The sequence below is a fragment of the Wansuia hejianensis genome, from assembly GCF_014337215.1.
GTDB classification, from domain to species: Bacteria; Bacillota; Clostridia; order Lachnospirales; family Lachnospiraceae; genus Scatomonas; species Scatomonas hejianensis.
Genome location: NZ_CP060635.1, coordinates 195172 through 310514, shown reverse-complemented (window position 1 = coordinate 310514; position 115343 = coordinate 195172). Strand labels below are relative to the sequence as shown.

93 protein-coding genes, 3 tRNA genes, 3 rRNA genes, 1 pseudogene, 2 CRISPR repeat arrays, 1 riboswitch and 2 other annotated features (2 of these 105 only partly in view) are annotated in these 115343 nt (G+C 49.2%); of the genes and pseudogenes, 26 read left to right on the top strand and 74 right to left on the bottom strand.

Annotated features, from left to right (window positions below):
• The 4 genes in view from H9Q79_RS01435 to H9Q79_RS01420 are tightly spaced (at most 24 nt apart) and all read right to left on the bottom strand, a layout consistent with a single transcriptional unit that may run on beyond the window.
• Positions 1-457 carry the 5' portion of an NAD(P)/FAD-dependent oxidoreductase gene (locus tag H9Q79_RS01435; protein ID WP_118646157.1) on the bottom strand. Its footprint begins 944 nt before the window's first position, so only the first 457 of its 1401 coding nucleotides appear in the window; the start codon lies at positions 455-457; its stop codon lies off the left edge, out of view.
• Between the two features lie 16 nt (positions 458-473).
• Positions 474-737, bottom strand: coding sequence for a glyoxalase (locus tag H9Q79_RS01430; protein WP_118646250.1), 264 nt, complete (start codon positions 735-737; stop codon positions 474-476).
• Positions 738-761: 24 nt separating this feature from the next.
• On the bottom strand, positions 762-1550 hold the full coding sequence (locus H9Q79_RS01425; protein WP_118646155.1) for an HAD family hydrolase: 789 nt from the start codon (positions 1548-1550) through the stop codon (positions 762-764).
• The gene (locus H9Q79_RS01420) at positions 1547-2212 is read right to left on the bottom strand and encodes an HAD family hydrolase (protein ID WP_118646153.1); all 666 of its coding nucleotides are present in this window, start codon (positions 2210-2212) and stop codon (positions 1547-1549) included. The genes H9Q79_RS01425 and H9Q79_RS01420 overlap by 4 nt, the downstream gene beginning before the upstream one ends.
• Positions 2213-2340: 128 nt before the next feature.
• Between H9Q79_RS01420 and H9Q79_RS01415 the strand changes: the two genes are divergently transcribed.
• Positions 2341-3162: a Cof-type HAD-IIB family hydrolase gene (locus H9Q79_RS01415; protein ID WP_118646151.1), complete on the top strand. Its 822-nt coding sequence runs from the start codon at positions 2341-2343 to the stop codon at positions 3160-3162.
• Positions 3163-3269: 107 nt separating this feature from the next.
• Positions 3270-3479, top strand: a complete 210-nt coding sequence (locus H9Q79_RS01410; protein ID WP_118646149.1) for a hypothetical protein — start codon at positions 3270-3272, stop codon at positions 3477-3479.
• Between the two features lie 32 nt (positions 3480-3511).
• Here H9Q79_RS01410 and pdxR read toward each other — a convergent pair whose 3' ends face one another.
• Positions 3512-4930 (bottom strand): MocR-like pyridoxine biosynthesis transcription factor PdxR, encoded by a 1419-nt coding sequence (gene pdxR, locus H9Q79_RS01405; RefSeq protein WP_249329059.1) that lies wholly within the window; start codon positions 4928-4930, stop codon positions 3512-3514.
• A gap of 107 nt (positions 4931-5037) precedes the next feature.
• Positions 5038-6705: a glutamine--tRNA ligase/YqeY domain fusion protein gene (locus H9Q79_RS01400; protein WP_118646147.1), complete on the bottom strand. Its 1668-nt coding sequence runs from the start codon at positions 6703-6705 to the stop codon at positions 5038-5040.
• Positions 6706-7000: 295 nt separating this feature from the next.
• On the opposite strand from H9Q79_RS01400, the gene H9Q79_RS01395 reads away from it, so the two are divergent.
• Together H9Q79_RS01395 and H9Q79_RS01390 are read left to right on the top strand one after the other, a co-directional pair.
• A complete protein-coding gene (locus H9Q79_RS01395) occupies positions 7001-8020 on the top strand; it encodes an SPFH domain-containing protein (protein ID WP_249329058.1) in 1020 nt (339 codons plus the stop codon).
• A 1-nt stretch (position 8021) separates the two neighbouring features.
• Complete coding sequence (locus H9Q79_RS01390; protein WP_118646145.1) at positions 8022-8225, top strand: type II toxin-antitoxin system antitoxin; 204 nt, start codon at positions 8022-8024, stop codon at positions 8223-8225.
• A gap of 26 nt (positions 8226-8251) precedes the next feature.
• Here H9Q79_RS01390 and H9Q79_RS01385 read toward each other — a convergent pair whose 3' ends face one another.
• The 3 genes from H9Q79_RS01385 to H9Q79_RS01375 all read right to left on the bottom strand — a co-directional run bounded on the left by H9Q79_RS01385 (position 8252) and on the right by H9Q79_RS01375 (position 13217).
• Positions 8252-9364, bottom strand: a complete 1113-nt coding sequence (locus H9Q79_RS01385) for a hypothetical protein (RefSeq protein WP_249329057.1) — start codon at positions 9362-9364, stop codon at positions 8252-8254.
• A gap of 98 nt (positions 9365-9462) precedes the next feature.
• Entirely contained in the window at positions 9463-10104 is a 642-nt protein-coding gene (locus tag H9Q79_RS01380; protein ID WP_118646139.1) for a TasA family protein, read from the bottom strand.
• Positions 10105-10220: 116 nt separating this feature from the next.
• Positions 10221-13217, bottom strand: coding sequence for a SpaA isopeptide-forming pilin-related protein (locus tag H9Q79_RS01375; protein ID WP_249329056.1), 2997 nt, complete (start codon positions 13215-13217; stop codon positions 10221-10223).
• Positions 13218-13497: 280 nt separating this feature from the next.
• Here H9Q79_RS01375 and H9Q79_RS01370 point away from each other — a divergent pair.
• A tRNA-Val gene (locus H9Q79_RS01370) sits at positions 13498-13571 on the top strand.
• A 205-nt stretch (positions 13572-13776) separates the two neighbouring features.
• Positions 13777-14103: a sporulation initiation factor Spo0A C-terminal domain-containing protein gene (locus H9Q79_RS01365; protein ID WP_249329055.1), complete on the top strand. Its 327-nt coding sequence runs from the start codon at positions 13777-13779 to the stop codon at positions 14101-14103.
• A 33-nt stretch (positions 14104-14136) separates the two neighbouring features.
• Here the strand turns inward: H9Q79_RS01365 and H9Q79_RS01360 are convergent.
• Positions 14137-14209: transfer RNA gene (locus tag H9Q79_RS01360), tRNA-Thr, on the bottom strand.
• A 159-nt stretch (positions 14210-14368) separates the two neighbouring features.
• Between H9Q79_RS01360 and H9Q79_RS01355 the strand changes: the two genes are divergently transcribed.
• Positions 14369-14668: a phage holin gene (locus H9Q79_RS01355; RefSeq protein WP_249329054.1), complete on the top strand. Its 300-nt coding sequence runs from the start codon at positions 14369-14371 to the stop codon at positions 14666-14668.
• Between the two features lie 55 nt (positions 14669-14723).
• On the opposite strand, the gene H9Q79_RS01350 is transcribed toward H9Q79_RS01355, so the two are convergent.
• From H9Q79_RS01350 to mutY, 9 genes are all read right to left on the bottom strand, one after another.
• On the bottom strand, positions 14724-15311 hold the full coding sequence (locus H9Q79_RS01350; RefSeq protein ID WP_118646129.1) for a sigma-70 family RNA polymerase sigma factor: 588 nt from the start codon (positions 15309-15311) through the stop codon (positions 14724-14726).
• Position 15312: 1 nt separating this feature from the next.
• Positions 15313-16062, bottom strand: a complete 750-nt coding sequence (gene rlmB, locus H9Q79_RS01345) for a 23S rRNA (guanosine(2251)-2'-O)-methyltransferase RlmB (RefSeq protein ID WP_249329053.1) — start codon at positions 16060-16062, stop codon at positions 15313-15315.
• A gap of 9 nt (positions 16063-16071) precedes the next feature.
• Complete coding sequence (locus H9Q79_RS01340) at positions 16072-16497, bottom strand: Mini-ribonuclease 3 (RefSeq protein WP_118646127.1); 426 nt, start codon at positions 16495-16497, stop codon at positions 16072-16074.
• Positions 16482-17888, bottom strand: a complete 1407-nt coding sequence (cysS, locus tag H9Q79_RS01335) for a cysteine--tRNA ligase (protein ID WP_249329052.1) — start codon at positions 17886-17888, stop codon at positions 16482-16484. The genes H9Q79_RS01340 and cysS overlap by 16 nt, the downstream gene beginning before the upstream one ends.
• Positions 17889-17982: 94 nt before the next feature.
• Positions 17983-18201, bottom strand: a binding site (T-box leader).
• 58 nt (positions 18202-18259) lie between these two features.
• Positions 18260-20896: a cation-translocating P-type ATPase gene (locus H9Q79_RS01330; protein ID WP_118646125.1), complete on the bottom strand. Its 2637-nt coding sequence runs from the start codon at positions 20894-20896 to the stop codon at positions 18260-18262.
• 206 nt (positions 20897-21102) lie between these two features.
• Complete coding sequence (gene ispF / locus H9Q79_RS01325; protein WP_118646123.1) at positions 21103-21645, bottom strand: 2-C-methyl-D-erythritol 2,4-cyclodiphosphate synthase; 543 nt, start codon at positions 21643-21645, stop codon at positions 21103-21105.
• A 2-nt stretch (positions 21646-21647) separates the two neighbouring features.
• The gene (locus H9Q79_RS01320; RefSeq protein ID WP_118646121.1) at positions 21648-22922 is read right to left on the bottom strand and encodes a sn-glycerol-1-phosphate dehydrogenase; all 1275 of its coding nucleotides are present in this window, start codon (positions 22920-22922) and stop codon (positions 21648-21650) included.
• A 31-nt stretch (positions 22923-22953) separates the two neighbouring features.
• Positions 22954-23973: a glycosyltransferase family 2 protein gene (locus H9Q79_RS01315; protein WP_118646119.1), complete on the bottom strand. Its 1020-nt coding sequence runs from the start codon at positions 23971-23973 to the stop codon at positions 22954-22956.
• Between the two features lie 14 nt (positions 23974-23987).
• Positions 23988-25058, bottom strand: coding sequence for an A/G-specific adenine glycosylase (mutY, locus tag H9Q79_RS01310; RefSeq protein WP_249329051.1), 1071 nt, complete (start codon positions 25056-25058; stop codon positions 23988-23990).
• Between the two features lie 208 nt (positions 25059-25266).
• On the opposite strand from mutY, the gene H9Q79_RS01305 reads away from it, so the two are divergent.
• Positions 25267-25893, top strand: a complete 627-nt coding sequence (locus H9Q79_RS01305; protein ID WP_249329050.1) for an HAD family hydrolase — start codon at positions 25267-25269, stop codon at positions 25891-25893.
• A 157-nt stretch (positions 25894-26050) separates the two neighbouring features.
• Here H9Q79_RS01305 and H9Q79_RS01300 read toward each other — a convergent pair whose 3' ends face one another.
• The 10 genes from H9Q79_RS01300 to H9Q79_RS01255 form a co-directional block, all read right to left on the bottom strand.
• Positions 26051-26290 (bottom strand): hypothetical protein, encoded by a 240-nt coding sequence (locus H9Q79_RS01300; RefSeq protein ID WP_118646117.1) that lies wholly within the window; start codon positions 26288-26290, stop codon positions 26051-26053.
• 190 nt (positions 26291-26480) lie between these two features.
• A complete protein-coding gene (locus H9Q79_RS01295) occupies positions 26481-27080 on the bottom strand; it encodes a recombinase family protein (protein WP_118646115.1) in 600 nt (199 codons plus the stop codon).
• 132 nt (positions 27081-27212) lie between these two features.
• Positions 27213-28112 (bottom strand): DMT family transporter, encoded by a 900-nt coding sequence (locus tag H9Q79_RS01290; RefSeq protein ID WP_249329049.1) that lies wholly within the window; start codon positions 28110-28112, stop codon positions 27213-27215.
• Entirely contained in the window at positions 28099-28956 is an 858-nt protein-coding gene (locus tag H9Q79_RS01285; protein WP_118646113.1) for an AraC family transcriptional regulator, read from the bottom strand. Before H9Q79_RS01285 ends, H9Q79_RS01290 begins: the two co-directional genes overlap by 14 nt.
• 246 nt (positions 28957-29202) lie before the next feature.
• Positions 29203-30054, bottom strand: coding sequence for a S66 peptidase family protein (locus tag H9Q79_RS01280; protein ID WP_249329048.1), 852 nt, complete (start codon positions 30052-30054; stop codon positions 29203-29205).
• Entirely contained in the window at positions 30041-30559 is a 519-nt protein-coding gene (locus H9Q79_RS01275) for a nitroreductase family protein (RefSeq protein WP_249329047.1), read from the bottom strand. Before H9Q79_RS01275 ends, H9Q79_RS01280 begins: the two co-directional genes overlap by 14 nt.
• A 279-nt stretch (positions 30560-30838) precedes the next feature.
• Positions 30839-31102: a metal-sensing transcriptional repressor gene (locus H9Q79_RS01270; RefSeq protein ID WP_249329046.1), complete on the bottom strand. Its 264-nt coding sequence runs from the start codon at positions 31100-31102 to the stop codon at positions 30839-30841.
• A gap of 14 nt (positions 31103-31116) precedes the next feature.
• The gene (locus H9Q79_RS01265; protein WP_118646107.1) at positions 31117-31698 is read right to left on the bottom strand and encodes a DJ-1/PfpI family protein; all 582 of its coding nucleotides are present in this window, start codon (positions 31696-31698) and stop codon (positions 31117-31119) included.
• A 152-nt stretch (positions 31699-31850) separates the two neighbouring features.
• The gene (locus tag H9Q79_RS01260) at positions 31851-32858 is read right to left on the bottom strand and encodes a uroporphyrinogen decarboxylase family protein (protein ID WP_118646105.1); all 1008 of its coding nucleotides are present in this window, start codon (positions 32856-32858) and stop codon (positions 31851-31853) included.
• A 24-nt stretch (positions 32859-32882) separates the two neighbouring features.
• Positions 32883-34319 (bottom strand): SLC13 family permease, encoded by a 1437-nt coding sequence (locus H9Q79_RS01255; protein ID WP_249329045.1) that lies wholly within the window; start codon positions 34317-34319, stop codon positions 32883-32885.
• A 201-nt stretch (positions 34320-34520) separates the two neighbouring features.
• Here H9Q79_RS01255 and H9Q79_RS01250 point away from each other — a divergent pair, with 201 nt between their 5' ends.
• Positions 34521-35465, top strand: a complete 945-nt coding sequence (locus H9Q79_RS01250; RefSeq protein WP_249329044.1) for a LysR family transcriptional regulator — start codon at positions 34521-34523, stop codon at positions 35463-35465.
• Between the two features lie 107 nt (positions 35466-35572).
• Here the strand turns inward: H9Q79_RS01250 and ltrA are convergent, their stop codons facing one another.
• The 7 genes from ltrA to H9Q79_RS01215 all read right to left on the bottom strand — a co-directional run bounded on the left by ltrA (position 35573) and on the right by H9Q79_RS01215 (position 43436).
• Positions 35573-36853: a group II intron reverse transcriptase/maturase gene (gene ltrA / locus H9Q79_RS01245; RefSeq protein WP_249329043.1), complete on the bottom strand. Its 1281-nt coding sequence runs from the start codon at positions 36851-36853 to the stop codon at positions 35573-35575.
• Positions 36854-37396: 543 nt separating this feature from the next.
• The gene (locus tag H9Q79_RS01240) at positions 37397-38359 is read right to left on the bottom strand and encodes an ABC transporter ATP-binding protein (protein WP_118648487.1); all 963 of its coding nucleotides are present in this window, start codon (positions 38357-38359) and stop codon (positions 37397-37399) included.
• On the bottom strand, positions 38349-39146 hold the full coding sequence (locus H9Q79_RS01235; RefSeq protein ID WP_118648485.1) for an ABC transporter ATP-binding protein: 798 nt from the start codon (positions 39144-39146) through the stop codon (positions 38349-38351). The genes H9Q79_RS01240 and H9Q79_RS01235 overlap by 11 nt, the downstream gene beginning before the upstream one ends.
• Before the next feature lie 16 nt (positions 39147-39162).
• A complete protein-coding gene (locus H9Q79_RS01230; protein ID WP_249329042.1) occupies positions 39163-40755 on the bottom strand; it encodes an ABC transporter substrate-binding protein in 1593 nt (530 codons plus the stop codon).
• 123 nt (positions 40756-40878) lie between these two features.
• Positions 40879-41709, bottom strand: a complete 831-nt coding sequence (locus tag H9Q79_RS01225; RefSeq protein WP_118648483.1) for an ABC transporter permease — start codon at positions 41707-41709, stop codon at positions 40879-40881.
• A complete protein-coding gene (gene nikB, locus H9Q79_RS01220) occupies positions 41706-42647 on the bottom strand; it encodes a nickel ABC transporter permease (RefSeq protein ID WP_118648481.1) in 942 nt (313 codons plus the stop codon). The genes H9Q79_RS01225 and nikB overlap by 4 nt, the downstream gene beginning before the upstream one ends.
• Positions 42648-42686: 39 nt before the next feature.
• Positions 42687-43436: a class I SAM-dependent methyltransferase gene (locus H9Q79_RS01215; protein WP_118648479.1), complete on the bottom strand. Its 750-nt coding sequence runs from the start codon at positions 43434-43436 to the stop codon at positions 42687-42689.
• 177 nt (positions 43437-43613) lie between these two features.
• Positions 43614-43790: riboswitch (cobalamin riboswitch) on the bottom strand.
• A 223-nt stretch (positions 43791-44013) separates the two neighbouring features.
• Here H9Q79_RS01215 and H9Q79_RS01210 point away from each other — a divergent pair.
• Positions 44014-45159: a methyltransferase domain-containing protein gene (locus H9Q79_RS01210; protein WP_118648477.1), complete on the top strand. Its 1146-nt coding sequence runs from the start codon at positions 44014-44016 to the stop codon at positions 45157-45159.
• A gap of 46 nt (positions 45160-45205) precedes the next feature.
• On the opposite strand, the gene H9Q79_RS01205 is transcribed toward H9Q79_RS01210, so the two are convergent.
• Positions 45206-47011: a hypothetical protein gene (locus tag H9Q79_RS01205; RefSeq protein ID WP_249329041.1), complete on the bottom strand. Its 1806-nt coding sequence runs from the start codon at positions 47009-47011 to the stop codon at positions 45206-45208.
• Between the two features lie 287 nt (positions 47012-47298).
• Between H9Q79_RS01205 and H9Q79_RS01200 the strand changes: the two genes are divergently transcribed.
• Positions 47299-47961, top strand: a complete 663-nt coding sequence (locus H9Q79_RS01200) for a response regulator transcription factor (protein WP_118648473.1) — start codon at positions 47299-47301, stop codon at positions 47959-47961.
• Positions 47962-47964: 3 nt separating this feature from the next.
• Entirely contained in the window at positions 47965-49905 is a 1941-nt protein-coding gene (locus H9Q79_RS01195; RefSeq protein WP_249329040.1) for a sensor histidine kinase, read from the top strand.
• Positions 49906-50061: 156 nt separating this feature from the next.
• Here H9Q79_RS01195 and H9Q79_RS01190 read toward each other — a convergent pair whose 3' ends face one another.
• The gene (locus H9Q79_RS01190) at positions 50062-53055 is read right to left on the bottom strand and encodes a YDG domain-containing protein (RefSeq protein ID WP_118648467.1); all 2994 of its coding nucleotides are present in this window, start codon (positions 53053-53055) and stop codon (positions 50062-50064) included.
• Between the two features lie 225 nt (positions 53056-53280).
• Between H9Q79_RS01190 and H9Q79_RS01185 the strand changes: the two genes are divergently transcribed.
• From H9Q79_RS01185 to H9Q79_RS01170, 5 genes and pseudogenes are all read left to right on the top strand, one after another.
• A complete protein-coding gene (locus H9Q79_RS01185; RefSeq protein ID WP_118648465.1) occupies positions 53281-53463 on the top strand; it encodes a hypothetical protein in 183 nt (60 codons plus the stop codon).
• 68 nt (positions 53464-53531) lie between these two features.
• A pseudogene (locus tag H9Q79_RS18615) lies at positions 53532-53738 on the top strand (transposase); the annotation flags it as partial.
• Between the two features lie 295 nt (positions 53739-54033).
• Positions 54034-54807, top strand: a complete 774-nt coding sequence (locus tag H9Q79_RS01180) for a nitroreductase family protein (RefSeq protein ID WP_118648461.1) — start codon at positions 54034-54036, stop codon at positions 54805-54807.
• 17 nt (positions 54808-54824) lie between these two features.
• Positions 54825-55163, top strand: a complete 339-nt coding sequence (locus tag H9Q79_RS01175; protein WP_118648459.1) for an ArsR/SmtB family transcription factor — start codon at positions 54825-54827, stop codon at positions 55161-55163.
• 30 nt (positions 55164-55193) lie between these two features.
• Positions 55194-55952 carry an EFR1 family ferrodoxin gene (locus tag H9Q79_RS01170; protein ID WP_118648457.1) on the top strand — a complete coding sequence of 253 codons (759 nt, stop codon included), beginning with the start codon at positions 55194-55196 and terminating at the stop codon, positions 55950-55952.
• 58 nt (positions 55953-56010) lie between these two features.
• Here the strand turns inward: H9Q79_RS01170 and H9Q79_RS01165 are convergent.
• From H9Q79_RS01165 to H9Q79_RS01105, 13 genes are all read right to left on the bottom strand, one after another.
• Positions 56011-56081: transfer RNA gene (locus H9Q79_RS01165), tRNA-Trp, on the bottom strand.
• A 124-nt stretch (positions 56082-56205) separates the two neighbouring features.
• A 23S ribosomal RNA gene (locus tag H9Q79_RS01160) occupies positions 56206-59102 on the bottom strand.
• Between the two features lie 395 nt (positions 59103-59497).
• A 5S ribosomal RNA gene (gene rrf, locus H9Q79_RS01155) occupies positions 59498-59615 on the bottom strand.
• A 59-nt stretch (positions 59616-59674) separates the two neighbouring features.
• Positions 59675-61206 (bottom strand): 16S ribosomal RNA (locus tag H9Q79_RS01150).
• The 16S, 23S and 5S rRNA genes sit together here with 1 tRNA gene alongside, the layout of an rRNA operon.
• Positions 61207-61538: 332 nt before the next feature.
• On the bottom strand, positions 61539-62921 hold the full coding sequence (gene radA, locus H9Q79_RS01145; protein WP_118648651.1) for a DNA repair protein RadA: 1383 nt from the start codon (positions 62919-62921) through the stop codon (positions 61539-61541).
• 100 nt (positions 62922-63021) lie between these two features.
• Positions 63022-63438 carry an endosialidase gene (locus tag H9Q79_RS01140; RefSeq protein WP_118648649.1) on the bottom strand — a complete coding sequence of 139 codons (417 nt, stop codon included), beginning with the start codon at positions 63436-63438 and terminating at the stop codon, positions 63022-63024.
• Between the two features lie 203 nt (positions 63439-63641).
• Entirely contained in the window at positions 63642-64967 is a 1326-nt protein-coding gene (locus H9Q79_RS01135) for an MATE family efflux transporter (protein WP_249329039.1), read from the bottom strand.
• A gap of 26 nt (positions 64968-64993) precedes the next feature.
• Positions 64994-67441 carry an ATP-dependent Clp protease ATP-binding subunit gene (locus tag H9Q79_RS01130; protein ID WP_249329038.1) on the bottom strand — a complete coding sequence of 816 codons (2448 nt, stop codon included), beginning with the start codon at positions 67439-67441 and terminating at the stop codon, positions 64994-64996.
• A 70-nt stretch (positions 67442-67511) separates the two neighbouring features.
• Positions 67512-67901, bottom strand: a complete 390-nt coding sequence (locus H9Q79_RS01125; RefSeq protein ID WP_118648647.1) for a GntR family transcriptional regulator — start codon at positions 67899-67901, stop codon at positions 67512-67514.
• 133 nt (positions 67902-68034) lie between these two features.
• Complete coding sequence (locus H9Q79_RS01120; RefSeq protein WP_118648645.1) at positions 68035-68799, bottom strand: type III pantothenate kinase; 765 nt, start codon at positions 68797-68799, stop codon at positions 68035-68037.
• 12 nt (positions 68800-68811) lie between these two features.
• The gene (locus H9Q79_RS01115) at positions 68812-69312 is read right to left on the bottom strand and encodes an SEC-C metal-binding domain-containing protein (RefSeq protein WP_118648643.1); all 501 of its coding nucleotides are present in this window, start codon (positions 69310-69312) and stop codon (positions 68812-68814) included.
• Positions 69313-69518: 206 nt separating this feature from the next.
• Positions 69519-70838 (bottom strand): hemolysin family protein, encoded by a 1320-nt coding sequence (locus tag H9Q79_RS01110; RefSeq protein WP_118648641.1) that lies wholly within the window; start codon positions 70836-70838, stop codon positions 69519-69521.
• 145 nt (positions 70839-70983) lie between these two features.
• Positions 70984-74781: a phosphoribosylformylglycinamidine synthase gene (locus tag H9Q79_RS01105; RefSeq protein WP_249329037.1), complete on the bottom strand. Its 3798-nt coding sequence runs from the start codon at positions 74779-74781 to the stop codon at positions 70984-70986.
• 819 nt (positions 74782-75600) lie between these two features.
• Between H9Q79_RS01105 and H9Q79_RS01100 the strand changes: the two genes are divergently transcribed.
• The 4 genes from H9Q79_RS01100 to H9Q79_RS01085 all read left to right on the top strand — a co-directional run bounded on the left by H9Q79_RS01100 (position 75601) and on the right by H9Q79_RS01085 (position 78749).
• Complete coding sequence (locus H9Q79_RS01100; RefSeq protein ID WP_118648633.1) at positions 75601-76521, top strand: N-acetylmuramoyl-L-alanine amidase; 921 nt, start codon at positions 75601-75603, stop codon at positions 76519-76521.
• Between the two features lie 142 nt (positions 76522-76663).
• Positions 76664-77116 carry an acylglycerol kinase family protein gene (locus H9Q79_RS01095; protein ID WP_118648631.1) on the top strand — a complete coding sequence of 151 codons (453 nt, stop codon included), beginning with the start codon at positions 76664-76666 and terminating at the stop codon, positions 77114-77116.
• A gap of 3 nt (positions 77117-77119) precedes the next feature.
• A complete protein-coding gene (locus H9Q79_RS01090) occupies positions 77120-77956 on the top strand; it encodes a glycerophosphodiester phosphodiesterase family protein (RefSeq protein ID WP_118648629.1) in 837 nt (278 codons plus the stop codon).
• A 112-nt stretch (positions 77957-78068) separates the two neighbouring features.
• Positions 78069-78749, top strand: a complete 681-nt coding sequence (locus H9Q79_RS01085) for a phosphatase PAP2 family protein (protein ID WP_118648627.1) — start codon at positions 78069-78071, stop codon at positions 78747-78749.
• Positions 78750-78820: 71 nt separating this feature from the next.
• On the opposite strand, the gene pcrA is transcribed toward H9Q79_RS01085, so the two are convergent.
• The 3 genes from pcrA to H9Q79_RS01070 form a co-directional block, all read right to left on the bottom strand.
• A complete protein-coding gene (gene pcrA / locus H9Q79_RS01080) occupies positions 78821-81031 on the bottom strand; it encodes a DNA helicase PcrA (protein ID WP_249329036.1) in 2211 nt (736 codons plus the stop codon).
• Between the two features lie 82 nt (positions 81032-81113).
• Positions 81114-82505, bottom strand: a complete 1392-nt coding sequence (locus H9Q79_RS01075; protein WP_249329035.1) for a sensor histidine kinase — start codon at positions 82503-82505, stop codon at positions 81114-81116.
• A gap of 3 nt (positions 82506-82508) precedes the next feature.
• A complete protein-coding gene (locus H9Q79_RS01070) occupies positions 82509-83210 on the bottom strand; it encodes a response regulator transcription factor (RefSeq protein WP_249329034.1) in 702 nt (233 codons plus the stop codon).
• Between the two features lie 203 nt (positions 83211-83413).
• On the opposite strand from H9Q79_RS01070, the gene H9Q79_RS01065 reads away from it, so the two are divergent.
• From H9Q79_RS01065 to H9Q79_RS01045, 5 genes are read left to right on the top strand one after another with little or no spacing between them, the layout of a single operon-like run.
• Positions 83414-84169 (top strand): ABC transporter ATP-binding protein, encoded by a 756-nt coding sequence (locus H9Q79_RS01065; protein WP_249329033.1) that lies wholly within the window; start codon positions 83414-83416, stop codon positions 84167-84169.
• Positions 84166-84879 carry an ABC transporter permease gene (locus H9Q79_RS01060; protein ID WP_249329032.1) on the top strand — a complete coding sequence of 238 codons (714 nt, stop codon included), beginning with the start codon at positions 84166-84168 and terminating at the stop codon, positions 84877-84879. The genes H9Q79_RS01065 and H9Q79_RS01060 overlap by 4 nt, the downstream gene beginning before the upstream one ends.
• Positions 84876-85649 carry an ABC transporter permease gene (locus H9Q79_RS01055; protein ID WP_249329031.1) on the top strand — a complete coding sequence of 258 codons (774 nt, stop codon included), beginning with the start codon at positions 84876-84878 and terminating at the stop codon, positions 85647-85649. Before H9Q79_RS01060 ends, H9Q79_RS01055 begins: the two co-directional genes overlap by 4 nt.
• Before the next feature lie 5 nt (positions 85650-85654).
• On the top strand, positions 85655-85942 hold the full coding sequence (locus H9Q79_RS01050) for a hypothetical protein (protein ID WP_249329030.1): 288 nt from the start codon (positions 85655-85657) through the stop codon (positions 85940-85942).
• 14 nt (positions 85943-85956) lie between these two features.
• Positions 85957-86445: a hypothetical protein gene (locus H9Q79_RS01045; protein WP_118648619.1), complete on the top strand. Its 489-nt coding sequence runs from the start codon at positions 85957-85959 to the stop codon at positions 86443-86445.
• A 56-nt stretch (positions 86446-86501) separates the two neighbouring features.
• Here the strand turns inward: H9Q79_RS01045 and H9Q79_RS01040 are convergent, their stop codons facing one another.
• The 20 genes from H9Q79_RS01040 to H9Q79_RS00945 all read right to left on the bottom strand — a co-directional run.
• Positions 86502-87305 (bottom strand): ABC transporter ATP-binding protein, encoded by an 804-nt coding sequence (locus H9Q79_RS01040; protein ID WP_118648617.1) that lies wholly within the window; start codon positions 87303-87305, stop codon positions 86502-86504.
• Position 87306: 1 nt separating this feature from the next.
• Entirely contained in the window at positions 87307-88218 is a 912-nt protein-coding gene (locus H9Q79_RS01035) for an ABC transporter permease (RefSeq protein WP_249329029.1), read from the bottom strand.
• Between the two features lie 27 nt (positions 88219-88245).
• Positions 88246-89352, bottom strand: coding sequence for an ABC transporter substrate-binding protein (locus H9Q79_RS01030; protein ID WP_249329028.1), 1107 nt, complete (start codon positions 89350-89352; stop codon positions 88246-88248).
• Positions 89353-89657: 305 nt separating this feature from the next.
• Positions 89658-89905, bottom strand: a binding site (T-box leader).
• A 97-nt stretch (positions 89906-90002) separates the two neighbouring features.
• Positions 90003-91034 (bottom strand): Gfo/Idh/MocA family protein, encoded by a 1032-nt coding sequence (locus tag H9Q79_RS01025; RefSeq protein ID WP_249329027.1) that lies wholly within the window; start codon positions 91032-91034, stop codon positions 90003-90005.
• A 42-nt stretch (positions 91035-91076) separates the two neighbouring features.
• Positions 91077-92099, bottom strand: a complete 1023-nt coding sequence (locus tag H9Q79_RS01020; protein ID WP_249329026.1) for a reverse transcriptase family protein — start codon at positions 92097-92099, stop codon at positions 91077-91079.
• Positions 92100-92372: 273 nt separating this feature from the next.
• Positions 92373-93173: an SDR family oxidoreductase gene (locus H9Q79_RS01015; protein WP_118648241.1), complete on the bottom strand. Its 801-nt coding sequence runs from the start codon at positions 93171-93173 to the stop codon at positions 92373-92375.
• A 99-nt stretch (positions 93174-93272) separates the two neighbouring features.
• Positions 93273-94088, bottom strand: coding sequence for a helix-turn-helix transcriptional regulator (locus H9Q79_RS01010; RefSeq protein WP_249329025.1), 816 nt, complete (start codon positions 94086-94088; stop codon positions 93273-93275).
• 146 nt (positions 94089-94234) lie between these two features.
• Entirely contained in the window at positions 94235-95338 is a 1104-nt protein-coding gene (gene glf, locus H9Q79_RS01005) for a UDP-galactopyranose mutase (RefSeq protein WP_249329024.1), read from the bottom strand.
• 98 nt (positions 95339-95436) lie between these two features.
• Positions 95437-96876, bottom strand: coding sequence for a M20/M25/M40 family metallo-hydrolase (locus tag H9Q79_RS01000; RefSeq protein ID WP_249329023.1), 1440 nt, complete (start codon positions 96874-96876; stop codon positions 95437-95439).
• A 12-nt stretch (positions 96877-96888) separates the two neighbouring features.
• Positions 96889-97563 carry a hypothetical protein gene (locus H9Q79_RS00995; protein ID WP_249329022.1) on the bottom strand — a complete coding sequence of 225 codons (675 nt, stop codon included), beginning with the start codon at positions 97561-97563 and terminating at the stop codon, positions 96889-96891.
• 12 nt (positions 97564-97575) lie between these two features.
• Complete coding sequence (locus H9Q79_RS00990) at positions 97576-98310, bottom strand: DUF5058 family protein (RefSeq protein WP_249329021.1); 735 nt, start codon at positions 98308-98310, stop codon at positions 97576-97578.
• 534 nt (positions 98311-98844) lie between these two features.
• Positions 98845-100864: direct repeats of the CRISPR family, unit length 32 nt; unit sequence ATTTCAATCCACGCCCCAACAGGGGCGACTTC.
• Positions 100865-101034: 170 nt separating this feature from the next.
• Complete coding sequence (cas2, locus tag H9Q79_RS00985; protein WP_249329020.1) at positions 101035-101325, bottom strand: CRISPR-associated endonuclease Cas2; 291 nt, start codon at positions 101323-101325, stop codon at positions 101035-101037.
• Positions 101326-101336: 11 nt separating this feature from the next.
• A complete protein-coding gene (gene cas1c, locus H9Q79_RS00980) occupies positions 101337-102368 on the bottom strand; it encodes a type I-C CRISPR-associated endonuclease Cas1c (protein ID WP_249329019.1) in 1032 nt (343 codons plus the stop codon).
• Between the two features lie 60 nt (positions 102369-102428).
• Entirely contained in the window at positions 102429-103088 is a 660-nt protein-coding gene (gene cas4 / locus H9Q79_RS00975) for a CRISPR-associated protein Cas4 (protein WP_249329018.1), read from the bottom strand.
• On the bottom strand, positions 103088-103978 hold the full coding sequence (gene cas7c / locus H9Q79_RS00970) for a type I-C CRISPR-associated protein Cas7/Csd2 (protein WP_249329017.1): 891 nt from the start codon (positions 103976-103978) through the stop codon (positions 103088-103090). Before cas7c ends, cas4 begins: the two co-directional genes overlap by 1 nt.
• Positions 103979-105709, bottom strand: a complete 1731-nt coding sequence (gene cas8c / locus H9Q79_RS00965) for a type I-C CRISPR-associated protein Cas8c/Csd1 (RefSeq protein ID WP_249329016.1) — start codon at positions 105707-105709, stop codon at positions 103979-103981.
• Positions 105706-106368 (bottom strand): type I-C CRISPR-associated protein Cas5c, encoded by a 663-nt coding sequence (gene cas5c, locus H9Q79_RS00960; protein WP_249329015.1) that lies wholly within the window; start codon positions 106366-106368, stop codon positions 105706-105708. The genes cas8c and cas5c overlap by 4 nt, the downstream gene beginning before the upstream one ends.
• 94 nt (positions 106369-106462) lie before the next feature.
• Positions 106463-108601, bottom strand: a complete 2139-nt coding sequence (gene cas3 / locus H9Q79_RS00955) for a CRISPR-associated helicase Cas3' (RefSeq protein WP_249329014.1) — start codon at positions 108599-108601, stop codon at positions 106463-106465.
• A gap of 269 nt (positions 108602-108870) precedes the next feature.
• Positions 108871-110791: a CRISPR direct-repeat array (repeat unit 31 nt; unit sequence ATTTCAATCCACGCTCCCAAACGGGAGCGAC).
• Positions 110792-111922: 1131 nt separating this feature from the next.
• The gene (gene ppdK, locus H9Q79_RS00950; RefSeq protein WP_118648437.1) at positions 111923-114556 is read right to left on the bottom strand and encodes a pyruvate, phosphate dikinase; all 2634 of its coding nucleotides are present in this window, start codon (positions 114554-114556) and stop codon (positions 111923-111925) included.
• Positions 114557-114871: 315 nt separating this feature from the next.
• Positions 114872-115343, bottom strand: the 3' end of a protein-coding gene (locus H9Q79_RS00945; RefSeq protein ID WP_249329013.1) for a L,D-transpeptidase family protein. 1130 nt of this gene lie beyond the right edge of the window; only the last 472 of its 1602 coding nucleotides appear in the window; its start codon lies off the right edge, out of view; the stop codon is at positions 114872-114874.

Genomic DNA, 115343 nt, shown 5'->3' with positions numbered 1-115343 from the left:
CCTCCTCGGTTCCCAGATGACGGATGGGGCACTCAATCAGCTTCAAATTGGCAGAAATGGCTTTTCTCCGGATCTCCCGGATTTCCTTTTCCTTGTCAACGCCGTATACATTCGTATCCGCTCCAAATTTCAGATAGATTGAATCGGATTCCCGGATCAGTTCCTGGGCTTTATCGTAACCCAGAATCTCAGGGAGATTCCCCCCCACGTCCGGAGATAGCGACAGCTTCCCGTCAGAGAAGGCACCCGCACCGGCAAATCCAGTTGTGATGGAGCAGGGCTGGCAGCCCACACACTTCTTAGTCTTCCGCTTTGGGCACTGGCGGTTCTCAATGGCCCTTCCCTTCTCTATCATAAGTATCTTCAGATCCGGGCGCTGTTCCTTCAGCTCATAGGCGCAGAAAATACCTGAAGGCCCTGCTCCGATAATTATTACATCATATTTGTTGTTCTCCATACTAACTTCCCTTCTCTTATGCCTCAACGATCAGATACTGCCCGTTGGGCAGCGCAAATACTTCGCTGGCTTCCTCCAGCTCCCCATCCGACAAACCTTCCACATCCATTCCATTCTCATCCAGGTACTGGCGCACTTCGTCGATTGAATCCACTACCGCCGCCATGCAGTCCTCCAAAAACGCTTCCGCCTCGTCATAGTTCTCCGCAACGGGTTCGTCGAAGAGCTGTCCCTGATTCCTCAGAAAGGTTAAAATGCACTCTTCACTGTATTCTTCCATCATAAAAAGCCCTCCTTTACTTTATCACAACCTGGTCAGCAATGCTTCCAGGACATGTTCTACTGTATCAGTTTCATATCTGCAGACCTTCTTTACCTCCGGCACTGCATTCTTCATCGCGACCGGATACCCCGCCAGCTCCAGCATCTCAAGGTCATTGTAGTTATCCCCCAAAGCCATGCATTCATCCGGGGCGATATCCAGAAATTCCATGATTTTTCTCAGGCCCAGGCCCTTGTTGACACCTTTTGGCATCATATCCAGCCATTCATTCCCGGAGGTCACCACCGTCACCTCCCCGCCGAACCGCTCCTGCCAGTAGGCGGCGCTGTTCTCAATGCCAGCCTCTTCATAGACGGATATTTTCATATAGTCTTCCTGAACCTTGAAAATATCCGGCACCAGGGTCACATTGTTCTTCACCACATCTTTCATGTGGTAGTAGTAGCTCATCTTCTTTGGCTGCAAATAACTGGTATTGACGCCGGAAAGCAGAATTTCACAGCCCTCCCGCTCCCAGATGGCCTGCATGATCTCCTGTCCCAGCTCCCAGGACATCTTCTCCTGGTAGATCATTTCTCCCTCAAAAAAACTCAGGCAGCCGTTTTCACACAGATAACCGATCTCGTTCCTGATCGGAGCGAACAGCCGCTGCAGATTCGGATACTGCCTCCCGCTGGCGGCAAGGAAACCGATCCCCTTCTGATTCAGGCTGTGGATCAACCGGCAGGTGCCTGGCTGCAGGGACTGAGCACCGTTCAGCAGCAGCGTCCCGTCCAGATCGCTGGCAATCAGCCTGATTTTTCCGCTCATTTCATGTGTTCCTCCGTTAATCCTATGATTTCCAGCGGCGAATCTATGATCCGGTCCGCGTGATTTTCTTCCAGCTCGCTTCTGGGCCTGAAGCCCCAGGCGACGCCCACCGTATAGATCCCGGCTGCATGGCCGGTCTTCATATCAGTATTCGTGTCCCCGAAATAAAGGCATTCCTCTTTCTCTACTCCCAGGCGGCTCATAATCTGCAGAGCTCCCGCAGGGTCCGGCTTCTTGGGCACGGTATCCGTCTGTCCCTGAATCCAGTCAAAAAAGCCCTTGCCGAATATGGTGCTGACTACATGGATAGCAGCCTCATGGGGTTTATTGGAAAAAACCGTGATTTTAATTCCTCTTTTCTTCAGTTCCTTCAGCGCCTCCTGCATATGTGGATAGGGACGGACATGGTACAGCGGATCCTCGTTGAACCACTCCCGGCACATGGGAATTCCTTCTTCCATGTGGATGCCGTCACTGTCTCCTGCCGCAGCCAGAGCCCGCCGCAGGGCCATGTCAATTCCGTCTCCTGCATAGAAGTTATATTCTTCTACAGGCCTCGGCTCCAGTCCGAAGAACTCCAGGGTTCTGTTTATCGGCCTGGCAATCGATTCTACGGTCTCCGTCAGAGTTCCATCCAAATCAAATATACACGCCTTTATCATTCTATATCACTCCTCTTCCTGTTCCTTATACAGGATAACATTAGTGCCCCCGTTGCGCAAGTATTTCCGCTGGTTATTACAGTCACTTTATGATACACTGAACAAGACAGGAAACAGGGAGGTCTGATATGAATACAAAAAGAAAAATTCTGTTTATGGATCTTGATGATACCCTCTTAACCCATGACAAACGACTGACCCAAGAGAACGCAGACGCAATCACCCGCGCCCTGGAGGCCGGACATCTGATCGTAATCAATACGGGAAGGCCCCTTCCCGGCGCCCTGCCCTTTCTCCGGCGCCTTCATCTGGACCGGGAGGGCTGCTTCGCCATCACCTATAACGGCGGCCTGATCTACGACCCATATCATGAAAAAACCTTATATAAAAAATCCGTCCCGCTGCCCTATGTCCGCCATGTTTTTCAGTCTGCTGAAGCCCAGGGCCTTTATTGCCAGACCTATTCAGACAAAGCGCTTCTGTGCAAATCGCTTGCAGAAGAGACAGACTACTATTGTTCGAGAAATGCTATCGCCTGGAAAGCCGACCCCGGCCTGCCGGATACGCTGGAAGAAGAGCCCGTCAAGGTACTGGTCATCAATCTTCACGACAGATCCCGGCTGGAAGATTACCGCAGGGATATCGAACCGTGGGCAGCCGGAAAGTTATCCATATTCTTTTCCAGCGATTATTATCTGGAGCATGTGGCTCATGGCATATCCAAAGGCGGAGCCATCCGTTTCCTGTGTGATTACCTGAAAATCCCCATGGAGCAAACGATCGCCATAGGAGATGCCGAGAACGATATCCCCATGCTGGAAGCCGCCCATATAGGCATTGCAGTTCAGAATGCTTCCGGGCCCGTCAAAGCCGCGGCTGACTATGTCACCGCCTCTGACTGTGATCACGGCGCCGTCAGCGAAGCAATCACAAAATTTATGTTTTTTTAATACTATCTTTCCAAATTTCTCTTTCCTTTTCCTGTAAATAGTGTATAATCTTACATTGAATGGATAGCCATTACCGGCTAAGCACCAACAAAAGAAGGAGCATAAACATGGGAAAGAAACTGGGAAAAGTCATTCTGGGTCTGGCCTGCACCGGCGTTGCAATCGGCGCTGTGCTCACATATATGAAAGAGCATCCCGCCAAATCCGGATTTAAAGACGATTTTGACGATTTCACAGATGAATTCGAAGATTGCAGTTGCGAACGCACTTACACTACAATCCCATATGACATGGCAAAAGCTGAAATCCCCTCTTGATTCCAGGGGCTTTCGGCTTTTTATGTTATGGATTACGGCCGGTCGGCTGCTCCGCCCCATGCATTCATCAGCCCTTTGCACGCGCTGATTATTTCCTCTTCCTCCATGGTGGCATAGCCCAGCAGTACAATCCGGCTCTCTTCCGCCTCCATCTCCTCTATGAAGTATTCACTCAATCCATAGACATGGATTCCGGCCGCCGCCGCCTTTTCCACTGCCTCTTTTTCATTCATCCCGTTGATGAAACTGACCAGAACATGCACTCCGGCATTCTCACCTTCTACTGTCACAAAATCCTGCATGGCCCTGAGCTGCTTCAGAATCAGGTCGTGTTTGTTCTTATACGCAGCCCGCATCCTGTTCAGATGCCGTTCAAAATACCCCTCCCGCAAAAATATCTCCAAGATCTTCTGATCCACCCGGGAAACCGTCGCTGAGAAGCACCGGCCCCTCTGTTCATAAGCGGCCATCAGCCGTTTCGGCAGTACCATATAGCTGATACGGATGGCGGGAGCCATGGATTTAGAAAAAGTCCCCAGATAGATCACACGGTCATTCTTATCATATCCCTGCAGCGCCGGAATCGGCTTGCCCTTGTACCGGAATTCGCTGTCATAATCATCCTCTATCAGAAAACGGCCGTCAGCTTCCGCGGCCCAAGCCAGAAGCTGCAGCCTGCGGCGTATGGGCATAACAGTCCCCATGGGAAATTGATGGGAAGGCATCACGTAAGCGATCTGAGCGCAGCTTTGTCCCAGCTCATCCGGTCTCATGCCTGACTCATCCAGCGAAATGGCGCAGACGGGATGGCCCAGGCTTTTAAAGCACTGATATGCGCTCTTATATGTGGGATTCTCCATGGCTATGGGCTTATCCTTTCCCAAAAGCACTGACAGCAGCATCAGCAGATAATCATTGCCCGCCCCGGTTATGATCTGATCCGGACCGCAGTCAACTCCTCTGGCATGGTGAAGATAATTGGCGATAGCCTCCCGCAGTTCCCATTCCCCCTGGGGGTCCCCCAGATGGAACAGCGAACTGTCTTCCTCCGCCAGCACCGCTTTTGAGATCTTCCTCCAGGCATTCAGCGGGAATCCCCCCCGGTCAATTCCGCTGATTGCAAAATCATATCGGTAGCTGGGGCATTCCTTCCGCTGAACCGGCTCCGCCCGCCGGGACATCCCGCCCAGCTGATACAGCTCTGTGACGTCGCCTGCAAAATACCCTTTGCAGGGCACGCTCTGGAGATACCCCTCTGAGGTGAGCTGTTCGTAAGCCAGGTCTGCCGTGCTCCTGCTGACAGAGAGCTGTCTGGCCAGCGCCCGCGAAGATGGCAGCCGTTCGCCCGGAGGGATCTTGCCATTCCTTATCTCCTCCTTTATAAATGTATAAATCTGTTCATACAGCGGTTTTCCCGACCGGCTGTCCAGAGAGATCAGCAGCTCTTTCACACAACCACCTCCATTTTAATATGCTCCCCACATAAGAAGAATCAAGTTTATTTCATATAACAAAACCGCCCCAAAAGAACAATCTTCTGGGGCAGTCACCTTTTCATTTACTGAACCGGCAGCTTAAAGGAACTTTTTAAAGAAACAATCCTGTTAAAAACCAGCGCCTCCGGCCTGGAATCTTTAGCGTCCACGCAGAAGAATCCGTTTCTCACAAATTGAAAGCTGTCATATGCCCTGGCGCCGGCCAGGTTCGGCTCAACATAACAATTTTTCAGGACAGTCAGGGAATCCGGATTGATATTCATGGAACCGTCCTCGTTATAGACGCCCTTTTCCTCATCAATGAGATTCTCATACAGCCTGCATTCCACAGGAATCGCATGGGCTGCGGACACCCAGTGAATGGTCCCCTTCACCTTTCTTCCATCCGGGCTGTTACCGCCTCGGCTGGCCGGGTCATAGATGCAGTGTACGACTGTAACATTACCGTCTTCGTCCTTTTCAAAACCGGTACACTTTACGAAATAGGCATTCATCAGGCGCACTTCATTGCCCGGAAAAAGCCGGAAATACTTTCTGGGCGGCTCCTCCATAAAATCTTCTCTCTCAATATATAACTCTCTCGAAAACGGAATCCTGCGGCTGCCCAGGCTCTCATTCTCCAGATTATTAGGCGCCTCAAGCTCCTCGGTCTGGCCTTCCGGATAATTATCAATCACCAGCCTGATCGGGTTCAGAACTGCCATGACCCTGGACTTCTTCAGCTTCAGATCTTCCCGGATACAGTATTCCAGCATGGCATAATCCACAGAACTGTTCGCCTTGGAGACTCCGCAGAGATCTACAAACAGCTTAATGGACTCCGGGGTGAATCCCCTCCTTCTCAGGGCAGCGATGGACACCAGGCGGGGATCATCCCAGCCGTCAACCACGCCGTCTTCCACAAGCTTCTTAATATATCTCTTACCGGTCACCACATTGGTCAGATACAGCTTGGCAAACTCAATCTGCTTCGGCGGATGGGGATATTCCAGTTCCCGTACCACCCAGTCATACAGCGGGCGGTGATCTTCAAATTCCAGCGTACAGATGGAATGTGTCACTCCCTCAACCGCATCCTCAATGGGATGCGCAAAATCATACATTGGATAGATACACCAGGCATTGCCCGTATTCTGGTGATACATATGGGCGACTCTATAGATGACTGGGTCCCGCATATTGATATTGGGAGACGCCATATCAATCTTCGCCCTCAGCACCTTACTGCCGTCAGGAAACTCCCCGGCCTTCATGCGCTGGAACAGATCCAGGTTCTCTTCCACACTCCGGTTCCGGTACGGACTTTCCCTGCCCGGTTCCGTCAGCGTGCCTCTATATTCACGGATCTCCTCCGCGGACAGGTCACAGACAAATGCCTTGCCCTTGCGGATCAGCTTTAACGCCGCCTCATACATCAATTCAAAATAATCAGACGCAAAATAAAGATGATCGCCCCAGTCAGCGCCCAGCCATTGGATATCATTCTTTATCGATTCAACAAATTCTGATTTTTCTTTCGTGGGATTGGTATCGTCAAAACGCATGTTAAACTGCCCACGGTATTCCTGGGCCAGACCGTAATTCAGAAGAATAGACTTTGCATGTCCGATATGCAGATAACCGTTAGGTTCCGGCGGAAACCGGGTACAGATTTTATCATAAGCCCCTTCTGCCAGATCCTTTTCAATGATCTGCTCAATAAAATTCTTGGAAACTGCTTCCTTTTCCATGAATCATGTCCTCCTCAGATATGTCACCCCTATCAAACAGGCGGAAACCTGTCCGGAATAAACATTTTAGTATATTATAGACAATCATAGCATAAATTGTGCAGATTTCAAGGTTTTTTTACATCAGATTGCAAACTCCTGCTATGGCAGAAGATGAAAGCGGGAGTCGGGCTTCAGTTAAACCTGATTTGAAATTCATTTGCTTGCTATTGACATTTTGATATCAAAATGATATCATCCAGGTATATCCAATCATCAGCTGTACAAAACACATTTAGTAAGAGGAGGAGTCATCATGAGTGAGAAAATTTTAAACAACAAGAAAAACGGTATGCTCGTATTAATTATTTCAATACTGCTTTATGCAGCGGCTGTTGCCGGATGTATCATAGGCGGTATTGCTTTGTCTGACGGATCAGCGCCCATTCTGCTGGTGATCAGTATTATCTGGCTGACTTTCGGATGGATTCCGTTCTGCGGCCTGAAGGTTCTTAAGCCTCAGGAAGCTTTGGTGCTCACGCTGTTCGGAAAATATGTCGGCACTTTGAAGAATGAGGGCTTCTATTTCGTGAACCCCTTCTGTACCAGCATCAATCCGGCGGCTAAGACGAGACTGAACCAGAGCGGTGATGTGGACGGAGGCGCTCAGAAAGCAATTGCTTTTTCTATCAAGACTGAAGCTTCAGCGGCCGAAGCGTCGACCAGGAAGATTTCTCTCAAGATCATGACACTGAACAATAACCGCCAAAAAATCAACGACTGCCTGGGAAATCCTGTTGAGATCGGAATTGCCGTTATGTGGCGGGTGGTTGACACCGCCAAGGCTGTATTTAACGTGGATAATTATAAGGAATATCTCTCCCTGCAGTGTGACAGCGCACTCCGGAATATTGTGAGGATCTATCCCTATGACGTGGCTCCCAACGTGGACACCACCGGAGACGGTGTCGCGGATGAAGGCAGCCTCAGAGGGTCCAGCGAGATCGTAGCTTTCCGAATCCGTGATGAAATCCAGCAGAAGGTTTCCGATGCGGGCCTTGAAATCATTGAAGCACGCATCACTTATCTGGCCTACGCGCCGGAGATCGCAGCCGTCATGCTTCAGAGACAGCAGGCATCCGCCATCATCGACGCCAGGAAGATGATTGTGGACGGCGCCGTGGGAATGGTAGAGATGGCCCTCGACCGCCTGAATCAAAAACAGATTGTGGAACTGGATGAAGAAAGAAAAGCGGCAATGGTTTCCAATCTCCTGGTGGTGCTCTGCGGCAATCACGACACGCAGCCCATCGTGAACACGGGAAGTCTTTATTGATATGACGGATTCCAAAAAGAAGCAGGTTCCTTTGAGGCTCTCTGAAAAACTGTATAATGCCATTGCCGCTTGGGCTGAAGACGATTTTCGCTCTGTCAACGGGCAAATAGAATATCTTTTGACAGAATGCGTCCGGCAGAGAAAGAAAAACGGAAAGTACGTCTCAGAGCACCTGGATGAACCGCCTGAACTGGAGATACACTGACAAAACAAAAATACCTTATTCCGCCTTCATGATCCCCTGCAATTCAGGAGATCATGGAGGCGTTTGAAAATCAGCGCCGCCATCAAACAGAACCCCAATCTGGTTAAATAAAGGCCAGCTTCCTGCTCATCTCCCGTCTTCACCGCTTCCCCTCCCATGCCCTCTGCCGGATCTGTGGAAAAAACCCATTTCACGTGGCCGCTCAGGAGGCTGAATTCATTTCCCAATTTCTCAGGTACAGACACTTGAAACTTCAGCTTCCCCTCCGAGTGTTCAGGCAGCGTAAGCAGCAGCCTGTTTTCCGCAAGCTCTTTTCCTCCGGCGCAGCCTGTGTAAATCAGTTGCTCAATCCCGTTTTGTTCTGCCGAAATCTCAAGCTGTATCCCCTCCGGAAGAGGCAGCCCGTCCGTTCCTTCACTTCTAAAATACAGTTTCACCTCTCCGCCGCTGTCGTTGTTTATCACTGCCGAATCACGATATTCATCACCGGGCATTAAGATGGGAAAATTTGCAAAAAAATCCTTCTCACTGGCAAACATCGAACGGCTGCTGCCCTTGTACTCTATCAGAAAAGACCTGTCCTCTGCCGGTGTAAAGCTCTGAAAGCTTCCGTTTTTTTCATTTTGTAGGATTTGCACTTCACCCCAAGGTGAAACTGCGTGAAAATCCGGGCGGAAATTCTTGCTCTGCACGGCTTCCACCTCCACATCCAGCTGAAAAGAACCTCCCTCCGGGGCCTGTGAAAGAGTTTCAGGTATTTTCATTCCATCAATTAAATTCACAAAAGCGCCTTCTTTTAAGACTTCTCTGCAATAATAATACCCGTCGTCTCCCTCCATCCACATATCATCCATTCCCGTAATGCAGTCTACCACTCTTGCTCTTACTCCCCGGAGTGTGAATCTGGCACGCACAAAACAGTCATTTCCGTTATTCTGTATCCGATAAGGTCCCCCCAGCTTCTGTCCAGGTAAAATCCTTTGTTTCTCCCCCGTCCCGCTGTCCCTGATTTCAATATCCACGATGCCGGCAGCAAACTCATTGATCACCGACGTTTCGCTCAAAGCACAGACCACAACCGCCGCACAGCAAAGCACACCGAAAGCTCCCGGTATCAGCCGCCATTGTCCCTTTCCCATAGTTCCTCCTTTCAGTTTTTTCTCTCCCGGCAGACCTGGGAGCAGCTCAGGCTTTTTTACGCTCCGTCAGGAGCATGTGTTACAGGATCATCTGATGCCTATTCCAGTGCAGGCGGCTGGGCAGACAATACCGACCACACATCCGCCGGCGCCGTCTTGCCGCCATTAATATCAGACGTCTGTATACCATAGGCATTTACCACTATTTCTTTCACGCTGTCTTCCAGCCCCTGGCCTTCCACCGCGTTTACGAACACTACCGATTCAAACAACGCCGGAGTGACTGCATCCTTTTCAAGTGCTGTACAGGCAGCGCTACTGCCGTATACATACAGGTATGTGTGGGTTTTCTTCCTATCATCTGTGGAGCCCTCACCCACCTGCGCCCACCCTTCCTTAATCTCATAGCTCCATAGATCTGTATCTGCGGCTGCATTTTTCTTGCCGCCCTCATTAACTGTCACCAGTTTTTCATACGGAACCACCACTTCCATAAAAACATACTCCGGATTGGTTCCGTCATTTCTGATCTGCGGATCTTTCGCGATTTTCTGCATGGGAGTGATGTTCTGGGCCTGCTCAGGATTCCAGGCTGGTTCCAGCAGCTTGAGAGATATCTTTCCTGTGGTAAAGGTATTCGTCACTGTATCAGCGTCAGTAAAATATGCCGCAATTCCGCCAATTGCCAAAACCCCTGCCAGTGCCAGCGCAAGTACCAGTGTTTTTGTTGTATTTTTCATTTTTCTTCCTCCTTTTGTTTTTTAATCCACGTATCTGCCGTTGCCGCGATTCATCCCTCCACCTGCGCAGATGGGGGAATCATCGCTTATTGTGGATGAAAACTACATGACGGCCATTATTGTCTTTTCTGCCTGGATTTTTCTGCCCGTATTCTCAGCAATAGGATCGTTCCGCCGCCTGCCGCCAGCAACAAGCCCGTCAGCAGGTTCCAATTGTTATTGTCGCCGGTGCGGACTGCACCTTTGGCTGCCGCACTGCCTCTCTGTCCTCCCGGCACTGTCTTCTTTGCTGAATCTAACAGGCTGATCCAATCCCGGTCTACATCATCCTCATCAGGAATTACCTCCTCCGCGGAGACAGACACTTGGTTTTCGAGATCGCTGCTGTTATCAACCGTTTCTTTCAAATAGGCGGTATAAATGAGATCTACAGAATCTCCGCTCTCCAGGCAATCCAGTTCAACAGTGCCGTTCTTTTCAAATGTTACATGGATCATGCGCCCCTCTGATGATTTCAGATTCTTCTGTTCCCCGGAAAATTCTGCCCCTGATACCCAGCCTTTTAATGCTTCATCCATTTCATCTCTGACCCTGACCCCGTGGGCGGCTGCATTTCCGGAGTTGGTGACTGTGATTGTATATTGCACCGCCTCTCCGGCGCGGTAAGTCCCCTGGATTCTGGTTCCTGTATATCTTCCTGACTGCATCACAACGCCTGTTGTCCTGTCCGCATGTTTTGCCGCCTTCAGGCGGGGAGTCCTGATCCGTAGCCTGTCGCTGTCTGTATCATCTTCATCCTCCGGCACTGTCAGCAGGGTCTCCGGGACGCCTTCTCCCTGCTCCGTCTCCTGTCCCGCATCATAGACGGCAGTCACATGAACCGTATTCTCCAACAATTCCAGATATCCCGCATCTTCCTTCAGGCAGATCACATATTGCAGGGTCACAGACTTCCCTGGCAGCAGCGTTTCCGCCGCTAAGATTTCCTGTGAGCCTTCCACGCCCCCGTCCTTCTGATTGACCGTCTGAAAGCTTCCTCCGGTCATCCAGTGGCTTTTTCCCGGTACTGCCAGCTCTTCCAGCTCCTTTTGAAGCTGGTCATTCAGTTTCACCTGATATACAGGCACATTGCCGCAGTTGGTTGCCGTGATTTGAAAGCTGACGTTCTCGCCGCTCTTATACCAGCCAGGTATTTTCTCTCCTTCATATCTTCCTGCCTCCAGCCTGGCTCCCTGGGTACGGCCGGCCAGTTTCGCCACGCACAATTTGGGCGTAACCACATAGATTTTGTCCTGATCCCAGTCATCCCCGTCTTCCGGAACCGGTTTCCATTCCGCCGGCTGATTCGGATTCTGATCGTACTGTCCCTGGATTCTTACCACATTATTTAAAGCTTCCAGACAGGAAGCATCCTTTAGTAGCTTCACCCGGTAATCAATGCTGACGCTGTCCCCGGGCCGCAGCTGGTCCAGCAACACTCCTTCTTGGGTAACCGCCTTTACCGTCACCGGATTTCCCTGGCCGGAAGACAGCGTCTGGCCTTCCTGAAGTTTTCCGCTGTGATTATGAACTGAAAATACTCCGCTGTTTTCTTCCAGGTATTGTTTTAATTCCCCGGAAGGCTCTTCTCTCAGCCACACCTCAAAAGCGGTCACGTTGCCCGTATTCGTAGCGGTAATTTCAAAGGCTACATCCGCGCCGGCAGGATAGTACCCCGGAATCTTGCTTCCCTGATACCTCCCGTTTTCCAGCTTATCAGCCCCTGTCGTCCGCCCGGCCTTTTTGGCCACGGCCAGAGCCGGATTCATTTTCTCATTGACAACAGAAAGATGGCAGCCTTTCTCAGTAATCTCAACCTCGTAAACTTCCACCGGCTTCAGATAACCCGGCGCACCTGACTGTTCAGTGATTTCCCAAATTCCGCAGGTCAGGCCATCCACTGAAGCCCCGCCGTCTTCTCCGGTCTTCAATTCGGCACGCTCGCCCGTCTCCTTATGTACGGCCGTAAATACAACGTCCTTTAAATCCCTGCCGTCGCTCCCTTCTTTGGTAAGCTCCAGCCTCCCCTTTATTCCAAAAGGAATCTTCAGGCGGACGGGGCTGCCCTCTTCCCAGATGCAAAAGCTGATATCCTGTACGTCATCCCGGTTTTCACTGCTTTTGAAGCTGATCCCCAACACTCTTTTATCCGACAGCATCCCCCTAATTTCAGGGCTCAGCCATTCTGTCTCTCTGCTCACTGGAGCAGTCAGATAGAAGCTCTCACCACCCTTTACTGTTACTGTACCCGTGTACTTCTGTCCGTCTTTAACCGCCTCCAAGCCGCCATCCAGAACCAGGCTGATCCCGTTCCGGCTGTCTGCCTGAAGATGAAGCTCTTCCGTCCGCTGCCGGCCATTTTCATAATAGACTGACGGCAGCTCCGGTTGCAGGCTGATTCCTTCAGCGCTCCAGTCTTCTTCCCTTTCCACAGCCGCCATCAGCGCGGCAGCAGGCTCCCAGCGGATAAATTCCTGGCCCCTGCCGATATCCCCGCTGTGTATTTTGGACAGCACTATATGCGTGGCCATATAAGCAGTTTTCCCCTCCGGGGACTGGATATAATCCAGCTGCGCTTCATAGGTGCCGCGGCCCCGTCCATTCTCCCAGATAGACCGCTGACCGCAGAATCCGAGCTCCATTGCCTTTGAAGCCATCGCATTTCTCTGATATTGGTAAATCTGTTCGCTGACCGCTGCTCCCGGAACATCAATTTCGCTTCCACTAGGATTCGACAGAGACATATCCATACAAAAACCAATATGTTTTTCGGTGTCCGGACCATTCTGATATGTCACGCAGAACACAGCAGTTCCGTTGACCTCCTCAGCGGCGCTGTAGGAATCCGGCAGCTGATTCGGATACATTTGTCCGGTGACAGGATCTGTCTTCAGCGCTGAATCAGAAAACCTCAGTGTTCCTACGGACTTTACCTCCGCCTTGCCAGATACACTGCCCTCCTGCTGCCCGGAATCAATCACGCCTCCGAATATCTGCACACCGGTTGCCGCAGCTGTTAAAACGGCCATGAGAACCGCAAAAAGACAGCCCGGTCTATTTCTTCTTTTTCTCAAGCATGCTCCTTCCCTCTCTTCCACACATGCTTTATCCAGAAACTTATTCTATTCTGCCAGTGCACATCATCTCCCTTCATGCTTACTCAATTGGAAACTTTGGCGAAACGCCTGTTGGATGAATCATCCAGAAATGATAACTTCTGCAGGAGATCTCCCGCTGAAAGTAAAAAAAGTATAGCACAGAACCGTCCATTCCACAAGCTCAGATGACTATATTTTATAAAACTTTAAAATTCTGTATTGACTAATTCTCCAAAAGTGATAAACTAAAATGCATGGAAGCATAGCTCAGCCGGGATGAGCGTTCGCCTCACACGCGAAAGGTCAGGAGTTCGAGCCTCCTTGCTTCCATTTTTTATGCCCTTTTTCAGGTCTGCGCGGTAAATAGCCATCTCTAAGATATAATTCCCCACGAATAATATTATTACTGTCAGTATATATTTCATTCCAATAGTACCATAAATTGTAATACTATGTCGAAAAACGTAAAATACGAGACATTTCACTGGAAATATTTTACAATCCTATTATAAACTTGCATAGGAGGGATTGTAGAATGAGAAAAACAGACCAGCTTTTGCAACAGGCAAAATTTTCAAAGCGTTATCAGGGTTATCATTACCTGCTTCTATGCGTAGAACTAGCCGCCGAAGACGAATTACGCTTATGTTCACTAATCAAACAGATTTATCAGCCTGTAGCAGACCAGTACCAGCTCACTTATCAGGATATCGAAAGGAATATCCGGACCGCCCGGGATTATGCCTGGCAGAATGGGGGAAAAGAATTTCTGGAGGACATCAGCGGCGGAAAGTTTTATGAGCCTCCGGCCGTTGGGGAGCTGATCGAGATACTGGCTGACTTCCTGAACAGCAGCGCATAAAGAAAAACCCTTGAAAATCAAGGGTTTCTTAACAGCTGCTGACGAGACTCGAACTCGTGACCTCCGCCTTACCAAGGCGACGCTCTACCACCTGAGCCACAGCAGCATTCTTGCTCACTACAAGAAAAGATTCTACCAAAACACACAACCTTTGTCAAGAATAAAACTGCTTTTTTTACATCTTTTTTCCCAAACTGAAATTCACACGCGGTCACCGGCGCCATATAATACAATAAAGCAGACTAATTTTTTCCTGTCAAAGGAGGTGAAAGCCATTAAAATCAACTGGAAGATCCGTCTGAAATCCTGTAAGTTCTGGATACAGATTTTGCTCGCCGTCGCGACTCCCGTCTCTGCCTATTACGGGCTAACAGGGGCCGATATGACGACCTGGCCCAAATTGTTCGGCACTGTGCTGGAAGCTATCTCTAATCCCTACGTCGTAGCCACAATGGCTGTCTCAGTCTTTAACACGATCATCGATCCAACCACTGCCGGACTATGCGACAGCCGCCAGGCGCTCACATACACAGAAGTAAAAAAAGAGCAGAAGGAAAGCTCATAACACCTGTTCCGGAGAGGAGGCCGTATCCGAATACGTCCCCCTCTCAACGGCATTGCTAATATTCCAGTGTCCGGTTCACCTTCGCCCGTATCCTTTGAAGAGCGTTGTCTATGGACTTGGCGGGTCTTTCCAGCTCTTCGGCGATCTGCAGGTAATCCAGGCCACTCAAATACAGGTCCAGCACCCTGCATTCAAAGGGGCTGAGGTTTTTCTCTATCGCGCTTCTCAAGTTTTCTGTAGCCTCCTGATCCAGAAGGATCGTTTCCGGGCTTTCTGCCGTCCCCAGGTTGTATTCCTCCTGGTTTTCTTCCAGTTCATTCAGTGAAATCGATGTGTTCAGCGGATGATGCTTTTTCCTCTGGGCCGATACCACCGCTGAATACATCTGTCTCGAGATGCATAATCCGGCAAAGGTCTGAAAAGATGCTTCTTTGTCGGGCTGATACTCCCGCACAGCCTTGTACAAGCCCAGCATCCCCTCCTGAAGCAAGTCCTCATGGTCTCCGCCTGCCAGATACAGGGCGCGAGCCTTCTTCCTGACCAGAGTCTTGTACTTATCCATCAGGTATTCTGCCACAGGTGTCTCTCCCTCACGCAGCATCTGAATCAGTTCCTCATCTGAATATGCATCGTATTTTTCCATTTTATCCCCTCTGTCTGACGATTTCATAAGCCAGAATCCCTGCAGCTACGGAAGCATTCAGGGAATCGATATCACCTTTCATCGGTATGGAAGCTATGAAATCGCATTTCTCCCTCACCAGCCTGCTGACTCCTTCACCTTCATTTCCTATGACCAGCCCGACCGGGCCCCGCAGATCCAGATCATACATCCGGGTGCCGCCCATATCCGCGCAGACAAACCAGATCCCTTCTTTTTTGAGCTGCTCGATGGTATTGGTCAGATTTGTCACCTTGGCCACCGGCGTATAATTGACCGCACCCGCAGAGGCCTTTGCGACTGTGGCTGTCAGCCCAGCCGCCCGGTGCTTTGTAATGATGACGCCATGAGCGCCGGCCAGGTTCGCCGTCCGGATGATAGCCCCCAGATTGTGAGGATCCTCTATCCCGTCCAGCAGGAACAGAAAAGGAGCCTCTCCTTTCTCCCCGGCGCGGGCCAGAATCTCCTCCACCGAAACGTATTCGTAAGAGGCCGCCATCGCTATGACGCCCTGGTGATTGCCCGTCTCTGACATCTGATTCAGCCGCTCCTTGGCCACAAAGCTCACAATCGTATCATGCTTTTTCGCCTCCCGGAGAATAGTCTGGATCGGGCCGTCGGAGGAACCGAGCTGGACGTATATCTTATCCACGCTCCGCCCCGCCCGCAGAGCTTCCAGCACGGCATTCCGGCCTTCCAGCCGGTTCGGCAATTCATTAGATTCTTTTCTCATATTTTAATCCTATTCCTCCTCTGGGGCAAGGCCCATTTTTATCAGATCAATCATCCGGGTATAATCCCCCTTCAGGTAGAGATAACCCATGACCGCTTCAAACCCAGTAGCCCTCCGGTAATCGGAAATACTGGCATTCTTGGCCGTCGTATAGGACTTCGCATTGCGGCCCCGCTTGTAAACATGGATCTCCTCCTCCGTGAATTCCCGTTCCAGCACCCCTATCATCTCTGATTGCTTCTCTGCCTTTACCAGGCTGCTGGCATGTCTGTGCAGCTTGTTCACCTGGGTGTTCCCCTGGCGGACAATCATAGTCCGGATGATCAGATCATAGATAGCATCCCCGATATAGGCCAGCGTCAAAGGGGAATACTGTCTGAGATTCAGCTCCGGCAAGCCAAACTGTTCCTCCAGGTAGCTCAGGCTCTCTTCCATTTCACTCCCTCCCGGGTATCCTCCAGCATAATCCCCTTTTCCAGAAGTTCGTCCCGGATCGCATCTGCTCTCGCAAAATCTCTGGCCTTCCTGGCCGCCTGCCTCTCGGCGATCATGGCTTCAATTTCGCTGTCCAGAGTCTCCTCCTTCTTCTCGGCTATCAGCCCCAGGACATCGCAGAGTTCTTTGATCTCCTTCTTCACTGCTCCGGCAAAGGCCTTTGAACTTCCTTCACCCGCTTCTGTATTCGCAAACTTCACCAGTTCAAAGACGGCTGCGATGGCATCCGCGGTGTTCAGGTCGTCATCCATTGCCTCCTCGAACTTCTCTCTGTATACCTTCATGGCATCCAGCTTCTCCTGCTCGCCTGCAGCCAGCCCTTCCTCCCTGGCGGCGGCCTCGGTTCGTTTCAGCGTATCCACTGCCGTCACAATCCGTTCCAGCGCATTCCGGGAGGATTCCATGATCTGCTCGCTGAAATTTAAGGGACTGCGGTAATGGGCGGAAAGCATGAAAAATCTGAGTACCTGAAGATCATATTTCTCCCCGATCTCACGAACAGTAAAGAAATTCCCCAGAGATTTACTCATTTTCCGGTTATCGATGTTCAAAAACGCGTTATGCAGCCAATACCGCGCGAATATTTTTCCATTGCAGCACTCACTCTGGGCAATCTCATTCTCATGGTGGGGAAAGATCAGATCCTCTCCGCCGGCATGGATATCTATCTCTTCGCCCAGATATTTCTTTGACATCTCAGAACATTCAATGTGCCATCCCGGACGGCCGTCGCTCCAGGGCGCTTTCCAGGACGGTTCTCCCTCCTTCTTCGGCTTCCAGAGCACGAAATCCAGCGGGTCTTCCTTCTGATCCTCTCCCGTCACCAGAAGAGAACGCTCTCCGGAACGCAGATCATCCAGATTCTTGTGAGAAAGCTTCCCATATTCCGCAAATTTTCTCGTGCGGAAATAAACTGTTCCGTTCACGTTATAGGCGTAGCCTTTATCCACCAGCGTCTGAATCATCTCGATCATCCCCTGGATCTCCTTCGTCGCCTGAGGATGCGTCGTCGCAGGACGCACGTTCATAGCCGCCATATCTTTTTTGCACTCCTCAATATACCGGCTGGAAATCTCTTCTGCCTCCACGCCCTCTTCCAGCGCCTTGGCTATGATCTTATCATCCACATCTGTAAAATTGGATACGTAATTCACCTCATATCCTCTATATTCCATATAGCGCCTGGCGGTATCAAATACAATCATCGGCCTGGCGTTCCCGATATGGATGAAATTGTAGACCGTCGGGCCGCAGACATACATGCGGACTTTCCCTTCCTCAATCGGCACAAACTCTTCCTTTTTCTTGCTCAGTGTGTTATACAATTTCATTTAGCCTTTTCTCCTTTTCCCTTTCTGACCCCTCTACTAATCAGGATAAAGCGGACAGCCTTCCTGTATAATAAAAAGAGAATTCCGTCTTATATATAAAGACGAAATTCTCCGCGGTCCCACTTTATCTTGAAAATACTGATATTTTCCACTCATGTACTTAACGCGTGACATACGTGCCCGGCTACTGTCCTTCGCCGGACCGGCTCCCGGATGCACTTCACAAACTGCCGGATCAGGCCGCTTTCAGCCGGCGGCGGCCGTTCTCTGTAAATCTGCCTGGTCTGCTACTCTATCCGTTCCCTGCCTTTATCTACAATTAGTCTATTCATATTCAGGAGTTTTGTCAAGTAAAATGTATCTGCTCCCTCCTATTTTCCAGAGTGCCTCTGTATCAGCTTCACCACTTCCATAATTGGTATGATCGCAAGCGCCAGCCCTATGGCAATACCATATTCCATAAGTGATATATGCTCAAACTGGAACGCCTTCGCCAGGAACGGCACCTCTATTACCAGAGTCGTACACAGGAAAGATACCAGCATAGCGCCCCAAAGCCACTTGTTCTGATGCTTCATCCGGAAGATGGACTGCCTTCTGGAACGCATGTTGAAGGAATGGAAAATCTCGATCATGGACAGGGTGAGGAATGCCATGGTCATACCGTCCGGACTCGTGGTAATCTCCCAGACGCCTGATTCCACATAATGTCCCACCATATAGGAGATCAGGACCATAACTGTGACAACCGCCCCCTGGAACACCACGTCAAAACCCATTCCTCCCGCGAAAATACCGTCTTTGGCGTCTCTGGGCTTCCGCTTCATGATGTCGCTCTCACTCTTCTCCATCCCCAGCGCCAGGGCCGGGAAGCAATCGGTGATCAGATTGATCCACAGGAGATGAACCGGCTTCAGAATCACAAACCCAAACATGGTGGCGATGAATACGGACATCACCTCCGCAAGGTTGGAGGCCAGCAGGAATTGTATCGCCTTCCTGATATTGTCGTAAATCCGCCTTCCTTCTTCTACAGCGGATACAATGGTCGCAAAGTTATCGTCAGCCAGCACCATATCAGCCACATTCTTCGTCACATCTGTTCCTGTAATACCCATTCCCACACCGATATCGGCGCTCTTGATGGACGGGGCGTCATTCACGCCGTCGCCTGTCATTGCCGTAATTCTGCCTTTTTTCCTCCAGGCATTGACAATGCGTACTTTATGCTCCGGCTGTACCCTTGCATAGACCGAATATTTCTCGATTTCCTGCTCCAGCTCTTCATCACTGATATCATCCAGCTGTGACCCTGTTATGGCCTGATCGGCGCTGTCGATGATGCCCAGCTGCCTGGCGATGGCCACCGCCGTATCCCTGTGATCCCCGGTAATCATGATCGGACGGATGCCTGCCTCCCGGCATTCCTGAATGGCGCCAACTACCTCCGGACGCACCGGATCGATCATTCCCGACAGCCCTATATAGCACAGATCCTGTTCCAGAACCTCTGCCTCATTGCTCTCAGGCTCTCTCTCCCAGAAGCGCTGAGCGCCGCAGAGCACACGCAGCGCCTGGTCAGCCAGCTTCTTGTTGTCCTCCAGGATCTTCTGACGGACCGCCTCCGTCATCATCTCCTCACCGGTACCGTTCCAGAACCTGGTACAGCGTTTCAGCACCTCGTCCGGAGCGCCCTTCGTGAACTGCAGCACCTTCCCTTCCGGAGTCCTGTGCACCGTGGACATCATTTTCCTCATAGAATCAAAGGGAGCTTCACCGATCCTTGGATAATCTGCAGATAGTTTCCTTTTCGGCACCCCCTGTTTCGCGGCGTCATTTACAAGAGCGCATTCTGTCGGCTCTCCGGCCGCCTCTCCGTCTTCACCCTGTTCCGCGTCAGAGCAGAGGGCCATAGCCATGGCCAGGCGCCTGACATCCTCTGAAACGTGCTCCACAACTGTCATCTTATTCTGGGTCAGAGTGCCTGTCTTATCTGAACAGATCACCTGCGTGCAACCCAGCGTCTCAACTGCCGTCAGCTTCCGGATGACAGCATTCCGCTTCGACATATTAGTTACGCCGACGGACAGCACAATGGTCACAACCGCGGCCAGCCCCTCCGGGATTGCCGCAACCGCCAGCGATACCGCTACCATAAAAGTATCCAGCATGCCCTCACCACTGATGTTGGGATATGAACGGATCAGGTCAACGGCAAAGATCACCGCGCAAATCACCAGCACTAGAACGCTGAGCACCTTGCTGAGCTGATTCAGCTTCAGCTGCAGAGGGGTTTCACCATCCTTGGCATTCGCCAGGGCATCGGCAATCTTCCCCATCTCAGTATCCATGCCCGTACCAGTTATAACTGCCCGGCCCCTTCCATAGACTACGGTGCTTCCCATATAACACATGTTCTTCCGGTCGCCCAGAGGCACGTCCTTGCCTCCGTCCAGCTCCAGCCTGCCGCTGATCTTGTTGGCCGGAACCGATTCCCCGGTCAGCGCAGCCTCCTCGATCTTCATGCTGGCACTTTCCAGGATTCTCGCGTCTGCCGGTACCGAATCTCCTGCTTCCAGCGCGATGATATCTCCCGGAACCAGCTCTTCACTCCGGAGCGTTGCCTGCCGTCCGTCTCTGATTACCTTTGAAGTGGCAGCTGCAATTTCCTGCAGGGCCGCAATGGCTTTTTCCGCCTTGCTCTCCTGTACCACTCCCAGAACGGCATTAATGATCACTACAATCATAATAATAATGACATCGGCAAACGACTCCCCTGAGTACGCAGATGTTATACCGGAAATCACAGCCGCAGCAATCAGGATCAGCACCATGGGATCCTTCAGTTCCATCAAAAACTTATGAATCAGGCTTTCCTTCTTGCCTTCCTTCAGCTTGTTCTTCCCGAATTTCTCCAGGCGCCTTCCGGCTTCCTGGGAACTCAGGCCATCGTTTCCTGTCTCCTGCTGTTTCATCACTTCCTGCACTTCAGACAGATATTCCTTCATTCAAGTTCCTCCTTTTCCTGCAGGGGAGCAGCTAAAAAAAGACTTATCTGCCGCATAGCAGATAAGTCTCGTCATTTCATACAAAGCCAGGAGCTTCTTCTCCGTGTGTTGGCTTCATCGCGCTTATGCGCCGACTACTCCCTTATTGCATAGATTCTAACATGGAATCTTCTGGAAGTCAACGCTAATTAACTTTTGTCATGCTCTCATCTGGCCGGCGGGCATCCTCCGCACCCATTACAAGTCTTCCCCATCCGGTCATCTTCTATACTGTCAAGAGCGCGGCTCAGCGCACAGACCGCGGACGCAGCAATGCCTTCCATCGCTCCCGTAAAGCCCAGGCCTTCTTCTGTAGTTGCCTTTATATTGACCTGATCTGATTCCAGATGCAGGACAGATGCCACATTTTCCGCCATCTGATCCAGATAGGGGCGGAGCCTTGGCCTCTGTGCTACAATTGTCGCGTCAATATTCTCTACCAGGTACAGCTTTTCCTCCAGCATCTCACCCACCTTCTCCAGGAGCTTCAGGCTGGATACCCCTTGATACGCCGGATCAGAATCTGGAAAATGGTATCCGATATCCCTTAAAGCCGCTGCTCCTAATAGGGCGTCCATGATGGCGTGTACCACCACATCTGCGTCTGAGTGGCCTGAAAGCCCTTTTTCATATGGGATTTCCACTCCGCCCAGGATCAGTTTCCGGCCTCCTGCAAGCTTATGAACGTCGTATCCGGTTCCAACACGCATGTCTACACTCCTTCTATCTCAAGCATCTTCGCGATCCTCAAAAAGCTCAAACGTCTTCTGACATAGGGCGCCAGCAGAAGCGACTGTCCAGCCACATCTTCTGGAAGGCCGATCTCTCCCAGTGTCATGCAGCAGCCCCCCGCCCGAAGCATTTCCCTCAGCTTATCTCCTGGAGGGATCTCATCCAGGACCCCGGCAATTGCCGGAAGCGCCCTGTTCAGCCTGTCGGGATCAATCTCCAGCATCGGATCCGGCGTATTCTCTTCCGCCACCGATTCATACAGGCCCTTCGCCCCAAAGGTATCCATCAGGAGCTGCTTCTCCGGGCCGGAATACATCTTCACATAGCAGCGCCCTTCCTCAATGGCCTCCAGAAGCCTCCGGTAGCACTGTTCCGCCAGCAGCATCCCGACGCCTACCTTTTCCCCATGAAGCGCTTCCGTATGTGGATTAATCACTTCCATTTCCCAAAGATGAGATAAGTGATGCTCTGCACTGGAAGCGGGCCTGGAATTCCCGGCCATCTGCATAGCCAGTCCGGAAAGCAGCAGCGCATACATCAGCCGTTCGCAGGCTTCCGCATCCTGTTCCCGGATATCATCCAGCCGTTTGACAACTTCCCGGATCGCCTTATACTCGATCTCACAGATTTTATCGCAAATATATTCACCGGTGACCAGGTTCGCGATCCTCCAGTCAGCCAGGCAGATATACTTGCCCAACAGATCCGAAATCCCAGACGCGGTCAGCCGGTACGGAGCCTTTGAAAAAATATCTGTATCCGCGAACACATACAGCGGGGCCTGAGCCGGCAGGGATTTCTTCATCCCGTTCCAGGTCATGGCCGCTATGGTTGATAAAAACCCATCCACGCTTGCCGCAGTGGGCACGGATATGAACGGAATCCGCCTCTGGCTGGATACATAACGGCTCAGATCGTGGATCGTACCACTTCCCACCGCCAGAATCAGGTCTGTCTCCTCAGGAAGTGTCTCTTCCAGAATCTCCACGCTTCTGTTATCCGCCTGAAGCCCTGCTGACGACAGGCAGATTTCCTGACAGATCTCTGCCACATCCTCCAGCGCCTCTTCCGCCGCCTCGCTGGTATTGTCATCCCATACGATAACCGGGGCAGTAAATTCCCTCAGTTCTCCTTCCGTCAGCATCTCATACAGACGTTTAGAGGCACCCTCTTCAATCCATATTCCCCGTACAGATATTTCGTGCGCCCTGCCACAAGTGCAGGGCTTACGCAAATGCTCTAAATCCATTTCCATTTTTCTTAACTCATCCTCCGTCTACTGATTGTCAATTAAACCCGTATACCTTTTGGGCCAGCTTATATCCATACTCGGACAGTTTCCGGCCGCCCTTGCCGGGCAGGTTCATGGCTGCTCCGGTAATTCCCCAGCGGATCTTCAGGAAAGTCCTCAGATCCTGCTGCTTCAGATATTCCCAAAGCTGCCGCTTCTTCTCCAGGCTGTCTTCCGTGCCGGAGCGGATCAGCATGATGGAAGATACCGTCATGATAATCGCCAGGGAATGAATCATAAACTCCCTCTGGCGGCCCTTCAGCCCTTTCTGGCGGCCCATATATTCGATCATCGCGTTATTAACCAGCAGCTGCTGGTCCATCCGGCCGATCATCACCGCTTCATTCACCGACTGGTCAGCCCTGCCGATGTAATAACGGTAGAAGTTCACATTCAGATAGTACATGGAGCGCACCAGCGGAAACGGTATAAACGCATACAGATTGTCCACATAAAAAGTATGCTCCGGCAGCTCCAGCCCGGATTCCCGCAGCAGAGCCGTCCGGTAGATGATCGAATGCATGAGGACATAATGGCTCGGCCCCAGACGCTTCATCTCTTCCCAGCCAAACACCTTGTCCTGTGGAAAATTATAAATATAGCGCATGACTCGTTTCTTTCTCGCGCCCTCTTTTTCATATACGTAATTGCTGAACAATACATCAACAGTCTCCGGGCCCCGGATGATGGCGTCCAACGTCTTTAATATTTTCTTATAGGACTCTGCGTCTACCCAGTCGTCGCTGTCCACAACTTTGAAGTAGAGCCCTGTCGCGTTCGCAATTCCAGTATTAACCGCGCCGCCGTGTCCTTTGTTCTCCTGATGGATCGTCCGTACGATCGTCGGGTATTTCTCTGCGTATTCGTCGGCGATCTGCGGCGTGCGATCCTTTGTGGACCCATCATCCACAATCAGGATTTCCACGTCCTCCCCGCCGACCAGAAGTGATTCAATACACTTTCTCATATAAGCTTCTGAATTGTAACAGGGTACAGCAATTGTCAATAATTTCATTTTCTTTTCCTCTGCTAATTTTTTTCCTTCAAACCCAGATTCAAATTCATATACCTGGCATATGCCCCATAGGCCGCCGGCACAGGGTATTCTTCCTCCGCATGCTTCGTCTCGGCCAGTATCAGGCCGCCGCTCTTCGCACCTTCAAAAGACGCTACTCTGACAGCATATCCGATCATGTGCCACTCCACATGGGAAAAAATATGCTTTGCATCATCCAGCTTCTGGATCTGCAGGGGCGTAAGCCCCGCCTCTTCTACCCATTCCAGCGTTTCCCGCCGGTTCAGATGACCCGGCAGGTTCGGAAATTCATACAGCCCGGCTAAAAGTCCCTGATCAGGCCTTCTCCGGAGAGCGATCCGTTCTCCGTCCTGTATCAGCAGAATCGTGCGCGCCTCCACCCGCCTGCCCTTCTTACCGGCTTTCACCGGATATTCCAGCTCCCGGCCGGCTTCATGGGCTCTGCAAAGCTTCTGAAGGGGACATTCTCCGCATTTAGGGCTTCCGCCCGGGACACAGATCACAGCTCCCAGCTCCATCAGCGCCTGGTTAAAATCTCCCGGATCATCCTTCGGCATAACTGCCAGCAGATCCTTCTCTACCTGACCTTTGACCGCCTGTCTGGAAATGTCTCTGTCGTCCTCGCGGACCCGCGCCAGTACCCGCAGCACGTTGCCGTCCACCGCCGGAACCGGAATCCCGTATGCGATCGACGCGACAGCCCCGGCCGTATAGCTCCCGATCCCGGAAAGCTTCTTCAACGCCTCATAATCTGCCGGAAGCTTCCCTCCGTATTCATTCACAATGGTAACTGCCGCCTTCTGCATGTTCCGGACCCGGTTGTAATAACCCAACCCTTCCCACAGCTTCAGAAGTCTGTCCTCCGGACAGGCAGCCAACTCCCTGACAGTTGGAAGCTCAGATATGAAATTCTTGAAATAGGGTTTCACCGCTTCCACCCTAGTCTGCTGGAGCATGATCTCCGACACCCAGATATAATAGGGGTTCCTGTCGGCCCTCCAGGGCAGTATTCGCTTGTTGTCCTGATACCACTCTGTCAGCGGTCTGATAATTTTCTCCAGCATGCTTCCCACCTGTCGTCTGTCTGCGGCGGCCGTCCACTCTGATTCCGCCTTTACATTCCTTATTATCATGCCACAAATCAATAGAAAAAGCAAAATAAATATTGTAATATTAATAAAATCTTATTAAAATAGAACAGAATGTTATGATCCGCGGGCGCCAGTCCGCGAACAGCATTGGCAGAATACAAAATTGAAAAGAGGATAAGCCATGATAGACAGCATCATATTTGACGTAGACGGGACCCTGTGGGACTGCACGGATACAGTTGCCCAGGCCTGGAATGACATGTTTGAAAAGGAACCGGATATAAACATCCGCCTGACGGGAGACGATCTGAAAAAGCTTTTCGGAAAGCTGTTGGAGGAAATCGGGGCAATACTATTCTCCGATTGCCCGCCGGAAAGACGTAGGGAACTTTTGGAAAAGTGCTATATCGCTGAGGATGCTGCCTTGCGAGACCATCCTCCGCTTCCCTATGAGGGGTTGGAAGACGTGCTGAAAATTTTATCAGAACGCTGCCCTCTGTACATCGTCAGCAACTGTCAGGCAGGCTATATCGAGCGTTTTCTTGACGCCACAGGTTTCGGCCATTATTTCTCCGGCCATCTCTGCCCCGGGGACACGGGGGAAGCCAAAGCAGCCAATATAAGCGCGATCATCCGCCAGAACAGCCTGCATTCCGCTGTATATGTCGGCGACACCCTGGGAGATTTCGAGGCCGCCCACCAGGCAGGCGTCCCCTTTGTCTATGCCTCTTACGGCTTTGGACAGGTGCCCGCACCCGATTACACCATCGATTCTATCTCAGACCTTCCCGCCCTGTTCCGGGAATAAGCTTCACCTGTTACGCGCCGGTGTGCGGCTGAAGAGCAGCTCTCCTTAATAAGAACTAAATACTGCCGCAGTGAACAATCGCTCAACTGTTCACTGCGGCAGCTTTTCATCAGAACTATTACGGTCTGTTACTGCTCGTATTATCATATATAATTTTCTACTCTGCTTCCTTCTGAAGATATTCCCTGACGCCTTCCGCATCGTTAAAACTGCATGGCTGTTCTGCAATATACATAATTGCATCTTCCCATTCACCCAGCGAATACTTGCTGATATCCAGCTTCTCAGCCGCTTTAAATATCTCTTTACGCTTATCCGGCTGATGCAGATCAGATAAATACTGACATCCGGTCCACCGTGCCAGATCCTCTAATAGTGAACCTTTCTCTTCCTTCATCCTCAGTACCTCTTCCCCATTCCTGTTACTATAACTAGACAAAGAGTAACAGAGCAACAGTAACGAAATTGTAAAATCCCAGTTTGTAAAACATGTTAAAAAATGACAATTATTATTGTATCATGTTCGTTACCAAAAGTCTACCCGATGTGACAGAAATTCTACCTAAAGGAACAAAATTCTTATATTTTTATTCAGACATCTTCACCCTTCTCAGGAACGTCTGATAACTTACCCCGAGAATCTTTCCTGCCTTTCTGGACGTTATCCTGCCCTCCTTCCATTGCTGTTTCAGCTCATCAAATTCGTCCGGCATCTCGATTGGCGGATGGCCGAATTTCACTCCTCTCGCCTTCGCCGCGGCTATTCCTTCTGCCTGCCTCTGCCGGATATTTTCCCGCTCAGTCTCTGCGACATAGGACAACAGCTGCAGTACGATATCCGCGATCAAAGTTCCTGTCAGATCTTTGTCGACCCTTGAATCCAAGAGCGGCATGTCCAGTACGATCAGATTTACCTGGCGCTCTTTTGTCAGGTTCCGCCATTGTTCCAGTATTTCTTCGTAATTTCTTCCTAACCGGTCAATGCTTTTCACCACAAGCGAATCTCCGGGCTTCAGCTTTTTCAGAAGCCTGCGGTACTTCGGCCTGTCAAAATCCTTGCCAGACTGCTTCTCAATAACCAGCTGGTCGTCCCTCAGGCCATATGCCCGCATGGCGATCAGCTGCCTTTCTTCATTTTGTTCCTTGGTAGAAACTCTTACATAGCCGTATGATTTTCCTGCCCTCATACGTATCCTCCTTTCTTCCTTGTACTAAACATGATACGGTATAAAAAGAAAGACCGTACATAAAGTACCGTCTTTCACCCATTTTACTATATATCAGGAGGCTTACGCTCTGGTAATTTCTTCCATTTTTAGTTATATCTGTTTTTTTACCCGGTGCCCGCTCTCTGAGAGGAACAGTCCCGCCAGTGTCAGCCCGATTCCCCCTGCCGCTGCAGCCGTTATTTTCTCATGAAGGACAATCACTGATGTTACCGTTGTGATGACCGGAACCAGGTAAATATACACACTAGTCCTCACGGAACCCAGCTTCCTGACCGCAAGATTCCAGGTCACAAAGCACACGGCGGACGCTCCCAGGCCGAGAAAAAGGATATTGCCCAGATTGCTGCCGTCCAGCAGCTGATCCGGTGTTACCCGGAAATCCATCAGCACCACGGCCGGAATCATGAATATCAGCCCATAGAAAAATGTCCTTCTGGTGGTCTGGACCGTATGATATCCAAATTCGCTGATTTTCCTTGTGATAACCGCATACACAGCCCAGACCACCGCCGCCAGCAGGGCCAGCACATCTCCCAGCGGATTGAGCTGCAGAGCCTGCTCACTGCTGAAGCTAATGAGAAAAATCCCGCAGATCGCCAGGACAAATCCAAAATAAAATCTTCGGGACGGCCGCCCACCATGGAGAAATAACCGGCTGAAAATAGCGGTAAAAAAAGGCGCCACTGAAATCACAACCCCCACGTTTGACGCCTGTGTATACATCAGCGCGACATTTTCCAGCAGATAATAAAGTGTAACCCCGCAGAGACCCGCCGCTATGAAATACTTCTCCTGCCCCTTCTGTCCGGGCCTCAGGAAATGTGGCTTTACCAGCCAGAGAACCAGATATCCCAGCATAAAACGGAGAAACAGGATCTCCACCGGCGTAAAAGTTTTCAGAAGTATTTTCGTTGAAATAAACGTTGTCCCCCATACAAAGATCGTGACAAAGGCGGCCAGATGCCCGGTCGCCGGATTATTTTCTTTCATGCCGTTTTCCCCCGTCTGCTTTGCAGTCTTCTGTAAATATTTTCTGATATTGTTTCGGCGTGACTCCGATAAATTCTTTAAAAAAGTTGGTAAAATGGCTCTGATCCGAAAAACCCGCCATCCCCGCGGCATCCACCGGCGGAATTCCCTGTTCCAGGTATTGCTTCGTCCGTTCCAGACGCACATTTTGCAGGTAACGATAGGGTGAGACTCCCGTCTCCTTCGTAAATACCCTCAGCAGATAGGACTTGCTGAAACCCGACCGTTCCGACAGCTCGTCCAGGGAAATATTCTCACTGAAATGTTCCTCTATAAAAGCACACAGCTTCCGGATCTCCATCCCCGGCATTCTGGGGTCCGGCTCCGAAAATACTGCATACCCCTGCAAAACAGCTTCCAGCAAAAAATAAAAGCTTTCTTCCCTCTCCAGCCGCGGAGCGCCAGACAAAATCTCTCCGTAAAGCTCCTTCAGCCTCACTGCCAGCTCACCCTGCCGGACAACCGGCTCCCGGAACTGCGGCAGACAATCTGATCCATTTATTTCACTGACCGCGGCTTCCATCACTTCTGGCTTGATGTTCACTGCCCGGTAATCCAGCCTTTCTCCATTCAGCGGAGCGCAGAAATGAGCCTCCCTGGGATTGAACAAAACTATATCCCCAGCCGCCAGGTCATATTCCCTGTCCCTGCACCAAAGATGCCTGCTTCCCTTTTCCACAAGGCCGATCACATAATAGTCATGAAAATGCTTCGGAAACCGCTGTACAATCCCGCACAGGCTGTAGGCCTCTATATTCAAATCTGCGTCATAAAATATCTTCCGTTCTTCCTGCTGTTCTGGCATAGGCCCTCTCCTCTTCTCCTGTCCTCTCATACACTCCTGTATTCTACCACGGATTCAAACATAATTCTTGTATAATATCGTACAAGTATTATTGGCTGAAAAAAGGCGGCAAGCCTGCCTGAAAGTGCCGTCAAAGGCGCGGCTCTATGGAATTCGTGGCTGCGCTGCAAATTTCAGCCGCATAGTAAAGAAATGCCGGTTTCCCTGCGCGAGGACTTTCATCCTCTGGAAACCGGCATTTCTCATTTAAAACTGGCACCCATATCGTTCACCGATTACGAGGCACCTGGAATCCTCCCCGTGTCCGACCATCTGCGTCTTCGCCATGGGAAGGCTGCTGCTGCCCACCGCTTTACGGATAAGCTCCCGCAGCGCTGTCACGCCCAGGGCGGCCTCTGCCTCTGTAAATGTACCCAACAATAAGCCGGAGATTTCTTCAAAGGCTCCCATCTGCCTCAGTTGGTTCACCATGGAAACCACCGCGGCGGCAGACCCTCCAAGGGTCTCCAGAAACAGGATTTTATCCCGGAAAGATGGGAAATAGGGCGTACCCGCCAGCTTTAAGAAGCACCTCAGGTTGCCGCCAATCAATATCCCCTCCATCTCGTGACCCTGTATGGCCTCCCACTCCACCTGGAACAGCCGTCTGTCTGTTCCGCTGACGGCTGCCTTGAACGCTGCCGTCTGCCTGTCACCGTCTGCTCCGGTCAGATTCCTCACATTGTACAGAAAGGAACGGCCCCCCGTTCTGGCATAGACCGCATTCATCAGGGCCGTCAAGTCACTGTAGCCCCAAAATGGTTTGGGATTAGAAGCGATCACTTCATAATCCAGTTCTCCCAGTATTTCATTGGACAGATTGCCGCCCGACAGATCAAAAATTGCCCTGATACTGTGGTCCTCATAGAAGCGGTTCAGCGCCTCTCCTCTTCTGCGGGGGGATATGCCAAAGGGCGCTTCGCCCGAGAATATACAGTCGCTCCGTACTGGGTCCAGGCCTGCCTCCCTAAGCACTTCCAGCACTCGTTCCGTACCCTGCTCTTCCGAAAAAGGCCGGGCATCCGAACAGGCAGTTATGCCGACTTTACAGCTTTTCATAAGAAACCAGCTCCTGTAGCGGAATTCTCTTCTCCCGATGACGTTCGGGACTCTGAGGTTCTTCATCACTGTAACCTACTGCCAAAATACTGACAGGCTCCAGCCCTTCCGGAAGCGCAAACTCCTGCTTCACCACATCGGGCTTAAAATAGCCGATCCAGACACTTCCCAGCCCAAGAGCCGTGGCTTCCAGCATCATATGATCGGTCAGGATCGCCGCATCAATATCACCGCTCTGTTTTTCATCAAAAGGACGCACCCAGGCTTTTCTATAATCTGCACACACAAGCACGGCCAGCGGTGCCTGGTAGATTTTCGCGGCTTTTGAAAGCTTCGCAAGCCCTTCATCACTCTGAATCACCAGCAGGCGCACAGGCTGAAGATTGGCCGCAGTCGGCGCCACATGGGCCGCTTCTAGGATCTTATGAACCTTTTCTTCTTCCACTTTCTTCCCGTTATAAGAACGGACGGCATATCTCTTTTTCATTAACTCCAGCAAATCCATGTGATCACTCCTCTTTACTTTATTATCTCAGGCCTCCCCCTCTTCCGTTCAGGCATACATTGCGGGCAGCGCCTGAGTACGCTATAATTGTACCACTTTCTATTTATTTGACAAGAATGTACTTTTTAGGAATATGATCCCTGTCCTGGATGCGATGTGCAGTTGGGGCGCTTTTTATCTGTCAGCCGCCAGACAGACAGAATAACGCCGGTTCACGGTTTCCCCACTATGGGGCATATCCGGTGAACCGACGCATCTCTCATCCGACGTATCATTGTCTCATTTAACGAAGGTGTCAATCACTGTCTTTACTTTTTCCAGCGCCTCTCTATCTCCGTTTCGGACCGCACTCGTAATATTTTCTTTGATATAGGATTCCAACATTATTTTTCCGGTGTTATTCACCGCCGCTTTTACGGCAGCCAGCTGAATGAGCACTTCGCTGCAGTCCCTTCCATTCTCCACCATGGTTTTAATTGATTTCAGATGGCCGACAGCTCTGGCCAGCCTGTGAACGAGAGCTTTTTCCCTTTCGTCTAACAACTTCGGCCCGTCCATCAATAGTACCCGTCTTCTTCAATATCCCAGCTATAACCCAGTTTCCGGGCGATTTCATCCGACAGGTCCGGATCGAGCAGCTCCGTCACAACTCCCAGAGACATATTGAAAGCAGCCGCAGAATTGGACGAAGAATAAAACTTCCCATCCGCAACCCATTTCACATCAGGTATCCAGCTGATACCCGCGGTAAACATCCGTTTCCAGTTCTCAGCCATTTCAAAATCCGCCACATGGCGGTGGAACAGCTGGCCCGTCTGCGCAATGATTCCGGCCCCGCTTCCGACCATCAGACAATAATTCACACTTTCAGCCGCCTTTTTCAGAAAACCGGTCAGAATTTCGTCATGAGTGATCAGCCGTTTCGCTCCCCGTCCTCCCGGTATGACCAGGATATCCTTAAGCAGCACTTCACTGGCCGCTTCCGTCCATACCTTGACGCCCTGGCTGCTGTTCACGATGTCCCCATACATGGAAACATAGTTGATATGGAAATAATCCGGCCTTTGCCCGAACACCGAAACTGGTGCAAAGGCATCTAAGGTTTCAAAATCATCATATAGAAAAATATTCACGTTCATAAACATCCCCCTGGGTTTATGTATTTTTTCAAGCAGGCATTGCCGACTGTTCTTCTGCCCCTTCGCTGGCATGTGTTATATGATACTCTGGAATCTAAATACAGTATACAAGCTCCTTTCCTCCTGCACAAGCTACCCCTGGGGATGTTTTTCTATTTCTGCAGCAGCTTCATGCTGCATTTATAGAACGCTTCTCTGACACGGTTATCCGGCTTCAGATCCATAAGGAAAAATGGCTTTTCTTTGATGTTCTCCGCATAAGGTGCCAGAAATCCCTCCACCTGCCGATACAGCTCCTCATCATTTTCAGGCGCAGGCACAGCCTGATTATAAGGGCAATGAATTCCAATCAGAATCTGATCCCCGTATGCCTCTACCAGCATCCGTTTATCATTCATCGGCTGGCCGCCCCAGATATCCATTCCACATTCCAGCATAGCCGGCACCAGAGCCTCATTCTTCCCGCAGGAATGAAAATCGAATATCAGATTTTTCTTATGGCAGTGCTCAACAATCTGTTTCATATATGGTACAATCATTTCACGGCAGATATCCAGCGAGAAGAACGGGGCCCTCTGTGATCCCCAGTCATCATGGAAAAATATGGCGTCCACATGATAATATTCAACAAACTTGTCGATCAGGCGCTTGTAAAAGTCTGCCAGTTCCTGGAACAATGCTTTCACGTCATCCTGCTGCTCCTCATCGATCAGCGCAACAGCCGCCGCTTCAAAATCCACAAATGATATCAGACGTTCAAACAAACCGTTAAAGATCCAGGCAGTGACCAGCTTATCTGTATTCAGGAATTCCCGGTTTTCCTCAGCACTTTTTTCCCAGTCCCATCTGTCCAGCTCCGGAAAACACACTTTCTCCCTCCATTCAGAAACCTCTTTTAAAAATGGCCGGCCCGGTTCTACCATAGAGCCGCCTGCAATATCGATATATTTCCACTGAACTCCAAAGATATCTGCTCCGCCTACCGGTCCGTCATAAGGCATCCCATCCACTACAAACGCACGGGCGACGTTATCCGGATAGATGCGGGGGGCAAAGTTCACAGAATCTGATTTCATGGGCAGCCACAGGGGATTGCGATGCTTTGCCGCACGTATGTAATTCTCACGGGGGGTAATCGGCGGGTTATTAATTAATAACATATCCTAATCTCCTTTTTATTCTGTTTAATGAAAGATCACAGCTCCCAAGGGGATGCCAACGAAGACAGCTGCCAATGCCAGCGCCAGGATACCCAGAAGCGAGTGCTTTTCCACATCTTTGGTGCCGATCCACTCTTTGTTGCCGTGCAGCATTGCGCCTGCCGGGCTTGCACAGGGCAGAAGCAGTCCGCAATTGGCACAGAAACAGATGACTGCAGTCATCATCAGCGGATTAATGCCCAGCTGTACCGCAAAGGGATACATGACCGGAATCATAATGGCGCTGGCAACCGTATTATTAATTAAATTTGTCAGCAGCAACGTCGCCAGAGCAATCACCGCAGCACATGCAAAGGGACTGGCGTTTGACAGCACCGGAGCAAACATGCCTGTAATCGTAGCAGTAAATCCGGAATCCGGAGCAGACAGCGCGCCTCCCATCATCGTAGCAGTTGCAACCATGAACAGCAGGGGCCACATCACTCCGTTATTCGCCAATTCTTTAAAGGTGAAGTATGGTTTTCCATCTTTTCCCCTGAGAAAGGTAACAAAGGCCACAATCAGAAGTACGCAGGCCGTGGTTCCCAAACGGCTCATGAACATTTTCACCGGTCCCTGTGGAAGACAGCTGGGCAAAATCGTCAGCGCCATCAATGCAATCAGAGCGCCTATAGAAATCTTCTGTCGGGTATCCAGTTTCTCTGCTTCGCCGACATCAATTGTGCTCATCAGCCTGCTCATATCCGGCCGCAGGATAAAACGGCAAAACAGAAGGTATAGAACCATGGTCACTGCACAGAACACCACACTGAAGCCCAGGTACTGTACATAATTATAACTCACATAGGTACTGTTCGAGGCCTTTGCCAGGAAGCCGAAATTTGCCACAACTCCTCCCTGAAACGGAAGGGCCAGGGCTCCCAGCGCGTTGAAGAAAATAATCGCGCAGATCATCATCTTAGGCCATTTATCCTCCTTGGTATATCCCACCTGAGCGCAGATCGTGTAGATAAACTGCCAGCAAATCAGGATTGCCGCAAAACCTGCGCCAAATGCGGCACAGATCCAGACTGCCAGGCAGATGATAATCGAAAGCCGCCAGGGATGCCCCTTGCACAGCCTCGAGTTCACAAGCTTCATTACAACCCATTTGGAAATTCCGGTGGTTGTAAGAAGCGCCGAAAATACCAGCAGCCATAAAATCAATTGTATAGTCCCATTGCTGATAGTATTTGTCAGCGCTTCCGCTACATTCTCCGTATAACCGCTGAATCCCAGCATAACCAGCGCTAAAACACTGGGCCAGATCATGTCGCATGTAATCCATCCCCATAAAGCTCCAAGGAAAATGCCCAGAATCGTCATTCCCAGGGCAGTCATGGAACCACAGGGAGGTATGAACCGAAACAGAACCATCAGTAACACCACAATCGCACTGTTAACGTAGTATTTTTTGCTCATCGCAAGTTCCTCCTCATTCTCTGTTATGTACGATATCATTTCCTGAATATTCGGGATTACTTATATTTTATGAACAGATGCTATCTTTGTAAAGCAACGCCTGCGCACGTTAATCGTCATGTGTCAGCCTCAGGTTGACACACGGAGATCTAAAATGTTAAAATACTATCAGTTCAGTACATGAAAGCGAGGTCAGGAAGAATGAGACTGGAACAGCTCTACATTTTTCAGGAAATAGCAGAAACAGGCTCCATCCGCAAGGCCAGTGAACGTCTGTTTCTTTCTGCGCAAAGCATCAGCAAAGCCATGATTCAATTGGAAGCTGAATGGAATACAACCCTCTATCTGCGTTCCCGTACCGGCATTCAGTTGACAGAGGCAGGCGAAAAAGCTTACCTCCTGATTCAAAAAGTCATTGAGGATATCGCCGCCTTAAATGCCCATTTTCATGTGCAGGAGCCACCAGTACAGGATGACAGCCAGCTGCCTGTTTTCATGTCCTGCTGCGCGGTTATGGAACTTATAGCTTTCGGTGCAGTCAATATCCTGATGGTAGATTACACCAATACCCCCGTGCAGATTGATAAAAAAAGCAGCATAGAAATCCGGGACTTCTTGTTTTCCACCACGAACGACAGCAAAATGCCAGATATTATATTAACCAATGAGGTTTCTGCTAAATTACCGGCCTTGAAGAAAAAAACTGAGAAAAATTACCACTGTTATTTTCTGTTCGAGGATGAACTCTGCCTCCAGATTCCTCAAAATGACCCTCTCGCAGAATATGACAGAATTCCGCTGACCGTTCTGGAGCATCTGCCCATGCTGCTGTATACCGGCACTCCTTCACAGAAAACAGAGAGTGAACAGATTCTCATGGACTGGGGGCATGAGTTACAAAATGTCAGCCGGATTTCCAATATAGAGACCTGCAGCCAGATCGCTATAAATCAGCACAGATATTGCTTTGTGGGCTATCCCAGCGTTGAGTTCCGGCCTATGGCCAACGTCATCTATGTCCCATTGGAGCGTTCTATCGCTACCAATCAGATTATGCTCGTTAAGAGGCGCAGAAAAAACCGTACCGTTACCAATGCTTTTGTCAATTCCATGGACGACTATTTCAATTTAAAGAAACTATGGTAAACATAAAACAGAGCTTTAATCAATCGAGTAGGAGGTAGGCGATTATTTCGCCTACCGACCTCTCACACCACCGTGCGTACCGTTCGGTACACGGCGGTTCAATCAACTTAACAAGTAACCCGCCTTTCGGCGTAGTAGTCCTCCATAGATACAAGCCCAAACTTAGCCAGTCTCTCTTTACTGATACCGATGTGGAGATTCCAGCTTCTGCTCACTCTGGCATATCCCTTTGCATACGAAATACCATGCGCCCCACACCGTGGCAGTCTGAGCTTGATAAGATTCTTTTCCCTGTTCTTAGGTGTTTTCCAGTGTTTCCAGATACACATTCGCATTCTAAAGCGGATATGCTTATCGAGCTTTCTACATAACCTTTTCATGCTTCCGATTTTGAAGTAATTAATCCATCCTCGTATCAGTTGGTTGAGTTTCTTCACCTTATAGGTGTTGCTGACTCCCCAACTCCTACATGTAAGTTCCTTCATTTGCTCCTTGAACTTTTCCACCGCTTTCGTGTGTGGTCTGGCTTTATATCCTTTGGCAAATGTGTCATAGTAAAATCCATACCCGAGATACTTTATGCCTTTCGGTTGATCCACCTTGCTCTTTTCGCCATTCACTTTGAGTCCGAGTTTATTCTCTATAAATCTCGTCACACTCTTCATGACCCGTTCCGCCGCCTGCCTGCTCCCGACCATGATGATGAGGTCATCTGCATACCTGACAAAATCCAGTCCCCTTGCTTCCAGTTCCTTGTCCAACTCGTTGAGCATGATGTTCGCTAATAATGGCGAGATATTCCCTCCCTGCGGTGTGCCGACTATTGTATCTTCATACTCATCGTCTATCATCACTCCGCTGGCCAGAAACTTTCTTACCACTGATATCACATCCCCGTCCTTTATGGTTCGTCCGATGATTGTCATCAGCTTGTCATGGTCTACTGTATCAAAGAACTTCGCAAGGTCGATGTCTACTATCCAACTGTGTCCGTCATTCATTATCTCCAGTGCTTTTAAGACTGCCTGCTGTGCGCACCGGTTTGGTCTGAATCCATAGCTGTGGTCATGAAACTGCTCCTCAAATATCGGAGTCAGCTCCTGTGCTACCGCCTGTTGTACAAAACGATCGGCCACCGTCGGCACTCCCAGGTTCCTTATTCCACCGTCCGGCTTCGGTATCTCCACTCTGCGTACCGGCTGCGGCTTATACTTTCTCGTCCGCAGCTGTTCCCTGATGTTTTCGCCGTTTTCCGAAAGGTATGGGCCTAGTTCTTCAACGGTCATTCCGTCTACCCCTGCTGCTCCTTTGTTCCTGACGACTTGCAGATATGCCGCATTAAGGTTTTCTTTGCTCAATATCTGCTCCATTAGACTACCTGTGTCCATGCGTTGTTTCCTTTCTGCCCCTTTTGCCTTTGCCGCCTTTGAAGTTATCGTCAGACGTTGCTCCGGCTACGAAGTGGAACGTACTTCAACTGATTGATTGTTCAGCCCTTCGCTCCATTCCCATTACAGGAACTTCCCCACTACTATGGCTTCTGCTGACTTCTCACTGTTCGCTGTTGCTACGGCTGATGAAACGCCAGTAAGACCTCCCCAGTTAAGGTGCGCATTCTTTCTCTCCATGTCCCTGCCGCATTTACTCGTACTTCCGGCAACCTTTTGGACTTCAGTGCCTTTTGCCACCTTATCCGTATTTCCGAGCCTTATATGCGATTCCTGTCCGTCAGGTCAGAGATTTGCTCACAGCTTCTTTCAGATTCCGCCTCACGGCGGACACCCTTGCTGTTCGGCTATGTGCTTCGTCGTTGCCTACGCGCACTAGGGACTTTCACCCATTAGAATACGCCCATGCTGGGCAAACAAAATCGCCAGTTCCGGCAAATGCCGGTTCTGGCGATATCTTTTCTCTGTCTTAAAATTTATGAATTACATCCTTGCTGACAGCCTGTGGCAGGCCGCAAAATGCCCCGACGCTATTTCCCTCAATTCGGGGCGCATCTCATAACAGTTTTCATGGGCCCTGGGGCAGCGGTCCGCGAACGCACAACCCTTCGGCAGTTCCAGCGGACTCGGCGGCTCTCCCTTCAGCAGGGGCAGCTCAGCCTCCTGGTCGCAGTAAACATCCAGCACCGCACCCAGAAGAGCCTGGGTATAAGGATGGGCCGCTTTCCGTTCCAGCGATTCACTTTTTAAGATCTCTACAATCCTTCCCAGATACATGACCGCTATCCTCTGGCTCACGTTGCTGACCAGAGCCAGGTCATGGCCGATAAAAAGGCACGCCGCTTCCTGTTCCCGTTGAAGCTTAACCAAAAGCTGCACAATCTGATTCTGAATCGACACGTCCAGCGCTCCGGTTGCTTCATCGCAGACCAGAAGAGCCGGCCTGACCGCCAACGCCCTGGCTATGGCCACACGCTGCAATTGTCCGCCCGACAATTCGTGGGGATAACGCTTCATGAACGTGTCCGGCAGACCTACCATTTCCAACAGCGCCTCCGCTTCCCTCTCCGCTTCCTTTCTGGACAGGCGGTCGTAGTTGATCCTGGGCTCCATCAGATAACTTCCGATTTTCATCCGGGGACTGAAGGAGCTGATTGGCTCCTGAAATACCATTTGAATTTTCCTGCGGAACGCTTTCTGCTCACTTCTCTTCAATGACCAATAATCCACGCCGTCTACGCGCACCTGTCCGGACGTGGGCCTGAGAGCCCCGATAATCATCCGGATCAGCGTGCTTTTCCCACACCCGCTTTCCCCCACGATACCCAGGCATTCTCCTTTTGCCAGGGTCAGTGTTACGTCAAAAACCGCCGACAGCTCTTTTTTTCCTATCTGAAACCTTTTACAGAGATGTGAAATCTCAACCATCGGCCTTTCATTCTCCATATCGCTTCCCTCCCAGCTTTGGAACCGCGTCTAAAAGGCTCCGCGTATACGCTTCCTTCGGATGGAAAATCACTTCCCCGCGGGTGCCGTACTCGACCAGCCTTCCCTGGTTCATCACACCGATTTTATCAGACAGGTAAGACGCCACCCCCATATTATGGGTCACCAGCACGATAGACGTCCCATAAGTATCTCTCAGTTCCTTCATCTCCCGGACCACCTGAGCCTGAATCGTCACATCCAGCGCGCTGGTAGGCTCGTCTGCCAGCAGCAGCAGCGGCCGGGCTGTCATGCCCATGGCTATGCCGACACGCTGCTTCATTCCCCCGCTCAGCTCAATGGGATAGGAGCGCAGCACACGGTCTGCATCTGTCAGATGCATAGCCTTCAGCATCTTCTTCGCCATATCCCGGCAGGTATCCCTGGAAAGCCTTTTGTTATGGGTGCGAATCGATTCCCTGTATTGAGATTCTATCCGGTTTACCGGGTCCAGGGAAAGGCCCGGGTCCTGAAAAATCATCGCCATCAGTTTTCCGCGGATTGCCTGCAGCTCAGCCTCCGTCATCGCTGTCAGTTCCCTGTCCTTGAACCATATTTTTCCTCCGGATATTTGGCCTCCGGACGGGAGCAGGCCCATGACACCACGGATCAGGGTTGTTTTCCCGCTTCCGCTCTCGCCTACAATACTCACAATTTCCCCCTCTTCTACGTCCAGGGATACCTGTTCTACCGCATACTTATCCTCATCATAGCTGATGCTGCAATTCTCAATCCGCAAAATGCTCATATCTGATTCCTTCCCCTTATTTTCCGGCGCTCCATTCCGGAGTCACCAGATAATAATCAATCGGGAACATGGTGACATTGTTCACCTTTTCCGTATTGATAAGAGTGATATTGTCATTTGCATACAGCCACAGGCACGGACAGTCATCCGCCAGTATCTGCTGAGCCTCCACAAATGCCTCCACACGTTCTTCCTGATCAAAGGCTTCATCTAGTTTTTTCATTACTGCATCAAATTCTTCGCTGGAATATTTACCATAATTATCTGTTCCGCCTGTCTGCCACCGTGATGCCAGATAATACTGTCCATCACCTGCATTTACTGTCTGCCAGCCGTCAAAGATAACGTCAAAATCACCGCTGTCCCGCTTATCTTTTACGTTTTCCAGCATTTCGATCTCCGTATGCACGCCCGCTGTCTGCCACAGGTCCTGCAGCGCCTCAGACACCGCCGTAGAGGATGAGCTGGACAGCGAAATTGTGATCACAAGCTCCTGTCCGTCCTTCTCCACAAATCCGTTACCGTCCGTATCCTCATAGCCGGCCTCCTTCAGAAGCTCTGCCGCCTTGTCCGGATCGTGGGACTGGCCTGTTACTTTATCAGAATCATAACCAACCGTATCAGGAAAAGCTGTACCCAAAGGCTGCGCGTACCCGTTTCCAGCCACCTCTGCTACTACTTCACGATCTGTTGCGTAGGACAATGCCTGACGCAGCTTTACATCAGATAACTTACTTCCTTCTGCGCAATTGAAGACAATATCGCTTTCCCTTGTTCCGGTAACAGTCGCCAGTTCGATATCATCCACACCTTCCAGCTGGCTTAAAGTCGTATTGCTGGCGCCTTGAGCCAGGTCAATGTCTCCGGCAAGAATCGCCTCTGTTTTAGTATCCGATCCGATATTCAGGGCTGTGATGGTTTCAATGCTCGGAATATCGCCCCAGTAATTCTCATTGACGGCCAGCTCAATCTTTTCCTCAGACACATATTCCGTCACCATGTACGGTCCTGTGCAGACCGGCTTGGAAGCCGCCTCTTCCAGATCCGCTGTGGTGTCGATAATGCAATACATGGGCTCCGTCAGATTAGCGATAAATGCACTGAACGGCTCCTCTGTTGTAAAAATCAGATTTTCACCGTCGACCTCGATAGATGCTAATTTCAGCGCGCCGCCTCTGGAGTTCTGTTCAATGGAGCGCTCCAGGGACGCTTTCACAATCTCAGGCGTCAGCTCCGTCCCATTGCTGAATTTAACACCCTGACGGATATGTACGCGATAGGTTACATCATCTAATTGTTCCCACTCATCCGCCAGCTGCCCCTCAAATTCCATGTCTTCATTCACAGTAATCAGCGTCTCTCCCACACCGCAGCGTGTCAGGTTCCAGCCGCCCCAGCCCTCTGCCGGGTCCAACCCTTCGATATAGGTGAATAACGCCATATTAATATGTGATTCTTCTGTTCCTTCATCCTGGCTGGCTGCTGCCGCATCAGAGGATGTATCCGCCGACGGGGAAGAAGCTGTATTTTCCCCTTTACCAGTTCCGCAGGCTGTCAGGCCGGCGGCCAGCGCCATACAAAGAAATGCTGTAACTACTCGTTTTTTCATGATTTTCTCCTTTTTTATTATGTAATTTTAACCCCTGCGCCTGTCCGGCCGGCAGACTGTGCACATTTCAGATCCGTTTTGCCTCAAAGACCGCCGCAGGATTTGCTACCTTTATTTTTACAGCTACTTATAATGAGGGTCCATGATGTCCCTCAGGCTGTCGCCTAACAGATTGAATATAATCACATTAATCAGGATAATCAGCCCCGGAAATATCAAAAGCCAGGGCGCGGCTGACATATAATTCCTGCCTTCACTGAGCATAAACCCCCACTCCGGCGTCGGTGGCTTAGATCCCAGCCCCAGAAGGGAAAGCCCGGCAATTGCCAAAAGCTTTCCTCCAATATCCTGAGCTATCAGCACCAGCAGGGACGGAATGACATTCGGCATAATATACGTACCCATGATTTTAAAGGTCGAAGCGCCTCCCAGCCGCGCCTGCAGGATATAATCCCCATTCTTAATAGAAAGCACCAGAGAGCGGCTGGCGCGGGTATATTTTGTCCACCCTGTGAAGCACATCGCGATGATCAGATTCTGTATCCCCGTCCCCATGACCGCCACCATGGCCAGCACAAATATATTTCCCGGAAATGCCATCAGTACGTCTACCAACCGCATAATGACGCTGTCCACCGCGCCTCCCGCCAGGCCGCTGACTATTCCGATCAGGATGCCCAGAACTGAAATAATCGCAGTGACCAGATAGGCGATTAACAGAGACGTCTGTCCTCCATATAAGATTCTGGAAAACAGATCTCTTCCCAGCTGATCTGTTCCGAAAAGGTGGCCTGAAGAGGGCGCCGCCAGCATATTCGCATAGTCGGTCTCCAGCGGGTCATACGGCGCGAATTTTCCCGCACAGACAGAAAACAGTGTAAAAAGGACTGCCAGCACAAGGCATATAATAAAACTGGTGTAACGGCTTTTTCTCCGCTTTGTCTTTTTTCTCACTTTTCCATACCTCCCAGCCGTATCCTCGGGTCCAGATAACGGTAAAATATATCCACCGCCAGGTTGACGCATACGTAAATCACGCCCATCCACATGACATACCCCTGAATCAACTGATAATCTCTGTTGGTAATCGCACTGACTGCAGCGCTGCCTATGCCATTCCAGCTGAATATAGTCTCTACGATCATCGTTCCTCCCAGCAGTCCTCCAAAAGACATTCCCAGAAGCGTAACGATGGTCAAAAGCGAGTTCGGCAGGACATGGCGGAGAACAATTCGCTTCCTGGACACGCCCCGGGACAGCTCCCCCATGATATAAGGCTCACTCATTTCTTCCAGCATAGCCGCACGTATCCGCCGGATATAAGAGGCCGCCATGCCCAGCGCCAGCGTGACAGCAGGCATGATCAAATGCTTCATGCTTTCTGATCCTCCCACCGGTAGGACATGCAGCTTCACAGCAAACAAATAGATCAACAGCAGGGCAATCCAAAAGCTGGGCATGGCCTCTCCGATAAAAGCCAGAAACCTGATGATATAATCTGCAATTCTATTATGGTAAACTGCCGAAAGGATGCCCAGCGGCAGCGCAATGACAAGCATAAGCAGAAAAGAGGAACAGGCCAGCTTTATTGTATTCGGAAGTTTCCTCGCCAGGATTTCCGAAACCGGCTGCCCATATTTAACCGAATCCCCAAAATCTCCATGCAGCACGCCTCCCAGCCAGTTCTTATACTGAACCGCCAGAGGCTGATCCAACCCGTATTCTTCCTTAATTTTGCCGATTACCTCCGGATCGCTCCCCGCACCCATGCTTTCCAGCATCTGCTGAGCCGGATCTGACGGCAGAATGTTGGTCAGACAAAAAGTAAGCACAGACAGCCCAAATAATATGATAATTAACGCTGCCATACGCTTCATGATATACCGCAGCAATTCCCTGCCTCCTCTCCTGTATGCCGGTGTATGGACATATTACTTCTGCTTTTTTGCGGAAATTCTGAAAGATACAGGCAGCTGCCGCCCTATTCTGCCGTTGTAGTAATGGATTTCTGTATGGATCTCCTCATAACCAAGCCCTATTAACTGCTCCAGATCCCAATCTGGCCGCTGTCTTTTGCTCAGGGGAAGTGATTCCGCTATTTTTTCCATGACTGAATAGTCTACCTTAGCTTCGTTGTGCCTGTCATGGCATCCTGCCGGCCTGAAACGCTGCTGTTCCTCCCGGGCAGATGCGTACCTCCCGTCATATAGGTGCAGATAAAAGTTCCCGTCCGAAACCATAAGCACCCCTTCCGGTTTTAATACCCGATAAAGCTCTCTGTAGGCCTTCACCGGTTCCTCCAGGTTCCAGAACAGATTCCTGCTCACAACAGCATCAAAGGTATTATCCGGAAAATGAAGCTCCTGAACATTCATCTGAAAAACATCCGCCTCCAGTTCCCTCTTTTTCAACGCTTCCTTTATCTGCTCAACCATGCCCTGGCTGTAATCCACAGCAGTGACCCGGCATCCGTACTCTGCAAGCAAAACCGTATAAAATCCGGCTCCCGCGCCGCAATCCAGCACCCGGACTGCCTTCCCCTCCTCCGGATGGGGCAATATCCCTGAAAAATACTCTATCCACTGTCCCGCTTCCGGAGATTCCAGCTCCTCCCTGCTTATTTCCGAAAAATCCCCTGATCTGGCATTCCAATATTCCTGAATCTCCTTTTGGCAACTCATACATTCCTCCTGTAATAAAATATCCCTCGCAAATTAACCACCCGCAAAATCATTTACAAAAAAAGGACATGTCCACAGACATATCCTTTTTAAACGTTCAGGTTTTTCCATACTCATAAAAACACAAAAGCATTCCGGCTTTTGCAAAAAAGAATTTTCTTAGCTGTGGCTCGCAGCTTGAAAATAACAGATAAAACCGGTATTCTGGCTTGAGCCTCCTCACGTAGTCCCGCCTTCCCAGTCCCCCGGTGGCTTATTGAGACACGCTCCACTCTCACAGCAACGGCATTGCACAGGATTTACACCTGTTTCCCTATCGCCAGAAAGCCAACAGCTTTCTGCGAAACTGCAATCTCTTGCAGGCATTTTATCCGCTTATCACTTTATGTAATTGTCATTTAGTCCCATTCGGTACATTAATAGTAACACAACCCTCAAAACTTGTCAACAAATTATGATTTTGTTCCGAAGTCCGGATATCTATCCAAAGATCCGCCGCAAAACCATGATTGTTTTTCTTTAGTTGCTGTGCTAATCTAATATTGTAAATTACTCAGACACCAAAGGAGTTTTACTCATGGACATAAATCTAAAGGACCGCATCACTGTTTACTGGGATATTCGGGCGACCAGTTATGGCCAAATGCGGCATAAGCATCTTCACGGAAGGGAATTTCAATTCTGGCAGGCTGAAATGAAAGCTGTTCTGCCTTCCTCCGACCGGCCGTTAAAGGTTCTGGATGTCGGTACAGCCACCGGTTTTATGGCAATCGTATGCGCTTCCCTGGGGCATAAGGTAACAGCTGTAGATATCTCCCGTCACATGCTTCAGCGGGCGCGGGCAGCTGCGTCTGAATTTGGTTATTCTCTGACCTTTCTCCAGATGGACGCCCACCAGATGGATTTTCCCAGTGGTTCTTTCGATGTGGTCATCTGCCGCAACACTATATGGACTGTGTTGGACCCCCGGCGAGTCTATATGGAAATCTTCCGGGTGCTGAAACCAGGCGGCTGCTTCTTTAACTGTGACGCCGATTATGGAAGAGATGCTTTCAAGGGGCTTGGGGCAACACCGGATGAGAAAGCCCTTTTTGCTGAATGCCATGCCTACACTTCTCTCCTTCCGATCAGTTACGTCCAACGGCCGGAATGGGATATCGCCACGCTCCGGAATCTGGGATTTGTACATTGTGAATGTATCAGAAATATAAGCGGCAGATTAAACCCCCATGGCAGTTCGAAGTCCTCTGACAGTCATCCGCTGTTTTCTATTTTTACTGTGAAGCCCGCCTGCCCTGAGGAATTGGAGGACACAGATTATGATTTTCAGTTATTTAAGGCGCATAATCAGCTGTTCTACCGGGAACAGAGGCAATTTGGCAACAATAAAGATACCGAGTATCTGATTCTGGACCTGCTCATGTATCAGCCGGAGGGCCTGCGGCCCAGCGATCTGAGCGAATATATTTTCATCCCTAAACAGACGGTCACACGGATACTGGCACAGCTGGCAGCGAAAGGCTATATCCGCCAAATGCCCAATCCCAGAGACCGCCGCAGTATGCTCCTGACGCTGACCCCTGAGGGACAGAAGCAGCACCGCCGCGAGGAACAAGCTCTGGAAGTCCGCTATGCCAAGGTTCTCAGCAGTTTCCCGTCCCAGAAGCTGTCACAGCTCAATCAGCTTTATATGGAATTTTTAGACGCCTTTCCCACAACATGAGAAGCCCCGGATTTCGGGGCTTCTCATGTTTCCCAAGGATGCCTTTTCAGCGTCTTTTAGTTCCTGCGCAATACTTAATGAAAAATATTACAAGAAATAGTATCAGAATTCCCCCTGCCAGAAGACCTGCCGGATTATATGACTTCCTGTCAGCCGGTTCACCTGCCGGATTTTCCTCTGCATAAAGCCCCCCGTGTTCTCCGAAATCCTTGCGGTTTTCGGGCAGCGCTTCCTCCTGCTGCTCTCTGTCTGACTGAATCCCGGCAGCAGGCTGATGATTCTCTTTCTGTTCATTCTCCTGCTTTCTTTTCAGCCATTCCTCCCGGGTTTTATCCTCGACCGCACCGGTTCCCTCCGCTTCCTGGTTCTCCTGCACCGCAGATGTGGTATCCATTCCCTGCTCATCCTCCACTGCTCCGGGCGCAATTATCTGCCCGCCACGGTCTCCATCCATGTCTCCCCCCATACCTTCTGGAATGGTCTGGTCTGAATCCCGGCAGATCTTCCAAACTTTGCTCTCACCGTCAAAGCTTCCCCCTTCCGCCACCATCTTTAAGTATATGGTATCAGCGTCTGTCGGAAGCTCAACTTTAAAGCCATATATCCAGTCTGGTATGAAGCTCTCCTGAGGCGATATCAGATTCGTATTCCCTGCCACATTATATCTGGTAAAATCTTCTCCGTCCTCTCCATATTCCAGGTAAGCTGCCGATGCCTCCCAGGGGTAAGGAACCAGAAGCAAAAGATTCGTTTTTCCAGCTTCACGATTCAGAACCTCATATGATATCAGAAACAGCTTTTTGTCCGGAGCCGTAAATACAGTAACTTTTGGAACCAGATCTTCTTTTGTATCGTATACTTCCTGAAACCCATCTGTGTTAAATTGGCCTTTAACCACCACACAGATGTTGTCTCCTTCTACCTGTTTCTCTCTCTGCCACAGAACAGGAATCTCAATCTTCGTAATTTCCCCGGTTCTCCTGTTCTCAACATACGACATTAATCCGCAGGGAAGTTCAGCGTCTTCCCCCTCTTCTCCCGTCCTGACTATGGGCGCCGGGGGATCATAATCTATTATGACGTATTCTTCACCTGTGCGGTATTCCGGAACAAAGCTGCAATTTTTCCATATTACCGCACTTCCCGACACGCTGAAGGCATGTCCCTTTCCGCTGGAACAGACAGCCGTAACCGAAGTGTTTTCTATCACAAGCTCCCCATTCACATCGATTCCATAAGCTACTTCCGTCCCCGAGACTTCTATACTACAATCTCTGTCCTCTGTTTTATTCCCCCGGGTACCATAGATACCATTTGCCCTGCCATCTCCTTCTGCCAGTATCCGCACTCCCTGAAAGCTGCAGGCATCCATAGTGCCTAAAAATACCGCGGTAGGATTCTCCCCCGACGCATGAATGAAAAAACTATCCGCCCCGTCACAACCGCTTGTAATACTGCCTCCCGTAGCGATAATCCCTTTACCGCCTCCCTCATAATTCACTTCACCTCTCCGAAGCATTAACTGTGATGAATGGGAATTGGCCAGAAATACAAAATCACCATGTCCTTTAATTGTTAAATTGGGGTTGTCTATGGTCATTGTACACCCTACCACAAAACCATACTCACCGCAATCAATGGTAATCTTGCCTGTTCCATCCAATACAACTGGCTCGTCCCTGCACACTTCCATATCCTTCAGTTCAAATATGGCTCCATCATTATTCTTATTTTCTTCATACCAGCTGCTAAAAGAGTCTCCCTTCGGTTCTTCTTCAAATGCTTCACAGACCGTTCCGGGAAACAGCATAAAACTCATGAGTACAACAATAGCAACAAAAAACTTTTTCATTTCCAGCCTTTCCTGTAGATCAAATTTACTGCAGAACAGGATAAGCTGTTCCACTGCCCCGCAGAGGGCATACATCGCGGTACGTTCTTGCATTCACTGTTTACATTATATATCAATTTAGCAAAGAAGGTCAATTCGCACCATCAAATAAAACAAAATTCCACAACAAATAACAACTTTAATAAATAAAACCCAGAAAAAATTGAAAATAAGCCACAAATAATGATACAATACATGTAAATCTCATGGCTATAGTCTTAGGCCGCCGATTCACTAGTGGAGGAATCATGGACCGTTTACTTTTCATTGACGACGATGTGGAAATTTTAAATATAAATCAAAAGTTTTTTCAGCAGCGCGGCTATATAGCCGATGTAGCCGCCGACACTGAGACAGCGCTTGAATTATTGAATAAACAGGATTACCAATGCATCCTTCTTGATATTTGCATGGCTGGCACTAACGGCCTGGATTTCTGCCGGGAACTGCGGCAGAACCGCTCTATACCCGTGATATTTTTATCAAATATGGCAGAAGAAGAATATTTGATCGAGGCCTTTCACTGCGGTGCGGACGATTATGTGACCAAGCCTTATTCCCTGCCGGTTCTCGAACTCAGAATTCGCACGCGTATCCGAAACACCGGAACAGTCCAAGACTCTCCAGATGAAGCCCTCGTACTGAACTCTGTCGAAAAACAGGCTTATCTCAATCACTGTTCTCTGCGACTCACTGCCAATGAATATGAGATTTTAAACTTCCTAAAAGCTCACGAGGGTCAGCCTTTCCGCCAGGAGGAAATTTATTACGCCTTATGGGGAGAACATTTCTATAACACACACAGCATTCAGGTGATGATCATGCGAATCCGGAAAAAAATGATGGCGCTTTCTCCCGGCCATGAATACATAAAAACCCAATGGGGAAAAGGATATGTCTATGTGGGGTAATTTATGAAAACAAAATCCAAAATCAAATTCCTCTTGGGAGGCGCAGCCCTGATTTCCCTGCTGCTGCTATTATTTTATGCGGCTTACACTTATGACAATAAATACACCGCACATTCAGACAAAATAACCTCTCTTTCTGATCACTGGGAATACTGTGCCGGCCATCTCTATACGCCGGAAGATTTCCACGCCGGGGATCTCACCATATCATCCGAGCTTATTTATATCGGAGAATTCGGCGGCTTTTCCGGCACACGTGATAATTCCGAGCCATTTGGCCAGGCAACTTATCACAAAATACTTGAGTTGAAGAATATTTCCGATCCATGGGCCATGATTTTACCTGAGATTTTTTCAGCCTCCAAAATATATGTGAATGATCAATGTGTTGCTGAATACGGAGATTTTTCTCCTTATAGCATGCAGACTGGGAACTCTCTCATATTTTTGCCCAGCGGTACCGCAGAGATCACAATTCTCACTGCCAATCAATCGCATTATTACAGCGGCATGATCTATCCTCCGCTTCTGGGCCCACTCTCTGAAATCCAGCGGCTCATCGCAGTGCAGCTGCTGTTGTACGGACTGTTTTGCTTTTTTTCTCTTGGAATTTCTATTGCCTCTATCTCTCTGTGGAGGCGAAGAGGCCGGAACCTGCTGCACATTCATTACGGACTCCTGTGTCTGTTTTTTTCCATTCACATCAGCTATCCTTTTGTTCACTGGCTGAGGCTTGGGAGCGGTGAGCTTTCCTATATTGCAGAAGACAGCTCATATTACGCGATGGTTTTGTGCATCACACTATTGACGGGCCAACTCACCCGGATGAGGAAACTGCAATTGTTCCATAAACTTGCCGTGGGCATCTCAGGCACGATGATCTTGAGTTCCGTCCTGTTTCCCTACATTTTATTTCCTGTTATTCCGCAGATGATTCTGGTGTATGGATGGCTGATTTCCCTCTTTAAACTCTATATAAGCCTCTATCTGATCGCCGCTTCATTGGCCGGTATGATTCACAATACCCGGAATATTTGGCTTCTGTACGGAAATGCCATGTTCGGCGCCGGCATATTCGCGGACCTCCTGACCGGAGGAACGTATGAACCCATCCGTTTTGCCTGGCTGGATGAATATGCATCTTTTATCATGGTAATCTTCTTCACGTTCCTGATTCTGAAGACAAACAGGGAACTCGCCGAGGATCATGAAAATCTTACCAGCAGCCTGCACAGCGAAGTGGAGAAAAAAACCGAATTTCTCACCCGGCTGTTGGATGAAAGACGCAGCTTCCTTTCATCCGCCGCTCATGATTTAAAAGCACCTGCCACAGTAATACAGACTTACGTTGATTATATCTGTCAGAGCAATACCCAGCTGGACGAAGAAACAAAGAATTACCTGGCCATCATAGGCAGCAAAACAGACCAGATTAAGGAAAATATTCTCACACTGCAGCTCTTTAATACAGAAGACCAGCTGCGAGAACCTCCTGTATCTCTGAATTGCAATACATTTTTAACGTATGTCTACAACGAAACGCTTCCTTATGCTGATGCCAACGGAATTTATTATACGCTGAAGCTTCCGCCCAATTCACCCGACATCCGCATTCAGCAGACAAAATTATTCAGGGTGTTGGAGAACATAATTATTAACGCCACAGAACACACCCCTGTAGACGGCAAACTGAGCCTGACAGCAAGCTACGGGACGGATACTGCAATGATTAAGATCAGTGATAACGGACACGGCATATCAGAAGAAAACCTATCTCATGTATTTAATTACAAATTTACTACCCATGCAACCGCCGGAGGTCACGGGATAGGCTTATACTTCGCCCGGATATCTATAGAAGAATGCGGCGGCTCCATCAGCGTCACTTCTATTCCTGAGAAAGAGACCTCTTTTACAATCATTTTACCTGTAGCCTCTAAATAAAAGACTGGAGGGAGTATTTTTTCAAATTCCCCTCCAGCTATACTCCAGAATATCCCGCAACACATGCCCTGTGGGTATACTTTGTGGAACAGCATGAGCTGTTCCCCCGCCCGTCAGGGCATGTGTTACGGGGTGCCCTGCGGGTATACTTATTTATCAGACATTCTGCTCTTTCTTTTTATAAACAACTGTTCCCAGAAAAAGTGCCCCGCACAACAACATCAGCATCCAGGCCATGCCTGATTCAGGATCTCCCGTATTGACACCGGCTGTCACTGATTTAGAAGCCTTCTGTACAGCCCTGTCCTGAAGTGTTACATCGAAGATCCTCCTTTCTCCGGGATGTAACTGTCCTATCATTTCCTGGAGCTCTTTCACTCTTTTCCTGTCCTGTTCACTCAACGTTTCCTTCTTAAGAATCTCTATCAATTCATTCTCAATTTTCTGCACCTTTTCGATGCCTTCCACACAGCTCTGAAGTTCTTTTTTGGCTTCTGACAGCTCAGCTTTTTCTTCCTCTGTCAGGTTTCCTCCAATTGCGTTTTCCAGCCTCTCGATTCCCGCAATATTTTCTTTTAACTTTTCTAAATCCTCTTTCTTCATATTCTCTAAATTGATTTTTATCAGCTCGGACAGATTTTCCTTTTCCTTTTGGACATCATCCAACTTTTGAATCAGTGCTTCTGCAACCTTTTCTCTTTGCATAAACATAGAGTTTTCATCGCTGGTTAGATAATCCGTTCCTAGTTTCTCAACTGACTTTATACTTTCCAGAAGCTTTTGCAATTTGTTTCGGCTGTCACTGTTTACATTTTCCTCTGTTACGGCTGTAAATACTTCCCCGCATAGTTTGTCTGTCTCTTCAATCAGCTTTAATTTCGTTTCTATCTCTTTTATTGAATCATTAATCGTCTTCTTCCATTCTTCAAACTGCGCCAGGCCCTCAGTGTTCAGGTTTCCCTTATATTCTTTCTCCACCGTGTTCACAACTGCCTGCAAATCCTTCAGCGCCTCCAGGTCATCTTTCTCTAAATGCCCGGTATCTATGCTGTCAATACCACCGATCCCGGACAGACAATTCTCTGCCTCGTCTATCCGTTTTTCCATGGCCAGAATCTCTTTCTGCCATTCCTGCAGGCTCGCTTTCTGTTTTTCTGTCATATGGTTAGAATAATCCAATTCCATTCTGATTGTATCCGATAACAACTGGTCCAATGCCGTCAGATCGTCCTTGGTCACACTGTTCTCTGACATCGAAGACATTTTTTCTTCAATCTCTTCTAATTCCTGTTTTACAGAAACAACCTTCGCGTACTCCGCCTGAAGTGCCTGGTTGATTTTCTCAAGAGACGAGCGCTCTCCAGATGTCAGATTATTTTCTTCCAACAAGTTTTCGACCCGACCGCAGAACACTTTGATGGCCGCCATCTGATCTGTTGTGACCTTATTCGTATCTGTTGCATCATGAAAATCCCGGATCTCTTTTATCTCTTTTTCAACTGCTGAAATCTTATCCAGAAGCTTCTGTATGATCTTCTCATAGAAGTCGATTTCCTCCTTCTGCTCATCTGACGCTCCAGAACCGACTGGCAGCGATTTGTATTTTGCAAGTGTGGTTTCCAGCGCCTGCCTGTCGTCAGAAGTAACCGTCGTCTCCGACAGAATGCCTCCGTCCGTGATTTTGTCATACATTCTGGAAATCGGATATACGTGCACGCCCAGTTGATAATTACCAAGGCCATAATTCCAGAGTCCGGCCTTATCTGTTACCTTGATATCGTAGTAGAGATAATCGCTTGATTTCCCGCTGGGCGCTGTAACGGATTTATCAATGCGCAGATGATATCTGCCGTCCACTTCCGGATAAATTTCCCTTTGTACAAGGATATTCGCCCTGTTATCTCTGATAATCAGCTCTACCTTTTTGATATTGTCTTCAGTAATATTCAGGATCTGATCCAAATAGCAGTCCGCGTCCGCATCAAAGTCAACAAGGGATACTTCCGGCATTACTGAATCCATGCTGTAAGAAAACGAATACGTGTATATTTTATAATTCACTTTGACATAGACATCCTGAGTCACATTGACTCCATCTTCTGTCACTTTATATCTGCTAGTAAAACTGCCACTGTCCGTCTTACCCACAGTAGTCCCCGCAGGGAGTTTCAGAGAAAAACCCTGGGTATAGAATTCACAGTCTGCTGGCAGCTCCGGCAGTAAATTCCCAGTATATTTTTCATAATATACATCATAATTCTTCTCAATTGTTCCCGAGTATTTCCCTTTTCCTGTAATTGTCATAGTATAATGCCCGGCAAGCGTTCCCTTTCCGGAATACTTTACCGTATAATCTTTGTCTTTTTTTAACGTATCATCGCCGTCCGCAAGGATGTATTGTGGATAACTTCCCGTGGAAGACAGTGTTGACACGTGAGCGACCCTTTCCTCAAATCCCTGAAGCATAGATTCAGTAAGTTCTCTGCCTGTAATTATGAAGGTTTTTTCATAACCAACTAACGCCGTATCATCATAGTCTTTCATATACCACGCATAATCCGAAACAATTCCATTGCACACTGCCTTATAAGTTCCGGCATCTTTCACCTTCTCATTCGATATCACCTGTCCCACACTGTTATACAGGGTATAATCCACTTCCATATAGAAATTCCCTGTGGGATCAACAACCGGGCTAAACCAGTGGGTTTGATTATCATATTCCCAGCTATCCGGAACCGACCACCTCACATTATCCGGCGTCAAGATATATTTGCTGATACTCCCATCTAATGTGGCTGTACCGGAATTCAATATGTATTTGGAGGCATCTTTTCCGGTCAGCCCTAATCCGGTCAGCGTCACGTAAGCTGCCTCTGTGCCTGCTTCATTAAACTCAGCTCCCTGGTAGGTAAGCTGCACGTCGTCTCCACCTTCTATCCCATTTAGCACATAATTATCTGCGCTAACCGCTGCCATGGCATCCGGCGTACCGTCATATGTCTTAGTAACTGCCGTACCCTTCTCAACGGTTACTGCTTTAGTCCCATCGGCCCGAACCGGAATCGCCTGCTTTATAACCATGACACACATGAATAGGAAAGCTGCTGCGAAATAAATTTTAAAATTATGCCTGGTCCTTTGTCTCATTATCCTACCTCACTTTTATGTTTAATAAATACATTATACTTTTAAATACACTTCTGAGAAATGGGAATGGGATCTTGTTGTTATCTGTTGTTTTTTATTTTCTCACCCGGATAAATACTTTATCCCGTCAAATCAGGAAAGGACTTACCGCAGCGTATGATGATACATAATTCCTGCTTACATTGGATATCCTTATACCAATCACATTTTGGAGGATTATCGGTCATGATTGAAAATGAAGAACTCCCCATCGGATTTATGATGGAACTCGCGCGCCATCCTGATGTCCTGAACCGGTTTGCGCAATTATCAAAGCAGGAACAAAAACCGATTGTTGATGGTGCCCGCAATATTGACTCCCACAGCGAAATGCGCAGCTATGTAGAATCCATTTTTAACGGGCTGTAAATTTTTAGCGGGATAAATCCGAGAGTCTGGTATGTCCAAACGGTGAGTGATTTCACTTTAAAAGAAGGCAACGTGTTTGCAAAAACAAATACAGAAAAACGGAAGAAATCTATGAATGTGAATCGTGTGTTGGATGTCCATATAAAAGTGAATGCCGTCCTAAAGCATCCAGCAATCGGACGATCCAGATGAATGAGGAACTAACGCTGAATACTTGTGGCTTCAATCTTTGCAAATATCATACCAAAAAGCAAATAAAAGAGCTGGCTGCGTAAAATCATAGAGTAATCCTCATAGCTTTATTAAGCACACTTTTACAGTAAGAAAATCAATAATTACAGCAAATAATGTATAACAAAATGAAGAATCGCCAGAACCGGCCTTCGCCGGAACTGGCGATTCTTCATTAAGGACTTATTTTACACCCCTTTTTTTGGTGTAAAAAAATCACCCTTGCTAATAATAAACAGCTCCTACTGAATTTATGGTAACAGATTTCTTTACCAATGTTGTAACAAATATCTATGTTCTGTATAATAGTTAATGAACTTTAACGAAAGGAATTTAGCTATGAAGAAGCATCAGGTGTTGATAGATCCCTCCAAGTGTACAGGCTGCGGGCTGTGTGTTAAGACTTGTGTTGCCCATAATATTGAGCTGGAAAACAAAAAAGCCAAAACTTTATTGAAAAACTGTTTAATGTGCGGACAATGTACGGCAGTCTGCCCCGGCAAAGCGGTTACAATCTCTGGCTATGATGCAGAGGAAATCAAGGAAAAGATAGAAACCAGCCTAAAACCACAGGAAGTTCTGGATGTCATTCGTTTCAGGAGAAGCATTCGGCAGTTTAAAGAAAAAAACATACCATACGAAGTCATTAACCAGATATTAGAGGCTGGAAGATACACCCATACCGCAAAAAACATGCAGGATGTATCATTTGTCGTCCTCGACAAAGAAAAAGACAAAATAGAACAATTGGCAGTCAGGCTATTTAAAAAGTATAAACCTTTTGCTGACATATTTAGCCCCATGGCGAGACACTATACAATCGACAGCCATTTCTTTTTCTTTAAAGCGCCAATTGTAATTGTCATTCTATCAAAGAATAAGACTAATGGCATTCTTGCAGCACAAAATATGGAATATGTTGCAGAAGCCAATGGATTGGGAGTTTTGTTCAGTGGCTATTTTACAATGGCAGCTAACACTTCATTTAAAATAAAAAAAGCATTAAAAATACCTAAAGGGAAGCACGCCGCAATGACTTTGGTATTAGGGTATCCAGATGTCCGATTTCTCCGTACCGTGCAGCGCGAGCCTCTGGATGTAAAATTTCTGTAAATATACGGGGGTCAATCATGGAGTGCAAAGAAAGACTCAAAAAGATAGTAGACGGTTTTCAAAAATGCAGAGATACTTTTACTGCCATCGGGAATGAAACGAGACAACTGATTCTCCTTGTGCTTTTGGAAAGTGATCTATCAGGCATCCGCGTTGGTGAAATCGCCAAAAAAACACATTTAACAAGACCTTCCGTATCCCATCACCTTCAGATTCTGAAAGAGTCTGGAATTGTCACAATGCGCAAAGTTGGAACAAAAAACTATTATTCCCTGTGCGCGGACGGAACCCAATGGAAGGATATAGCTGATTTAATCAGCCTTATTTATGAAAGTATCCAGCACATCAATTCATAATCCTAGATTTATACTGAGGAGGCTTATACGATGATATTATATTTCTCAGGAACCGGTAACAGCGAATATGTCGCCAAAAGAATCGCTGAAGAAACTGACGATGGGATCGTGAATTTATTTGAAAAAATCAGAAACCATGATTTTTCCAAACTACATTCCGATTGCCCATGGGTAATCGTCTCACCTACCTATGCCTGGCGGATTCCACGTATCCTGCAGCAATGGCTGGAAAAGACCGCTTTTTCGGGCAACAGCGGAATATATTATGTTATGACCTGCGGCGGAAGCATTGGTAATTCAGGAAAGTATCTTAGGAAGCTGAGTGCTTCTAAGCACATGAAGGATTTAGGATGTTTTTCCATTGTAATGCCTGAAAACTACATTGCAATGTTCTCAACTCCTGAAAAAGAAGCTGCACTGCATACCATTCATCAGGCTGAAGCTGCAATAGATAAAGCATCCCATATGATCAAAAACGGTAAGCCATTTCCGCATCAGACTCTCACATTAACAGATAAAATAAACAGCAGCATTGTAAACAGTATTTTCTATCCAATGTTTGTTCACGCAAAGAAATTCTACGCTAAGGACACTTGCATTTCCTGCGGAAAGTGCGCTGACGTATGTCCGATGCACAACATACGACTTGAAAATGGAAAACCCGTATGGGGGAAAGACTGTACACATTGTATGGCCTGCATCAGCCGTTGTCCAAGAGAAGCAATCGAATACGGCAAACACAGCGAGGGAAAGCCCCGGTATACCTGTCCGATAAAAATCAACCGATAATTATATGCTAACTGCATATCATCAAAATAAAAGGCCCGCAATATGCGAGCCTTTTGTACAGGGGATGAGAGAATCGAACTCCCACTAAGAGTTTTGGAGACTCCTGTCATGCCATTTGACCAATCCCCTATCATATTTAAAAAGCACAAAAGTGACTATTCCTAGTCACCGTTGAAACTCTTGACATACCTTCAAAACCGCATACACAATCTTTCATCTTTTCCCCTGCTTTTCTCTGAACGCCTGCCTTCTTCTGGTCAAGCCCTCGACCGATTAGTAACAGTCAGCTCCACACATTGCTGCGCTTCCACCTCTGCCCTATCTACCTCGTCGTCTTCAAGGGGTCTTACTTCTTCTTAGAATGGGATATCTCATCTTGAGGGGGGCTTCACGCTTAGATGCCTTCAGCGTTTATCCCTTCCGGACTTGGCTACCCTGCCATGCAGCTGGCGCTGCAACAGGTCCACCAGCGGTCCGTCCATCCCGGTCCTCTCGTACTAAGGACAGCTCCTCTCAAATATCCTGCGCCCACGCCGGATAGGGACCGAACTGTCTCACGACGTTCTGAACCCAGCTCGCGTACCGCTTTAATGGGCGAACAGCCCAACCCTTGGGACCTACTACAGCCCCAGGATGCGATGAGCCGACATCGAGGTGCCAAACCACTCCGTCGATGTGAACTCTTGGGAGTGATAAGCCTGTTATCCCCAGGGTAGCTTTTATCCGTTGAGCGATGGCATTCCCACTTAATACCACCGGATCACTAAGCCCTACTTTCGTACCTGCTCCACCCGTCGGTGTCGCAGTCAAGCTCCCTTCTGCCTTTACACTCTCTGGATGGTTTCCAACCATCCTGAGGGAACCTTTGGGCGCCTCCGATACCCTTTCGGAGGCGACCGCCCCAGTCAAACTCCCCGTCTGGCATTGTCCCCCGCCCGGTTCACGGGCGCAGGTTAGAAACCCAATACTGCAAGGGTGGTATCCCAACATTGGCTCCACGGCAACTGGCGTCACCGCTTCATAGCCTCCCACCTATCCTGTACATGCAATACCGAATCCCAGTACCAAACTGGAGTAAAGCTCCATGGGGTCTTTCCGTCCTGGCGCGGGTAACCAGCATCTTCACTGGTACTTCAATTTCACCGGATGCATTGTCGAGACAGCGCTCAAATCATTACGCCTTTCGTGCGGGTCGGAACTTACCCGACAAGGAATTTCGCTACCTTAGGACCGTTATAGTTACGGCCGCCGTTTACTGGGGCTTAAATTCAAAGCTTCGCCGTTCGGCTAACCTCTCCTCTTAACCTTCCAGCACCGGGCAGGCGTCAGCCCATATACTTCACCTTTCGGTTTCGCATAGACCTGTGTTTTTGCTAAACAGTTGCTTGAGCCTATTCTCTGCGGCCTGCTCTCGCAGGCACCCCTTCTCCCGAAGTTACGGGGCCATTTTGCCGAGTTCCTTAACAATGCTTCTTCCGTCGGCCTTAGGATTCTCTCCTCATCCACCTGTGTCGGTTTACGGTACGGGTACAGTAAAAGCAATAGCGGCTTTTCTTGGTACATGGCTCACACGCTTCCCTACTATATTTCGGTCCGCATCACGTCTTCGGCTTGGCCGGCGGATTTGCCTTCCGGCCACCTACCTCGCTTGCACGCGGCTTTCCACTCCGCGCCCGTGCTTTCCACATACGTCCCCACAGTTCTGTTTTACTGCAGTGCAGGAATCTCAACCTGCTGTCCATCGGCTACGGCTTTCGCCCTCGCCTTAGGTCCCGACTTACCCAGGGCAGATCAGCTTTACCCTGGAAACCTTAGATATTCGGCCGAGAGGATTCTCACCTCTCTCTCGCTACTCATTCCGGCATTCTCTCTTCAAGGCATTCCACAGCTCCTTACGGTACTGCTTCTTTACGCCTTCAATGCTCCTCTACCATGCCCCTTTCGGAACATCCTGAGCTTCGGTGTCGTGTTTCAGCCCCGGACATTTTCGGCGCAGGACCTCTCGACCAGTGAGCTATTACGCACTCTTTGAATGTGTGGCTGCTTCTGAGCCAACATCCTGGTTGTCTTTGAAATCCCACATCCTTTTCCACTTAACACGCACTTTGGGACCTTAGCTGCAGGTCTGGGCTCTTTCCCTTTTGACTGCCCAACTTATCTCGTGCAGTCTGACTCCCGGTCATCAATTACGCGGCATTCGGAGTTTGATATCTCTTGGTAAGCTTTGACGCCCCCTTAAGAATTCAGTGCTCTACCTCCGCAAATCTTGACCGAGGCTAGCCCTAAAGCTATTTCGAGGAGAACCAGCTATCTCCGGGTTCGATTGGAATTTCTCCCCTACCCACACCTCATCGCCACCCTTTTCAACGGATGTGCGTTCGGCCCTCCACTACCTCTTACGGCAGCTTCAGCCTGGACATGGGTAGATCACCCGGTTTCGGGTCTGCCTGCTCTGACTCCTTCGCCCTCTTAAGACTTGGTTTCCCTTCGGCTCCGCAGCTTCTGCTGCTTAACCTTGCCAGAGACGGCAACTCGCCGGACCGTTCTACAAAAAGTACGCGGTTCCACGCATGATCGTGGTTCCACAGCTTGTAGACACAGGGTTTCAGGTTCTCTTTCACTCCCCTCCCGGGGTCCTTTTCACCTTTCCTTCACAGTACTATGCGCTATCGGTCACTGAGGAGTATTTAGCCTTGGGGGGTGGTCCCCCCTGCTTCCCACAGGGTTTCCCGTGTCCCGTGGTACTCTGGATCCTGCCGGGCTGTTCCTGATTTCGTCTACGGGGCTTTCACCCTCTCTGGCTGGCTTTCCCAAAACCATTCCCCTATCATTCACAATCCCTTGCGGCAGTCCACAACCCCGCGATGCATGCATCACGGTTTGGGCTCCTTCCCTTTCGCTCGCCGCTACTTAGGAAATCGATGTTTCTTTCTCTTCCTCCGGGTACTTAGATGTTTCAGTTCCCCGGGTTCCCCTCCATACGTTATGGATTGGCGTATGGATCTATGAGGTCTTCTCATAGGGGTTTCCCCATTCGGATATCTCCGGATCTATGGATATTTGCTCCTCCCCGAAGCTTTTCGCAGCTTGTCACGTCCTTCATCGGCTCTCAGTGCCTAGGCATCCACCCTGCGCCCTTCATGCTTGACCTTTTCTTTCGGCCTCCCTTCCACCCTAGCGTGGGCTTCCGGGTTTTCTCGTTCATGAATTGCATTTTCCCCACCCCTTTGGCAAAGGGTGCGGCTGCCAGTCGCCTGCCTCAGATCTCTCCTTCGCAGCCTCCTGGACTTCTGGTTTGATAACGTTACTTTCGTAACGCCTCGGATGTCTTTCCTATCTCTTTACGTTATTACGCTTGGATATAGATTATTGTGTATGCAGTTTTCAAGGTACGTCTGTACGGGAGCGGTTGAACCATTGGTTCATGAGGTTCCCGTCTGCTGACTGTGTTTATCAGTCATTTAAGAACAGGATCTTTCCTATTCTTAAATCACTGGTAAAACCAGCTCTCTATCTGAAAAGCTTTCGCTTCTTTTTTAAAAGGGATCCGGCAGCCACCTGCTCTCCCACACCGTCTCCAGTGCAGTACCATCGGCCGCTTAAGTCTTAACCTTCGTGTTCGGGATGGGTACGGGTGTGTCCCCTAAGCGTATCGCCACCGGAAGCTTCTGAGTCCTTCATAACTCAACAGTAAAACACTTCCTCTACTTCTTCTTCCTTAGAAAGGAGGTGATCCAGCCGCACCTTCCGATACGGCTACCTTGTTACGACTTCACCCCAGTTATCAGTCCTGCCTTCGACTGCTCCCTCCTTTCGGTTGGGTCACAGGCTTCGGGCATTACTAACTCCCATGGTGTGACGGGCGGTGTGTACAAGACCCGGGAACGTATTCACCGCGACATTCTGATTCGCGATTACTAGCGATTCCAGCTTCGTGTAGTCGGGTTGCAGACTACAGTCCGAACTGGGACGTTATTTTTGAGATTCGCTAAAGGTCGCCCTCTCGCTTCCCTTTGTTTACGCCATTGTAGCACGTGTGTAGCCCAAATCATAAGGGGCATGATGATTTGACGTCATCCCCACCTTCCTCCAGGTTGTCCCTGGCAGTCTCCCTAGAGTGCCCAGCTCTACCTGCTGGCTACTAAGGATAAGGGTTGCGCTCGTTGCGGGACTTAACCCAACATCTCACGACACGAGCTGACGACAACCATGCACCACCTGTCTCCTCTGCCCCGTAGGGAAGGCCCCGTTACGGGCCGGTCAGAGGGATGTCAAGACTTGGTAAGGTTCTTCGCGTTGCTTCGAATTAAACCACATGCTCCACCGCTTGTGCGGGTCCCCGTCAATTCCTTTGAGTTTCATTCTTGCGAACGTACTCCCCAGGTGGAATACTTAATGCGTTTGCGGCGGCACCGAAAGGCTTTGCCTCCCGACACCTAGTATTCATCGTTTACGGCGTGGACTACCAGGGTATCTAATCCTGTTTGCTCCCCACGCTTTCGAGCCTCAACGTCAGTTACCGTCCAGTAAGCCGCCTTCGCCACTGGTGTTCCTCCTAATATCTACGCATTTCACCGCTACACTAGGAATTCCGCTTACCCCTCCGGTACTCAAGCTCCACAGTTTCCAAAGCAGTCCCAGGGTTGAGCCCCGGGTTTTCACTCCAGACTTGCAGAGCCGTCTACGCTCCCTTTACACCCAGTAAATCCGGATAACGCTTGCCCCCTACGTATTACCGCGGCTGCTGGCACGTAGTTAGCCGGGGCTTCTTAGTCAGGTACCGTCATTTTCTTCCCTGCTGATAGAGCTTTACATACCGAAATACTTCTTCGCTCACGCGGCGTCGCTGCATCAGGGTTTCCCCCATTGTGCAATATTCCCCACTGCTGCCTCCCGTAGGAGTTTGGGCCGTGTCTCAGTCCCAATGTGGCCGGTCGCCCTCTCAGGCCGGCTATAGATCGTCGCTTTGGTAGGCCGTTACCCTGCCAACTGGCTAATCTAACGCGGGTCCATCTCATACCACCGGAGTTTTTCACACAAAGGCATGCGCCTTCGTGCGCTTATGCGGTATTAGCAGTCATTTCTAACTGTTATCCCCCTGTATGAGGCAGGTTACCCACGCGTTACTCACCCGTCCGCCGCTCAGTCGCCCGGCCTTCAATCCGAAGAAATCCGTCCGGGTGCTTCGCTCGACTTGCATGTGTTAAGCACGCCGCCAGCGTTCATCCTGAGCCAGGATCAAACTCTCTAAAAAGTTGTTCCTTTGTCAAGATTAACTACTAGCTAATCCATCCATTTTTACTGCTTTTAAGGATCTTTCGATCATTCAAGAATATATCATATCTTTTTGAATTTTCGAGGATGTGTTTTACTGTTCAGTTATCAAGGTTCTCTGCATTGCTGTGCTGATGTCTCACGCGACAGCTTATTAAGAGTACCACAGCTGCTTTGCTTTGTCAACACTTTTTTTAACTTTTTTTGTCGTTCTTTGCTGTCGTTCTTGCGACAGCTTCTATAAGATACCATCTTCTCACAAGAAAGTCAACTCTTTTTCTGAGTTTTTTATTTTTTTTGGTATATTCTGCTTTATACCTGTCCTTTTTCGATAAAACGGATGGCATCCTTTATATTTTCCACCGGAACCAAATGTATCCCCTTGTTGTTCTTAGACAGAAGAGATTTCATGCAGACCTTCGGCAGAATAACTGTCTCGAAACCCAGTTTTTCCGCCTCCTGCACGCGTTGGTCTGCCATGCTGACGGAACGCACCTCGCCGCTTAATCCTACTTCTCCAAAGACTACCGTCTTTTCACTGATCACAAGATCTTTCTGGCTGGAGGCGATCGCCAGCAAGATTCCCAGATCCACCGCAGGCTCCGTCATCTTAATGCCGCCGGCTATATTGACATAGGCGTCGCTGGAAGACAGGTTCATCCTGGCACGCTTCTCCAGGACTGCCATCAGCAGGTTGACCCTGTTAAAGTCCGTTCCATTGGCGGTTCTCCTGGGGATACCGAAATTACTGTGACAGACCAGCGCCTGTATCTCAATCATAATCGGGCGGCTGCCCTCCAGTGAACAGGCCACCACAGAGCCTGACGCTCCCTCCGGCTTACCATCCAGCATAAACTCTGACGGATTCTTCACCTCCATAAGCCCTTCCTGGCGCATTTCGAAGACTCCTATCTCATTGGTGGACCCAAACCGGTTCTTCACAGCTCTTAAGATCCTGTAAGAAGCATGGCGGTCCCCTTCAAAATACAGAACCGTGTCCACCATATGCTCCAACACTCTCGGCCCTGCCACACTGCCATCCTTGGTCACATGGCCGACTATAAATACGGGAACCTGAAGTCCCTTGGCAATCTGAAGCAAAACGCCTGTAGATTCCCTGACCTGCGAAACACTTCCCGGCGATGACGATACCTGTTCATTATACATCGTCTGAATAGAATCAATCACCACAGCCTGCGGCGGTTCCTTTTCAATACAGGTTCGGATCGTCTCCAAATTCGTCTCACAGAGCAGCTTCAGACCATCCTGAAATGTGCCGATCCGAACCGCCCGCATCTTAATCTGCTGCAATGATTCTTCGCCCGATACATAGAGAACACTTCTCCCGGCATCCGATAGCTGTTTGCACACCTGAAGGAGCAGCGTGGATTTTCCGATTCCAGGGTCTCCGCCCACAAGCGTCAGTGATCCCGGTACAATTCCCCCGCCCAGGACTCTGTCCAGCTCGCCGATCCCCGTTTTCATACGGCTGTTTTCATCCAGGCTGATTTCCCTCAGGCTTACGGGAGCAGCAGCCCCTCTCACACGGCTGCCGCTCTGTGCGCCCTGCTTTATGGAAACCACTTCTTCCACAAACGTATTCCACTGCCGGCATCCCGGACACTGGCCCATCCACTTTCCTGATTCATAACCACAGTTCTGGCAGAAATATACGGTTTTTTTCTCTTTCGCCATCCGCTATCGCCCTCCAACTATCCCCAACGTGTAATACCCAACGTACCATTTCTGAAAAAAGGCTGCCGCAATTCCTGCGGCAGCCGGATCATTCCCTGATTCATTCAACAATACAGATCTTTACTTCCACTTGCTCTGCCTTCTCCAGCTCTACGCTGAATGAAAGCTTTCCGCCTAAGTTCGTCGTGATGTGTCCCACATTCACCCCATCCAGAATCACTTTATATTCCGTATCTTCTTCCATGCCGACGGTAATCTGCGCATCTTCAGCGCCTTCTACGATAAATTCCATACCGCCTTCAAACTCCTTCAGCCCGGTCACTGCTGTGCCCGGCACGGATTCGTATACAAAAGTATCATTTCTCTCCAGCTTGGTGATTTCACTATATGTTTTTACTTTGTATATATCTCCCTGATACTCAAAGTCGGATAATTTTGTCTTCTTCTCCAGATCATAATTGCCGAAACTGATACCGCCGCCTTCTTCTGTGCGGAGTAATTCTTTGATCACTGACATAATAAATGCCCTCCCAGGAATGTCTTTAGTTTTATTTGATTATATAATATTTCCGTCTCATTTTCCAGCGTTTAAATGCATTATTTATTACATTTTAATATTTATCTCTTTACCAACAGCTTATTCCGTATTCACAGGGCATATTCTGATTATCCATTGTCATGAAGGTTCTAATCATCAGTTCACGCAAAATCACGGCGGCTTTACTTCCATTTCCCCGTACGGTACTCAGCGTAAGAGATCAGATAGTTTGCCAGCCACCCGATGGGCACGGCCACCCACACCATAAATATCCCATATCTGGGGGCAAATATCATCGCTACGGCGACACGGATACTCAGGTTCACCAGGTTGGCCACGGTGAACATTTTCATATCTCCGGCGCCGCGCAGCACTCCGTCTGTAATCATCTTCAGCCCGATCAGCGCGAAAAACCACCCCATGAACTGGAGATATCCCGTTCCGGTCTCTATAGCAAGGCTGGTGCCCTCGCTGCCGAGAAACAGCCGTATCAGCGGGCGGTATCCCAGCTCAAGACCCAGGCAGATCACCGCTGCAAAGCTGAACACAATGGCATAGCCCATATGATAACCCTGCTTTACCCGTTCCAGCTTCCGGGCTCCCACATTCTGTGCCGTAAAAGATGAAATCGCATTCCCCATAGCCGCCATCGGTACAACGCAGAGGCTCTCCACCCGCATGGCGGCTGAAAATCCTGCCAGCATCTCTTCCCCAAAACCATTAACCACCGACTGCACCAGCATCATGCCTATGGAAACCGTGGACTGCTGCAGGATCGACGGCAATGCGATCCTGGCCATGTTAGCCAGCTCCTTCCGGTCAAACCAACTGCATGTCTCCTCCGGAGCATAGTTCTTCATTTCTTTTATGAACAGCAGAAACGCCAGCAGCGCCGAAATTCCCTGCGCAATCAAAGTCGCCCAGGCCACCCCGGCGATCTCCATATGAAGGCCGCGGACCATAAACAGATCCAGAAATATATTAAAGACAGATGAAAAAATCAACAGGTACAGAGGGATCCTGGACCTTCCCAGTGCGTTGAACATTGCTGCCAGCACGTTATACATGAACAGGAACGGCAGCCCCATAAAATATATACTCAGATACTCAGCGGCCTGATCCAATATGCCCGCTGGCGTATTCAGAGCCACCATGATCCCTTTTGAAAACACAAGGCCGAAGATCCCCAGCAGGATGCTCAGCCCGAGGAAAGTGATCAGCGCTGTCCTGACGGATGTTTTCATCTTTTGATAGGTCCTGGCGCCAAAGCACTGGCTTGTAATCACTGAAGCGCCTACGCCGCCGCCAATTGCGATGGAGATAAATACTGTCGTCAGTGAATAGGACGCGCCGACTGCCGCCAGGGCGTTCTCGCTGACAAACCTGCCTACGATTACAGAATCTGCCATCGTATAGAACTGCTGAAACAGATTGCCGACAATCATGGGCAGGGCAAAGACCAGTAAGGCCTTCACCGGCTTTTCCCGAATTAAATATTCTTTTCCCATTTCAAAAACACCCTGAGGCTTTCCTATTAAACACTTTTAAAGGTGATTTTTTTGTTGTACAGGCCCACGGATACTGTGTCGCCCTTCTTAATCTCTCCCAGCAGGATCTTTTCTGCCAACGGATCCTCCAGCTTGCTCTGGATCGCCCGCTTTAATGGCCTCGCGCCATACTTGCTGTCAAAGCTGGTCTCTATCAGATGCTCTTTCACCTTGCTGCTGACCCGGAGTTGCATGTTCATCTGCTCGCTGCAGCGCTTTTCCAGATCCTTCAGCAGAATATTGATAATCTGCTTCATGTCTTCCTTGGTCAGAGAGTGGAACACAATGATCTCATCAATCCGGTTCAGGAATTCGGGCTTAAACATCCGTTTCACCTCATCCATTACCTGGCCCTTCATGTGCTCATAATCTTTCTTCTCATCCTCCTGTGATAAAAATCCCAGACGCTTCGGCTCTACGATGGACTGCGCCCCCGCATTGGATGTCATGATGATACAGGTCTGCTTGAAATCAATCTTCCTTCCCTGGGCATCCGTGATATGGCCGTCATCCAACACCTGAAGCAGGATGTTAAACACATCGGGATGCGCCTTTTCGATTTCATCAAACAGCAGCACACTGTAAGGATTCCGGCGCACTTTTTCTGAAAGCTGTCCGCCTTCATCATAGCCCACGTATCCCGGAGGCGATCCGATCAGCTTCGATACGCTGTGTTTCTCCATATATTCCGACATGTCGACCCGGATCATCGCCTGTTCGCTGCCAAACACTGCTTCCGCCAGGGCTTTAGACAGCTCCGTCTTTCCCACGCCGGTGGGGCCCAGGAAGAGGAAGGAGCCAATAGGACGATGAGGATCTTTTAAGCCAACGCGGCCACGTTTGATTGCCCGGGCCACGGCCTCCACAGCCTCCTCCTGTCCTACCACACGTTTATGAAGAGTCTTCTCCAGACGGGCCAGACGTTTAGATTCTTCCTCTGCCAGCCGTTCCACCGGTATCTTCGTCCAGCCGGAAACTGTCTGGGCGATATTCTCCTCTGTCACCTGCAGCTTTTTGTCACGGCACCGCTTTTCAAACCTGGTTTTTGCGTTCTCCAGGCTTTTCTGAATCTTCGCCTGCTTCTCCTGAAGCATGCGGGCATTCCCGAAATCACTCTCTTTAATGGCCGCTTCCTTAGCCTTCAATACCTGCTGAAGCTCCTGTTCATTTTTCTGGATTCCTTCTGGAATTTTGTAACCTCCCAGCTGCACCTTGGCGGCGGCCTCATCGATCAGGTCAATGGCTTTATCCGGAAGAAAACGGTCATTGATATACCTGGTGCTCATCTTCACCGCGGCCTCAAGTGCGCTGTCAGTGATTTCTACCCCGTGATGCTTCTCATAATATGGCCGGAGCCCCTTCAGTATGGCGAGGGCCTGGCCTTCTGTCGGCTCCTCTACCATGACAGGCTGGAACCTCCGTTCCAGAGCCGCGTCTTTCTCGATATATTTCCGGTATTCCTCTATGGTGGTGGCTCCTATCAGTTGAATCTCTCCCCTGGAAAGGGACGGTTTTAAAATATTCGAGGCATCCAGTGCGCCTTCGGCTCCGCCGGCGCCAATGATTGTGTGAAGCTCATCAATGAACAAGAGGATATTCTTGTGGCTCATTACCTCTTTTACAACCTTTTTAATTCTTTCCTCGAATTCCCCCCGGTATTTAGAACCGGCTACCATTCCCGACAGATCCAGCACCACGACACGCTTGTTCGCAATGCTGTCAGGCACCATCCCCCATACGATCCTCTGGGCCAGCCCTTCGGCAATGGCTGTCTTGCCCACACCTGGCTCACCGATCAGACAGGGGTTGTTCTTCGTCCTCCTGCTCAGAATCTGTATAATCCGTTCTATCTCCTGCTCTCTTCCCACCACAGGGTCCAGCCTGCCCTGCTTCGCCATCTCCGTGAGATCACGGCTGTACTGGTCCAGCGTCGGCGTAGAGCTGCCTTCTGCCCCCTTGGCCCGCTGCTCCTGTAGCTCCTCTTTTGAAAGATTGCCTTCTTCACCCATGGCTACCAGAATACTCACATAGAGCTTCTGGATATTTACTCCCATAGTATACAGCAGACGGGTTCCGACACAGTCTGTCTCCTTTAGCATGGCGATCAGAATATGTTCTGTCCCTATACCGCCGCCGCCAAAATGTGCGGCTTCCCGTGCCGCCCCCTCCAGAACTCTTCCGGCCCTTGGAGTATATCCCGGCTGTCCGGCTGTCGCCACTGTGCCTGACGGCGCGATCAGACGGTCTATCAGCTCTATCAGCCGTTCTTCCTCCACTCCATATTCCGCAAGAACCATGCCGGCGGTCCCTTGAACCTCCTTCAAAAGTCCCATCAGCAAATGCTCCGTTCCTATATACGTATGTTGATACTGTCTGGCCGTCTTTCCGGCCAGCGCAAGCGCATTCTTCGCCTGCGCGGTATATGATTCACTCATATATGTCCTCCTGTCAGTCTGATATTACCGTTCAGCCGCCGGTTAAAGCACCGGATATCCGGGCCGCAGTCTAATCCTCCGTATATCCATATGACGCGAAGATATCGTCCACCAGCTGGTGCACCTCTTCTCTGGATATATTTTTGCACACCGCCCTGGCCAGAATCACCTGCAGCTCCCCCTGCAGCTCTTCCAGCGCGTACAGCTTATCAGCGTCGATCCGGATGACCGCACCCTGACGGCGGTCTATGGTAAGAATACCCTCCTGCCGCAAAACGCTATACGCTTTATTTACTGTATGCATGTTGATGCCGATACAGTCTGCCATCTGACGCACAGAGGGCAGGGCATCCCCCTCCTGCAGCTGTGAGGTGGCGATCCCCAGAATAATCTGATTGCGAAGCTGTATATAAATAGCCTCATCACTGTTAAAATCGATCCGTATCCTTTCAAAACGCATACTTCTAACCTCTTTTTCTTTGGTTTTTGTTATAGAAACAGTATAACAAACTTTTGCCGATTGTCAATGCAGGCATAAAAAAAGCCGCTTTTAATTCAGAAGATAATCTTTCTGTTTTAAAAACGGCTCTTTATCAGCGATTTTTCTCGTAAATGATTTTAAGTCCCTTCAAAAGCAGGTCATCATCGACCAGGATGTGTCTCCTGCAATGAGGTACAATAGCCCCGGCCAGCCCCCCTGTGGCTACAATCGTGCATTTTTCTCCGAGCTCCTCTTCGATCCGGTCAATCAGCCCGTCAAGAATTGAGGCATTCCCATAGATCATCCCGCTCTTCATTCCATCAATGGTATTGCTTCCGATCACCTTCTTCGGAGGCTCCAGGCTGATCTGCTGCAAAAGAGAGGTATGAGACACTAGCGAATCCAGCGCGGTCCTGACTCCCGGCACGATCATTCCGCCGATATACTGCCTCTTGCTGTTGATGACGCACACCGTTGTAGCGGTGCCCATGTCTACAATGATCAGCGGGACCGGATGCTCCGCCAGCGCGGCCACAGAATCCACCAGCAGATCGCTCCCCAGCTGAGCAGGATTGTCAATCAATATATTCAGGCCCGTTTTCAGGCCCGGACCCACAATCTTCACCGGGGTCTTGATCAGTTTTTCCACCGCACACCGGAGCACTTCAGTGACCTGTGGTACAACGGAGGAGATGATCCCTCCCTCCAGGGCGCCGTCTCTGATCTCATAAATCTCCATGATATTCTTCAGAGTAATCGCGTATTCCAGCTCAGTTTTATTCAAGTCTGTGGACATCCTCTCAATGAAACGGATGCCTTTCTTGTCAATACAGCCTACAACTATGTTGCTGTTTCCCACATCAATCGCTAAAATCATTGCTTTTCTTCCTTATCTGCCACAGCAATATTTGTATTTCTTGCCGCTTCCGCAGGGACAGGGATCGTTCCTGCCGACCTTCTTGCCCTTCACGATGGTGCCGGATTTTTTCTGCTCCAGATATAATTCCTTCCTCTTCTCCGGAGTGAAGATCTCTTCCCAGGCGGGAAGCTCATAGAGCCAGTCTGCCTTGGCATCCACCATATTCTTGTACAGCAGTTCCTTATCAAAAGCCAGACTGACTTCTGTATTCTCTTCCATCTCTTCAATCGGGTTCGGTACCTTCAGGCTGTCATTGATGCCGTCCAGAAATCCCACCATATGCATCAGGTCGATCTCATATTTATCGGCCAGCTCTTTCACAGTTCCTCTGACTTCTTCATCGGGAGACGCCAGAAGCTTTTCATAAATCCCTTTTTCCACCAGGAAATAGTCCGCCCAGAACTTCTGCAGCTGATTTTTGTCTGTCTCCTGATTATAGGCGACATCTCTCCAATCCTGTAATAAACTCATTGCTAACTTACCGTCCTTTGTCTATAATAATTAATTACTTTGAAAACCCCGCACGGCAGCCGGGCTGAGGTCAATCCCTGCATGCACCGGAGCACGGAGCAATCCGCTTTCCTGATTAGTGATGTCCGCACCTGCGAACATGTCCGTTTGCATAAGAACTTCGCACGGTTTAGTATATACGAAACGATGCGAAAAAGCAAGTGGTGCTATTCTTCTTCAGCCTCTTCTTTTGGCAGAACTTCCACAACGGTCCCTTCGATCCGATGCTCTTTTACTTCTATTACTTTTATATGAAGGCCATCCACCTCCAGTTCAAACTGGCTGCCATCCGCAGGGATAGAACCCAGGTTCCCGAAAATATATCCCCCGAACGTATCATAATCGTCTACCGGAAGCTTGATATGCAGCGCCTCTTCCACATCGTCGAGAGGCGTCACGCCCTGTATATTCCAGACATTGTCTGAAATCTGCTGAATCTCATCGGGCTTTTCTTCTTCATCTTCCTCTGTCAGATCTCCCACAAGCTGCTCAATCAGATCCCGCAGGGTAATGATCCCGTTCATCCCGCCGTATTCATCCAGAACTACCGCAAAATAATTCCCGCTCTTCTTCATATTGCGGAACAGAAGAGCCGCCTTCAGGTTCTCCGGCACGAAATACGCCGGACGTATGGCCTGGGCCATGATCTCATCTTTGCTGCAGCCTTTCAGCCGGAAATAATCCTTCGCTCCCAAGATCCCCAGAATGTCATCCACGCTCTCCCCGCATACGGGGAACAGGGAATGGCGGCTCTCATGAATGGTTTTCTCCCACTCTTCCAGCCCGTCGTCCGCCCACAGCAGGGCTACGTCCGTGCGGTGAGTGCAGATCTCGTCAACCGGGATATCATCAAATTCAAACACATTCTGAATCATCTCTTTTTCTTCTGTGTCAATCGTCCCTTTTTCGCTGCCGGCATCCACCATCATACGGATCTCTTCTTCTGTCACCTCTTCCTCTTCTTCATTGGGGTCAATGCCCAGAAGCCTCAAAATACCATTCGTGGATACAGTCAATAATCCCACCAGAGGCGCAAAAATCTTTGATACCACATACAGCATGCCAGCCATTCCCAAAGCTAGCTTTTCAGCCTTTTTCATAGCCAGACGCTTAGGGACGAGTTCACCAAATACCAGGGTAAAATAGGACAGAATAATCGTAATTAGAATGACCGCCACTGCCTGGGGCATGTAGAAACCAATGCCTGCCAGAGCCGAAACCAGCTTAGTCGCAAAGTTATCCGCTGCGAACGCACTTCCCAGAAAGCCTGACAGGGTGATTGCCACCTGTATTGTCGCCAGGAACTTCGCGGGGATTGTCGTCAGCTTAGAAAGCGTTACCGCACGCTTGTCACCTTCCGCCGCCAGCTTTTCCAGCTTCGTGTCGTTCATTGAGATGACCGCAATCTCCGCACATGCGAACACCGCGTTCAGAGCAATAAGAATAATCTGCAAAATAATGGGCCATATCCAAGGGTCACCGTCCAAAATTCATTCCTCCATTCAATCTACTGTGAAATTGCCGGATAGCAGCCGGTCTTTCACAAATTCTAAAATATTCGCAACAGCAGCCTGTTTGCAGAGACAGACGCTGTTGCGAATATTATAGTATATCTCAGTATGTCATGTCAACTCATTTGAAATAAGCCACGCCAGATTCAAACAGCTTCAGATCTTGTTCGCCAAAGATGTTCACAGCCACGCCGTCACCGCGGCGTTCCGCGTGGGCCATCTTGCCGAATACCCTTCCGTCCGGGCTGGTAATTCCTTCGATTCCCAGGTAAGAGCCGTTGATGTTCCAGTATTCGTCATCTGTAAAATTGCCCTCCAGGTCACAGTATCTGGTAGCAATCTGACCGTTGGCAAGCAGCTTCCTGATCCATTCCTCGCCAGCCACAAACCGTCCCTCGCCATGGGATGCAGGATTGGTGTATACCCCGCCCAGCTCTGCCTGAGCCAGCCAAGGAGACTTGTTGGAAACAACTTTCGTATAGACCATCTTGGAAATATGGCGGCCGATGGTGTTAAATGTGAGCGTAGGGGAATCCGGCTTCTGTCCGGTGATCTCTCCATAAGGCACCAGTCCCAGCTTGATCAGCGCCTGGAATCCGTTGCAGATGCCCAGCGCCAAACCGTCCCGCTCATTCAGAAGCTTCATGACTGCTTCTCTGATCTTCTCGTTCTGGAAAGCAGTCGCAAAAAATTTGGCCGATCCGTCCGGTTCGTCACCCGCTGAGAACCCTCCCGGGAACATAATAATCTGGGACTGGCCGATGGCCTTTTCAAACAGCTCCACGGAATCCAGGATATCTTCTGCCGTCAGATTCTTGAACACCTTCGTTATTACCTTCGCTCCTGCCCGTTCAAATGCTCTGGTGCTGTCATATTCACAGTTAGTTCCGGGGAAGACCGGGATAAACACACAGGGCTGGCCCATCTTATGGCTGCAGATGTGAACGCCGGCTGTCTGATAACATCCGTCTTTCAGGACAGCGCCTTCCTCCGCCGGTTTCACAAACAGATCTGTCGGCCCGTCCGTTCCGGCGCCCGATGTGGTCTTAAATACCTTTTCCAGCGTCTGGTTCCAGGCCTTCAGGGCTTCCTCTTCTTCAATCACTGCGCTGCCATAGGTGAACTGCGGCTGCTCAGTAACTTCACCGATCACCGTGTAGCCGGAGCACAGACTTCCCACCTGATCCGCCGGAACTTCACAGATGATGTCTCCGAAATACGGACTAAACAGATCCCTCGGGTCCAAATTGTGCTCTATCTTCACACCCAGGCCGTTCCCGAAGGCCATCTTACTGACAGCGACAGCGATGCCCATTCGGTCGAGGGCATAAGCCGCTGCCACACGTTTCTCCTGCATATCCTGGTGAAGCTTGTCATAGATCTCCATCACCCTGTCATAGACCGGTAATTCATACTCATCCACAGGAATGTGAATCCATATCAGCTTATCACCGGCCTTCTTCAGTTCCGGCGTGATTACATCGTCCACTTTGGCCACGTCCACCGCAAAGGATACGAGGGTTGGCGGAACGTCGATCTCATTAAAGGTTCCGGACATGCTGTCCTTTCCGCCAATGGAGGGCAGCCCGAAGCCCTTCTGTGCGGCAAATGCCCCCAACAGCGCGGCAAAAGGCTGACTCCAGCGTTTCGGGTCTCCTGTCATCCGGCGGAAGTATTCCTGGAAGGTAAAGCGTATCTTTTTATAGTCGCCGCCGTTGGCAACGATTCTGGCAACAGACTCTGTCACCGCATAGACAGCGCCGTGATATGGGCTCCAGCTGGAGATATAGGGATCAAATCCATAGCTCATCATGGTTACGGTGTTCGTCGTTCCGTTAGCCACCGGCACCTTAGCCACCATGGCCTGGGTCTCTGTCAGCTGGTATTTACCGCCGTAAGGCATCAGCACGCTGGCCGCCCCGATGGAGGAATCGAACATCTCCACCAGACCCTTCTGTGAGCAGGCATTCAGATCAGCCAGGGTTTCCAGCCATTTCCCCTTAACATCTGATAGATCGCCGCTGCGTCTCAGGGCATTCCCTTCTCTGGAAGGGATCTCCACACAGACATCTGTCTCCTGATGCGCGCCATTAGTATCCAGAAACGCCCTGGAAAGATCCACGATATTTTTCCCTCTCCAGTTCAGCACAAGGCGCGGCTCTTCTGTCACAACCGCCACCTTAACTGCTTCCAGGTTCTCTTCATTGGCATATTTCAGGAACAGGTCCGCGTCCCTGGGGTCTACTACCACAGCCATACGCTCCTGGGATTCTGAAATGGCAATCTCCGTCCCGTCCAGACCCGCATATTTCTTCGGCACCTGATCCAAATCAATCTGAAGGCCGGCGGCCAGCTCCCCGATGGCAACGGATACGCCGCCGGCGCCGAAATCATTACATTTTTTGATAATCTTGCTCACTTCTTCCCGCCGGAACATTCTCTGGATCTTACGCTCAGTGGGGGCATTGCCTTTCTGCACCTCCGCGCCGCAGGTTTCCAGCGACTCAGTGGTGTGTACCTTGGAAGAACCGGTAGCGCCACCGATGCCGTCACGTCCGGTCCGGCCGCCCAGCAGTATGATGATATCGCCCGGATCGGAATTCTCCCGGATGACTGCCCGTCTCGGAGCGGCCCCCATGACGGCGCCGATCTCCATTCTCTTAGCCACATAATTGGGATGATAGATCTCCTTGACATACCCGGTCGCAAGGCCGATCTGATTTCCATAAGAGCTGTAGCCCTTAGCGGCACCTCGGGTCAGATTCTTCTGGGGCAGCTTGCCTTTCAGCGTCTCTCTGGCAGAAACCGTGGGGTCGGCAGCACCGGTCACACGCATGGCCTGGTACACATAAGTCCTGCCTGAAAGCGGATCACGGATCGCCCCCCCCAGGCAGGTAGCTGCCCCGCCGAAAGGTTCAATCTCCGTGGGATGGTTATGGGTCTCATTTTTGAAATTAATCAGCCATTCTTCCTCCCTGCCATCCACATCCACCGGGACCACAATACTGCATGCGTTAATCTCATCAGATTCCTCCTGATCTGCGAGCTTTCCTTCCGCCTTCAGCTTCTTCATGGCCAGAAGGGCCAGGTCCATCAGGCAGATAAACTTGTCGTCGCGGCCTTTATAGAGAACGTCACGGTCAGACAGATATTCTTCATAGGTTCTGACTATCGGTTCTTTGTAATCTCCTTCTTCAAATTCAATATGCTTCAGCTCCGTGGAAAAGGTGGTATGACGGCAGTGATCAGACCAGTAGGTATCCAGCACACGGACCTCTGTCACGGACGGATCACGTTTTTCTTCGTTCCTGAAATAATTCTGTATATGCTGAAAGTCCTTGAAGGTCATAGCTAGGTTGAGTGATCCATATAATTCCAGAAGCTTTTCCTCAGACATATCCTGGAAGCCTTCAAAAATCTTCACATCCTCCGGCTCAGGAAATTCCATCACAAGAGTCCTGGGCTTCGTAAGCCCCGTCTCACGGGAATCCACCGGATTGATACAATGAGCCTTGATCGCCTCCAGCTCCTGGCTGCTGACCTCCCCCTCAATGACATACGTCGTCGCAGAACGGATGACCGGCTGCTCCTCTCCCTTCAGGAACTGCACACACTGCACGGCTGAATCTGCCCTCTGGTCAAACTGCCCCGGAAGATACTCAACGGAAAACACATGGGAATGTTCATCCATGGGAAAACTTTCTTCATATAAAATGTCTACCGGAGGCTCCGCAAACACCACATGGCAGGCCTTCTCAAAAACGTCGTCGCTGATATTTTCCACGTCATACCGGATCAGAATCCTGACGCCGGTCACTCCCTGAACGTCCAGATAATGCTTAATCTCATGCTGCAGATCCCTGGCCGCAATGGCAAATTCCGGCTTCTTTTCAACATATACTCGTCTGACTGTGCTCATCTCTTTATCCTTTCTGCAATCGCGCAGCCGGTGAAACAGCATCCGCCTCATACACCGGCCAGTGTTCTGTTATGCGGTCGTCATCCCGCCTGATTAATTTCAGAATACCACAGGATTTATTATTAGTAAAATTAATATATTTAATTATAATTATAAGATGAGCTAATTCAAAAAACACAGAACCAACACAACAAATTACGGTTTTGCTTCCAATTGGTCGGGGAAGGGAGGGCGTTTTGGATACCCCGCCTCTCTGGTGATCTAAAACTCTTCACCCAAGTTCTCCGAAAGTGTCATCAGAATGGTTTCAGACAGTAATCACTGGCTTATCGCGGCCGACTGGCGCCAGTATTTCTTTATTAAATATCGAAATCTACCGCCTGAGACTATCGGGGTTCCACCCCTGGCGAGAGCCATTGTACCGTCTGGAACAGCCAGAAAAGCAGCGGGGGACCTCCGGCGGTTGCGGCCTGACGGGCAGACCTCTGCAGGGTTGTTAGTGATTCTTGACTTCCGGAGGCCGCTCTCCAGGGGGCGTCCGCTGTGCCTCATGCACGGCGGGCGAGGGGAACGGAGGATGGAAGGCATCAAGCCTTCCACCGGACTTTCCCCGGTACCCCTGGAGAGTGGCCTCCGGAAGTCTTAGAATCACTTCAACCCGAAGCCCAGTCTGCCTGGCAGGCCACAACCGCCGGAGGTCCCCCGCTGCTTTTCGTCCGGGTATCCACCCCCACCTCGCCACAAAACCGTAATTTGTTTGCACATTGTCCTGCTTAAATCATATATTAATAGAGAAAGATTATGGCAGGGAGATTTACCATGGCATATAGAATCGTGCTCGATGCAGGACATGGCGGTGCTGATCCGGGTGCTGTCCATGAAGGCCGCCAGGAAAAAGATGATACGCTGGAACTGGCCCTGGCCGTAGGAAGAATTCTAGAAGAAAACGGCATCGATGTTATTTACACCCGCACCACTGATATCTATCAGACTCCTTTTGAGAAAGCTCAGATAGCAAATGAAGCAAACGCAGATTTTTTCATCTCGATTCACCGTAATTCCAGCCCCGAACCCGATCAATACCAGGGCGTGGAAACCCTCGTCTATGACAAATCCGGCATTAAGCTGACCATGGCTGAGGCGATCAATGGGGCGCTGGAAAATCTGGGATTCCGGAACCTGGGTGTGAAAGCCCGGCCCGGTCTGGTCGTCCTGCGTAGAACTAAGATGCCCGCTCTTCTGATCGAGGCGGGTTTCCTGAATACCGCATCTGATAATACTCTGTTTGATGAACAAAAACCAGAAATTGCCCGGGCAATTGCGAGCGCTATCCTGGGAACACTGGATATGGAAACTGTAGAATCTGAAGCTGTGCCTGAAACTGATTCAGAATATATCTCTGAATCTAATTCCGGTCCCACTTCTGAAACCGATTCAGAAACTGTCTCTGAAACTGCTTCAGAAACTATTCCGGAAGCGCATGCAGTCACACCCATTCCGGTCCAGGCGGAAGATGGCGCTGACGAAACGTATTACCGAGTTCAAGTCGGCCTGTTCCGGGTGAGACAAAATGCAGATAATCTTCTGTATGAGCTTCTGGACCAGGGCTATCCGGCATTTATCCTCTATGATGACGGCTATTACAAGGTACAGGTGGGAGCCTACAGGGTCCTGGGCAACGCGATTATCATGGAACGGCGTCTGCGGCGGGCCGGCTACTCTACTCTTATCACCACCTGAACCATCCGTCCGGAAAATCACTCCATAAATTGGATATGTCTGCTGAAGTCCCGGCAGCCATATCCAATTTTTATGTAGAATGCAAATTATCTATTTACCCTCCCCCTTTTTTGAGGTAAACTGAAAGCGAGAGGATTTTTTTATGTATCATATTATAGTTAATCCAGTAGCAAAATCTGGTCTCGTCAAGAAAATCCGGCTCAGGGTTCATCACACTCTGTCACTGCGCTATCTCCCGTTCCGCTCCTATACGACCAGCTATCACGGGCACGCCAGGGAACTGGCTGCTCAGATCATTTCCGCTCCCTGGGATTCCCAAGAAGATTCCTTGATCGCCATCTGCGGGGACGGCACTGTCAATGAAGACTTAAACGGCATTCGTCATCTGGAACGGGTGCCATGCAGAGTCCCGTCCCACGGACGTGGGAACCGTCGCATGCGGCGGTATCTAGTGCGCGCTTCTTCTCTGAAGCTCCACACCTTCCGTCCTATGACTGTAGATCTGGACGGTGAATCCGGCGGCCTTCAGACAGATCTTGAAATCGCCCTGGAACAGGAATTTCTTAAGGTCATCACTCCGGGGCAGGAGGTATAATATATGCTTATTTTGTTAATCGTTGCGCTGGCTGCACTGACTTTATTCCTTTTTTATCTCTGGATCATTCATCCGGACACTTCCCGTCGGGAAGAATGCCTGGCCTTCAGCCGCTGGGATTTCGCCCACAGAGGTCTGTGGGATCTGGAAAAGGGAATCCCTGAGAATTCTCTTCCCGCATTCCGCCGCGCCGCGGAACGTGGCTTTGCCATTGAACTGGACGTGCATCTGACACGGGACGGAGAGCTTGTGGTATTTCATGACGATACGCTGACGCGCATGTGCGGCCGGGATGAGACGGTGGAATCCCTGACCTGGGAACAACTTTCATGCTGCCGCCTGCTGAATACGGATTACCGGATTCCAAAGCTTTCTGAAGTCCTGAAGCTGGTGAGTGGAAGGGTACCGCTTTTGATCGAACTGAAGCTGCCCACCGGGGACATGAGCCTTTGCCCGCGGCTGAGGGATGAGCTGAATACCTACCACGGTCAATATCTCATAGAATCCTTTAACTCGCTGGGACTCAGGTGGTATCGCAGGAATTGCCCTTCTGTGCTGAGAGGTCAGCTGGCCACCCGCTATGCTCCTTCTCAGGGTCTGGACGCCCTGCTCAAATTTCTTTCCACGACACTGATGGTCAACTGTCTGAGCAGGCCGGATTTCATCGCCTATAATTACCAGCATGCCACAGGGCTTGGCTTTCGTCTGAACCACCGGCTGTACAAAATACCCGTGTTTGTCTGGACCGTCCGTTCCCGCCTGGCATATACCAACTGCCAGGAAAGGTACGGCGCTGTCATATTCGAGAACTTTCTGCCGGAAAAAGTAAATACCCGTTAAGATTTTTATACGCATTTCTTAAAATTCAGGTCAGCGGCTTGACTTCATTCTTCCAATATGACATACTGGCAATGCAGTATCATTCTTGCTCTTTTACGGGAGGAACAATACAATGAAATGGCTAAAGACACGAAAGCAGCGGTGGCTGGTACCTGTGTACATGATCTTTTATGTGATAAGCTTCAGCCTGCTGGAACGCCATGTGACGGCAGACTTTCACCTGATCACTTCACCGCTGGATAAGTACATTCCATTTTGTGAGCTCTTTGTAGTGCCATATTATTTATGGTTTTTCTACATAACTGCGGTGTTGGTCTATTTCATTTTTTATAACGAAAGCGTCCGGGAGTATAACCAGCTGATTTTTTCTTTGGGAATCGGCATGACCTTGTTTTTATTTATTTCCCTTGTTTACCCCAACGGCCTGAATCTGCGTCCCGCGGAATTTCCCAGAGACAATTTTTTCACCGGCTGGGTCGGCAGCCTGTACCGGACAGACACACCCACCAATGTATTTCCCAGCATACACGTCTATAATTCCGTCGTGGCCTGCATCGCTGTCAGGCGCTGTGAGTCACTAAGGAAACGACGCGGAATCCAGATTAGCTCTTTCGTGCTGTCGGTACTGATTATTTTATCAACTGTATTTTTAAAACAGCATTCTGTATCTGATGTAATATCCGCATTTGTTCTGAATTTTGTGGTATACGCGGTCATCTACCGGCCAGACTGGCTGTTTTCCAGGTCAAAAAAAAAGATAGCAGACGCTGAGAGGGAAATGCCTGTCAACTGACCAGGCACGAAACAGGGCTGCGGTGCCGATGAGTGCGCTCTCATCGGCACCGCAGCCCTGTTTCGCTACTCCTACAGCTTCTTCAATTTCGCAAAGGACGCGAACATCCTCTTCACGCCCACCCGTTCAAAGTCCACCGTCACCTCGTAATCTTTTCCGCCTTCTGTGATATCCTGCACCTCTCCAACACCGAATTTCATATGGCGGACAGTATCCCCTACGCCGTATTCCAGAGATTCCGCCTTTTTTACCGTGAACTCTCTGGGCTTGAAGGTCGCCGCGGAATACGCTCTTCCAGGCAGCTCCGCCCCGCCGAAGGTGGAGGGCTTAGAATAATTCCTGGCGGTTATCGCATCCCGACCCAAATCCACAAGCTCCCTGGGAATCTCCCTCACAAACCGGGAGGTCTTATTGTACTGAGTCTCGCCCCGGATCATCCGCTGCATGGCCGAGGTCATGGTCAGACTTTTACGGGCGCGAGTAATACCCACATAGCATAGACGCCGCTCTTCCTCCAGCTCTGAACTGTCTCCGCCAGTAATAGTCAAATAACTGGGAAATATCCCGTCCTCCATTCCGGCCATGTAGACATGGTCGAATTCCAGTCCCTTGGCGCTGTGCAGCGTCATCATCAGAACGTAATCGCTTCCCTCTTCTACAGAATCAATGTCGGCAACCAGCGCAACCTCCTGCAAGAAACCACTGAGCGTGGACTGCTCCGCGGATTCTTCATAATCGGCCACTTTGGACAGTAATTCATCAATATTTTCAATTCTGCCCCTGGCTTCCTCCGTATCCTCCGCCTCCAGCTCCTTCACATATCCTGTCTCTTCAATGATCTTCTCCAGCAGCTCCTTCACTCCCAAATATCCCTCCTGGGATCGCAGGCTCTGGATAAACAAGGTAAAGGCTTTAATTTTAGCCAGGCTTCTTCCAACACCTGGTATGTAATCTGCTTCCAGCAGTGCGTCATAAAAGCTAATCCCCTGCTCCCGCGCGTGTTCCTCCACTCTGCTTATAGTCGCGGCGCCGATCCCCCTTCTGGGCACATTAATGATTCTCTGTACGGCCAGATCATCCAGGGCGTTATCCACTGTCTTCAGATATGCCAGCAGATCCTTGATTTCCTTTCTGGCATAGAAGTTCACGCCGCCCACCAGCTTATAGGGGATGTTGGCAATCAGAAATTTTTCTTCAAACAGACGGGACTGGGCGTTGGTTCTGTACAAGATCGCAAAATCCTTATACTGACAGCCTTCTGTCCTTACCTTCTTGCTGATGTCTCCGACAATGAATTCCGCCTCCTCGAATCCATTCTGGAACTGCCGGAAATGGATCAGCTCTCCCGTTTCATTCTCCGTCCAGAGCCGTTTCGCTTTTCTTCCCTGATTATTGCTGATCACTTCATTGGCTGAATTCAAGATATTCTGTGTCGACCGGTAATTCTGTTCCAGTTTGATGACCTTCGCCTCCGGAAATACCCTTTCAAATCCCAGTATATTCCCGATATTCGCTCCTCGGAATTTATAGATGGACTGGTCATCGTCACCCACCACGCAGAGATTCTTGTACTTGGACGCCAGCAGCCTGACAAATTCAAACTGCACGGTGTTCGTATCCTGATACTCGTCAATCATGATATAGCGAAAGCGCTCCTGATAAAAATCCAGCACCTCAGGCTCCGCCCGGAACAATTCCACAGTCCTGACCAGCAGGTCATCAAAATCCAGCGCGTTATTTTTCCTCAGCTGGGCCTGATATTCGTGATAAACCTGCGCCACCTTCTTCTCCTCCCACCGGGCAGCATTCCTCTCATACTCTTCCGGCAGAATCAGTTCATTCTTGGCGCTGGAGATCTTCGCCAGCATCGCCCGGTCCTTATAAACCTTCGGGTCCAGATCCAGACGGCGCAGCACTTCTTTCATCACCGATTTACTGTCTTCAGTATCATAGATCGTAAAATTATTCTCATAGCCAATCCTGTCTATATATCTTCTCAGAATGCGCACACAGCTGGAGTGGAACGTAGATACCCAGACACTCTCCGCGCCAAAGTCCACAATCGCATTCACCCGCTCCCGCATTTCCTTGGCCGCTTTATTGGTAAAGGTAATAGCCATGATATTCCAGGGCTTTACCTCTTTTTCCTCAATCAGATAAGCGATCCTGTGAGTCAGAACCCGTGTTTTTCCAGAGCCGGCTCCTGCCAGGATCAGCAGGGGGCCTTCCGTATACATAACCGCTTCCTGCTGCTCATTATTTAAACTGTCGCAATTACTCATATAACTCCTTTACCCATATCTGCCCGGAATGGCGGTTCTCAGTTCCGCCTCCGCATCTCTCACTGTTTTCCTGGATAGTATATCATAAAACAGCGGCCGGATAAAGAAGAAAACGCATTTCCACAGCAAAGCCTCCCCGGCTTCCATGGGAAAAAGAAACTGTTCCCTGGTGTGCCACGGCGATCTGACTGACAATGCGCAGGCCAAGTCCATGTAGTCTATTCTCAGCCAGACAGCCCGCAGTTCCCCGAAGCCTTTCCAACTGCACATCTGTTACGCCGGCTCCGTCATCCTCAAAATGCAGAACTGCCTCCTTCCCTTCCCTGCGCACCTCTGCCGTAATACGGCAGCCTCCCGGGTTATGTACCTGGGAATTCATCAGTATATTTGCGACAGCCCTGCGGATCAGTTCACCGTCACATTCCGCCCCGCACACAGCCAGCCGCTCATCGGTCCTCCAATCAACAGGAAATTTGCCTTCCAGATCCAGATTCATAAAATCCACCACCGCCTGCCGGACGGCGGCCACCAGATTTACCTTCTCCATACGCAGCGGCTGCATATGATATTCCAGCCTTGAGGACAGATTCAAATCATTCACGAGATTTTTCATGCGCACACTCTGCATGCGGATGATCCCTGCCTTTTTGCGTTCTTTTTCCGGAAGTGCGTCATTTTCTTCTAACTGCTCTGCATAGCCCATTACCATTGACAGCGGCGTCCTGATATCGTGGGAAACTCCCGCAATCCAGCAGGCTCTGGCATTTTCCCTCCGTTTCAGCTCCTTCTCCTGAAGCCGCAGTTTTTCTGACGCCCGGTTAATAGCCGTCGCAAGGTCAGACAGAAGGCCCTTCTCCCGGAGATACACTTCTCCTCCCTCCGGCAGCGCCTCAATTCCCTTCAGAACCGGCCGGACCGCACGCACCACGCCGGAGGTGGCAGCTATATAGATCAGAAAGACCAGTGCACAGTTGGCCATGAAAAATATCAGCAGCGTGCGGGGAAGGCTGGCAATCATCTCATAGTCAAAGGTGTTCCACATCAGTTTCCAGTAAGCCGTCCCGGGATATCCGAGAATGACCAGGTCATCCCCGCAGGCCCCGGCTGTGGTGGGATAATCAGCTATATATCCCCTCGTCGCCTGGGAGATGTCAGACACTGTATAGTGCAGCGGGACTTCTCCTGGCAGATTTTCACTGTGCCAGACCACCTGTCCGGTACCATTCTCAATCAAAATTGCCCATGCATTTCCGGACTGTAAAACCTCCCGGCCCTCCTGACTCAGGGCATATTCGCCATTCTCCCCCTTTGCCAGCCCCGCCGCCACTTCTTCAGCTGCACTCCAGCCGCTGCCATTGGCTGCCTGCCTGTATGAGACGCTGATCAGCAGCACCACATTCAGAAGAAAGAGGAGTACCACTGCCAAAATCAGTGTAATGCAAAAACGTTTTATCAGCTTTAGCGTACTTTTCATGGGCTATCCCTCAACGATGAGCTTGTATCCAAGCCCTTTCAGAGTCAGCAGCGATACGGGCTTCGATGGGTTTTCCTCGATTTTCTCCCTGATCCGCCGGATGTGGGCCATCAGGGAATTTTCATATCCGAAAGGATTATCTCCCCAGGCTGCTTCGCATAACTGGTCGATAGTTACAATCTTTCCGGCATTCCGATAAAGGGCCTGAAGAATCTCATATTCTTTTGCCGTCAGCCGAATGCGCTCTCCCCCCTTCAGTACCTCTGCCCTCTCAAAATCCAGGCTGCTCCCCTTCAGCTTCACGAGCGGGGATTCCTGTCTGTAGCATCTGCGCAGGATCGCGCCGACCCTGAAGATCAGTTCTCTTCCAAGGAACGGCTTCACCATATAATCATCCGCCCCGGCACCCAGGCCTTTCAGCCGGTCTTCTGCCTCGCCTCTGGCAGTCAAAAACAGCGTGGGAATATCCCCCGTTTGTTTCATCTCACCGAACAGGCTGAACCCGTTCCCGTCCGGCAGCATCACATCCAATATGGCAAATTCCGGCCGCCATTCCCGGCAGATCTGCAGTGCTTCTGCCGCAGTCCCGGCTGTCCTCACCTCACCATACCCTTCCTCTCTCAGTATGGAAAGCACCAACTCCCGCAGCTCTTTTTCATCGTCTACCAGAAGTATTCGCTTCTTCTTTAAATAGTCAGAAACCATTTACTCTGTTACCTCCTGAAACAAGTATATCATACTCCTTTCACCTTTTTATCAATGTGTCAAAGATGTAAGGTAATTGTAAGCATGCCAAAAGGTTCCCGTAAGGCTGCCGCCTTATACTTAAGCTGTCAGGGGTAATCCAAATAGAATTGCTTTGCTGTTCTGCAATGTATACTCCAGAGTACAGAAAAGGAGAATTATTAATGAATATAGTAGAAACCTGTAATCTCACTAAAACTTACGGAGGCTTCACGGCGGTATCACCCCTGAACCTTCACATCCGCAAAGGAAGCGTATATGGCTTTCTCGGGCCTAACGGCGCAGGAAAATCTACAACCATGAAAATGTTCCTGGGGCTGACGCGCCCTTCAGGAGGAAGCTTTGCCATCGCAGGCCTGAGCTTTCCAAAGGACCGGGCTGCGATTCTGAAGCAGGTGGGATCTTTTATTGAATCTCCTGCTTATTATGGAAATCTGAGCGGTAGGGAAAATCTGGAAATCATTCAGAAGCTTCTGGGGCTTCCATCCAGCGCCGTGGATGACGCCCTGGAGCTCACCCGCCTAACAGAATTCCAGCACCGCCCTGCCCGAAAATATTCCCTGGGCATGAAACAACGCCTGGGCCTGGCCGGAGCTCTGATCGGCCGCCCTCCGATCCTCATACTTGATGAACCCACCAACGGGCTGGACCCGGTGGGCATTCACGAAATCCGGACACTGATCCGCTCTCTTCCTGAAAAGTATGATTGTACAGTCCTGGTTTCTTCACACCTACTCCCGGAAATCGAACTGATGGCCGATACGGTCGGCATTCTCAACCACGGCCGCCTGCTCTTCGAAGGCACGCTCCAGGAACTAAAGGCAAAGGCCCAGTCATCCAGATTCCCCACTGACAATCTGGAAGAAACCTTTCTGGCTCTCATTGAGGCCGATGACCGGAAAGGGGGTATCAACGAATGATCCTGTCCCTGGAATGCCTGAAATTAAAACGGACCGGATTCTTTCCGGCCATTCTCACCGGAGGGGTCCTTTCCTCCATGATTCCGGCTGTCAATATGGCCGTCCGGTCCGGCACGTTTACCAGCCTTCCCGGAAATCCACTGGTTATCCTCCTGAACGCCAACTGGCAGCTTATGGCAATGCTTAACCTGCTGGTGGCCATATGCGGAACCTGCATCATGTACCACACGGAATATTCAGATAACGCACTTCAGAAAATGCAGGCTCTCCCATGCAGCCAGTTTTCTCTGTTCCTGGGAAAATTCGGGATAATGGCCCTCTCCTCCCTGCTCTGCATCCTTCTGGAATTCCTTTCCGTGGCCTTTTGCGCCCTGCACTGGTTCCCGGATACCCGGATTCCCCTGACAGAACTGGCAGAAACCGCCGGATACGCGGCCTTTCTTATGTTTCCTGCATGCATGCTGATGCTCGTCATTGCTTCCGCATGCAGAAACATGTGGATATCCCTGGGTACCGGAGTGTTTCTGCTCTTTGCCGCCACGCTGATCCCAGATGACCATACAATAGTTTCTCTGTTTCCCTTTGCAATGCCTTTCAACATCTTCCCCACTGGCGGCATCAGCCTGTCACTGCTGGCGGCCGGCGCGGAAACAGCCCTGTTTTTCGCCGCGGAGCCGGTATATCTGACAGTAAGGAGGTCTTTATCATGAGTTTTCTATCACTTCTTGGAATAGAATTCCGCAAGCTTCGCCGCTCAAGGATACTTTTCATCCTTCTGCTTCCAGTAGCCATTTTGTGGCTTCCTTCGATACTCAATGCCCGGGTAAATTTGACGCCGGCGGCAGCAGCCATATCGCCGGAGCATAATTTTTTGATTCAGGGATATATGGGAATGGCCTGGTTTATGATTCCCGCCACGTTCATCATCTGTACGGTGCTGCTGACCCAGACAGAGCGGAAAAATAACGGGATTCTGAAAATGCTGGCGCTGCCGCTGGATCCCGGAAGACTGTGTCTCGCCAAATTCGTGGTTCTTCTGTCCTTCGGTGTGATTCAGCTCCTGATGACAGCCGCCGCTTATTATATCAGCGCTGCCGCGGCCACACATTTACTGAACTATCCCTTTATCCTGCCTTTGTCCTACGTGCTCCCTATTACAGGCGAGATTTACCTGGCCTCTCTGCCCATGGCCGCCGTATTCTGGATGCTCGCAACACTGATCCGGACGCCGGTTTTTTCCATCGGGATCGGGCTGGCTGCCATAGTCCCCTCTGTCCTGATGATCAATACCAAAATATGGTTCGCCTATCCCATGTGCTATCCCTTTTACACGCTGATGACAGAATACGGCAGGTTATCTCCCGGAATATTCTCCGCCTGTCTGCGGCCGCTGCCTCTGATTCCGGCAGCCGCTGCGGTCACTGTCCTCTGTCTCACCGTTTCCTGTATACAGTTTGGCCATTCTGAAAGGAGTGAATGATTGTTATGATGAAAAAAAATGTATGGACTGCCGTCAGCACCGCGATGCTGTTTCTTCCCTGGACGCTTCTGCTTCTGCGCATGAATGCCTGGGCTTTGGAATCACCCGCGGCTGAAACTCTGATATCCTGTTACTCAGCCTTTATGATCTTCAGCGGGCTTTTCACTTTGTTCGCTTACACAAAAGGAAACGTCCGGAACAATCTGATGAAGGTCTGCCTGGTTATCAACAGCCTGTACGCAGCAGGCGGCATAGCCGCCTTTTGCATGATGGCCGTCACAAAGCTGTCGTAAGGAGCCTATTCATTATGAGAATTTTTAAAAATGCTGCGGTGATTTTATTAGCCCTCTGCTTGCTGTCCGGGCTGAGCGGATGCTGTGGAAATAAAACAGGAACTGAATGGAAAGAAGAGCTTCTGGGAAGCTGGAATAATTTCATGCAGGACTTCAGCCGGTACGCGCTGACCTCTGACGGAGATCTGCAGGGCAAAAAGCTCCCGGGCAGAGACGGTTACACCGGTACATATGAGGCAGCTTATGAAAGCTGGAGCGGAACAGAATATCTGTTCGGCGGGACAGCCCTTGAAAGAAGCGCGGGCGATAAACTGTCTGTATCCTACACACTTCAGATAGCCTCCGGAACCGCCGCTATCCGCTGGATAGAACGGGGGCAGGAACACGTCCTGGCAGATGCGGATGCTGAAAGCGCCTCTGAAATTACTCTGAACGCAGGCGACAACTATTTTTTATTAAAAGGAGAGGATTTCACAGGCTCTCTCCATATGGATATAAAATAAAGAAGATGCCGCACAATCATCAGTCAGATGGCTGTGCGACACCCTTCCGGCGCCCTCTATGAATCTGACAGCAGAATCCGGTCATTGTCCAGATCCCGCCCTGTCCCGGCCCTGAATCTCTTCAACAGATCCTCCACTGTCATACCGCTCCTCTCCTGCCCCGACACATCCAGCACAATAGAGCCATCTGCCATCATCAGCGTCCGATTCCCCAGGGCCAGTGCCTGATGCATGTTGTGAGTGACCATCAGACAGGTAATCCTGTTCACAGAGATGATCTCCCGGGTCAGCTCCAGCACTTTTTCCGCAGTACCAGGGTCCAAAGCCGCCGTATGCTCATCCAGCAGCAGCAGCCTGGGCGGCTCCAGCGTTGCCATGAGCAACGTCAGCGCCTGCCGCTGTCCGCCGCTCAAGAGCCCCACCGGCTGTCTCATCCTGTCTTCCAATCCCATGCCCAAAAGACTAAGCTTCTCCTGAAAAAATTCTTTATCTTTCCTGGTCACGCGGCTGAAGGGCGCTGCCTTTCTGGAAGTCCGCAGATAAGCCAGTGCCAGGTTTTCTTCAATTGTCATGTGGGGAGCCGTTCCTTTCAGCGGATCCTGGAACAAACGTCCGATCATGCGGCTCCGTCTGTACTCCTGCATAAAAGTGATGTTTCTTCCATCCAGGCAGATAGAGCCTTCATCTACATAAAAGCTGCCTGCAACCGCGTTAAACATTGTAGATTTCCCCGCGCCGTTGGACCCTACGACCGTCACAAAGTCACCTTCCTCCAAATGGAGATTCAGGCCGGACAGCGCCTTTTTTTCATTCACTGTACCAGGATTAAAGGTCTTGGTTATATTCTCCAGATCCAGCATATTACCTTCCCCCTTTCCGCCTGGAAGCCGCCCATTTGCGCTTCTGGAAGGCAAAATATTTTTTCAGGGCCGGCATGGCGATGGCCAGGGCGACGATCACCGCAGTCACCAGCTTCAGGCATTCTATGGGTACAATCCCGGTTTTCAATACAACCGCATAAATAAACCGATAGATCACACTGCCGACGATGACTGCAATCACACCCCGCAGTCCTGAACCGCGCCCAACCACCGTTTCTCCGATGATCAGGCAGGCCAGGCCGATGACTACAATCCCGGCGCCTCCGTTGATATCGGCCGTTTTCTGCATCTGCCCGACCACTGCGCCTGACAGGGCCGTCAGGGCATTGGAGATACACAGTCCCACGGTAATTGTTAAAGTAGGATTGATAGATGAGGCACGCACCATGTCCCGGTTATCCCCTGTGGCACGGATGGAAAGCCCGATACGGGTGCCCAGGAACCACACCAGCAAAGCCCCTGCAAGCACGGTAATTCCCGCCGCCAGGAGCAGCTCATACCAGCTCCCGCCGATTCCCGTTTTCTTAAGCAGAGTAAACGCTGTTTCCTGCTTCAGCAGATTCACATTGGAGGTCCATCCCATCGCCATCAGATTGATGGTATACAATCCAGTGTTGGTTATGATTCCCGCCAGGATCGACGGTACTCCCAGACGGGTCTGGAGAAACGCGGTGACGAACCCTGCACCGGCGCCAGCCGCCATGGCTGCCGGAAAAGCCAGAAGCGGATGCCCCGCCGCCGCCATGGAGACCGCCACCGCGGTTCCCAGCACAAAGCTGCCGTCCGTGGTCAGATCCGCAATGTCCAGCACACGGTAGCTGAGATAGAGGGCCATGGATACCAGCGCGTACATAAAGCCCAGCTCCAGAGCCGTTTGGGTGATAAACAGCATAACAAAATCTCCTTTCCGGTCAGAGGCTTATTCCTCTGTTGTAGATACCTCCACCAGTTCGCCCATGCTGGCAAACATAGAATAATCCGCTTTCAGCGTTTCCGCGGTTTCCGTATTTACGGTAATGATTCCCCCGTCCATCTTATAATAATCTTCCATACCGCCCATTCCATCTGTAATGGCCTGATATGCCAGATCCGCCGTCTTCGTTCCCAGATCCGTATAATTCACGCCGCAGGTGGCAAACGCTCCGTTTCTTACGAAGGAATCAGCGCCGGTATAATGGGGAATCCCGGCTTCGGCAAAGGTCCCTGCAATCGCCATCTCTGCCGCCATCACAATATTGTCAGTGGGCGTGAAGACCGCATCCACTCCTTCAGAAACCAGAACGCTGGCCGCCGCGATCACTTCATCATTGGTGTTACCCGTCGCTTCCACGTACCCAACTCCCTTGCTGTCCAGATATTCCCTGGCTTCCGCAACCGGAGTCGCTGAATTAGGCTCCGACAGAGAATACAAAAGCCCTACTTTCTTCGTATCCGGATTCTGTTTCAGCATCATGTCTATGATAAAATCTGTATTGAGGGCATCGCTGGTCCCTGTAACATAATCAATGCCTGTTACCTCTGCCGCCTCCGGATCAGAGATCGCCGCATAGATCACAGGCGTCTGCGTATCCTCCGCGCATACGGCCATGACCTGAGCCGCCAGGGTCGCTATAGGGATGATGGCGTCCACTCCGTCCGCAATAGCCTGATCCCCGATCTGCTTCAGTACCGTCTGCTCCCCCTGTCCCGAATAAACCTCATATTCAATAGTAATATGATTCTCCTCTGCAATCACGTCCAGTTCCGCCGTGACCGCACCGGCAATCTCATCCAGCGACGCATGGTCCATCTGCTTAACGACCGCTATCTTATAGGTATCCTTTGCCGCCGTCCCGCCGGATACAGAAGATGAATCCGATGGGGCTGACGCTCCCTGGACGGATGTTGCCCCTGATGCGGACGATGCTCCCGATGAATCGCTGCCGGAACCGGAAGCTGCTCCGCCTGAACAGGCAGTCAGAGACAATCCCATCGCTGCTGCTGCAGTTACCGCTAATACCTTTTTCATAAATGCCTGATTTTTCATTTTACTGTCCTCCTTAAGATATGATGTTTTGAGCAGCAGATGTCCTCTTACTTTGCACGCTGATATGCGGCTGCAAATACAGCTTTCCCCAGCACGCCTAGCGCCTCCCGCCCGGAGGGGATATTACACGGGAAGGTTCAAAAAGCTTTCCAGTGTAACAAGAAAGAATCTCGCAAGCGAGATTCTCCGCCTGCGGCGGGTTGCATTTGCAACACTCTTCCTCTCCGCCGAAGTGCGATCCCCCGGAGGGTTTTTATATCATAGGACGCACTTTCCTATGATATAAAAAAAGCCCTTGCCCCAATACATGGGACAAAAGCTCTTGCTTCTGCGATACCACCCAAATTGACGTAAAAACGTCCACTCGCTTACACGTACCATCCATACGCGTCCCGACGGATAACGGGTGGGATGCCCGTCGGTCCCTACTTGGTCTTCCCGTTCGGTCCGCCCTCCAAAGCCCATTCACCGGCTGATCCCTGCCCCGCTTCCACCATCCGGGACTCTCTGCAAGTTCTCATAACCAGTTACTTCTCTTCGTCACAGGTTTAAATATCTTATCATTTTTTATTATATGGAGCAGGCAGAGATTTGTCAATCCCTAATTTATGCCACGCCGCCGTCCCAGCCAGTCTCCCTCCTTCATTCTCTTAAAGAAATCCGTAACGTCCCGCGATTTCCCGTACGTCTGCTTCCCGTCCATTTCTGGCAGATTCCATCTGTGCGTGCATCAGGAGCGTGGGCAGTATGGCAGAGGCAGCCGGATTTTCCGGACTGGTTTCTCCGCGGACGGCTTTGACGAACCATTCCCACTCCGCGCGGTACACATCGTCGAACTGCCGCTCTGCCGTGACAATTTCCATCTCTCCTCCGAATGTAGCCGCAGTGATCCTGGCCGTCATAAAATCCCCCTGAATATAACCCCGATCACCTGTGATCTCAAGGGTGTGCACCTGAGGATGCTGTACATAGTTGAAATGTGAATGAGCGGCGAATGTCCCGTCAGCATAGCGGTAAACGGCGTCGATCACATTGGGTGCAGAAGTGAGCTCCAGCGCTCCTGCCTGGATGCCGTTCATGAATACATAATCCGGCACACGGCCCGTGAGCCAGCACAAAAGGTCTGTGTCATGGATACAATCCATGATGATTGAATATGGCGTATACGCCTGGTGACGGGAAACAGAACACAGTAAAGTGTTGTAGGTTCCCAGCCTGCTGTAAAAATGTACCGGTGTTCCGATGCGCCCGCTCATCAGGATTTCTCTGATCTTTCGGATAAAGGGATCAAAATGGAACATGAAGCCCACAGAAAACACTTTTCCGCTTCGCTGAACGGCCTCCTGCATAGCCATACACTCTTCCACGGAATCACTCATGGGTTTTTCACAGAAAACATTTACCCCCGCATCCAGTGCCTGAATGGACATTTCCGCATGCATACCGTGAGGGGTAGCGATTACCACAGCGTCCAGGTTTCCGGAAACCAGGGCCTCTTCCAGTGTATGGAAACGGCGGAATTCCCCCATCTCCTCCACTATTCTGGCCCAGCTTTTCTCAGAAGGCTCCACAACGGACAGCCGGATATCCCCCCGCTCCTTTAACAGCCGCAGGTGGCGGCGTCCGATGGAGCCAGCACCTGCGACACAAAAATTCAATTCATTCATACGTTTTCCTTTCATCACTACTCCCCTGACGACTGTTGTTTATAAATAACTCCCTTTCTATATATTCCTCATCATACTTTGGACGTCTTCCCTTGCCGCCCTAAACTGTGCATCCTCCGGGGAAATCTGCAGAACAAACTGAATCTTTCCCAGTAAATGCTGCAGGTACCGGGCAGCATCCGGCTGGCCACCGTTCATCCATTCTTTCTTTTCACATCGCCGCAAATGCTCAACTGCCCCATATTTTTTACAGTAATATACCTCTGCGCGGACTTTTCTTCTATAAGCACGTCCCACATCAGGTTTTTCATTCACTACAATTCCTGTCACCGTCTGTCTGGTATGCCGACCAAGCAGACGGGTTTTCTTCTCATTCAGTTCAAACCCCATGGCCAGCAGATAATTCCTGACTTTGCGCTTGAGCTTCTTTTCATCAAACAGACCGGAAAACGTCATATCATCACTATAACGGGTATAGTTAATCTCCCGTTCCTCACACCATGCACCCATATAGTTATCGAATGATTTCATTACCAAATTGGAGATTGCCGGAGAAGTAGGCGCCCCTTGCGGAAGATACTCTTCATAGCAGCAAAATTCTGTCAGCATCCGCCTCACTGCAGGCGGAAAATAGATAGCCGGAAAAACCGATTGATAAATCAATGGATATGTGATACTTGAAAAGAAGTTTTCAATATCCAATTTCATAATTCGTTCTCTTCCCACATGCGCTCGTGCGTTATCCAACACCGTCGCTTTCTTTTTGTAGGCAGTAGCATAGGCTGAAACTGAAAATCCATCCAGCACATGATGCAGCAGATTTCTCTGTATAGTGCCCAGTAACGCGTCCGGTATCAGCAGACGGCGTACTCCACCACTTTGTTTTACAATCTGAGCAGTGTGATAGTGCTGTCTTACATGATTGCTGACAGCATATAGACATGCCAGCTTTTTTTCCTCACGCACCGGTGCACCTTCCAGAAGGCGGAATGACAGCAGCATCTCATGAATCTGTTCTTTTGTACAATATTTCCACAAATCGTACTCTCTGCTTGCGCAGCGCGATAAATAGGTTGTCATATACTCCATCTCCACCTCATATACAGGGACAATACAATAAGGTGATTCTGTAAGATGCGCAGATGTACACAGGCGCAGCCGCCTGCACACGCTAGTGTGCTGAAGTACCTCGGAGCATCTGAAAGTCTTATGGCTTCTTTTTCTTTACCAGACGGCGACTCGCCATCCGGCTGGACATGCTGTCAGTTATCAGGCAAACCCAGATATACTATTGTCCCTGCTTCTTTAGCATATCATCTGCAGGGTGAAGTTGCAATTAAATTCGTTAAGCTCTCACCACTGCGTCATCCCTCCGTCGACTATGATATTAGTACCCGTCATAAAGGAAGACGCCTCAGAACACAGCAACAGCAGCGCACCGTTAAGCTCTTCAGGCTTTCCGGTACGGTTCATCATGGTTTTTCCGCTCAGACGCCTGATAAATTCCTGGTCTGTATCCAGCGAGATGTTCGGGAACGGCCCCGGGGTTATACTGTTCACGCGAATGTTCCGCCGGGCCAGAGCGGACGCACAATAACGGGTGAACTGCAGGACGCCGGCCTTTCCCGCGCCGTAGGTGGGCGGATTCCAGGGGATATCGCTGCCATAGACCGCAAAATCCGGAGCGATCATCCCATACATCGATGCGATATTGACAATATTTCCACCGCCCTGCCTGTCAAAATACGGAAGAATCTCCCTTGTACAGCGAAATGTTATATTCAGCGTGCCGTCCACTCCTTCCTCCCATATCTCATCAGTTATCCTGTCCAGCCTGTATTCACAGCTTTTTCCGCCGGCTCCGCCGCCATATGCCGCACAGTTCACCAGCACATCCAGACTCCCAAACTGTTCTTCCGCTTTTCGGAATCCCTCTCTGGTGTCTTCTGATTTGCTCAGATCCGTTGGGATCACCGAAAGTCTTCCATTCCTGCGGTATTCCTCATAAGACTCATCCAGCCTGTCCCGTCTGCCCAACACCGCCACGGCGGCCCCGTACTCCAGCAAAGCTTTTACCATAACACGCCCCAGGCTGCCGCAGCCTCCGGTAAAAACCACGGTTTTCCCTTCCATAGTAAACAGGTCTTTTCCCATATTTTATCTGCCTGCCTTTCCCTGATTGATTCTGTTGCCTTCAGGATAGCACAGGCTCACAGCTCCCGCAATAGCGTGCACAGGACAACTTTTGCGGCGTCATGTCCTGTTTTGCAGCACGGTCTGGAAGTTGCGGCCGCAGACATTTTTATACGCCCTTTTGAAGGCCGCTGCCGATGGATAACCGGCAGCAGCGGCGATCATCTCCGCGGAAGTCTCACCGTTCTCTATCAAAGCCTGGGCGAAGCTCATTCTCACCTGTTGGAGAATCGAAGAGAAGTTACTGTGGTACTGCTCTTCAAGAATCCTCGACAGCTGCCGTTCGCTGACTCCGATGTACGCAGCCAGCTGGCTCTTGCTGCACTGGGAATCCATGAAATGAAAATGAAAGTATTCCTCCAGCAGCCCGGTTCTTTCTTCATCCAGCGTATGTGGCAGTTCTGCGGCAGCACGCCTGTCCCCATACAGTTCTCGGGAAAGATTTACAAGCAAAAGCCTCAGCTCCGCCTCCAGCTTTTCCTTCTGACCGGGCCGGCTGTCATTCAGCGCAGTCATGAGGCCGCAGAGCCTTTCAGAGCCTCCAAAGCTATCCTGGATCTCCACCGGTTCTTTCAGTTCACGCAGTACGCCGCAGATATCTCCCATTTCATCTGATTCCGGTCCGGAAAATGTAATCAGTATGGATTTTATACTCACTATATCTCCTCTTCTGACATCCTCTGCCAGATGTACCGTGAGCGGCGGTATCAGAAGAAACCGGACACCGGCTCTCTCTTCAACGCAAATGAGTTCAAAGCATGAATGGCTGTGGCGTACCGGCGGGCGGTCTTCCATACCTAAGAAAAACTCCTCTGTCAGCAGCACATCCATGCCTGGCAACGCAATATGAAGCGGCAGCCTCACCTCTCTGTCCATAATTTTTCCCTCCAAAATCCATGAAACGATCTGCAAGCCGTATTATTTTTTCCACGCTCAGAACCACTGAAACCTTTCCTGTGCAATAAAAAGGAGAGCATCAGCACCTTCATGCCATCGCCCTCCTCTGTTTCTCATCAGAACGTTTACACTCTAAATTCGGCATTCACAGCTTCCAGGGCTGCCGCTATCACCTTATCCATATCATAATATCTGTACTGTCCCAGCCGCCCGCCGAAAATGACCTTCTCTTCCTTGCCGGCCAGCTCCCTGTATTTCTCATACAGCTTTGTATTTTTCTCATCATTTACTGGATAGTAGGGTTCCATCCCCACCTTCCACTCAGAAGAATATTCCCGTGAAATCACTGTCTTTTCCTGTTTGCCAAATTCAAAATGCTTGTGCTCGATGATCCGCGTGTATGGGACCTCACGTTCGGTATAGTTGACCACCGCGTTGCCCTGGTAATTATCACAGTCCAGAACCTCTGTCTCAAAACGGACGCTCCGGTACTCCAGCGCTCCCAGCCGGTAACCGAAATATTCATCGATCATGCCGGTAAATACTGTCTTCGCGGCGATACCCTGATGGCCTTCCCGAAACTGGAAGTAATCGGTTCCGGTCAGCACTTCGCTGCCCTCCAGAAGTTTTTCCACAATTTTTGTATAGCCGCCCATAGGGATTCCCTGAAAACGGTCATTAAAATAATTGTTGTCATAGGTAAAACGGAACGGCAAACGTTTAATGATAAAAGCGGGAAGCTCCCTGCAGTCCCTGCCCCATTGCTTTTCCGTATAACCCTTGATCAGCTTCTCATATACGTCCTTCCCCGCCAGGGAAAGAGCCTGCTCCTCCAGATTCTGCGGATTTTGAATATTCAGGCTGGCGATCTGCCCGGCAATTATGTCCTTCGCCTCCTGAGGCGTGCGGATCTTCCACATCTTGCTGAAGGTATTCATATTGAACGGCAGATTATAAAGCTCGTCCCTGTATACAGCGATGGGGGAGTTAATATAGTTATTAAACTCAGCAAACTGACTGACATAATTCCATATCTCCTTATCCGAGGTGTGGAAAATATGCGCCCCATATTTGTGGACATTAATCCCTTCGATTTCCTCACAGTAGATATTACCTGCCACATGATCTCTTTTATCAATCACCAGGCATTTTTTTCCTCTTTTGACAGCCTCATGGGCAAATACGGCGCCGAACAGGCCTGCCCCGACTATCAGATAATCATAGCTCAAAGGTCTTTCCTCCAGATTCTGTTATATGATACCAGTATAGCGGATTTCCCCGGCCAGCGCAAGCCGTTACCGACACTCTCGCAACGCTGCTGCCTTCTTCAGCACTGTTTCATCAGACGGATATAGAATTCTACGGCCCGCTGTGCCGTCTCCACCCGGATGCGCTCGTTATTGCCGTGAATCGTGCCCCGTTCCTCCGAAGTCAGATCCATGGCTGAAAACCTGTATACATGATCCGAAATCTTTCCATAATGACGGCTGTCTGAACACTGAACCATCAGATACGGCGACACCAGCGCGCCTTTCCAGGTTGAAACCACAGCCCTGGCCACCTTATCCCATGCCGGGCAATTTGTCTCGGAAACAGGACTTGGATTCATCCCCTGGATCTTCGTGATCTCAACCTCCGGATGGCCGGCAGCATTCCGGATATATTCCAGTGCACTGTCCATGGTGTCTTCCGGATTCAGCCGGATATTAGACACCATGGCTGCTTCCGGCGGTATCACATTGGAGGTCTTGCTGCCGCTCATCCTGGTAAAGGCAACGGTAGTGCGCATCAGAGCATTCAGCTCTCCGCCGCTTTTTTTGCACAGCGAATCCAGCACGCCTGAAAAACACCAAAGGTTGGAAAAGATTATCCTGTAAAGGAAAGAAGAATGACGTCCCAGTGTATCAAACATCTCCGCCACCGGTTTGGTGATATGGGATTTGAACGGGTGGTTCTCTATTCTGCAGCAAACCTCCGACAGAATACCCACCGGAGTGTGGGGCTTCGGCGCGGAAGCGTGGCCGCCATTGGATTTTGCTTTATATTCCACATCCATCAGTCCTTTTTCAGCAATGCCGATCAGGCCGCAGGGAGCTGATACCCCTGGGAACACATCTTTCACAACGGCCCCGCCCTCATCGACCACAAGCGCAGGCCGAATGCCATTCTGTTCAAAGAACTCCACAATATGTACAGCCCCCGGCCCGTTAACCTCCTCACCGCCTGAAAATGCGAAATAGATATCCTGCTCCGGCACATAACCCTGTGCAATCAGATGATCCGCCGCTGTCAGCACGGCGTTAAAGGTTACTTTCGTGTCAAGAGCGCCCCTTCCCCATAAGACTCCGTCTTCCAGAATTCCCTCAAAAGGAGGCTTCACCCAGTCTTCTTCATGCACCGGCACCACATCATAATGGGCCATCATCACAGACGGCGCTTCGTGCGCTTTTCCCGCCCATTGAAAGAGCAGTCCCCGGTCTTCCATCCTGGTCATCGGACAGTTTTCCGCCACATGGGGATACAGCTCCGGCAGAAGAGAAATCAGCTTTTCAAATTCAGCTTCATCCTCCTGCGCCCTTTCATAGCAGGACACTGTCTTGCACCGCACCAGCTTCTGAAGGTTTTCCACTGCTTTTTCCCGGTCAAACACCTCTTCATTTTCAAAAACTTCCACATTTTTTTTAGGCTTAAAATTCAAAGTGCGGATCAGGACCACCGCCAAAAACAGGACGATAACCGCTATCACAGCAATGATTATATACCACATAATTTCCCCCCTTTAGGAAAGCATTCCTTTTTTGTACATGATCCTGGCAACCGCAAGAGTGAACAGTACGCCGACGGGAACCATGATCCCCACCGTACTCGCATTCAGCGCAGGAACAAAAATAAACAGCACGAGCATCAATATCATCGGGAAGATCGCCAGTTTAAGATTTTTTGATACGAATACGACAGCCAGCCCCCCGAACAGCGCCGGCAGAAGCTGTGCAAAGGCAACACTGAGCGTCTCGGAGGAAAGAACCGGCGTCAACGGGATGATCAGGATGACTCCGATAACAATGATCACCGTGGTGACTATACTGGACACAGCGATAGAGATTGTAGAAATGATCTCCCCTTCTTCCGTATTTGCCTTCACTCCCGCACGCTCCATGGCATCCAGTGCGCAGGGCAGCTTGAGATTGGAAATATTGCCAGTCACAAAGGAAAGATAGGCCCCGCCCGCCCCCAGCATCGGCACATATGTAAATATTTCCACGATTCCCACCGCCCAGTACATGGGCAGAATTGCCAGGGTTCCTCTGGCCAGCGCTCCCCAATTTGGCCAGGCCTGGAAGATGATTGCCACTCCAAAGGGGAAAAAGAGAATCAGAAAAAACAGAAGCAAGCCCCAGGCCCGCCCGTCCCTGTGTACGCTTTCCAGATAGGTTAGTTCTTTTTTACCACTCATCTCCATACCTCCTTATCCTAACCAGGCTGTCAGCGGTATTGCGGACAGCATGCCGCAGACCAGGCTGAACGGCAGGGCATAGTCTGTGATCCAGCGCTGCTTCAGAGTCTTCGACAGTATACCACAGCAGGCCATCACGATCGCTGAAAAAATCATCACACAAACGGGAATGAGTCCCGACGTATCGCCGTGGAACACATTTGTCACATCACAGAAAACGTATCCGAGAAATGCAGATATCATCCCAAGAAACATGGCGTTTGTAAAAATCTCGCCCCATTTTTTGTCTATCTTTTCAATCTTCATCATCCCGCCCTGGATCTTTTTCGTAATCAGCGGAACGAGAAGAAGGCCGATGATGATACCGGTGGTCATGACAAACACTACAGTCACGTAATCAGAAGGATTCGCAACCTGCGTGCCCAGCCCCAGACCCAGCTCCTGCAAAGCTGTTCCAGCGGCGACCGTTTCATAGGTGAGCGAGCCGATGATCGAAAGGCGCAGCCAGGGAAGGGCCACACCAAGGCTCTTTGACAAGGTAATGACGCCGACGAGAATTGCAATAGCGGGAGCTATTGTAAAAACTGCCGACGATGAGATTGTTTTTTTGATTACCGTTTTCTCCATTCCGATTTCTTTAGCACGCCTCAAGGCGCGGACCAGAAAAAATACCGACTGAGCAAGCACAACCAAAATCAAAATGCCTACCATGACGAACAGAATCGGACTGTTAACATTGAATTTCATCACGATCTCCTCCCTGAATATTCATTATATATATAAATCCCGCCTGTCCCAGACGGAATAACTTTCAGTTGGAAGTGAGGAAAAAATCAATTATGTCAGAGAAATTATGCGGTTATATTAGATTATTTATATTTTATATTATCATATAGCTCATAACACTTCAAGATGCGGGGGATTTATATTGTGCATAGTATTTTTGTAATCAGGTAATCTGTTAACACTTCAAACACTTAGGTGATTCTTCTTTTGAACTTCATGTAAGGAAAATATTACAATCCATGTCCCACCAGGGGCGACTTCGCAGGTGACTGCAGATTATGATAAGCAGGACAGAATTTCAATCCATGCCCCAACAGAGGCGACTTCTCCAGAATCCGGCTTTTATCGTGCTGGAAATTATAATTTCAACCCACGCCCCAACGGGGCGACTTCGACTCCCTGCGTCAGTTTCTCGCCTTCTGCATTGGTATTTCAATCCACGCCCCCCAACAGGGGCGACTTCCAGGCATGGGCAGATGTTTACAAGTCCGGAAAGATTTCAATCCACGCCCCAACAGGGGCGACTTCCCCATTTTAGTAGCCAAATTAAGGGCTTCTTCATATTTCAATCCACGCCCCAACAGGGGCGACTTCGCCTGATCGGGTTTTTCAGCCCGTATCAGGGTGATTTCAATCCACGCCCCAACAGGGGCGACTTCCAGGAAGCGGCGGATACAGACACCCGCTTGACAATTTCAATCCACGCCCCAACAGGGGCGACTTCCAACCCTCCGGAAACGAGCACGGATCATTTACGAAATTTCAATCCACGCCCCAACAGGGGCGACTTCCGAACGTGCACTTCGCGATATTATAAATACTTATATTTCAATCCATGCCCCAACAGGGGCGACTTCGAGAGCTATACTTGATCCATAGCGTTTGCTCATCGATTTCAATCCACGCCCCAACAGGGGCGACTTCGCCTATCCGGCCGGCTGTGCTGTATAGCACTTCCAATTTCAATCCACGCCCCAACAGGGGCGACTTCGTGCTGAATGACGGGAGCATGTATGACATAACGGAATTTCAATCCACGCCCCAACAGGGGCGACTTCCGGGAAGTCAGCGTCACACACCGACTCCCCGCGATTTCAATCCACGCCCCAACAGGGGCGACTTCAAAAATGCGTCTGATCCGTACTGGTACTTCACGATTTCAATCCACGCCCCAACAGGGGCGACTTCGAGACACGGATATACAGATTGTTGTGAATGCGGCAATTTCAATCCACGCCCCAACAGGGGCGACTTCAAAAACAAGCGATCCCCCCAAGCTTGCATCTTTTATTTCAATCCACGCCCCAACAGGGGCGACTTCTCACCGTTATGGCGTTCATCACCAAAAAGAGTATATTTCAATCCACGCCCCAACAGGGGCGACTTCCGAACCGCATTATATCAGTAAGCATGGAATACGGTATTTCAATCCACGCCCCAACAGGGGCGACTTCTGCATGGTGGATACTCAAGAGGTGTCGGTTATAGTATTTCAATCCACGCCCCAACAGGGGCGACTTCACTGTTGAGGACTTCTGCCGTGATCACCCATCAGATTTCAATCCACGCCCCAACAGGGGCGACTTCAGTATCCAGTAAGGCGGCTGGGTACTCGGCAGACATTTCAATCCACGCCCCAACAGGGGCGACTTCTATATTCTTCCGCTGACTGTATTGCTGTGTTAAATTTCAATCCACGCCCCAACAGGGGCGACTTCGAGATATCTCCCGGAAGGGTTGATATAAAGTATGGATTTCAATCCACGCCCCAACAGGGGCGACTTCTACGCCGTACACCACACAATCCGGCAGAATACAGTATTTCAATCCACGCCCCAACAGGGGCGACTTCTGAGCCGGAAACAAAGATTCATACCACCGATGACATTTCAATCCACGCCCCAACAGGGGCGACTTCGTTGCTGTCGCTCCTGTAATCACATGCGATGTAATTTCAATCCACGCCCCAACAGGGGCGACTTCGATAAACGGATTGTTTCTGGTGCTACGCTGAAAGATTTCAATCCACGCCCCAACAGGGGCGACTTCTCGATAGGCATAATGGACATACCCGTCCTGAATTAATTTCAATCCACGCCCCAACAGGGGCGACTTCCTACAGGCGGCGACACGAGGCCCACACAGGATGAATTTCAATCCACGCCCCAACAGGGGCGACTTCTGAAGTGGTCATACAGTTCAAAGCAGTATCATCCAATTTCAATCCACGCCCCAACAGGGGCGACTTCCCCCATACGCGCACGATCATGGATCTGTTACCTTATTTCAATCCACGCCCCAACAGGGGCGACTTCGTACATTCCTTACCCGGACACGGTTCACCAACTTAATTTCAATCCACGCCCCAACAGGGGCGACTTCGACTTTTGGTGTTACAATATGTCTATTAATGCTATTTCAATCCACGCCCCAACAGGGGCGACTTCGATACTGTCGACTATGTGAAGTATGTAATAATTGATATTTCAATCCACGCCCCAACAGGGGCGACTTCTGCAAATTTCAATAATATTTTCTTAAATATCTGAAAAAAATTGCCAAAAGCTACAATTATGAACATTTATTCCTGTTTTAATCATTTCTTTTTTCTTGGGTAATCAGAAATTTTGTGCATTTTTTCAGGTGCGAATCTATCAGGTTTTTTATGTTTGCTTGGGGTTCGCACTATAGTATTAAGGTCTGATCTGCTCTGATCCCCCTTTCAATTCCTATGTGCTCAACTTTAGTTTCATAGTTATTACCCAGGTAATAAAACCTAAGGCTGTCTACTTCATTATCAATAATCTCTGACAATTTCTCTTTTAATAACAGGCTCTGCGCCTGATCTAAAAGGCATTCAAACACTGAATTCTGTACCCTTCTCCCATAATTTACACATTGCTTGGCTACTTTTCTCAATCGTGTTCTTCCGGCAGCTGTTTCTGTATTTACATCGTACGTAATCAGCACTAACATCTGCTTTCACCTCATTTCCACAAAAATACAGGATATCCATCCAGGTCTCCGCGGAGATATCGGCTTAACAGCAATGCCTGAACATAAGGCACCATTCCCCACTCGACCTTTTCATTTAGATAAGGATGCGTCAATGTTTCTTTCTTCTTATTCTGCCATTCAGTAATCACAATCTTCCGCAGTTCATCTCCCATGATTATAGCGCCATTTTCTTTTTTCTGGAATTGCTTTCCACTGATCATTTTTTTATTAATGAGAGATAAAACAAAACGGTCTGCCAGCACCGCTCTCAGCTCCTCTATCATATCCAAGGCTAACGAGGCTCTTCCAGGCCGTTGTGTATGCAGATATCCAACATATGGGTCTAAGCCTGCCGTTTCTAAAGCCGAAGCCATCATATTTGTTAATAGCGTATAGATAAACGAAAGCAATGCATTTGTGTTGTCAATGGGCGGCCTTTTATTTCTTCCTTTAAAAATAAATTCCTTTTTCTGCTGCAGAATTAATTCATCAAACACTCCAAAATACACACTGGCTGCTTCTCCCTCATACCCTCTTAACTGGTCTTTAGATTCACTGGACCGAATCAATTCAATAGAATGCTTTAATTTGCAGGAAGCACGTCTCACCGCTTCCACATCAATCTGCATACTGTGATCCCGCAGAGCACGCTCTAACACCCAACGGGCATTATAGACTTTCCCGAGAATACAATTCCGGGCTATTGCCATACTTTTCTCTTTATCACTGCAGATTTTATGCTGCTGATCCCTCAAAACAACATTCCCTCGCACTTTTCCCGTTACTCTCGCGAGAAATTTACCCTGAGGAGTTAAATAACATAAAGAAATATTGCGATCCGCACAAGCACCCATCAATGCCGGACTAGTTCCTCTATATCCAAACGAGACAATCCCTTCCAGATTATGCAAGGGAAGTCTTCCGATCTCTTTTTCTTTATCTAGAACAACTACGTTTTCACCATCTAGTGCCAGATAACTATCTTCAGAAGTCACATATAACGTGTTCAGCAATTTTCTCATCTTATCTCCTAACAGGGCTGCCCCAATCAGCAGCCCATGTCAAATAACCCACATATCTCCTCAGCTATCCTTTAACATTTTATCAATATAATCTTCTACTGAAACGGCTCTTCCCAGTTTGGGAAGGCATATATTTTTCAGCGAACAGGAATTACAGGCTTTTGTATATTTAACCCGTGGAGTATATTGTCTTTCATAATACTGATGCATCTCCGCAAACATATCCTTTACCTGTTTTCTCAGTTCCTCAGTGACAGCGATAACTTCTCTCCGGCGTGTCTCACCATAGAAAATCGCGCCTTCTCCAACAAATGTGGAAAACATTTCTTCCAGGCACATGGTCTGTGCCGCCAGCTGAAGAATATCTTCCTCTGTTATCTTCGGACTTCCCTTTTTATACTCAACAGGATATACACGGTAGCAGCCTCTATGCCCGTATAGCTTTATGCCTTCTTCACATTTATGAAATTCTACCACATCACACTCACCGCTTATCCCGAGATTTCTGGACGAAACCGGCATGGCCCTGGAAATAATTACATCCTTACGTTTTTCCCTTACATCAGGATCATGCACTTTTTTATGCATTAATTCTCCAGTAACGGTATGTATATTGTCGTCCCACTGTTGTTCTATATGGATGAGTGCCCATTGCCTCCTGCAAAACTTAAAATGCTGGATACCTGATATCATCAGATAATCATCTTCGTTATATTCCATTATATTTTCCGCATCATCTCTACTGTATCCGGTATCCTGTCTTCATGTATGCTAACTGTATAATCCTCATATTTTCTTGCGTACTGAATACCTTCTTTTCTTGTGACCTCAACAGACTCAAATAATTTATAGGCAGGACAGTCACCCAATTCCTTACTGTGTTTAAAAACAATCAATTCCCGGACTGCCATTTTTCCGCGCGCCGCCGAATGGTCATTTTCAAACATGTTAATAATAGCCTGCCATAGAAGCTCCAGGTCATCTTCCGAAAATCCTGTTACCTTTCTGGCTAAATTGGCTGAAACATACCCTTCTGCACGATACACCGCATAGGGCACGATATTCTTTCTGCCCATTTCCGTACTCTTATTTTCAGCGTCCTTTTCCGTTGTTATTGCGACTCTCGTAATCGTCACTTCCTGACTGATAATTGGATCAATACTTCTGGCAAAACCTAACTGCACGGGCCCTCTTACCTGACCACAGTTTAATGCCGCCTTTACGAAGGTCGTCATCACAGCGCCAAATGTCCTGATATCATAAAAGTTACTGCACATAAAATCCCTTATCTTTTCATCTGCTCCGGGATCTTTCTTTTTCAGTTCCTTAACAGATTTTTCATCAACGCCTAAATATTTAAAGGCCTCACTGTCACTTCGGTTCAGCGGGACATCCTCTCTTATATAAATGCGATAGCCTTCTTCATCTTCCTTTACCGTTTCCACGTAATTTCTGATTTTACGTTTTAAGCAAACGTCTGTTACAAGGCCAAAACCGCTTTCAGGATCAATTCTGGGCATATTTCCAGCATCCGGATCACCATTTGGGTTTCCATTCTCCACATCAAAAAGTATCACAAATTCATATCTGTTTTTTATAGCCTCTTTCATTTATTTTTCCTCCTTTTTTGTGTATCTTTTCTCTGTCTGATGATAATATCCCAAATCAAACATTCCCTGTTCATCAAGCGTCAGCCTCTTGGGAAACGCCTCTATCTGCCCCATCAATTTTATTACCTGCTTTTCTAAATTGATTTTGGCACCGGCTTTGTCTCTGGCAATTTTTTTCATGTGACTGTTCATCAGCCTGATTAAAATAGGGAAAACCGCCGCCGGCGTAGCGCTTGCAGAATTAAAATAGCGGTCATGTATCGTAGAATTGATCCCAGGATTCGCTGCTTCCTGAATTGCTTCCATCACAGAAAACAACCTGCCTAATATATATGCTTTATCTTCCCGTTCCTCATCCAATCCCATAAGAGTCTCTCCTTTCTCTATAGAACGATTTTTAATTAAAAATGCTTTAATAATCGCCGCTCTCCCCCAGGTAATTCTGCCTTGCTCCGCCCGAATTCTTATCATCAGATTGCTGTAAAGGCTTTCCGGATACCTGCTATCTGAGATCATTGATTTTAATGTCATCGCAGCCATGTTTGGAATTGGCGTTTTATCTTTTGATTTTTGGTTTACCGTCTCAAATACCATCCTTCCAATCCCAAGGTATTCCCTGGTTTCCCAGGATGGTTTTACCATCCGCATGCGGTCATAGTGCTTCTTTATATTCGTTAAAATATGTCCAAAACTATCCTGATAGAAAAATCGTACTGACAGCCGCGCCGCATTTGGAGCCAGTCCTAATATATAAAATGTCTGTTCCGGATTCAGAATGATATCTCCCACATCAATCGGGCGATTCTCTGCCAGATTTTTAAAAAATCCCTTAAGCGTTTCCTGATTATCCTGGATTGGTTCAATCGAAAGGTTAAAAATATCCTGATACGCTTCTTCGCCATCCTCTGCCCAAAACACAACTGTCGTATCCCCCAGCTGAAAAACGTACTGCTTCTGTGTAAGCAGATAATTTAAAGCGGTTGTATATGCAAAAGCTGCATATTTGCCTACAGGAGCGTTGAAGCTTTGCTCCTTCCCATAGGATTCAAAGGATGCGGCATTAAATGAAACCAATGCCGCCCCGCTGGACTGCGCCCCCGGCACACCTTTAATGGTGCCGTGAATTCTTGAAATTTCTTCTTTCCGCCCCGTCACCAGGCAGATCCCGCATTGCTCAGGCACATCTGAGCTGCTTGCCCCTTCCCAGGCCTTCCTGACTTCATCGTTACTTTGTGGATACTCAAGCCCTACCTCGAAGATCAGATTGCCCCCCTCTGTTATTTCATCTAACAAATCCTGCAAGGCCACATGATCAGAAGCCAGTTCCGGCTTCCATTTCTCAAAAAATAATTTTACTGCATTGGCCACAGGACAACTTGTTTCCTGTAATATTTTCAGATGTTTTTCTTTGGCTGCTTCAAAACAATCCCTGGTACGCGGGCTGCATCCCTCCCGGTCTATTCCCAAAAAGTATTTTGAATTGTCGCACAAAAAATTGGCTGAAACACCTGAAGAACGTGCCACCATTTGTGGAACCTCCATCAGTGTTGGCAGCCACACTGTCTTTTTTCCCCGCTCTTCACTCTTCAGCAGCGGAACAACTGCCTTTAATTCTCCTTCCAGTGAAATATTTAAGGCATAGGAAACCTTCGCATGGCACCAGCCCTTTCTTGAAACCTTGCCTGCCTCAGCCAGCGTTTCATAATGCTCTACCAATGCCTGTAGAATCATCGAATCACCTCGCAATCCCGCAGATCTAAAACACCGTTTTTCATCACAGCTCTGAAAAACATTGGCTGTATATTTGCCCGGTCAGAATAGTCCATGTCAAAAAGCATATAACCCAGATCTTTTTCTTCCACCCCATCATAAGCGGTAACAATTGCATCCTCCTCACACAGGCAAAAGTTCACCGGAAATTCTCTGCAGCCAAAATAAGGGGTATGATAGCATTCACCTCTGCGGAGACGGCGCATGATGATATCCTTAAATTTACCTGGATTGTCTGTCTCATTCGCTTGTTCCGTCATCTCAAAATGTGCTTCTATCACATATTCCACATCACACAGAAGCAGTGAAGCACGCTGCACAATTTCAGCCTTGCTGCTGATATACAAAGGTTTTAATGCACCGTTATATGCGGAAAGCACATTATTTGCAGAGATCTTGCTCTTTACCTCATTTCTTCTGATACTGGTAAACTGAATCGGTTTCACCACATAAATCCGGTCGATCACCCATTTCATTCCTGGATGCCAATATACCGCTTCCAATATTCCGCGGGCCGCTGATGGTGTCATCACATCATAGGAACAGCGTTCTACCTTCATCTCCGGCCTGGAAAACAACGCATAATCACCCCAGACCCTTACTTTAACACCTACCGCCACTGCTTTCCTCCTTCCGCACACTGATTCATTTTTCCGTCCTAAGCAGACTTGCTTTCTGGTGACTGACATTTCCCCGCATATCTAAGGAAAGACTCTACAGCAATACTGCCCTTCCATATTCAACATCCATAATCAGCCCCATTTCTTCAGAATACTGAGCTTTGTCTTTTAAAACCCAAAAGCTTCCCTTTAGCTCTTCTGAAATCACTTCTAGCATGCCTGCCGCATACAGTTTTTGAAAATCATTCTCATAAACGCTCACACAATATTTTCCTGCCTCTCGCATGAGACGTTTGGAAATACCCATATGTTCAATTTTTCTTAAGATCTCATCTGCTTGCTTTTCCTGATTAATGAATATCGTCTCAGTATTATTCTCAATCAGTCTAAAATCCTTTCCGGTCTCAGCAAACGAATATCTGTTTTTCCTAAATCGGCCAATAATACCTTTTTTATCAAGGCTCTCTGACCTGTAATGGTACAGCATCTCAAAATACCGGTTAATATTTTCCAGCGAAGTCAGATCCTTTTCCTGGTCAATGAGCATTTCAGCAACTGCCATCTGCTGTCTCTGCCCCGGCATAAACTCTTTTTCATCTAATTGAAAAATATATGTAAAACTATCGTCACAAGCCCGTTTGCCTTCCCTGTTACATCTGCCCGCTGCCTGAATGATAGAATCACTTCCAGCTAATTGTCTATAGACGACTTCAAAATCCAGATCCACGCCGGCTTCTACAAGGCTGGTAGAAATAACAATACATTTTAACCCGCTCTTTAACCGGCTGCGTATCCGTTTCAGCACTCTCCTCCTGTGTTCAGGATACATACAGGTTGACAGATGATAAATTCCTTCTCCCCGAATCTTTTGATAAATACTCTGGGCCCTTTTTTTCGTATTAACAATACAAAGAGCCTGTTTTTCTTGCCCCAGGCTGTTAATTAATTCCGCCTCTGAAATCCGCCCCATATTTCTCAGTGTAACCCGCTTAAAAAATTCAAATTGGCTCTCTATATTAGGACACAGTTCGACTGCCTGCAGGTCTTTTGAAAAAAACGGCTCCAACGCAGGCTGCGTAGCTGTGCAAAGAACAATACTTGCGCGATATCGCTTTATAAGCTCCTCCATAGCCGCAATACAGGGCTTGAGATAATCATTAGGCAGCATCTGAGCTTCATCAAAGATAATCACGCTATTAACGATGTTATGTAGTTTTCTGCATTTTGAAGACCTGCTGCCAAACAACGATTCAAAAAACTGCACATTTGTCGTAACAACCACAGGTTTGTCCCAATTCTCTGCAGCTAATTGCATCGGCTTTAATTCTTCATCACATTCATAATCTACATTACAATGATCTTCCAGAACATTTTCTTTTCCCAGAAATCCACTGAATACCTCCGCGTTTTGTTCTATTATGCTCGTGTACGGTATTACGTATATAATACGGTCTAACTTGTTTTCCACCGCATGATTTAAGGCAAAAGCCAAAGATGCAACTGTCTTGCCTCCGCCTGTTGGGACAGTTAAACGAAACAGCCCTCTTTTTTCTCTGCCTTTCGCCATACACCCCTTTAAAATCTCCGTTCTTCTGCCATTAACCGTACTTAAATCTGTATTTTCCAGCCATCCGGAAATGCCGGTTTTCAGTCGTTTAAGTAACTGCTCCATGGAGCATCCAGGTTCCCTTTTTACACAGCCATCTTTCATAAAAAATTCTGTATTCAAAAAATCAGCGTCCACCAAACATGAATATAGCATCCGAATAAAAAAGCTAAAGGTAAAATCACGATTTTTAATATCCTGCAACGCAAAAGGAAAATTATTCAACTCTGGGACAGTTACTTCTTGTTGAAACGCTGAATAGTCCGTGACTGTTTTCTTCAGTCTTCCCATTAAAGAACTGGCATTACCTGTATCCGCACATTCCCCAGTATCAGGAAGACCTGCATGATGACCAGCAATACAATAACTCAGAAACGAATACAGCCCTTTCCTATTCCAGCACAATTGAGCTCCAGCTGTAGAATGATCCACACGAATATCTTCACCTAAAAGTTTCCTTTGAAATTCATTTGAATATTTACCAATATCATGTAACAATCCACAGCAATAACCCCACTCATAAGCATTAAATGTCTGAGCAAATTTACCCGCAATTTCTGCTGATCCAATTAAATGGTCTATTAATTTCTGCTTTCTATCGGATTCGACATGCGCTAGATATTCCATATTATCCTCCTCTGCATCGATTTGCAGCGCGATCTCACATAACATTTTATAGGCAACGCAGATAGAATATATAGATTAATATCCTATCACATTATCGCAATTACACCTCAAATACAGTTGGCATTAAACAAGACAGCTATTCTTACTAATCAGGCCATATCAAAACACATTTCTAAACGGATCACGACACCGGAAGAAATGACGCTCCGGGTAACGATAAATTAATTCACGCTTACTTCATAAACTGATTAGCATTATATGTGTCATTTATTTCAATCCACGCTCCCAAACGGGAGCGACGGCTAAGGAACAGCAGAGCCGCAGGGAATGGTATCAATTTCAATCCACGCTCCCAAACGGGAGCGACGGACGTTCCCACGGTGGCCGGGAAAGTGACCGGATATTTCAATCCACGCTCCCAAACGGGAGCGACAACACCCCGGAGCGTCTCTTCCATGCCCATGTTTGAATTTCAATCCACGCTCCCAAACGGGAGCGACGTTGTAACCGTAATGATCCAGGGCCGTGTCAATATTTCAATCCACGCTCCCAAACGGGAGCGACTTGTATGGGACGGTACGTATGACCAGTACGGACGATTTCAATCCACGCTCCCAAACGGGAGCGACCGCACAGTATGCCGGCCAGAGCGGGCAGACAGATATTTCAATCCACGCTCCCAAACGGGAGCGACGTAACAACTGGATTTTCAAAACCTTATGTGGCATTTCAATCCACGCTCCCAAACGGGAGCGACTAAATCTCTTAATAGCAACTTATATCCAGCACAGAATTTCAATCCACGCTCCCAAACGGGAGCGACCGCATGGAAGCCCTATCCAAAATCTGAGCAGGTAATTTCAATCCACGCTCCCAAACGGGAGCGACTGAACAAGTCCGGAGAATTGGCGGATAATCTGGCGATTTCAATCCACGCTCCCAAACGGGAGCGACGGTGGACGGGCTGCAGGAAATTGAGATATGGGCAGAATTTCAATCCACGCTCCCAAACGGGAGCGACGATTTTGTGTAATAGTCAATTGTCCCCTGGACGATTTCAATCCACGCTCCCAAACGGGAGCGACGGCGTATTGCATCTTTGATCTTATCTGCTAATCCTATTTCAATCCACGCTCCCAAACGGGAGCGACGGCTAACATTGCAATTACTAATGCGAACAGTGCATTTCAATCCACGCTCCCAAACGGGAGCGACTTCTAAAAGTTTTTCAAACGGTGCGGATTCTCAATTTCAATCCACGCTCCCAAACGGGAGCGACGTTTAGTTCCGATTTTAAAAATAACAATAGCCTATTTCAATCCACGCTCCCAACCGGGAGCGACAAAGCAGAATCGCTTAAGCCGAGAGATGTTAAGTATTTCAATCCACGCTCCCAAACGGGAGCGACCTCCGATCCAATCCACCAGTATTGTATCCGCGCGATTTCAATCCACGCTCCCAAACGGGAGCGACTCACAATGACTGACGGCTTCCACTTGCTTTCCATATTTCAATCCACGCTCCCAAACGGGAGCGACCTGAAATCACTGTCTCCCGAATCCACGCCCACTGATTTCAATCCACGCTCCCAAACGGGAGCGACTTGGATTTCCCGAAGGGAGGAATACACATATGAAATTTCAATCCACGCTCCCAAACGGGAGCGACGCGCTTGCAAAAGCAACTAGCGCTGAACAAGCGGTATTTCAATCCACGCTCCCAAACGGGAGCGACGTTTGTTGCACCTTTATAATTTTTAGGTTGTAGTATTTCAATCCACGCTCCCAAACGGGAGCGACGAACAGTAGTGGTTAGTTTCACTTTGAAATTCATCATTTCAATCCACGCTCCCAAACGGGAGCGACAATCCCACGGGTGACTATAATAGGAGCGGATACATTTCAATCCACGCTCCCAAACGGGAGCGACCTTTTTCAAAATAATATCTAAGGGTGTTAATCAAATTTCAATCCACGCTCCCAAACGGGAGCGACATGGTCTTCTGTAGTTACAGCTATCTTTAATTTATTTCAATCCACGCTCCCAAACGGGAGCGACGGGATATTTAGCTTTGGAATCTACTATAGGTGGCATTTCAATCCACGCTCCCAAACGGGAGCGACGAACCAGAGAAAGATTGATACACCTTATTATGATGTATTTCAATCCACGCTCCCAAACGGGAGCGACGGCAAACATGCACAATATCGCATTCAAAAATCATGCAAAGTCTCCAATAATTATCTGTATATTTTACATATTACACCATTTATTTGTATAAGTAAACACCAAAGTCGCATATTTTCCTACCATCTTTCAGTGCGAATCTCCCTGACATTTCATGTTCACTTGCCTTTCGCACCATATATAACTACAGCTCCCACCATTTTTCAATTAAAGTGGCATATAACGCTGTTTTATAATTGTATAAAACTCGAATTTTAACCTATTGCATATTAACAACTATAGTTTTATTTGCTTCAATATCCTTCTGAACATTCATTAACCATTTTATAAATTTAGGCACTTTATCCGTCACGCTTAACCTTGTAACTTCCAGATTAGAAACCCTTATTATATGACCTTATTACCTTCTTAACTATCAAAAGAACGTCTAATAACTTAATTAATTTGATCTAAAAGGATTTTTCCTATACGCTTCTTTTTTATTTCACACTTTATGCAATGGCATCCTTTTCACCAAAAATTTACAAGTATATTATACTCTCATTCGAATACTGCTACCATATAGTATTTTACAAAAGAGACTTACATAATCTGGTAATATTAAAATCTACCTTTTAGTAATTACTAGATAACATGCGTTCAAAAATAAATGCTCTATTTATTGCTGCTATAAACCAATCGTTTATAGCGTCCATCCCAAAAAATACTCTTCTCATGATCTTTTACAGTATACTTTTTGAATATAATTCCAATTTTATACATAATTCTCCTTGTTTTTCAAGTCTTCATGAGTGCTACGTGAAAAAAAGACCCTTGGCGGTTAGGCCAAAGGTCTGATTTTTGCAGCGGCAGAATAATCGCCTTTGCATCGTAACAAGTTTGTCACGATGTAAGCGTCTTTAGCGTACATCTGCAAAAAACGCTATCCTCATGATTGTCTACAGTTTCGTTTTTTGATGTGTATCAAATTCCAGTTTTATACACAGGTTTTCCTTGTTTTTCAAGGCTTTTCAGGTACTATGCGGATAAAAAAAGACCCTTGGCGGTTAAGCCAAAGGTCTGATTTCTATTTCTTTAATGGATACTGATTTTTGCAGCGGCAGGATAATCGCCTTTGCATCGTAACAGTTCTATTTATGCATTCTTCTGAGAAATTGCTGCCTGTGCCGCTGCCAGTCTTGCGATCGGTACACGGAACGGTGAGCAGGATACATAATCCAGTCCCAGTTTGTTGCAGTATTCTACAGAGCTCGGATCTCCGCCGTGCTCGCCGCAGATTCCACAATGGAGTGACGGACGGGTCTTTTTGCCCAGTTCTACTGCCATTTCCATCAGCTTGCCGACGCCGGTCTGATCCAGCTTGGCAAACGGATCGTTCTCGAAGATCTTGGCGTCATAGTACGCATCCAGGAACTTGCCTGCATCGTCACGGGAGAAGCCGAAAGTCATCTGAGTCAGGTCGTTGGTACCAAAGCAGAAGAACTCAGCTTCTTTTGCGATCTCATCGGCAGTCAGGGCTGCTCTCGGGATCTCGATCATGGTACCTACTTCGTATTTCATGTCGGAACCTGCTGCTGCGATTTCGGCGTCAGCGGTCTCAACTACGAATTTCTTCACATATTTCAGCTCTTTGATATCTCCGATCAGCGGGATCATGATTTCCGGCTCGATGTTCCAATCCGGATGAGCTTTCTTAACATTGATAGCAGCACGGATAACAGCCTTGGTCTGCATCTTGGCAATTTCCGGATAAGTAACTGCCAGACGGCATCCACGATGACCCATCATCGGGTTAAACTCATGCAGTCCGTTGATGATCGCTTTGATCTGCTCAACGCTCTTGCCCTGGGACTCTGCCAGTTTCTTGATATCTTCTTCATCGGTCGGAACAAACTCATGAAGCGGCGGATCCAGGAAACGGATGGTAACCGGGCAGCCTTCCAGAGCTTCATACAGCTTCTCAAAGTCTCCCTGCTGTTCCGGAAGGATCTTGTCCAGTGCAGCTTCTCTCTCTTCTACAGTTTCAGAGCAGATCATCTCACGGAAAGCATCAATTCTGTCGCCTTCAAAGAACATATGCTCTGTACGGCACAGACCGATTCCTTCCGCGCCCAGCTCGCGGGCCTTCTTAGCGTCAGCAGGAGTATCCGCGTTAGTTCTGACCTTCATGGTTCTATATTTGTCAGCCCAGCCCATAATTCTTTCGAATTCGCCGGCGATTACAGCGTCTACGGTCGGGATAGCACCGTCATAGATGTTGCCGGTGGTACCGTCGAAGGAAATGATATCTCCCTCATGATACTCTTTTCCAGCGAGAGTGAACTTCTTATTAGCCTCGTCCATGATGATTGCAGAACATCCGGATACACAGCAGGCGCCCATTCCACGGGCAACAACGGCTGCGTGAGAGGTCATTCCTCCACGTACAGTCAGGATACCCTGGGATGCTTTCATGCCTTCGATATCTTCCGGAGAGGTCTCCAGGCGGACCAAAACTACCTTCTCGCCTCTTGCAGCCCACTCTTTGGCATCATCAGCGGTAAAGACGATCTTGCCGCAGGCAGCGCCGGGAGCAGCAGCCAGAGCTTTTGCAATCGGGGCAGCCTTTTTAACTGCGTCAGCGTCAAACTGCGGATGCAGCAGGGAATCCAGGTTACGGGGATCAATCATGCTGACAGCTTTTTCCTCAGTGATCATGCCTTCGTCTACCAGGTCACAGGCAATCTTCAGAGCAGCTTTGGCAGTTCTCTTACCATTACGGGTCTGCAGCATGTACAGCTTCTTATCTTCAATAGTAAATTCCATATCCTGCATATCTCTGTAATGATCTTCCAGAGTATCGCAGATCTTCACGAACTGATCGTAAACTTCCGGCATGGTCTCATGAAGCTGTGCGATCGGCTGCGGAGTACGAACGCCGGCAACAACGTCTTCACCCTGGGCGTTCATCAGGAACTCACCCATCAGCTTCTTATCGCCGGTTGCAGGATTACGGGTAAATGCAACACCGGTACCGGATGTCTCGCCCATGTTGCCGAATGCCATCATCTGAACGTTAACGGCAGTACCCCAGGAGTACGGAATATCATTATCACGGCGATATACATTCGCACGCGGGTTGTCCCAGGAACGGAATACAGCTTTGATCGCTTCCATCAGCTGCTCCTTCGGATCATTCGGGAAATCAGAACCGATCTTGCCTTTATATTCTTCCTTAAACTGACGGGCCAGCTCTTTCAGATCGTCGGCGGTCAGGTCAACGTCCTGTGTAACTCCCTTTTCAGCTTTCATCTTATCGATCAGCTCTTCAAAATATTTTTTGCCGACTTCCATAACAACGTCGGAGAACATCTGGATAAATCTTCTATAGCAGTCCCAGGCCCAACGGGGATTGCCGGATTTCTTGGAAAGAACCTCTACAACGTCCTCGTTCAGTCCCAGGTTCAGGATAGTATCCATCATACCAGGCATGGATGCTCTCGCTCCGGAACGTACGGATACCAGCAGCGGATTCTCTTTGTCACCGAACTTCTTGCCGGTGATCTCTTCCATTTTGCCGATGTATTCCATGATCTGGCCCATGATTTCATCATTGATCATTCTGCCATCTTCATAATACTGGGTACAAGCCTCCGTCGTGATGGTAAAGCCCTGCGGTACCGGTAACCCTAAGTTAGTCATCTCAGCCAGGTTCGCACCCTTGCCGCCGAGAAGCTCACGCATGCTTGCATTTCCTTCTGTAAACAAATAGACCCATTTGTTTGCCATGCTACTCTTTCCTCCTAAATATAAGAATTAGTTAATTAGTAAAGTATTCCCGGAATGTTCCGGGTAATACTCACATACAATAGATAAGTGCAACCTTTTTGGGCGCACACATTTATTTTAACATAAAACCTTCCGTAGTCAAGAACTAATCGTTCCATTCTTTTCTAATTTTCAGGGCTATATTTCCATTTTCGGTAAAGCGCTGTTGTTTTATGCATTTTAAAGGAAACTTCTGTGATAATTTCACGAAACAAAAACCGGAAGTATTACCGCCTGTTTCTCACAGGCCTGAATGCTTCCGGTTTTGCACACCCTTTAATCGATAAATTCTATATCTTCCGAATAATATGTAATGACCGGTATACCTACAGTAATCCAATCATATAGCTTCGCCGCCTGATCAGACGGCATATTGATACAGCCGCGGGAACCTCCATAGACATAGTATGTTCCTCCGAAATCATATTGCCAGGAGGCATCGTGCATGCCGATGGCTTCATTAAACGGCATCCAGTAATTCACAAACGCATTCCACTCATAGCTGCCGTCTTCCTTCTTCGGCCCGCGGAGCCATCTCTCCCTCTCCTTATTATATAATTGAAAGACGCCCGGCGGCGTGTACCGGTCGTGGGTCATCTTCCCGGACACGATATCCGTCTCCATCCACAGCTGGCCGTTCTCATAGACCCACATGTGCTGCCGGCTCAGGTCAATTTCCACATATGTAGTGCCGATTCCGTTATTTTCAGCGGCAACAGCCCGGCTCGCGTAGACCGGTTCCCGGACC

What these genes read in the sequence shown, in the direction of transcription:
- H9Q79_RS01430 (WP_118646250.1), bottom strand. Translation starts at nt 737, where the DNA reads ATGGAAGAATACAGTGAAGAGTGCATTTTAACCTTTCTGAGGAATCAG.
- H9Q79_RS01425 (WP_118646155.1), bottom strand. Translation starts at nt 1,550, where the DNA reads ATGAGCGGAAAAATCAGGCTGATTGCCAGCGATCTGGACGGGACGCTG.
- H9Q79_RS01420 (WP_118646153.1), bottom strand. Translation starts at nt 2,212, where the DNA reads ATGATAAAGGCGTGTATATTTGATTTGGATGGAACTCTGACGGAGACC.
- H9Q79_RS01415 (WP_118646151.1), top strand. Translation starts at nt 2,341, where the DNA reads ATGAATACAAAAAGAAAAATTCTGTTTATGGATCTTGATGATACCCTC.
- H9Q79_RS01410 (WP_118646149.1), top strand. Translation starts at nt 3,270, where the DNA reads ATGGGAAAGAAACTGGGAAAAGTCATTCTGGGTCTGGCCTGCACCGGC.
- H9Q79_RS01400 (WP_118646147.1), bottom strand. Translation starts at nt 6,705, where the DNA reads ATGGAAAAGGAAGCAGTTTCCAAGAATTTTATTGAGCAGATCATTGAA.
- H9Q79_RS01395 (WP_249329058.1), top strand. Translation starts at nt 7,001, where the DNA reads ATGAGTGAGAAAATTTTAAACAACAAGAAAAACGGTATGCTCGTATTA.
- H9Q79_RS01390 (WP_118646145.1), top strand. Translation starts at nt 8,022, where the DNA reads ATGACGGATTCCAAAAAGAAGCAGGTTCCTTTGAGGCTCTCTGAAAAA.
- H9Q79_RS01385 (WP_249329057.1), bottom strand. Translation starts at nt 9,364, where the DNA reads ATGGGAAAGGGACAATGGCGGCTGATACCGGGAGCTTTCGGTGTGCTT.
- H9Q79_RS01380 (WP_118646139.1), bottom strand. Translation starts at nt 10,104, where the DNA reads ATGAAAAATACAACAAAAACACTGGTACTTGCGCTGGCACTGGCAGGG.
- H9Q79_RS01365 (WP_249329055.1), top strand. Translation starts at nt 13,777, where the DNA reads ATGAGAAAAACAGACCAGCTTTTGCAACAGGCAAAATTTTCAAAGCGT.
- H9Q79_RS01350 (WP_118646129.1), bottom strand. Translation starts at nt 15,311, where the DNA reads ATGGAAAAATACGATGCATATTCAGATGAGGAACTGATTCAGATGCTG.
- rlmB (WP_249329053.1), bottom strand. Translation starts at nt 16,062, where the DNA reads ATGAGAAAAGAATCTAATGAATTGCCGAACCGGCTGGAAGGCCGGAAT.
- H9Q79_RS01340 (WP_118646127.1), bottom strand. Translation starts at nt 16,497, where the DNA reads ATGGAAGAGAGCCTGAGCTACCTGGAGGAACAGTTTGGCTTGCCGGAG.
- cysS (WP_249329052.1), bottom strand. Translation starts at nt 17,888, where the DNA reads ATGAAATTGTATAACACACTGAGCAAGAAAAAGGAAGAGTTTGTGCCG.
- H9Q79_RS01330 (WP_118646125.1), bottom strand. Translation starts at nt 20,896, where the DNA reads ATGAAGGAATATCTGTCTGAAGTGCAGGAAGTGATGAAACAGCAGGAG.
- ispF (WP_118646123.1), bottom strand. Translation starts at nt 21,645, where the DNA reads ATGCGTGTTGGAACCGGATACGACGTTCATAAGCTTGCAGGAGGCCGG.
- H9Q79_RS01320 (WP_118646121.1), bottom strand. Translation starts at nt 22,922, where the DNA reads ATGGAAATGGATTTAGAGCATTTGCGTAAGCCCTGCACTTGTGGCAGG.
- H9Q79_RS01315 (WP_118646119.1), bottom strand. Translation starts at nt 23,973, where the DNA reads ATGAAATTATTGACAATTGCTGTACCCTGTTACAATTCAGAAGCTTAT.
- mutY (WP_249329051.1), bottom strand. Translation starts at nt 25,058, where the DNA reads ATGCTGGAGAAAATTATCAGACCGCTGACAGAGTGGTATCAGGACAAC.
- H9Q79_RS01305 (WP_249329050.1), top strand. Translation starts at nt 25,267, where the DNA reads ATGATAGACAGCATCATATTTGACGTAGACGGGACCCTGTGGGACTGC.
- H9Q79_RS01300 (WP_118646117.1), bottom strand. Translation starts at nt 26,290, where the DNA reads ATGAAGGAAGAGAAAGGTTCACTATTAGAGGATCTGGCACGGTGGACC.
- H9Q79_RS01295 (WP_118646115.1), bottom strand. Translation starts at nt 27,080, where the DNA reads ATGAGGGCAGGAAAATCATACGGCTATGTAAGAGTTTCTACCAAGGAA.
- H9Q79_RS01290 (WP_249329049.1), bottom strand. Translation starts at nt 28,112, where the DNA reads ATGAAAGAAAATAATCCGGCGACCGGGCATCTGGCCGCCTTTGTCACG.
- H9Q79_RS01285 (WP_118646113.1), bottom strand. Translation starts at nt 28,956, where the DNA reads ATGCCAGAACAGCAGGAAGAACGGAAGATATTTTATGACGCAGATTTG.
- H9Q79_RS01280 (WP_249329048.1), bottom strand. Translation starts at nt 30,054, where the DNA reads ATGAAAAGCTGTAAAGTCGGCATAACTGCCTGTTCGGATGCCCGGCCT.
- H9Q79_RS01275 (WP_249329047.1), bottom strand. Translation starts at nt 30,559, where the DNA reads ATGGATTTGCTGGAGTTAATGAAAAAGAGATATGCCGTCCGTTCTTAT.
- H9Q79_RS01265 (WP_118646107.1), bottom strand. Translation starts at nt 31,698, where the DNA reads ATGAACGTGAATATTTTTCTATATGATGATTTTGAAACCTTAGATGCC.
- H9Q79_RS01260 (WP_118646105.1), bottom strand. Translation starts at nt 32,858, where the DNA reads ATGTTATTAATTAATAACCCGCCGATTACCCCCCGTGAGAATTACATA.
- H9Q79_RS01255 (WP_249329045.1), bottom strand. Translation starts at nt 34,319, where the DNA reads ATGAGCAAAAAATACTACGTTAACAGTGCGATTGTGGTGTTACTGATG.
- H9Q79_RS01250 (WP_249329044.1), top strand. Translation starts at nt 34,521, where the DNA reads ATGAGACTGGAACAGCTCTACATTTTTCAGGAAATAGCAGAAACAGGC.
- ltrA (WP_249329043.1), bottom strand. Translation starts at nt 36,853, where the DNA reads ATGGACACAGGTAGTCTAATGGAGCAGATATTGAGCAAAGAAAACCTT.
- H9Q79_RS01240 (WP_118648487.1), bottom strand. Translation starts at nt 38,359, where the DNA reads ATGGAGAATGAAAGGCCGATGGTTGAGATTTCACATCTCTGTAAAAGG.
- H9Q79_RS01235 (WP_118648485.1), bottom strand. Translation starts at nt 39,146, where the DNA reads ATGAGCATTTTGCGGATTGAGAATTGCAGCATCAGCTATGATGAGGAT.
- H9Q79_RS01230 (WP_249329042.1), bottom strand. Translation starts at nt 40,755, where the DNA reads ATGAAAAAACGAGTAGTTACAGCATTTCTTTGTATGGCGCTGGCCGCC.
- H9Q79_RS01215 (WP_118648479.1), bottom strand. Translation starts at nt 43,436, where the DNA reads ATGAGTTGCCAAAAGGAGATTCAGGAATATTGGAATGCCAGATCAGGG.
- H9Q79_RS01210 (WP_118648477.1), top strand. Translation starts at nt 44,014, where the DNA reads ATGGACATAAATCTAAAGGACCGCATCACTGTTTACTGGGATATTCGG.
- H9Q79_RS01205 (WP_249329041.1), bottom strand. Translation starts at nt 47,011, where the DNA reads ATGAAAAAGTTTTTTGTTGCTATTGTTGTACTCATGAGTTTTATGCTG.
- H9Q79_RS01200 (WP_118648473.1), top strand. Translation starts at nt 47,299, where the DNA reads ATGGACCGTTTACTTTTCATTGACGACGATGTGGAAATTTTAAATATA.
- H9Q79_RS01195 (WP_249329040.1), top strand. Translation starts at nt 47,965, where the DNA reads ATGAAAACAAAATCCAAAATCAAATTCCTCTTGGGAGGCGCAGCCCTG.
- H9Q79_RS01190 (WP_118648467.1), bottom strand. Translation starts at nt 53,055, where the DNA reads ATGAGACAAAGGACCAGGCATAATTTTAAAATTTATTTCGCAGCAGCT.
- H9Q79_RS01185 (WP_118648465.1), top strand. Translation starts at nt 53,281, where the DNA reads ATGATTGAAAATGAAGAACTCCCCATCGGATTTATGATGGAACTCGCG.
- H9Q79_RS01180 (WP_118648461.1), top strand. Translation starts at nt 54,034, where the DNA reads ATGAAGAAGCATCAGGTGTTGATAGATCCCTCCAAGTGTACAGGCTGC.
- H9Q79_RS01175 (WP_118648459.1), top strand. Translation starts at nt 54,825, where the DNA reads ATGGAGTGCAAAGAAAGACTCAAAAAGATAGTAGACGGTTTTCAAAAA.
- H9Q79_RS01170 (WP_118648457.1), top strand. Translation starts at nt 55,194, where the DNA reads ATGATATTATATTTCTCAGGAACCGGTAACAGCGAATATGTCGCCAAA.
- radA (WP_118648651.1), bottom strand. Translation starts at nt 62,921, where the DNA reads ATGGCGAAAGAGAAAAAAACCGTATATTTCTGCCAGAACTGTGGTTAT.
- H9Q79_RS01140 (WP_118648649.1), bottom strand. Translation starts at nt 63,438, where the DNA reads ATGTCAGTGATCAAAGAATTACTCCGCACAGAAGAAGGCGGCGGTATC.
- H9Q79_RS01135 (WP_249329039.1), bottom strand. Translation starts at nt 64,967, where the DNA reads ATGGGAAAAGAATATTTAATTCGGGAAAAGCCGGTGAAGGCCTTACTG.
- H9Q79_RS01130 (WP_249329038.1), bottom strand. Translation starts at nt 67,441, where the DNA reads ATGAGTGAATCATATACCGCGCAGGCGAAGAATGCGCTTGCGCTGGCC.
- H9Q79_RS01125 (WP_118648647.1), bottom strand. Translation starts at nt 67,901, where the DNA reads ATGCGTTTTGAAAGGATACGGATCGATTTTAACAGTGATGAGGCTATT.
- H9Q79_RS01120 (WP_118648645.1), bottom strand. Translation starts at nt 68,799, where the DNA reads ATGATTTTAGCGATTGATGTGGGAAACAGCAACATAGTTGTAGGCTGT.
- H9Q79_RS01115 (WP_118648643.1), bottom strand. Translation starts at nt 69,312, where the DNA reads ATGAGTTTATTACAGGATTGGAGAGATGTCGCCTATAATCAGGAGACA.
- H9Q79_RS01105 (WP_249329037.1), bottom strand. Translation starts at nt 74,781, where the DNA reads ATGAGCACAGTCAGACGAGTATATGTTGAAAAGAAGCCGGAATTTGCC.
- H9Q79_RS01100 (WP_118648633.1), top strand. Translation starts at nt 75,601, where the DNA reads ATGGCATATAGAATCGTGCTCGATGCAGGACATGGCGGTGCTGATCCG.
- H9Q79_RS01095 (WP_118648631.1), top strand. Translation starts at nt 76,664, where the DNA reads ATGTATCATATTATAGTTAATCCAGTAGCAAAATCTGGTCTCGTCAAG.
- H9Q79_RS01090 (WP_118648629.1), top strand. Translation starts at nt 77,120, where the DNA reads ATGCTTATTTTGTTAATCGTTGCGCTGGCTGCACTGACTTTATTCCTT.
- H9Q79_RS01085 (WP_118648627.1), top strand. Translation starts at nt 78,069, where the DNA reads ATGAAATGGCTAAAGACACGAAAGCAGCGGTGGCTGGTACCTGTGTAC.
- pcrA (WP_249329036.1), bottom strand. Translation starts at nt 81,031, where the DNA reads ATGAGTAATTGCGACAGTTTAAATAATGAGCAGCAGGAAGCGGTTATG.
- H9Q79_RS01075 (WP_249329035.1), bottom strand. Translation starts at nt 82,505, where the DNA reads ATGAAAAGTACGCTAAAGCTGATAAAACGTTTTTGCATTACACTGATT.
- H9Q79_RS01070 (WP_249329034.1), bottom strand. Translation starts at nt 83,210, where the DNA reads ATGGTTTCTGACTATTTAAAGAAGAAGCGAATACTTCTGGTAGACGAT.
- H9Q79_RS01065 (WP_249329033.1), top strand. Translation starts at nt 83,414, where the DNA reads ATGAATATAGTAGAAACCTGTAATCTCACTAAAACTTACGGAGGCTTC.
- H9Q79_RS01060 (WP_249329032.1), top strand. Translation starts at nt 84,166, where the DNA reads ATGATCCTGTCCCTGGAATGCCTGAAATTAAAACGGACCGGATTCTTT.
- H9Q79_RS01055 (WP_249329031.1), top strand. Translation starts at nt 84,876, where the DNA reads ATGAGTTTTCTATCACTTCTTGGAATAGAATTCCGCAAGCTTCGCCGC.
- H9Q79_RS01050 (WP_249329030.1), top strand. Translation starts at nt 85,655, where the DNA reads ATGATGAAAAAAAATGTATGGACTGCCGTCAGCACCGCGATGCTGTTT.
- H9Q79_RS01045 (WP_118648619.1), top strand. Translation starts at nt 85,957, where the DNA reads ATGAGAATTTTTAAAAATGCTGCGGTGATTTTATTAGCCCTCTGCTTG.
- H9Q79_RS01040 (WP_118648617.1), bottom strand. Translation starts at nt 87,305, where the DNA reads ATGCTGGATCTGGAGAATATAACCAAGACCTTTAATCCTGGTACAGTG.
- H9Q79_RS01035 (WP_249329029.1), bottom strand. Translation starts at nt 88,218, where the DNA reads ATGCTGTTTATCACCCAAACGGCTCTGGAGCTGGGCTTTATGTACGCG.
- H9Q79_RS01030 (WP_249329028.1), bottom strand. Translation starts at nt 89,352, where the DNA reads ATGAAAAATCAGGCATTTATGAAAAAGGTATTAGCGGTAACTGCAGCA.
- H9Q79_RS01025 (WP_249329027.1), bottom strand. Translation starts at nt 91,034, where the DNA reads ATGAAAGGAAAACGTATGAATGAATTGAATTTTTGTGTCGCAGGTGCT.
- H9Q79_RS01020 (WP_249329026.1), bottom strand. Translation starts at nt 92,099, where the DNA reads ATGACAACCTATTTATCGCGCTGCGCAAGCAGAGAGTACGATTTGTGG.
- H9Q79_RS01015 (WP_118648241.1), bottom strand. Translation starts at nt 93,173, where the DNA reads ATGGGAAAAGACCTGTTTACTATGGAAGGGAAAACCGTGGTTTTTACC.
- H9Q79_RS01010 (WP_249329025.1), bottom strand. Translation starts at nt 94,088, where the DNA reads ATGGACAGAGAGGTGAGGCTGCCGCTTCATATTGCGTTGCCAGGCATG.
- H9Q79_RS01000 (WP_249329023.1), bottom strand. Translation starts at nt 96,876, where the DNA reads ATGTGGTATATAATCATTGCTGTGATAGCGGTTATCGTCCTGTTTTTG.
- H9Q79_RS00995 (WP_249329022.1), bottom strand. Translation starts at nt 97,563, where the DNA reads ATGAGTGGTAAAAAAGAACTAACCTATCTGGAAAGCGTACACAGGGAC.
- H9Q79_RS00990 (WP_249329021.1), bottom strand. Translation starts at nt 98,310, where the DNA reads ATGAAATTCAATGTTAACAGTCCGATTCTGTTCGTCATGGTAGGCATT.
- cas2 (WP_249329020.1), bottom strand. Translation starts at nt 101,325, where the DNA reads ATGTTAGTGCTGATTACGTACGATGTAAATACAGAAACAGCTGCCGGA.
- cas1c (WP_249329019.1), bottom strand. Translation starts at nt 102,368, where the DNA reads ATGAGAAAATTGCTGAACACGTTATATGTGACTTCTGAAGATAGTTAT.
- cas4 (WP_249329018.1), bottom strand. Translation starts at nt 103,088, where the DNA reads ATGGAATATAACGAAGATGATTATCTGATGATATCAGGTATCCAGCAT.
- cas7c (WP_249329017.1), bottom strand. Translation starts at nt 103,978, where the DNA reads ATGAAAGAGGCTATAAAAAACAGATATGAATTTGTGATACTTTTTGAT.
- cas8c (WP_249329016.1), bottom strand. Translation starts at nt 105,709, where the DNA reads ATGATTCTACAGGCATTGGTAGAGCATTATGAAACGCTGGCTGAGGCA.
- cas3 (WP_249329014.1), bottom strand. Translation starts at nt 108,601, where the DNA reads ATGGAATATCTAGCGCATGTCGAATCCGATAGAAAGCAGAAATTAATA.
- ppdK (WP_118648437.1), bottom strand. Translation starts at nt 114,556, where the DNA reads ATGGCAAACAAATGGGTCTATTTGTTTACAGAAGGAAATGCAAGCATG.